Origin of the sequence: Variovorax sp. DAIF25 (assembly GCF_050711835.1) — a bacterium.
Lineage (GTDB): Bacteria > Pseudomonadota > Gammaproteobacteria > Burkholderiales > Burkholderiaceae_C > Variovorax.
Window position 1 is genome coordinate 1,634,108 of sequence record NZ_CP136637.1, and the last position, 112,307, is coordinate 1,746,414.

At 64.9% G+C, this 112,307-nt stretch carries 112 protein-coding genes and 1 pseudogene (2 of these 113 running past the window's edge); 55 read left to right on the top strand and 58 right to left on the bottom strand.

All coding sequences use genetic code 11. The features are described 5' to 3' along the window. The 4 genes from R0232_RS41825 to R0232_RS41840 all read left to right on the top strand — a co-directional run. Nucleotides 1-343, top strand: the 3' portion of a protein-coding gene (locus R0232_RS41825; protein ID WP_431513265.1) for an ornithine carbamoyltransferase. It extends 164 nt beyond the left edge of the window; only the last 343 of its 507 coding nucleotides appear in the window; its start codon lies off the left edge, out of view; it ends in the stop codon at nt 341-343. Between the two features lie 139 nt (nt 344-482). Continuing rightward, nucleotides 483-1,136, top strand: coding sequence for a BON domain-containing protein (locus tag R0232_RS41830; RefSeq protein ID WP_431513266.1), 654 nt, complete (start codon nt 483-485; stop codon nt 1,134-1,136). Nucleotides 1,137-1,138: 2 nt separating this feature from the next. Further along, nucleotides 1,139-1,858, top strand: coding sequence for an acetoacetyl-CoA reductase (gene phbB, locus R0232_RS41835; RefSeq protein ID WP_431513267.1), 720 nt, complete (start codon nt 1,139-1,141; stop codon nt 1,856-1,858). A gap of 106 nt (nt 1,859-1,964) precedes the next feature. Further along, on the top strand, nt 1,965-2,954 hold the full coding sequence (locus tag R0232_RS41840) for a zinc-dependent alcohol dehydrogenase family protein (RefSeq protein ID WP_431514658.1): 990 nt from the start codon (nt 1,965-1,967) through the stop codon (nt 2,952-2,954). A 22-nt stretch (nt 2,955-2,976) separates the two neighbouring features. Here R0232_RS41840 and R0232_RS41845 read toward each other — a convergent pair. After that, a pseudogene (locus R0232_RS41845) lies at nt 2,977-4,328 on the bottom strand (MBL fold metallo-hydrolase RNA specificity domain-containing protein). A gap of 8 nt (nt 4,329-4,336) precedes the next feature. Beyond that, nucleotides 4,337-5,161: a universal stress protein gene (locus R0232_RS41850; protein WP_431513268.1), complete on the bottom strand. Its 825-nt coding sequence runs from the start codon at nt 5,159-5,161 to the stop codon at nt 4,337-4,339. A gap of 249 nt (nt 5,162-5,410) precedes the next feature. Here R0232_RS41850 and R0232_RS41855 point away from each other — a divergent pair, with 249 nt between their 5' ends. The 4 genes from R0232_RS41855 (at nt 5,411) to R0232_RS41870 (ending at nt 7,718) form a co-directional block, all read left to right on the top strand. Further along, a complete protein-coding gene (locus R0232_RS41855; RefSeq protein WP_431513269.1) occupies nt 5,411-6,991 on the top strand; it encodes an oleate hydratase in 1,581 nt (526 codons plus the stop codon). A gap of 86 nt (nt 6,992-7,077) precedes the next feature. Further along, nucleotides 7,078-7,281, top strand: coding sequence for a YgaP family membrane protein (locus R0232_RS41860; RefSeq protein WP_431513270.1), 204 nt, complete (start codon nt 7,078-7,080; stop codon nt 7,279-7,281). Between the two features lie 7 nt (nt 7,282-7,288). After that, nucleotides 7,289-7,426: a hypothetical protein gene (locus tag R0232_RS41865; RefSeq protein WP_431513271.1), complete on the top strand. Its 138-nt coding sequence runs from the start codon at nt 7,289-7,291 to the stop codon at nt 7,424-7,426. Between the two features lie 25 nt (nt 7,427-7,451). Then, nucleotides 7,452-7,718, top strand: a complete 267-nt coding sequence (locus tag R0232_RS41870) for a hypothetical protein (protein ID WP_431513272.1) — start codon at nt 7,452-7,454, stop codon at nt 7,716-7,718. Here the strand turns inward: R0232_RS41870 and R0232_RS41875 are convergent. The 11 genes from R0232_RS41875 to R0232_RS41925 form a co-directional block, all read right to left on the bottom strand. After that, nucleotides 7,687-8,391 carry a sulfite exporter TauE/SafE family protein gene (locus R0232_RS41875; protein WP_431513273.1) on the bottom strand — a complete coding sequence of 235 codons (705 nt, stop codon included), beginning with the start codon at nt 8,389-8,391 and terminating at the stop codon, nt 7,687-7,689. The two genes, R0232_RS41870 and R0232_RS41875, sit on opposite strands and share 32 nt — an antisense overlap. Nucleotides 8,392-8,393: 2 nt before the next feature. Then, a complete protein-coding gene (hemN, locus tag R0232_RS41880; RefSeq protein WP_431513274.1) occupies nt 8,394-9,800 on the bottom strand; it encodes an oxygen-independent coproporphyrinogen III oxidase in 1,407 nt (468 codons plus the stop codon). Further along, entirely contained in the window at nt 9,797-10,063 is a 267-nt protein-coding gene (locus R0232_RS41885) for a hypothetical protein (RefSeq protein ID WP_431513275.1), read from the bottom strand. Before R0232_RS41885 ends, hemN begins: the two co-directional genes overlap by 4 nt. Further along, nucleotides 10,060-10,368 (bottom strand): FixH family protein, encoded by a 309-nt coding sequence (locus R0232_RS41890; RefSeq protein WP_431513276.1) that lies wholly within the window; start codon nt 10,366-10,368, stop codon nt 10,060-10,062. Before R0232_RS41890 ends, R0232_RS41885 begins: the two co-directional genes overlap by 4 nt. A 9-nt stretch (nt 10,369-10,377) precedes the next feature. Beyond that, the gene (gene ccoG / locus R0232_RS41895) at nt 10,378-11,790 is read right to left on the bottom strand and encodes a cytochrome c oxidase accessory protein CcoG (RefSeq protein ID WP_431513277.1); all 1,413 of its coding nucleotides are present in this window, start codon (nt 11,788-11,790) and stop codon (nt 10,378-10,380) included. Between the two features lie 17 nt (nt 11,791-11,807). Beyond that, nucleotides 11,808-12,731, bottom strand: coding sequence for a cytochrome-c oxidase, cbb3-type subunit III (gene ccoP, locus R0232_RS41900; protein ID WP_431513278.1), 924 nt, complete (start codon nt 12,729-12,731; stop codon nt 11,808-11,810). Between the two features lie 13 nt (nt 12,732-12,744). Beyond that, nucleotides 12,745-12,885, bottom strand: a complete 141-nt coding sequence (locus R0232_RS41905) for a cbb3-type cytochrome oxidase subunit 3 (protein WP_281081807.1) — start codon at nt 12,883-12,885, stop codon at nt 12,745-12,747. A 23-nt stretch (nt 12,886-12,908) separates the two neighbouring features. Continuing rightward, nucleotides 12,909-13,550 (bottom strand): cytochrome-c oxidase, cbb3-type subunit II, encoded by a 642-nt coding sequence (gene ccoO / locus R0232_RS41910; RefSeq protein WP_431513279.1) that lies wholly within the window; start codon nt 13,548-13,550, stop codon nt 12,909-12,911. Nucleotides 13,551-13,559: 9 nt separating this feature from the next. Then, nucleotides 13,560-14,999, bottom strand: a complete 1,440-nt coding sequence (gene ccoN, locus R0232_RS41915) for a cytochrome-c oxidase, cbb3-type subunit I (RefSeq protein WP_431514659.1) — start codon at nt 14,997-14,999, stop codon at nt 13,560-13,562. Between the two features lie 65 nt (nt 15,000-15,064). Next, entirely contained in the window at nt 15,065-15,202 is a 138-nt protein-coding gene (gene ccoS, locus R0232_RS41920; protein WP_203208236.1) for a cbb3-type cytochrome oxidase assembly protein CcoS, read from the bottom strand. Beyond that, on the bottom strand, nt 15,202-17,526 hold the full coding sequence (locus tag R0232_RS41925) for a heavy metal translocating P-type ATPase (protein WP_431513280.1): 2,325 nt from the start codon (nt 17,524-17,526) through the stop codon (nt 15,202-15,204). The genes ccoS and R0232_RS41925 overlap by 1 nt, the downstream gene beginning before the upstream one ends. A gap of 105 nt (nt 17,527-17,631) precedes the next feature. Between R0232_RS41925 and R0232_RS41930 the strand changes: the two genes are divergently transcribed. From R0232_RS41930 to R0232_RS41940, 3 genes are all read left to right on the top strand, one after another. Next, on the top strand, nt 17,632-18,075 hold the full coding sequence (locus R0232_RS41930) for a universal stress protein (protein WP_431513281.1): 444 nt from the start codon (nt 17,632-17,634) through the stop codon (nt 18,073-18,075). A 922-nt stretch (nt 18,076-18,997) separates the two neighbouring features. Further along, nucleotides 18,998-20,377 carry a type II toxin-antitoxin system HipA family toxin gene (locus R0232_RS41935; RefSeq protein ID WP_431513282.1) on the top strand — a complete coding sequence of 460 codons (1,380 nt, stop codon included), beginning with the start codon at nt 18,998-19,000 and terminating at the stop codon, nt 20,375-20,377. Beyond that, on the top strand, nt 20,370-20,738 hold the full coding sequence (locus R0232_RS41940) for a helix-turn-helix domain-containing protein (RefSeq protein ID WP_431513283.1): 369 nt from the start codon (nt 20,370-20,372) through the stop codon (nt 20,736-20,738). Before R0232_RS41935 ends, R0232_RS41940 begins: the two co-directional genes overlap by 8 nt. Before the next feature lie 177 nt (nt 20,739-20,915). Here the strand turns inward: R0232_RS41940 and R0232_RS41945 are convergent, their stop codons facing one another. Beyond that, nucleotides 20,916-21,194, bottom strand: a complete 279-nt coding sequence (locus R0232_RS41945) for a hypothetical protein (RefSeq protein WP_431513284.1) — start codon at nt 21,192-21,194, stop codon at nt 20,916-20,918. 310 nt (nt 21,195-21,504) lie between these two features. Here R0232_RS41945 and R0232_RS41950 point away from each other — a divergent pair, with 310 nt between their 5' ends. Beyond that, the gene (locus tag R0232_RS41950; protein ID WP_431513285.1) at nt 21,505-21,957 is read left to right on the top strand and encodes a YXWGXW repeat-containing protein; all 453 of its coding nucleotides are present in this window, start codon (nt 21,505-21,507) and stop codon (nt 21,955-21,957) included. Between the two features lie 369 nt (nt 21,958-22,326). Continuing rightward, nucleotides 22,327-22,575, top strand: a complete 249-nt coding sequence (locus R0232_RS41955; protein ID WP_431513286.1) for a GlsB/YeaQ/YmgE family stress response membrane protein — start codon at nt 22,327-22,329, stop codon at nt 22,573-22,575. A gap of 392 nt (nt 22,576-22,967) precedes the next feature. Here R0232_RS41955 and R0232_RS41960 read toward each other — a convergent pair whose 3' ends face one another. Together R0232_RS41960 and R0232_RS41965 are read right to left on the bottom strand one after the other, a co-directional pair. Beyond that, complete coding sequence (locus tag R0232_RS41960; RefSeq protein ID WP_431513287.1) at nt 22,968-23,876, bottom strand: ParB/RepB/Spo0J family partition protein; 909 nt, start codon at nt 23,874-23,876, stop codon at nt 22,968-22,970. After that, nucleotides 23,873-24,874, bottom strand: coding sequence for a ParA family protein (locus R0232_RS41965; RefSeq protein ID WP_431514660.1), 1,002 nt, complete (start codon nt 24,872-24,874; stop codon nt 23,873-23,875). The genes R0232_RS41960 and R0232_RS41965 overlap by 4 nt, the downstream gene beginning before the upstream one ends. Nucleotides 24,875-24,958: 84 nt before the next feature. Between R0232_RS41965 and R0232_RS41970 the strand changes: the two genes are divergently transcribed. From R0232_RS41970 to R0232_RS42020, 11 genes are all read left to right on the top strand, one after another. Further along, a complete protein-coding gene (locus tag R0232_RS41970; RefSeq protein WP_431513288.1) occupies nt 24,959-25,567 on the top strand; it encodes a hypothetical protein in 609 nt (202 codons plus the stop codon). After that, the gene (locus tag R0232_RS41975) at nt 25,564-25,899 is read left to right on the top strand and encodes a TrbC/VirB2 family protein (RefSeq protein ID WP_431513289.1); all 336 of its coding nucleotides are present in this window, start codon (nt 25,564-25,566) and stop codon (nt 25,897-25,899) included. The genes R0232_RS41970 and R0232_RS41975 overlap by 4 nt, the downstream gene beginning before the upstream one ends. Nucleotides 25,900-25,908: 9 nt before the next feature. Further along, the gene (locus tag R0232_RS41980) at nt 25,909-26,298 is read left to right on the top strand and encodes a type IV secretion system protein VirB3 (protein ID WP_431513290.1); all 390 of its coding nucleotides are present in this window, start codon (nt 25,909-25,911) and stop codon (nt 26,296-26,298) included. After that, a complete protein-coding gene (locus R0232_RS41985; protein WP_431513291.1) occupies nt 26,289-28,796 on the top strand; it encodes a VirB4 family type IV secretion/conjugal transfer ATPase in 2,508 nt (835 codons plus the stop codon). The genes R0232_RS41980 and R0232_RS41985 overlap by 10 nt, the downstream gene beginning before the upstream one ends. Further along, nucleotides 28,789-29,523, top strand: a complete 735-nt coding sequence (locus tag R0232_RS41990; protein ID WP_208507271.1) for a type IV secretion system protein — start codon at nt 28,789-28,791, stop codon at nt 29,521-29,523. Before R0232_RS41985 ends, R0232_RS41990 begins: the two co-directional genes overlap by 8 nt. Before the next feature lie 250 nt (nt 29,524-29,773). Continuing rightward, nucleotides 29,774-30,820, top strand: coding sequence for a type IV secretion system protein (locus R0232_RS41995; RefSeq protein WP_431513292.1), 1,047 nt, complete (start codon nt 29,774-29,776; stop codon nt 30,818-30,820). A 170-nt stretch (nt 30,821-30,990) separates the two neighbouring features. Beyond that, entirely contained in the window at nt 30,991-31,719 is a 729-nt protein-coding gene (locus R0232_RS42000; RefSeq protein WP_203208215.1) for a virB8 family protein, read from the top strand. Continuing rightward, entirely contained in the window at nt 31,719-32,558 is an 840-nt protein-coding gene (locus R0232_RS42005) for a TrbG/VirB9 family P-type conjugative transfer protein (protein WP_431513293.1), read from the top strand. The genes R0232_RS42000 and R0232_RS42005 overlap by 1 nt, the downstream gene beginning before the upstream one ends. Then, nucleotides 32,555-33,895, top strand: a complete 1,341-nt coding sequence (gene virB10 / locus R0232_RS42010) for a type IV secretion system protein VirB10 (RefSeq protein WP_431513294.1) — start codon at nt 32,555-32,557, stop codon at nt 33,893-33,895. The genes R0232_RS42005 and virB10 overlap by 4 nt, the downstream gene beginning before the upstream one ends. Next, nucleotides 33,858-34,970 carry a P-type DNA transfer ATPase VirB11 gene (gene virB11, locus R0232_RS42015; protein ID WP_431513295.1) on the top strand — a complete coding sequence of 371 codons (1,113 nt, stop codon included), beginning with the start codon at nt 33,858-33,860 and terminating at the stop codon, nt 34,968-34,970. Before virB10 ends, virB11 begins: the two co-directional genes overlap by 38 nt. Further along, entirely contained in the window at nt 34,936-36,840 is a 1,905-nt protein-coding gene (locus R0232_RS42020) for a type IV secretory system conjugative DNA transfer family protein (RefSeq protein ID WP_431513296.1), read from the top strand. The genes virB11 and R0232_RS42020 overlap by 35 nt, the downstream gene beginning before the upstream one ends. A gap of 51 nt (nt 36,841-36,891) precedes the next feature. Here R0232_RS42020 and R0232_RS42025 read toward each other — a convergent pair whose 3' ends face one another. Then, complete coding sequence (locus R0232_RS42025; RefSeq protein ID WP_431513297.1) at nt 36,892-37,518, bottom strand: hypothetical protein; 627 nt, start codon at nt 37,516-37,518, stop codon at nt 36,892-36,894. A gap of 159 nt (nt 37,519-37,677) precedes the next feature. Here R0232_RS42025 and R0232_RS42030 point away from each other — a divergent pair, with 159 nt between their 5' ends. The 9 genes from R0232_RS42030 to R0232_RS42070 all read left to right on the top strand — a co-directional run bounded on the left by R0232_RS42030 (nt 37,678) and on the right by R0232_RS42070 (nt 49,579). Continuing rightward, nucleotides 37,678-38,445: a TraX family protein gene (locus R0232_RS42030; RefSeq protein WP_431513298.1), complete on the top strand. Its 768-nt coding sequence runs from the start codon at nt 37,678-37,680 to the stop codon at nt 38,443-38,445. Between the two features lie 204 nt (nt 38,446-38,649). Continuing rightward, a complete protein-coding gene (locus R0232_RS42035; protein WP_431513299.1) occupies nt 38,650-39,399 on the top strand; it encodes an isochorismatase family protein in 750 nt (249 codons plus the stop codon). A gap of 206 nt (nt 39,400-39,605) precedes the next feature. After that, entirely contained in the window at nt 39,606-41,219 is a 1,614-nt protein-coding gene (locus R0232_RS42040) for an ABC transporter substrate-binding protein (RefSeq protein WP_431513300.1), read from the top strand. A 15-nt stretch (nt 41,220-41,234) separates the two neighbouring features. Further along, a complete protein-coding gene (locus tag R0232_RS42045; RefSeq protein ID WP_398494243.1) occupies nt 41,235-42,191 on the top strand; it encodes an ABC transporter permease in 957 nt (318 codons plus the stop codon). A 3-nt stretch (nt 42,192-42,194) separates the two neighbouring features. Further along, nucleotides 42,195-43,127, top strand: a complete 933-nt coding sequence (locus tag R0232_RS42050; protein ID WP_431513301.1) for an ABC transporter permease — start codon at nt 42,195-42,197, stop codon at nt 43,125-43,127. Beyond that, on the top strand, nt 43,124-44,209 hold the full coding sequence (locus tag R0232_RS42055) for an ABC transporter ATP-binding protein (protein ID WP_431513302.1): 1,086 nt from the start codon (nt 43,124-43,126) through the stop codon (nt 44,207-44,209). Before R0232_RS42050 ends, R0232_RS42055 begins: the two co-directional genes overlap by 4 nt. Before the next feature lie 8 nt (nt 44,210-44,217). Continuing rightward, nucleotides 44,218-45,228: an ABC transporter ATP-binding protein gene (locus R0232_RS42060; protein WP_431513303.1), complete on the top strand. Its 1,011-nt coding sequence runs from the start codon at nt 44,218-44,220 to the stop codon at nt 45,226-45,228. Nucleotides 45,229-46,181: 953 nt separating this feature from the next. Next, nucleotides 46,182-48,272 carry a carboxypeptidase regulatory-like domain-containing protein gene (locus R0232_RS42065; RefSeq protein WP_431513304.1) on the top strand — a complete coding sequence of 697 codons (2,091 nt, stop codon included), beginning with the start codon at nt 46,182-46,184 and terminating at the stop codon, nt 48,270-48,272. Nucleotides 48,273-48,484: 212 nt separating this feature from the next. Beyond that, complete coding sequence (locus R0232_RS42070) at nt 48,485-49,579, top strand: helix-turn-helix transcriptional regulator (protein ID WP_208507256.1); 1,095 nt, start codon at nt 48,485-48,487, stop codon at nt 49,577-49,579. Between the two features lie 100 nt (nt 49,580-49,679). Here R0232_RS42070 and R0232_RS42075 read toward each other — a convergent pair whose 3' ends face one another. The 11 genes from R0232_RS42075 to R0232_RS42125 are packed head-to-tail and all read right to left on the bottom strand — an operon-like array spanning nt 49,680 to nt 60,495. After that, entirely contained in the window at nt 49,680-51,107 is a 1,428-nt protein-coding gene (locus tag R0232_RS42075; protein ID WP_431513305.1) for an NAD(P)(+) transhydrogenase (Re/Si-specific) subunit beta, read from the bottom strand. Continuing rightward, the gene (locus R0232_RS42080; protein ID WP_296793494.1) at nt 51,104-51,436 is read right to left on the bottom strand and encodes an NAD(P) transhydrogenase subunit alpha; all 333 of its coding nucleotides are present in this window, start codon (nt 51,434-51,436) and stop codon (nt 51,104-51,106) included. Before R0232_RS42080 ends, R0232_RS42075 begins: the two co-directional genes overlap by 4 nt. 33 nt (nt 51,437-51,469) lie before the next feature. Beyond that, nucleotides 51,470-52,612 (bottom strand): Re/Si-specific NAD(P)(+) transhydrogenase subunit alpha, encoded by a 1,143-nt coding sequence (locus R0232_RS42085; RefSeq protein ID WP_431513306.1) that lies wholly within the window; start codon nt 52,610-52,612, stop codon nt 51,470-51,472. Further along, entirely contained in the window at nt 52,609-53,751 is a 1,143-nt protein-coding gene (locus R0232_RS42090) for a CaiB/BaiF CoA transferase family protein (protein ID WP_431513307.1), read from the bottom strand. Before R0232_RS42090 ends, R0232_RS42085 begins: the two co-directional genes overlap by 4 nt. Then, nucleotides 53,748-54,413 carry a 3-hydroxyacyl-CoA dehydrogenase family protein gene (locus tag R0232_RS42095; RefSeq protein ID WP_431513308.1) on the bottom strand — a complete coding sequence of 222 codons (666 nt, stop codon included), beginning with the start codon at nt 54,411-54,413 and terminating at the stop codon, nt 53,748-53,750. The genes R0232_RS42090 and R0232_RS42095 overlap by 4 nt, the downstream gene beginning before the upstream one ends. A gap of 3 nt (nt 54,414-54,416) precedes the next feature. Continuing rightward, entirely contained in the window at nt 54,417-55,292 is an 876-nt protein-coding gene (locus R0232_RS42100; protein WP_208510844.1) for a 3-hydroxyacyl-CoA dehydrogenase family protein, read from the bottom strand. 40 nt (nt 55,293-55,332) lie between these two features. Further along, nucleotides 55,333-56,499, bottom strand: coding sequence for an acyl-CoA dehydrogenase family protein (locus R0232_RS42105; RefSeq protein ID WP_431513309.1), 1,167 nt, complete (start codon nt 56,497-56,499; stop codon nt 55,333-55,335). A gap of 1 nt (nt 56,500) precedes the next feature. Next, a complete protein-coding gene (locus R0232_RS42110) occupies nt 56,501-57,241 on the bottom strand; it encodes an SDR family NAD(P)-dependent oxidoreductase (protein ID WP_431513310.1) in 741 nt (246 codons plus the stop codon). Next, entirely contained in the window at nt 57,241-58,008 is a 768-nt protein-coding gene (locus R0232_RS42115; RefSeq protein ID WP_431513311.1) for an enoyl-CoA hydratase/isomerase family protein, read from the bottom strand. The genes R0232_RS42110 and R0232_RS42115 overlap by 1 nt, the downstream gene beginning before the upstream one ends. After that, a complete protein-coding gene (locus R0232_RS42120; protein ID WP_431513312.1) occupies nt 58,005-59,696 on the bottom strand; it encodes a class I adenylate-forming enzyme family protein in 1,692 nt (563 codons plus the stop codon). Before R0232_RS42120 ends, R0232_RS42115 begins: the two co-directional genes overlap by 4 nt. A 19-nt stretch (nt 59,697-59,715) precedes the next feature. Then, entirely contained in the window at nt 59,716-60,495 is a 780-nt protein-coding gene (locus R0232_RS42125; protein WP_431513313.1) for an enoyl-CoA hydratase-related protein, read from the bottom strand. Nucleotides 60,496-60,862: 367 nt separating this feature from the next. Between R0232_RS42125 and R0232_RS42130 the strand changes: the two genes are divergently transcribed. Further along, nucleotides 60,863-62,122 (top strand): porin, encoded by a 1,260-nt coding sequence (locus R0232_RS42130; protein WP_431513314.1) that lies wholly within the window; start codon nt 60,863-60,865, stop codon nt 62,120-62,122. Nucleotides 62,123-62,141: 19 nt separating this feature from the next. Here the strand turns inward: R0232_RS42130 and R0232_RS42135 are convergent, their stop codons facing one another. Next, the gene (locus R0232_RS42135; protein ID WP_431513315.1) at nt 62,142-63,047 is read right to left on the bottom strand and encodes a TRAP transporter substrate-binding protein; all 906 of its coding nucleotides are present in this window, start codon (nt 63,045-63,047) and stop codon (nt 62,142-62,144) included. Between the two features lie 170 nt (nt 63,048-63,217). Here R0232_RS42135 and R0232_RS42140 point away from each other — a divergent pair, with 170 nt between their 5' ends. From R0232_RS42140 to R0232_RS42155, 4 genes are all read left to right on the top strand, one after another. Beyond that, on the top strand, nt 63,218-64,915 hold the full coding sequence (locus tag R0232_RS42140; RefSeq protein ID WP_431513316.1) for a sigma-54 interaction domain-containing protein: 1,698 nt from the start codon (nt 63,218-63,220) through the stop codon (nt 64,913-64,915). Nucleotides 64,916-65,074: 159 nt separating this feature from the next. Beyond that, complete coding sequence (locus R0232_RS42145; protein ID WP_431513317.1) at nt 65,075-65,980, top strand: NAD(P)-dependent oxidoreductase; 906 nt, start codon at nt 65,075-65,077, stop codon at nt 65,978-65,980. A gap of 73 nt (nt 65,981-66,053) precedes the next feature. Further along, entirely contained in the window at nt 66,054-66,671 is a 618-nt protein-coding gene (locus tag R0232_RS42150; RefSeq protein ID WP_208509571.1) for a TetR/AcrR family transcriptional regulator, read from the top strand. A gap of 107 nt (nt 66,672-66,778) precedes the next feature. Then, nucleotides 66,779-67,765: a Bug family tripartite tricarboxylate transporter substrate binding protein gene (locus tag R0232_RS42155; RefSeq protein ID WP_431513318.1), complete on the top strand. Its 987-nt coding sequence runs from the start codon at nt 66,779-66,781 to the stop codon at nt 67,763-67,765. Nucleotides 67,766-67,819: 54 nt separating this feature from the next. Here R0232_RS42155 and R0232_RS42160 read toward each other — a convergent pair whose 3' ends face one another. Further along, on the bottom strand, nt 67,820-68,578 hold the full coding sequence (locus tag R0232_RS42160) for a short-chain dehydrogenase/reductase (protein ID WP_431513319.1): 759 nt from the start codon (nt 68,576-68,578) through the stop codon (nt 67,820-67,822). Nucleotides 68,579-68,875: 297 nt separating this feature from the next. Here R0232_RS42160 and R0232_RS42165 point away from each other — a divergent pair, with 297 nt between their 5' ends. Continuing rightward, nucleotides 68,876-70,120, top strand: a complete 1,245-nt coding sequence (locus R0232_RS42165; RefSeq protein WP_431513320.1) for a CaiB/BaiF CoA transferase family protein — start codon at nt 68,876-68,878, stop codon at nt 70,118-70,120. Nucleotides 70,121-70,201: 81 nt separating this feature from the next. Here the strand turns inward: R0232_RS42165 and R0232_RS42170 are convergent, their stop codons facing one another. The 4 genes from R0232_RS42170 to R0232_RS42185 all read right to left on the bottom strand — a co-directional run bounded on the left by R0232_RS42170 (nt 70,202) and on the right by R0232_RS42185 (nt 71,840). Further along, nucleotides 70,202-70,411: a hypothetical protein gene (locus R0232_RS42170; protein WP_431513321.1), complete on the bottom strand. Its 210-nt coding sequence runs from the start codon at nt 70,409-70,411 to the stop codon at nt 70,202-70,204. A 193-nt stretch (nt 70,412-70,604) separates the two neighbouring features. Next, the gene (locus R0232_RS42175) at nt 70,605-70,934 is read right to left on the bottom strand and encodes a hypothetical protein (RefSeq protein ID WP_431513322.1); all 330 of its coding nucleotides are present in this window, start codon (nt 70,932-70,934) and stop codon (nt 70,605-70,607) included. Beyond that, nucleotides 70,931-71,242 carry a DUF3253 domain-containing protein gene (locus tag R0232_RS42180; protein WP_431513323.1) on the bottom strand — a complete coding sequence of 104 codons (312 nt, stop codon included), beginning with the start codon at nt 71,240-71,242 and terminating at the stop codon, nt 70,931-70,933. Before R0232_RS42180 ends, R0232_RS42175 begins: the two co-directional genes overlap by 4 nt. 22 nt (nt 71,243-71,264) lie before the next feature. Beyond that, nucleotides 71,265-71,840, bottom strand: coding sequence for a DNA-3-methyladenine glycosylase (locus R0232_RS42185; protein ID WP_431514661.1), 576 nt, complete (start codon nt 71,838-71,840; stop codon nt 71,265-71,267). A 353-nt stretch (nt 71,841-72,193) separates the two neighbouring features. Here R0232_RS42185 and R0232_RS42190 point away from each other — a divergent pair, with 353 nt between their 5' ends. Together R0232_RS42190 and R0232_RS42195 are read left to right on the top strand one after the other, a co-directional pair. After that, nucleotides 72,194-72,604 carry a hypothetical protein gene (locus tag R0232_RS42190; RefSeq protein WP_431513324.1) on the top strand — a complete coding sequence of 137 codons (411 nt, stop codon included), beginning with the start codon at nt 72,194-72,196 and terminating at the stop codon, nt 72,602-72,604. Between the two features lie 459 nt (nt 72,605-73,063). Further along, the gene (locus R0232_RS42195) at nt 73,064-73,618 is read left to right on the top strand and encodes an Rrf2 family transcriptional regulator (RefSeq protein ID WP_431513325.1); all 555 of its coding nucleotides are present in this window, start codon (nt 73,064-73,066) and stop codon (nt 73,616-73,618) included. Nucleotides 73,619-74,009: 391 nt separating this feature from the next. Here the strand turns inward: R0232_RS42195 and R0232_RS42200 are convergent, their stop codons facing one another. Next, the gene (locus R0232_RS42200; RefSeq protein WP_431513326.1) at nt 74,010-74,312 is read right to left on the bottom strand and encodes a hypothetical protein; all 303 of its coding nucleotides are present in this window, start codon (nt 74,310-74,312) and stop codon (nt 74,010-74,012) included. 286 nt (nt 74,313-74,598) lie between these two features. Continuing rightward, nucleotides 74,599-75,984, bottom strand: coding sequence for a replication initiation protein (locus R0232_RS42205; protein ID WP_431513327.1), 1,386 nt, complete (start codon nt 75,982-75,984; stop codon nt 74,599-74,601). A 616-nt stretch (nt 75,985-76,600) separates the two neighbouring features. Between R0232_RS42205 and R0232_RS42210 the strand changes: the two genes are divergently transcribed. The 4 genes from R0232_RS42210 to R0232_RS42225 all read left to right on the top strand — a co-directional run bounded on the left by R0232_RS42210 (nt 76,601) and on the right by R0232_RS42225 (nt 84,722). Then, entirely contained in the window at nt 76,601-77,797 is a 1,197-nt protein-coding gene (locus R0232_RS42210; protein WP_281081777.1) for a ParA family protein, read from the top strand. A gap of 1 nt (nt 77,798) precedes the next feature. Beyond that, nucleotides 77,799-78,839, top strand: a complete 1,041-nt coding sequence (locus R0232_RS42215; RefSeq protein ID WP_431513328.1) for a ParB/RepB/Spo0J family partition protein — start codon at nt 77,799-77,801, stop codon at nt 78,837-78,839. Between the two features lie 3,046 nt (nt 78,840-81,885). Further along, complete coding sequence (locus R0232_RS42220) at nt 81,886-82,536, top strand: hypothetical protein (protein WP_431513329.1); 651 nt, start codon at nt 81,886-81,888, stop codon at nt 82,534-82,536. Continuing rightward, entirely contained in the window at nt 82,491-84,722 is a 2,232-nt protein-coding gene (locus R0232_RS42225; protein WP_431513330.1) for a YadA family autotransporter adhesin, read from the top strand. The genes R0232_RS42220 and R0232_RS42225 overlap by 46 nt, the downstream gene beginning before the upstream one ends. A gap of 446 nt (nt 84,723-85,168) precedes the next feature. On the opposite strand, the gene R0232_RS42230 is transcribed toward R0232_RS42225, so the two are convergent. The 3 genes from R0232_RS42230 to R0232_RS42240 all read right to left on the bottom strand — a co-directional run bounded on the left by R0232_RS42230 (nt 85,169) and on the right by R0232_RS42240 (nt 87,883). After that, nucleotides 85,169-85,738 (bottom strand): sugar O-acetyltransferase, encoded by a 570-nt coding sequence (locus tag R0232_RS42230; protein WP_431513331.1) that lies wholly within the window; start codon nt 85,736-85,738, stop codon nt 85,169-85,171. A 415-nt stretch (nt 85,739-86,153) separates the two neighbouring features. Then, a complete protein-coding gene (locus tag R0232_RS42235) occupies nt 86,154-86,567 on the bottom strand; it encodes a hypothetical protein (RefSeq protein ID WP_208509554.1) in 414 nt (137 codons plus the stop codon). An 806-nt stretch (nt 86,568-87,373) separates the two neighbouring features. Further along, nucleotides 87,374-87,883, bottom strand: a complete 510-nt coding sequence (locus R0232_RS42240) for a hypothetical protein (protein ID WP_431513332.1) — start codon at nt 87,881-87,883, stop codon at nt 87,374-87,376. A 742-nt stretch (nt 87,884-88,625) separates the two neighbouring features. Between R0232_RS42240 and R0232_RS42245 the strand changes: the two genes are divergently transcribed. After that, nucleotides 88,626-88,922, top strand: a complete 297-nt coding sequence (locus tag R0232_RS42245; protein WP_431513333.1) for a hypothetical protein — start codon at nt 88,626-88,628, stop codon at nt 88,920-88,922. A 686-nt stretch (nt 88,923-89,608) separates the two neighbouring features. On the opposite strand, the gene R0232_RS42250 is transcribed toward R0232_RS42245, so the two are convergent. From R0232_RS42250 to R0232_RS42265, 4 genes are all read right to left on the bottom strand, one after another. Further along, the gene (locus tag R0232_RS42250; RefSeq protein ID WP_422098457.1) at nt 89,609-89,824 is read right to left on the bottom strand and encodes a hypothetical protein; all 216 of its coding nucleotides are present in this window, start codon (nt 89,822-89,824) and stop codon (nt 89,609-89,611) included. Beyond that, a complete protein-coding gene (locus tag R0232_RS42255; protein WP_431513334.1) occupies nt 89,811-90,047 on the bottom strand; it encodes a hypothetical protein in 237 nt (78 codons plus the stop codon). The genes R0232_RS42250 and R0232_RS42255 overlap by 14 nt, the downstream gene beginning before the upstream one ends. 1 nt (nt 90,048) lies before the next feature. Next, nucleotides 90,049-90,414, bottom strand: coding sequence for a hypothetical protein (locus tag R0232_RS42260; RefSeq protein ID WP_395344897.1), 366 nt, complete (start codon nt 90,412-90,414; stop codon nt 90,049-90,051). Nucleotides 90,415-90,689: 275 nt separating this feature from the next. Further along, the gene (locus R0232_RS42265) at nt 90,690-91,163 is read right to left on the bottom strand and encodes a hypothetical protein (RefSeq protein WP_431513335.1); all 474 of its coding nucleotides are present in this window, start codon (nt 91,161-91,163) and stop codon (nt 90,690-90,692) included. A 91-nt stretch (nt 91,164-91,254) separates the two neighbouring features. Here R0232_RS42265 and R0232_RS42270 point away from each other — a divergent pair, with 91 nt between their 5' ends. From R0232_RS42270 to R0232_RS42280, 3 genes are all read left to right on the top strand, one after another. After that, a complete protein-coding gene (locus R0232_RS42270) occupies nt 91,255-92,022 on the top strand; it encodes an SOS response-associated peptidase (protein ID WP_431513336.1) in 768 nt (255 codons plus the stop codon). A gap of 892 nt (nt 92,023-92,914) precedes the next feature. Next, a complete protein-coding gene (locus R0232_RS42275) occupies nt 92,915-93,718 on the top strand; it encodes an autoinducer binding domain-containing protein (RefSeq protein ID WP_431513337.1) in 804 nt (267 codons plus the stop codon). Between the two features lie 379 nt (nt 93,719-94,097). After that, complete coding sequence (locus R0232_RS42280; RefSeq protein ID WP_431513338.1) at nt 94,098-95,183, top strand: tyrosine-type recombinase/integrase; 1,086 nt, start codon at nt 94,098-94,100, stop codon at nt 95,181-95,183. 133 nt (nt 95,184-95,316) lie between these two features. Here the strand turns inward: R0232_RS42280 and R0232_RS42285 are convergent, their stop codons facing one another. The 6 genes from R0232_RS42285 to R0232_RS42310 all read right to left on the bottom strand — a co-directional run bounded on the left by R0232_RS42285 (nt 95,317) and on the right by R0232_RS42310 (nt 98,833). After that, entirely contained in the window at nt 95,317-95,562 is a 246-nt protein-coding gene (locus R0232_RS42285; protein WP_431513339.1) for a helix-turn-helix transcriptional regulator, read from the bottom strand. Between the two features lie 188 nt (nt 95,563-95,750). Beyond that, nucleotides 95,751-96,107, bottom strand: coding sequence for a DUF6527 family protein (locus R0232_RS42290; RefSeq protein ID WP_431513340.1), 357 nt, complete (start codon nt 96,105-96,107; stop codon nt 95,751-95,753). A 1-nt stretch (nt 96,108) separates the two neighbouring features. Next, nucleotides 96,109-96,831 (bottom strand): hypothetical protein, encoded by a 723-nt coding sequence (locus R0232_RS42295; protein WP_431513341.1) that lies wholly within the window; start codon nt 96,829-96,831, stop codon nt 96,109-96,111. A 3-nt stretch (nt 96,832-96,834) separates the two neighbouring features. Beyond that, the gene (locus R0232_RS42300; protein WP_431513342.1) at nt 96,835-98,184 is read right to left on the bottom strand and encodes a HesA/MoeB/ThiF family protein; all 1,350 of its coding nucleotides are present in this window, start codon (nt 98,182-98,184) and stop codon (nt 96,835-96,837) included. After that, nucleotides 98,169-98,573: an E2/UBC family protein gene (locus R0232_RS42305; RefSeq protein ID WP_431513343.1), complete on the bottom strand. Its 405-nt coding sequence runs from the start codon at nt 98,571-98,573 to the stop codon at nt 98,169-98,171. The genes R0232_RS42300 and R0232_RS42305 overlap by 16 nt, the downstream gene beginning before the upstream one ends. Next, on the bottom strand, nt 98,573-98,833 hold the full coding sequence (locus R0232_RS42310) for a multiubiquitin domain-containing protein (protein WP_431513344.1): 261 nt from the start codon (nt 98,831-98,833) through the stop codon (nt 98,573-98,575). Before R0232_RS42310 ends, R0232_RS42305 begins: the two co-directional genes overlap by 1 nt. Nucleotides 98,834-98,954: 121 nt before the next feature. Here R0232_RS42310 and R0232_RS42315 point away from each other — a divergent pair, with 121 nt between their 5' ends. The 5 genes from R0232_RS42315 to R0232_RS42335 are packed head-to-tail and all read left to right on the top strand — an operon-like array spanning nt 98,955 to nt 101,856. Further along, nucleotides 98,955-99,170 carry a transcriptional regulator gene (locus R0232_RS42315; RefSeq protein WP_431513345.1) on the top strand — a complete coding sequence of 72 codons (216 nt, stop codon included), beginning with the start codon at nt 98,955-98,957 and terminating at the stop codon, nt 99,168-99,170. Next, the gene (locus R0232_RS42320; protein WP_431513346.1) at nt 99,167-99,844 is read left to right on the top strand and encodes a hypothetical protein; all 678 of its coding nucleotides are present in this window, start codon (nt 99,167-99,169) and stop codon (nt 99,842-99,844) included. The genes R0232_RS42315 and R0232_RS42320 overlap by 4 nt, the downstream gene beginning before the upstream one ends. Then, complete coding sequence (locus R0232_RS42325) at nt 99,825-100,301, top strand: hypothetical protein (RefSeq protein WP_431513347.1); 477 nt, start codon at nt 99,825-99,827, stop codon at nt 100,299-100,301. Before R0232_RS42320 ends, R0232_RS42325 begins: the two co-directional genes overlap by 20 nt. Nucleotides 100,302-100,339: 38 nt before the next feature. After that, a complete protein-coding gene (locus tag R0232_RS42330; RefSeq protein ID WP_431513348.1) occupies nt 100,340-101,209 on the top strand; it encodes an ImmA/IrrE family metallo-endopeptidase in 870 nt (289 codons plus the stop codon). A 32-nt stretch (nt 101,210-101,241) separates the two neighbouring features. Continuing rightward, complete coding sequence (locus R0232_RS42335; RefSeq protein ID WP_431513349.1) at nt 101,242-101,856, top strand: hypothetical protein; 615 nt, start codon at nt 101,242-101,244, stop codon at nt 101,854-101,856. Between the two features lie 44 nt (nt 101,857-101,900). Here R0232_RS42335 and R0232_RS42340 read toward each other — a convergent pair whose 3' ends face one another. From R0232_RS42340 to R0232_RS42380, 9 genes are read right to left on the bottom strand one after another with little or no spacing between them, the layout of a single operon-like run. Continuing rightward, nucleotides 101,901-103,049 carry a DGQHR domain-containing protein gene (locus tag R0232_RS42340; protein ID WP_431513350.1) on the bottom strand — a complete coding sequence of 383 codons (1,149 nt, stop codon included), beginning with the start codon at nt 103,047-103,049 and terminating at the stop codon, nt 101,901-101,903. Between the two features lie 4 nt (nt 103,050-103,053). Next, on the bottom strand, nt 103,054-103,959 hold the full coding sequence (locus tag R0232_RS42345) for an HNH endonuclease (RefSeq protein WP_431513351.1): 906 nt from the start codon (nt 103,957-103,959) through the stop codon (nt 103,054-103,056). A gap of 24 nt (nt 103,960-103,983) precedes the next feature. After that, the gene (locus R0232_RS42350) at nt 103,984-104,346 is read right to left on the bottom strand and encodes a 6-carboxytetrahydropterin synthase (protein WP_431513352.1); all 363 of its coding nucleotides are present in this window, start codon (nt 104,344-104,346) and stop codon (nt 103,984-103,986) included. Beyond that, the gene (queE, locus tag R0232_RS42355) at nt 104,343-104,975 is read right to left on the bottom strand and encodes a 7-carboxy-7-deazaguanine synthase (protein WP_431513353.1); all 633 of its coding nucleotides are present in this window, start codon (nt 104,973-104,975) and stop codon (nt 104,343-104,345) included. The genes R0232_RS42350 and queE overlap by 4 nt, the downstream gene beginning before the upstream one ends. Next, entirely contained in the window at nt 104,972-105,682 is a 711-nt protein-coding gene (queC, locus tag R0232_RS42360) for a 7-cyano-7-deazaguanine synthase QueC (protein WP_431513354.1), read from the bottom strand. Before queC ends, queE begins: the two co-directional genes overlap by 4 nt. Then, nucleotides 105,679-106,764, bottom strand: a complete 1,086-nt coding sequence (dbpB, locus tag R0232_RS42365; RefSeq protein WP_431513355.1) for a DGQHR domain-containing protein DpdB — start codon at nt 106,762-106,764, stop codon at nt 105,679-105,681. The genes queC and dbpB (R0232_RS42365) overlap by 4 nt, the downstream gene beginning before the upstream one ends. Next, nucleotides 106,745-108,058: a tRNA-guanine transglycosylase DpdA gene (dpdA, locus tag R0232_RS42370; protein WP_431513356.1), complete on the bottom strand. Its 1,314-nt coding sequence runs from the start codon at nt 108,056-108,058 to the stop codon at nt 106,745-106,747. The genes dbpB (R0232_RS42365) and dpdA overlap by 20 nt, the downstream gene beginning before the upstream one ends. After that, complete coding sequence (dbpB, locus tag R0232_RS42375; protein WP_431513357.1) at nt 108,055-109,227, bottom strand: DGQHR domain-containing protein DpdB; 1,173 nt, start codon at nt 109,225-109,227, stop codon at nt 108,055-108,057. Before dbpB (R0232_RS42375) ends, dpdA begins: the two co-directional genes overlap by 4 nt. Continuing rightward, on the bottom strand, nt 109,227-110,138 hold the full coding sequence (locus tag R0232_RS42380; protein ID WP_431513358.1) for a hypothetical protein: 912 nt from the start codon (nt 110,136-110,138) through the stop codon (nt 109,227-109,229). Before R0232_RS42380 ends, dbpB (R0232_RS42375) begins: the two co-directional genes overlap by 1 nt. Before the next feature lie 210 nt (nt 110,139-110,348). On the opposite strand from R0232_RS42380, the gene R0232_RS42385 reads away from it, so the two are divergent. Then, nucleotides 110,349-112,307: the 5' portion of a UvrD-helicase domain-containing protein gene (locus R0232_RS42385; RefSeq protein ID WP_431513359.1), read on the top strand. 285 nt of this gene lie beyond the right edge of the window; 1,959 of the gene's 2,244 nt are visible here — the first part of the coding sequence; it begins with the start codon at nt 110,349-110,351; its stop codon lies beyond the right edge, outside the window.

The following is a 112,307-nucleotide window of genomic DNA, read 5'->3' on the forward strand; positions in this document are numbered from 1 at the left end:
CGCCGCACCGGACGAATCGCAGGCGCTGTTCCGCAGCGCGGCCGAGGAACTGGGGGCACACGTGGCCGTCATGCGTCCAGGTCTTTCGCTCGCGAGCGCGCCGCAAGAGGTACAGGACACCGCCCGCATGCTCGGCCGCCTCTACGACGCCGTGGAATGCCAGGGCCTCGACCCCGCGCTTGTGCAGCGCATCGGCCAGCACGCTGGCATACCCGTATTCAACGGAGCCGCCATGAAAGCCCATCCTGTCGACCGGCTCGCCGAACTGCTCGGCGACCAGACCCCTCTGGCCGACAACCGGCGCTTCGTGCTCCAGGCCCTGCTGCTCGACGCCATCGCCTGAGCGCGGCGACCGCACGTGCCGCGCGCTCCTTGATCCAGCGCAATACAGGCCTGGTGCCCGCTTCCTACAGTGGATCCCACGGTTGTCGCCGATCCCGCGCGCCGACCGCCCCTTCGTCCATCCACTGCAAGGAATTCCCATGAAGACCGATACCAAATTGCGCGACGACATCCAGGCCGAACTGGCATGGGCACCTGACGTCAAGTCCTCCGACATCGGCGTCATCGTCAAGGACGGCGTGGTCACTCTCACCGGCCATCTCGCACACTACGCCGAGAAGTACGCCATCGAGCGCGCGGTGCAACGCGTGCATGGCGTCAAGGCACTGGCGGTGGAGCTGACGGTCAAGCTGCCCTTCGACAACCAGCGCACCGACGCCGACATCGCCCTGGCGGCCGAGCGCGCGCTCGAGTGGAACGTGCTCGTGCCGGACGGCAAGATCCGCCCCATGGCGGAAAAAGGCTGGCTGACGCTCACCGGCGAGGTCGAGTTGGAATACCAGCGCAGCGCCGCCGAGATCGCCGTGCGCAACCTGATGGGCGTGACCGGCGTGTCGAACCTCGTGAAGGTCAAGCCCAAGGTGACGCCTGCTGACGTCGAGAAGAAGATCCACGAGGCGCTCTCGCGCCAGGCCGAGCGCGAAGCCAACAAACTCTCCATCACGGTCGACGGCTCGCAGGTCACGCTGCGTGGCACGGTTCACTCCTGGACCGAGCGCGACGCGGTGCAAGGTGCCGCATGGGCCACGCCGGGCGTCTCGGTGGTGGTGAACGACCTGCTCGTGGACGCCTGAGCATGCGTGTCGCGCTCGTCACGGGCGGCACCTGCGGCATCGGCGCAGCCACGGCCGAGGCGCTGCAGGCCGCGGGCTACCGCGTGGCGGCGAACTTCGTCAGCCACGCCGAGGCCGCGCAGGCCTTCGCCGCCCGCACCGGCATCCCCACCTTCGGCTGGAACGTCGCGGATTTCGACGCCTGCCGGGCCGGCGTCGCGCGCGTGGAGGCCGAACTCGGCCCCATCGACGTTCTGGTCAACAACGCCGGCATCACGCGCGATGCCATGCTCCACAAGATGAGCATCGCGCAATGGCGCGAGGTGCTAGAGGTGAACCTCGGCGGCTGCTTCAACATGTGCCATGCCGCGATCGGCGGCATGCGCGAGCGGCGCTTCGGCCGCATTGTGAACATGGGTTCGGTCAATGGCCAGTCCGGTCAGGCTGGCCAGGCCAACTACGCGGCGACAAAGGCCGGCCTCGTCGGCTTCACCAAGTCGCTCGCGCTCGAAGGCGCCTCGCACAATATCACTGCTAACGTGGTGGCCCCGGGATACACCGACACCGCCATGGTGGGAGCGGTCGCGCCGGAGGTGATGGCGCGCATCCTGGCGACCATCCCGGCCGGGCGTCTGGCCACGCCGGCGGAGATCGCGCGCGGGGTGGTGTTTCTCGTCGCCGACGAATCGGGCTTCGTCAACGGCATCACGCTGCCGATCAACGGCGGCAAGTACATGGCCTGAAGCGGCAACGCCCGAAGCCATCGTTCCAGCGAGACCGTCCATGCACACGACCTCCACCTCCCCGACTCCCGCCGACTTCGCGGCTTCCGCCGTGGTCGCGCCGAGCATGCGCGTCATGATGCTGAGCGCCCCGCTGCTGCCGCTGGAGATGGAGTGGCGCAACATTCCGGAGCCCGGCCCCGGCGAATTGCGTCTGCGCGTGCTGGCCTGTGCCGTCTGCCGCACCGATCTGCACATCGTCGACGGTGAATTGCGGCTGCCTGTGCTGCCGATCGTGCCCGGCCACGAGATCGTGGGCGTCGTGGAGGCGATCGGCTCGGGGGGGACGGGCTATCGCCTGGGCGACCGCGTGGGCGTGCCCTGGCTGGGCCACAGTTGCGGCTGCTGCGCCTACTGCACGAGCGGCCACGAGAACCTTTGCGATGCGCCACGCTTCACCGGCTACCACCGCGACGGCGGTTTTGCGAGCCACGTGATCGCCGAGGCCGCGTTCTGCCTTCCGCTGGACATGCCCGAGGCCGATGCGGTCCGCATCGCGCCCCTGCTCTGCGCGGGATTGATCGGCTGGCGCAGCCTGAAGGCAGCCGGTGAAGATGCGCAACGGCTGGGCATCTTCGGTTTCGGCGCCGCGGCGCATCTGGTGACACAGGCCGCCATCGCCCAGGGCCGCAAGGTTTTTGCATTCACCCGGCCCGCGGACCGTGCGACGCAGGCGTTCGCGCGCAGCCTCGGCGCAGCGTGGGCCGGCGGCTCGAACGAGCGACCGCCGCAGCCGCTGGATGCGGCCATCATCTTCGCGCCCGCCGGCGAACTGGTACCGGCCGCGCTGCGCGTCGTGGGCAAGGGTGGCCGCGTGGTGTGCGGCGGCATCCAGATGAGCAACATCCCCGCATTTCCCTACCGGCTGCTCTGGGAAGAGCGCGATCTAGTTTCGGTGGCGAACCTCACACGTGCCGATGCGAAGGAGTTTCTCGATTTCGTTCGGGAGCATCCGCTGCAGGTGCACGCGAAGACCTATCCGCTCGCGCAGGCCAACGAAGCACTGGCCGACCTGCGCGCTGGTCGTATCGAGGGCGCTGCGGTGCTTGTGCCCTGACGAAGCCAGCACACGGCGGGTTTCAGAGTTCGTGCGACTCCCGGTATTCGGGCACGATGCACAGCCAGCCATGCCGCTCCTCGATGGCCAGCCGCAGGGCATCGGCAGCCGCCGGCTCTCAATGGGTCACGAACACCCGGCGTGGTGCCCGCTGGGCATCGAGCCAGGCGATCAGGCCGTCGCGGTCGGCATGGGCAGACAGGCTCTCGAGGCTTGCGACCTCGGCGCGCACCGGTACGTAGGCGCCGTGGATCTTGACCGCGTCGGCGCCGGCCACCATGGCTGCCCCCGCGCATACCGGCAGCCTGGAAACCGGTGAACAGGATCCTGTTCCTGGAGTTCGGGCGCGTAGGCCTTCAGGTGATGCAGCACCCGCCCGCCCGTCGCCATGCCGCTGGCCGACACGATGATCGAAGGAAAGCCCAGCGTGTTCAGCCGCCGCGATTCCTCGATCGTGTTGACGATGATGGTCTGTCCCTGCATCGCCGCGCACTGTCCGGCGCTCAGCCGGTGCTCGTCCATGTGCTTGCGGAAGATGCGCGTGGCGTCTGCTGCCATGGGGCTGTTCAGGTAGACAGGGATGCCAGAAATGCGGCGCGCCTGCTTGAGCAGCTGGATGCAATGCAGCAGCGTCTGCGCACGGCCCACCGCGAAGGCCGGGATCACCATGATGCCGCCGCGCGCGGCCGTGCGGTTGATCACTCCTACCAGCTCGGCCAGCGTGTCCATGGCGGGGTGCGTGCGGTCACCGTAGGTCGATTCCATCACCACGTAGTCCGCCGGTTCCACGGCCTCGGGCGGACGCATCAGCAGGTCATCGCTGCGCCCCAGGTCGCCCGAGAACTGGATGCTCGATGTTTCCCAGCCCACTCGCAGGCTGCCGGCGCCGAGGATGTGCCCCGCCCTGCGGAGCTGCCAGGACCAACGCGGCCACGGGGAGAATTCCTGGCCGAACGGGACAACGTCGAAGCGCCTGAGGGCCGCGCGCGTCCTGCTCGGTGTAAAGCGGCAGCGCCGGCTTGTGCTTCGAATGTCCGTGGCGGTTGGCGAAGTCGGCGTCTTCTTCCTGCAGGCGGCCCGAGTCGGGCAGCAGCAGTTCGCAGAGTTCGCGGGTGGCCGCGCTGCAGTACACCTTGCCCTTGAAGCCGAGCTGCACCAAGCGCGGCACGAAGCCGCTGTGGTCCATGTGCGCATGCGTCAGAAGCACGGCATCGATACCGGCGGGGTCGACCTGCAGATCGTCCCAGTTGCGAAGGCGCAGTTGCTTCAGCCCCTGGAAGAGCCCCAATCGACCAGCAGTCGCCGGCCTTCGTGCGCCAGCAGGTATTTCGAGCCGGTGACAGTACCGGTGCCGCCGAGGAAATCGATGCGCAGGGTGCGCCTCAGTGCGACATCAGCACAGGCAGCGTCATCCACTGGAGCATGGACAGCGTGGCACCGCCCATCACCCACTCGCGGGCTCTGCTGTGGCCGTAGCAGCCCATCACCAGCAGGTCAGAACTCAGGTCGGAGGCAAGGGACAGCAGCTTGTTGCCGACATCGTCGTCGTTGTCCCCCGCGGGGTGCAGGGCCATGTTCTGGACGCCCTGTGCCCGCAGGTAGTTCTGCAGGCTCTGTAGCGACGTCTCCGCGCCCTCGCCGTAGGCCACGGCGTGCACACGCGCCGCCTGGCGCAGCCACGGCAGCGCGGCGGTCACGGCACGCGCGGATTCACGGGTTTCCTTCCAGGCCACCAGCACGTTGCGGCCGATGGGTCCGATGGGGCCCGCATATGGCAGCACCAGCGCCGGGCGGCCGCTCTGCACCAGCACGCTGGGCAGGAAATCGCCGGGCAGTTCGCCGTCCATCGGGTCGTTGCGGTCGCGCTGGCCGAGGATCAGCAGGTCGGCATAGAGGGCTCGCCGCCCGAATCTCCATGGGCCGTCGCTTTCCGGCTCGATCCAGCGCAGGCGCTGGGAGCCCGCGCTGTGCGTCATGAAAGTGGCGTACATCTTGTCGCGCGCGTCCTTGTCGATCTCCTGCATGATCGCGACCGCTTCCGCCGCGGCCTCGATCGCATAGGGGTAGCGCATGAGCGCGGACAGAGTGCACGGCTGGGCGGTCACTTCGGCATCGAAAGTCTCGGCGAGCTGGCGGGCCAGCTTGATGCGCTCCGCCGTACGGACCGAACCGTCGAGGTGAAGCAGGATGGATTTCGGGGTCTGCATGAGGGCTCCTTGGGTTGGCGGGACGTGGTGCCACGACCTTAGGCACCGTCGTCGCGCGCGGCCTTGCGCTGCATCAACCGCCCGCGAGCATTGCCCCCAAAGGCGCCGAGGCTTGATACGGCGCAAGGCCGTGCCGGTGATACGTACCTAGTCTCGGGCCTCCTACCACTGCTCATGCCGTCATGGCATCTCCGCACCCGACGCCGCGTGGCTCGGCCTCATTCACCCGCTTACCAAGGGCACTGCACCATGACATCTTTCCAACAAGCCTGCATCGTCGGCAGCGGCATCGGCGCCCTGTCCGCTGCCGTGCTGCTGATCCGTGACGCCGGAATGCCCGGATCGCGCATCCGCATTCTCGAAGAAGCGCAGACACCAGGCGGCGCGCTCGATGGCACCGGCAATGCCGCTCAAGGCTATGTGACACGCGGAGGACGCATGTTCACCGACGAGACATATACCTGTCTCTGGAACGTACTGCAGAGCATTCCTGCGCTCAGTTCAACGGGCCGCACAGTGCGCGACGAGATCCAGGCCTTCAATGCGATGTGGCGCTCCGACGCGCACGCCCGTCTGATCGACCGGGATCGCCGCATCCTCGACGCCAGCGACCTGGGCTTCAACTTCCAGGACCGCGTGGAACTGATGCGCCTGCTCGCCACGCCGGAACGCGCATTGGGCACCAGGCGCATCGAGGAATGCTTTTCCGCGCACTTCCTCGACACCCATTTCTGGGCCATGTGGCGCACGACATTCGCGTTCCAGAACTGGCACAGCGCGGTCGAGCTGAAGCGCTACATGCTGCGCTTCCTGCAGGAGTTGCCGCGCATCCACACACTGGGTGGCGTGCGGCGCACAGAGTTCAACCAGTACGACTCCATCGTGCGTCCGATGGTGACCTGGCTGCTGGACCGCGGGGTGCGGTTCGAGTACGGCATACGCGTGTTAGATGCGGACTTTGCCAGCAGCTCCGACGGCCTGCGGCTCGAGACCCTGCACTGCGTGAAGGAAGGCCAGCCACTGACGTATCGCATCGGCGCGGAAGAATGTGCCTTCATCACCATCGGCTCAATGACCGCCGATTCACGCAACGGCACCGACCAGCAGGCGCCTGAACTCGTGCGCAACCGGAGCGACGGGGCCTGGACTCTGTGGCGCAGTATGGCGCACAAGGCGCCGGGCCTCGGCCGGCCGGAGACCTTCTGCGGCAACGTGGACGAGAGCAAGTGGGAGTCGTTCACGCTCACGATGCGCAACCCGTTGCTGATCCGACGCATCCAGGCGTTCTCTGGCAATCCGCCCGGCACCGGCGGGCTCATGACCTTCAAGGATTCGAGCTGGCTGATGTCGATCGTGGTGCCGCACGCGCCGCACTTCGAGGACCAGCCCGGGGGCATCTACACGCTATGGGGCTATGGACTGCTCGTCGACATCCAGGGCAACCACGTCGACAGGACGATGGCCCAGGCCAGCGGCCAGGAAATTCTCACGGAGCTGATGCATCACCTTGGCTTCGAGGACATCCTCGAAGAGGTACGACGCACCACGACCGTGGTGCCCGTGATGATGCCCTACATCACCAGCGAGTTCGCATGCCGCAGCGCATCGGACCGACCGCCTGTCATCCCGGCCGGAGCGAAGAACTTCGCCCTGCTGGGCCAGTATGTGGAGATCCCCGAGGACGTCGTCTTCACGGTCGAATACTCGGTGCGCGGCGCAATGTATGGGGTCTACGGACTCATGGGCCTAGACCTCGAGGTGCCACCCATCTACCACGGCATCGCCGATCCGAAGGTGGCGCTCGCGAGCCTGGGCACGCTGATCGGTTGACTCGATCCGAGGTTTGATCCACCTCAACCTCTGCCTTCGTTCGGGCGACCAAGATTCTTCTCCATCCGCTCAAGGGAGAAAGTCACATGCTTTTCCTGTCGAAGAATGTCGGAATCCTTGACCGCCTGCTTCGCGTCTGCGCGGGCTTGCTGCTGATCGTGCTTGCAGCCAAGGGACTCATCGGGTTCTGGGGCTACATCGGCGTGGTGCCGCTGCTGACGGGTGTGGTGGGCAATTGCCCGGCCTACCCCCTCTTCGGCGTCAGCACCTGCTCCCACAACGAGCGCTGAGCGTTGGATGCGCCTGCATCGCCGCGTCATGAGGAATCGGATGTCTGTCTATCTGCTGCTGTTTATCGTGCTGTGCGCGGTGCTCGGCATCGCCGTTCTGTGGCTCGTGTTCCAGCTTTTCATCAAGTGGATCACTCTGGACTGAGCTTCTCGGAGATGGATCGATGTGCATGAACCTTCTCCGCGGACTCGCCACTGCGCAGCTGCCTTGCGCGGAGGCCGATCCCGCGATGATCGACCGGCTGCGAATCCTCGAAGCCGCCGGCCAGGTCGAGGCGCTGATTCCTCCCGCCCGCGCGGACTTCGATGACCGCCTGCGCCAGGATGCAGCCACCATGGTCAGCATCACGCCTACAGGAAGGAAGACCCCTGCCGCCGATGCTCCCCCGGAGGAGCCATCGCGGTTCATCGGCACCAGGCGTCGATCTGGCGAATGAGATCCAACCACAGGGCATGCACCGCCGCGGCGGCCAGCAGCACGCCGGCCGCCCTCGCCCCCCAGGCCTGGCATCCTCCGGAACTGGCCAGACGCAAACGCTGCCAGAGCCATGGCCCGGCAACCAGCGAAACGCCGCTGCCTATCGCGAACAGCGCCATCAGCGTCGCACCTTGCAACGGCCCGTTGCCCAGCCCCGCCAGCATCAGCGCCGAATAGAGCAGCCCGCAGGGCAGCGCAACCCACAGCAGCCCGGTCGCGAGCACGCCCAGCCACGTGCCGCCGGCATGGGGTCGAAGGCGCGATTCGAGCGAGCGGCCGATGCGCTGTGCCCACAACGGCTGCCGCCCCGTGACGGCCAGCATCGCGCCCCACGTGAACACGAACACGTGCAGCAGCACCCAAAGCGGCCGCAGCGCGGCAACGTGGGTGCTGGCCAGCGCCAGGCTGTCGACGCTGGCGGCAGCGATGGCACCCGCCGCCGCGTAGCTCGAGATACGTCCCAGATGGAAGGCGCCGGGTGCCGCGAGTGCTGGCATCGCACCCTGCTGCCCCACCGTCGCGAGTGGCAAGATCCGGATCACCGCCGATGAAGCGGCACCGCACATCGCAACGCAATGCGGCCCGCCGGCAAGGCCCATGAGAAGCGCGGCACCGGCGAGCGCGAGCTGCATGGTCACACCACGCGGGAAAAGCGCGTGCGGTTCGCGCGGCAGTACAGGTCGAACATCATGGCAACCGCGCGCACCAGGAACCAGCCCTGCTCGGTGACGACGAGGTCGTGATCACTCAACCGCACCAGGCCGTTGGCGACCAGCGGCCCGAGCGCCGCGAACTCGACAGCGAAGTAGCGCCGAAAGTCGATGGCGAACGCATCGCCCATGGCGTTGAAGTCGAGCCTGCCGCGGCACATCAGCGCCATGATGACCTCGCGCCGGAGCAAGTCGTCGCGCGACAGCGCAAGGCCCCGCACCACGGGAAGGCGCCCCTGGTCGAGCAGGTCGCAGTATTCGTCGAGGCTCTTGGCGTTCTGGCTGTAGGTCGAGCCGACACGGCCGATGCCCGAGACACCGAGTGCGATCAGGTCGCCCTCGGGCCGGGTTCCATAGCCCTGGAAGTCACGCTGCAGCCGCCCTTCCCTCTTGGCGATCGCGAGCGGGTCGTCAGGCAGTGCGAAATGGTCCATGCCGATGTAGACATAGCCGGCCTCGGCGAGCCGCGCGATCGCGCCCGCGAGCATGCGCACTCGCGCGGCGGCGTCCGGAAGTTCCTCGGCCGCGATGCGACGCTGCGGCTTGAAGCGCTCGGGCAGGTGCGCATAAGCGTAGAGCGCGACCCGGTCGGGCCGCAGCTCCCGCAGCTGCGCCAGCGTGCGCTCGAAGGAGGCGTCGTTCTGCCGTGGCAGGCCATAGATCAGGTCCACGTTGATCGATTCGAAGCCGAGCGCGCGCGCCGCATCCATCAGCGCAAAGACCTGCTGCGCCGGCTGGATGCGATGCACGGCCTGCTGCACGGCGGGGTCGAAGTCCTGCACGCCGAAACTCAGGCGGTTGAAGCCCAGTGCGGCCAGGTTCGCGAGGCGCTGCACGTCGACCGTGCGCGGATCGATCTCTATGGAGCGCTCGCCGCCCGGCACGAAGGCGAAGGAGCGGTGCAGCATCGCCATGAGCTCGCCGAGTTCAGAGTCATCCAGGAAGGTGGGAGAGCCGCCGCCGAGATGCAGATGGCCAACGGTGGCGCCGCGCCCCAACTGCGCCGCCTGGAGCTCCACCTCGCGCCTCAGATAGGCAAGATACTGCCGGCCGCGCTCGCGGTGACGGGTGACGATCTTGTTGCAGGCGCAGTAATAGCACAGCGACTCGCAGAACGGGATGTGGACATAGAGCGACAGCGGCGGCGCGCCCGCGCCCGCCTCGCGCCGGCGGCACAGCGCCCGCGCGTAGTCGTCGGCTCCGAATGCCTCGACGAAGCGGTCGGCGGTGGGATAGGAGGTGTAGCGCGGCCCGGGAACGTCGAATTGCCGCAGCAGATCGATGGGAAGCGGGGCCTGTCCGGGGGCAGGGGCGAGAGCGGCATAAGTCATTGCGAGGGTGTCCGCAGGGGGACGTCGGAAAGGTCCACAACGGACGGCCTGGCGAGCAGTGCCGTGCAGGCGCTCGAGGCCGCGGCCATCAGCCAGAAGACGAAGAAAGCCGCCGTGTAGATGCCCTGACGCGACATGCGCAGCGCGTCGGCGCCGCAGAACGTGTTGACCGGATCGACGAGCGCGAACACCAGCACCTCCATGCAGCAGGCCACCAGGAAGGATGGCCACAGGACGCCAGCGAGCTGGCGCAGCCCGTTCATGGCGCGACCTTCTGGGGCGAAGGGGCCGGCAGGTCGTCCACCGGCGTCATCGCATGGTTGCGGCCAGCCAGCGCGGGCAGGAGCTTCTTCGCAGCCAGGGTCTTGTTGATCTCGACGCCTTCGCGGTAGTAATCCTCGGACACCAGTGCGTCCGGGCTGCGCCAGGCCAGCCAGAAGGTTGCAAAGCTCGCGACCATCACGGCCACCGGACCGCCGATCACCATCCAGAGCAGTGGATAGCGCCACCAGGCCTCTGCTGCCTGTTCGTTCGCCGTGGCTGTCGTCGTTGTCGTTGCTGTGTTCATTTCAACCTTTCAGCGCGGCACCAGGAAGGCCGCCTTTTCCGAAACCTGCGTTCCGCTGTCCTCGTCGCGGATGCGGAAATGCACCGTGTGCGAACCGGCGGGCACAGTGCCGTAGGGGACCTGCAACCGCACCGCAACCCAGCGCGACTCGGCCGCATCGACCGTCACCGGCTCGTCGGGCGAGACGCCGAGGCCATCCAGCCCGTCGGCGGCGATGCGGTAGTGCCGCGGCTTCTCGGTGGCGTTCATGATCTGGAGCCGGTAGACGTTCTCGAGCCGCCCGCCCTCGGCAATGCGGGCCAGCGAAGCGCGGTCGCGCACCACGTCGACCTTGAATGGCGTACGCACGACAAGGCTGGCCAGCAGTCCGATCACAAGTACCGCCAGGATCGTCGTGTAGACCAGCACGCGTGGCCGGAGCACACGCCGCAACAATTGCCGGCGCGACCAGCCGGCCTCCATGCCGTTCTGCGTGTCGTAGCGGATCAGCCGTGGCGGGTAGGCCATCTTCTGCATGACGGTGTCGCAGGCATCCACGCAAAGTCCGCAGCCGATGCATTCGTACTGCAGGCCCTGGCGGATGTCGATGCCGGTCGGGCACACCTGCACGCACAGGCCGCAGTCGATGCAGTCGCCCAGCGCCAGCGTGCGCGGGTCGTGGCCCTTGCGGCGAGGCGCGCGCGGCTCGCCGCGTCCCGGGTCGTAGGTGACGATGAGCGTGTCGCGGTCGAACATGGCGCTCTGGAAGCGCGCATAGGGGCACATGTACTTGCAGACCTGCTCGCGCATGAAGCCGGCATTGCCATAGGTGGCAAAGCCGTAGAAGAAGACCCAGAACACCTCCCATGAGCCCATCTGCGTCTGCAGGAAGGCCATGCCCAGTTCGCGGATAGGCGTGAAGTAACCCACGAAGGTAAAGCCGGTCCACAGCGCGATGCCGATCCAGACGAGGTGCTTGAACCACTTCTTCACCAGCTTCTCGAGCGACATCGGTTCGACGTCCAGCCGCATGCGTGCGGTGCGGTTGCCCTCGATCTTGTGCTCGACCCACATGAAGATCTCGGTGTAGACCGTCTGCGGGCAGACGTAGCCGCACCACAGCCGCCCGGCCACCGCAGTAAACAGGAAGAGCGACAGCGCGCTGATGACCAGCAGGCCCGAGAGATAGATCAGATCCTGCGGGTACAGCACCAGCCCGAAGATGTAGAAGCGACGCGCGGCCAGGTCGAACAGCACCATCTGCCGCCCACCCCACTCCACCCACGGCAGGCCGTAGAACAGCAGCTGGGTGAGAAAGACCATGGCCCAGCGCCAGCGCGCGAACAGGCCGCGCACGCTGCGGGGGTAGATCTTCTTCGTGGCCTCGTAAAGGCCGACCTCCTCGCTACCTGCGCTGACTATGGGAACGATCTTCCGGGTCATTGCGCCGATCTCAGGTTTCAGGGCGTGGTTGCGGCCGTGCTAGTGTTGTTGGAGAGTCCCCAGACGTACGAGGCGAGCATCCGGATCTGCGCTTCCGTGAGGCGACCTTCCTGCGCTGGCATCTCGTTTTGCTTGCCCGTGTTGATCATCTGGATGATCGCGGACTCGCCGTAGCCGTGAAGCCACACCTTGTCGCTGAGATTGGGGGCGCCCAAGGCCTGATTGCCAACGCCACCGATGCCGTGGCAGGCCGCACAGGCCGTGAACTTCGACTTTCCGAGGCCGGCGCGCACCGAATCGTGCGGTTCGCCTGCCAGGCTCAGCACGTAGTTGGCGACGTTCTTCACGTCGTCGGTGGTGCCGACGGCTGCGGCCATCGGCGGCATCATGCCGACGCGGCCCTTGGTGATGCTCTCGACGATCTTCTCCGGCGTGCCGCCGTGCAGCCAGTCCTTGTCGGTCAGGTTGGGAAAGCCCTTGCTGCCACGCGCGTCGGAGCCGTGGCACTGGGCGCAGTTGTTCATGAAGAGCCGCTCGCCGATGGCCTTGGCCTGCGGGTCCTTCGCGACCTCTTCGACGGGCATGGTGGCATATCTTGCGTAGACAGGCGCGAGCTCCTGCATGGCCCTTGCCACCTCCGCCTCGTACTCGCCGCGCGAACTCCAGTCAGACTGGCCGCGAAAACTCCCCAGGCCCGGAAAGACTGCGAGGTAGCCCAGTCCGAAGACGATGGTCAGCACGAACAGGCCGACCCACCACATGGGCAGCGGATTGTTGGCCTCGCGCAGGTCTTCGTCCCACACGTGGCCGGTGGTGTTGTCGGCACTGGCCGCGACGCGCTTGCGGGCTGTGAGCCACAGCAGAATCACGCAGCCGAGGATGCTCAGCAGCGAGACCACCGCCACGTAGTCCGACCAGAAACGGTTGATGAAATCGCTCACCGTGCTTCTCCCTTCAGTCCTGCTCGAAAGGCAGCCGGGCCGCTTCCTGGAAGCGCGACGCGTTGCGACGCGAGTACGCCCAGATCACGATGCCGACGAAGAGCGCGAAGCAGACGACTGTGGCGGTGATGCGCAGTGTTGTGAGGTCGATCATGGTTGGTTCCTTTGCCGCCTTGCTTACTTGAGGGCCAGGCCCAGCGACTGCAGGTAGGCCACCGTGGCTTCCATCTCCGTCTTGCCTCGGACTTCTGCCGTAGCTCCGGCGATCTGCTCATCGGTGTATGGCACGCCGACGCGCCGCAGCGCGCGCATGTGGGCCGGCAGCGCCTCGGCGTCGACAAGGGTCTTCTCCAGCCAGCTGTAGGCCGGCATGTTCGACTCGGGCACGACGTCGCGCGGGTTGTTCAGGTGGATGCGGTGCCACTCGTCGCTGTACTTGCCGCCCACGCGGTGCAGGTCAGGCCCGGTGCGCTTGCTGCCCCACTGGAACGGGTGGTCGTAGACGAACTCACCCGCCACCGAGTAGTGGCCGTAGCGCAGCGTCTCCGAGCGGAAGGGGCGGATCATCTGCGAGTGGCAGTTGTAGCAACCCTCGCGCAGGTAGACGTCGCGCCCGGCGAGCTGCAGCGGCGTGAGTGGCTTGACGCCCTGCACCGCTTCGGTGGTCGACTTCTGGAAGAACAGCGGCACGATCTCTACGAGGCCGCCCACGGCCACCACGACGAGGATCAGCACGATCATCAGCAGGTTGTTGGTCTCGATCTTCTCGTGCGTGAAGCCGCTGGAGCTGGAACTCGAGCCGGAGGTTTTCTGGTTCATCGTGCGTCCTCAGGCATGGGCCACGGCGGGGGGCGGGATCTCGGCGCGCACCGCGAGGCCGGAGATGACGGTCATCCAGACGTTCCAGGCCATCAGCAGCATCCCGCTGAGGTAGAGAACGCCGCCGATCACGCGCACCAGGTAGAACGGGAAGGTGGCCTTCACGCTCTCCACGAAGGTGTAGGTGAGCGTGCCGTCGGGGTTGATGGAGCGCCACATCAGGCCCTGCATCACGCCGGCGATCCACATCGCCGCGATGTACAGCACGATGCCGACGGTGGCGATCCAGAAATGCGCCTCGATGGCCTTCGTGCTGTACATGGCGGTACGGCCGTACATGCGTGGGATCAGGTAGTAGAGCGAGCCCATGGTGATGAAGCCCACCCAGCCGAGCGCGCCGGAGTGCACATGGCCGACGGTCCAGTCGGTGTAGTGGCTCAGGGCGTTGACGGTCTTGATGGACATCATCGGCCCCTCGAAAGTCGACATGCCGTAGAACGACAGCGCCACGATCAGGAAGCGCAGGATCGGGTCGGTGCGCAACTTGTGCCAGGCGCCCGAGAGCGTCATCACTCCGTTGATCATGCCGCCCCAGCTCGGCGCCAGCAGGATCAAAGAGAACACCATGCCGAGCGACTGGGTCCAGTCGGGCAGTGCTGTGTAGTGCAGGTGGTGCGGGCCCGCCCACATGTAGGTGAAGATCAGTGCCCAGAAGTGCACGATGGACAGCCGGTACGAATACACCGGCCTGCCTGCCTGCTTTGGGATGTAGTAGTACATCATCCCGAGAAAGCCCGCCGTGAGGAAGAAGCCGACGGCGTTATGGCCGTACCACCACTGCACCATCGCGTCTTGCACGCCGGCGTAGGCTGAGTAGCTCTTCATCCAGCCCGCCGGAATCTCAGCGCTGTTGACAATGTGCAGCAACGCCACCGCAATGATGAAAGAGCCGAAGAACCAGTTGGCCACGTAGATGTGGCGCACCTTGCGCATGCCGATGGTGCCGAAGAACACGACGGCGTAGGCCATCCAGACCACCGCGATCAGCAGGTCGATGGGCCACTCCAGCTCGGCGTATTCCTTGCCGCTGGTGTAGCCCATGGGCAGGCTGATGGCGGCAGCCAAGATCACCGCCTGCCAGCCCCAGAAGACGAAGGACGCGAGCTTGGGTGCGAAGAGCCGCACCTGGCAGGTGCGCTGGACCACGTGGAAGCTTGTGGCCATCAGCGCGCAGCCACCGAACGCGAAGATAACTGCGTTGGTGTGCAGTGGCCGCAAGCGCCCGTAGCTGAGCCATGGAACGCCAAGATTGAGTTCGGGCCATGTCAGCTGTGAGGCAATGACCACGCCCACCAGCATGCCGACCACGCCCCACACCACGGACATCAGCGCAAATTGCCGCACGACTGTGTCGTCGTATTCCACGGCGGGTGTTATCGGTGCTTGCATCATCGTGCCCTTGATTGAGTTGCGGGCAGTTTCCGCGCGGGGCCGCTTTCGAGGCTTGATCCAAATCAATCGACGTGCAGGATGCGTTCACCCTCTGCGTCGACATCGTCAAACTGGCCGCGCTCGATAGCCCACCATAGCCCACCGAGAATCGCGAGCACCAGCACGACTGACAGCGGGATGAGGAGGAAAAGAATTTCCATCAGGCCTTCGCTTGACGCGCTAGTGCGAGTCTTGAGGCGTTCAGCAGCACTGCAAGGGAGCTCGCTGCCATGCCAAGTCCTGCAAGCCACGCCGGGAGCCAACCCCCGATCGCGACGGGAACGCAAATGGCGTTGTACCCTGCCGCCCAGGCCAGGTTTTGCCTGATCACTTGCAGCGTGCGTCGCGCTTGTGCGATCGCGTCGGGGATCTTGATCAGCTCATCGCCCAGGACGACGAAGTCGGCTTTTGCACGCGACATCGGAACCGACTCACCAAACGCGAACGACGCATCGGCGCGAGCGAGGCTTGGTCCGTCGTTCAAGCCGTCACCGATCATGGCCACGCGCCTGCCCTCGGCCTGTAGACGCCAGAGGACATTGAGCTTTTCTTCCGGCGTACATTCACCTTGCACCGCTGCGATACCCGCACGCGCTGCCGCCCTTCGCGCGGAAGCGTCCTGATCTCCCGACAGCATGCGTACCGAAATGCCCTGGCGCTTCAAGGCAGCGACGGCTTGCGCTGCATCAGCGCGCAGGTTCTCGGACAGAACGAAGCTTGCCATCCACCCTTGGTCATCAGTCAGATGGATCTGCATTCCATCGATCTGCAGCGGCTGCACGGTGCAAAACGTCGCCGATCCGAGCCGTGTCTTGATCTCGGGATTTGGAGAAAAATTTGAGTTCGCGCGCCGACGACTGGCTTGCACACCCTGCCCCGCCATCTCGAGCGTTCCGGACAGCTCCCACTGCGGTGGATTTCGGAACTGAGCTGACCATGCATTTACCAAGGCCCTGGCGGCGGGATGCAGAGAAAGGCTACCCAGGGCCGCGCCAATCTCCAGTGCGTCGCCAGGGAGAAGCCCTCGGCGACAGTACACACGCTCCAGCCGAGGCGTGTCGGTGGTCAGTGTGCCGGTCTTGTCGAAAACGACAGTGTCTACGCCCGCCAACGTCTCCAGGGATTGCAGGTTGGCCGTCAGTACTCCAGCACGCGCCAAGGCACCCGCGCTTGCCAACATGGCTGCGGGCGTGGCAAGGGACAATGCGCACGGACAGGTGACGACCAACACGGATACAGCCACCATCAATGCCTTGCCTGGACCATCGGACCACCACAACGCGGCAGCGACAGCGGCTGATACCAGTACCCCCCACAAAAACGGATATGCGAATCGATCGGCCAAGCGGGCGAGCCGCGGCTTCTCAAGCGCCGCACGTTCCATAAGCCGCACGATGTTTGCAAAGCGCGTTTCCGCTCCCACACGCTCCACACGCATTTTCACTGGCGCAGAAATGTTATGACTGCCCGCAAGCACGCGGTCTCCGCGCCCGCGTGGAACCGGACGCGACTCGCCGGAAAGCAACGCCTCATCTGCGCTGGTGACGCCGTCGACCAGCAGGCCATCGGCCGGAAAGGCTTCGCCAGGCCACACTCGCACGATATCGCCTACCACAAGCCGTCGAGGTGACACACGCTGCCATCGCTCATCGCCGCTCAAGCGTTCAACGCAGTCCGGCAATCGGTGCAGCAGCGCGTCGAGCGCGCCGGCAGTCCGCGTCTTGAGCTTCGCCTCGAGCCAGCGGCCCGTGAGAAGGAAGAAGACAAACATCGTCAGCGAATCGAAATAGACTTCCTGGCCCCAGGAGCCATTCGGGTCAAAAGTCGCGGCCGTGCTGACGACGAATGTGATTGCCACGCCAAAGGCGACTGGGAGCTCCATGCTGATCCGTCCCGCTCGCAGGTCGCGCCAGGCACTGCGAAAAAACGGACCGCAGCAGAAAAGCATCACGGGTAGCGTGAGAACCCAAGATGCCCAGCGCAGCAGTTCCAGCGCGTCCGATGACATCTCGCCGGGCCTCGCGATGTATGCCGGGTAGGCATACATCATGACTTGCATCATGCACAAGCCCGATACCAGCCACCGCCACAGGGCGGTGCGCAGTTCACGCGCATTCTCACCGTGTACCGATGTTGGGCTTGCTGGCAGCAATGGATAGCCGGCCGCGGCGCAAGCCTCGAACCAAACAGAAGGTTTGGTAACGGTAGACACCCATACGATGCGCGCTCTTCGGCTGGCCGGATTGACCTGGGCTTCGAGCACACCCGGTAGTGCACGAAGCACGGCTTCGACGCTGAATCCACACGCGGTGCAACGCATGCCGCCGACCATGACTTGTGAGGTCCAGCGATCGTCCTTCGGATCGATCGCAACCCTGTCGCTGAATTCGGTCCATTCCTGCTGATCGTCGAGCGCCTCCCATGCCTGAGAGGTCTTGATCAAGACCTCGGAGTTGATGGGCAGAGAGGCGATGCTGGCTTGCATCATTCAAGACTAGAGGCTCTGCAATGCGTGCGAGTTGATCTGGATCAAGCCGTGTGCGAGAAGTGCCCCCTAGGCTCGAGTACAACTCTCCCTTTCGCATCTATCGTGTTCCAACGCATACTTGTCGCGACCGACGGCTCTCCCTTATCGAAGAAAGCCGTGTCACGCGCCGTTGAGATGGCGGCACAAGGCAATGCCGATCTCGTCGTACTGCATGTCATCCCCCGCTATCCGCAAAGCTTTCTTGAGGGCGCAGCCACTTTCTCGGCGGAAGAGATTGGCAGGATCGAGAAGCAGTGGGCAGAAAAAGCGCAGGGAATGCTGGATTCCATCGCCAGTCAAGCAAGCGACAAAGGCGTGGTCGCCAAGACAGTCGCGATGAGTTCCGATCTGGTCGCGGAATCCATCATCGCTACCGCGCGCAAGCACCGCAGCGACTTGATCGTCATGGCGTCGCACGGGCGCAGGGGTTTGCAGCGCCTGCTGCTCGGCAGCGAGACTCAACAGGTCTTGACTCAGACGACCGTGCCGGTACTCGTACTGCGCTGATGGCGCATCCAGCGAGGTGGCCTGGAGATCGAGGCTGCTGGAGGCGAGCGCTTCAGCGCCATTCAACGCGGTAAAACGGGTCAAACGCTGGTGGTATGCACCTTCGCGTGCTTCTCCGCTTGGGCGCACGGCAACCACACCCGACGTTGAGCGTGAACGGAAAGTCCATTGCAGAAACAACGAGGCCTGGTCTCCCTCACGATATTCGGCGATTCCTGCTTCCCGGGTTCATCGCGGAGCACACCGCATACGGCTGCTCCCCTTGCTCCGTCGACGCGGATGAACTGAGCTCGGCTCAAGACCGTTGACGCGAAGGCTGCATGCCTCCAGCAGTCGAAGGCCGGTGCTCACAATCGGCGTTTCGCCGAACCCATCCATGAGTGCTGCCATCCAATCATTGTGCGGACTGGCGCATCGCGACGCCATACCAGTCACGGGCCAAGTGCCGACCGAGCATCTTGGCGGCGCCGGGCATAGCAGAGCAACTGGGCCCAGGGCCGCTGCCCATCGCGAAATCAGGCAAAGCAGCAACTGCACGGCCACAGGCCCCCGCCTCTGCCATGCGATCTCTCGGCAAAGGCGTGAAAGCAGCCCTCGTTCGATGTTTCGACCACCGCATGAGCACGGGTGTGAACTCGTAGCTATAGGTAGATGCTCTTCAGGTATGCGCCGACGGTCATGCCACCGATTGGCAAGACTTGAGCGATTTGGTGTGTCACGTTCACTGCTGCCACCAAGCCGAGCATCTCGCATCATGCGCAGACAGAGGTTCTTCGGCCGCTTGGCATGAGTTACCCCGAAGGGCATCGAAACGTTACCGCTCACGCCAGGATTCTTTGAGCCTGCCGTTCGACGATGTGGAAAGCTATTTTGATCACTTTGATAGATAAAATAATTTGACGAAATCAGGAATTTAGCTAATATGATGGTTAATATGCGGGAATCTTCCCTTTCGACGGCAGCCCGCGGCACGACCATCGAAGTGCATGCGAACGGCCGATGGCAAGCCGCCGCTACGATCCAGGCGCTGGGAGAGGACCGCTGCCGTTTCGAGTACCTGCCTGAGTACGTTTTCAGCGAGCAGAATCCGCAGCCGGTCGCGTTGGGTCTGCCTGTGGGCATCGAAGCCGACCGATTCGTCGAGGGCCCTACAGGCCGTGAGCTGGATCGCCGCCCGCCGGCCTTTGTCTATGACTTGGTGCCACAAGGCAGAGGCCGCAGGTATCTGCTGGACAGGCTGGGTCTGGCAGACGCCGAAAACATGTTGCTGCCGCTCGTCATGAACGGTGCTTTCAATCCGATCGGTTGTCTGCGATTCGAAAGCGCAATGGAATTCTTCCGCGAGGAGGCCACACGCGGCGCTGATCCTGGCGCACAACGTGGCTTTTCCATGGAAGAGGTTCTGAACCACAGCGAGGAATTTCTCGAGCATCTGTCCCTGCATGCCATGCTTGCCGCAGGCACCACCGGCGTGCAGGGTGTCGCCCCGAAGTTCCTGCTGACGACCGACGAAGCCGGGCGCTGGTTCGCAGACATGGCACTGCCCGACGAACGCGCCACCACACACTGGTTGCTCAAGTTGCCCCGCGGAAGAAGCGAGGCAGACCGCACCGTCCTTCGCAATGAGGCCGGTTACCTTCGTCTCGCTGCTGCGTGTGGGTTGCGAATGTCGAGCACGCCGCAACTTCAAGGCGAGGTCCTGTTCGTACGCCGTTTCGATCGGGTCGTCGTCGACGGTCAAGTGCAACGACTGCACCAGGAAAGCCTCGCAAGCATCTGTGACTTGAGGGGTTTCGGTTTGCCCAAGAGCCAGCACTTCCTGCTCTCAGGCTTGCGCTCGGTCGTGTCAGACCCGTTCACGGAAACTGTGGAATTCATTCGACGCGACGTGCTGAATCTGGCCATGCGCAACACCGACAACCATGCACGCAACACAGCCGTGCAGCGCCTGGTCGACGGCACCGTTCGGCTAACACCCCTCTTCGACTTCGCCCCCATGTTCCTGGATCCGGAGGTCGTGGCGCGAGGCTGTCACTGGCGCGACGATGCTGGAAAACTTCAGCGCAACTGGAGCGAAGTCATAGAAACGCTTCAAGTGAGCGACCAGGAGAGAGAGCGCATCGCACATGCGCTCCATGCCTTCGCGCCCACTGTCGCGGCGCTGGCTGATACGGCCAGGGAATGCGGCGTGGAGCAGCCGGTCATCGAGGCATGCCGCGGCAGTATCGATGCGCAGGCATTGCAGCTGGATGCGTTGCGGGATCTTCTGCCCAAGACCCCACGGAGCAAGCTTCGTGGATAAGCGACGCAAAGCGCCGGATCTCTCACACGAGCGCAAGCTACGTCAGGAAATCTACGACGCCATGGCGGCGGGGCGAATGTCTGTGGGACAGGCCGTGGCTGCCATGCGGCGGATCAGCCGCCTGACCCAACCAGAATTCGCCAAACATCGAGGGCTCAGCGTACAGAGTCTTCGGCTCATCGAGAGCGACAAGACCAATCCGACCATAGACACGCTGGGGAAGATCGCGAGCATTTTCGGATTGCAGGTCGGCTTCGTGCCAAAGACTGGCTCCTGCGTTTCATGGCAAGAACTCGAACACGGTCTATCGAAATCGGCGCAAGCGGCACCACTGCCCTCCTCCATCGAACGTAGCGAATGAGCTCAAAGCTGCAGGTTCCCGTGAAGACTCGTCTGCGCGCTTTCTGCACACGTGCCGCTTGACCTTGGGGGGTAGCCGGCAAGTGTCCTCAGAAACCTTCAGCATGTAGAACGCACCGCTTTACCCGTCTAGCCTTTTTGTGGCCTCGGATCAGGCGCTTGCCGCACAGCTTGAGATTCACTGCTGCTGCACGGCCCAGCACACCAGCCGCAACTCGCCAAGCGGCAGCACCTCGTGCGACCCGTCTGCAAACTGCACCTGCGCTTTGTCGCCATCATGAGCCTTGATGCGCAAGGATCCCCGGCGCCCCTCGCGCTCCACCACCAGCATCGTTCGACCGCCGCTGGGAACAGCGAATGACTGGACCGGTGCCGAGCTCTTCTGCTGCACCGAAGTGCTTAGCGGGCTGACCTGCTCGGCCAACATCTGCTCGACCTCCGAGCGAATGGCGGGCATGCTGCGCTCGAATGCGGCCCAACGCCTCGGGCTTGCTCCGCCAGGCCCAGCTCTTGGGCCACGGCTTGTGCACTCTCCTGCCGGGTGCACAACGCGATTGCAGCTGACCGCTTCATCCCTTACGGCCGCGCTATCCGGTTGGATCGACCGACCCGGGATTTGGCGAGGGCGCGAGCGCCCGCTGATGTCCGTGTTCTACGAGAATCAACGGGCAACCTTGCCAGCTTGCGCATCGCCCTGCCCGCGGGGCGAAAATCGGGCATGCGGCTCGCGTTGAAACGAAGCCCCACCAATAAGGAACGCTGAGCCCATGAAACTCCATCTCGATGCACTTGCCCTGGCAGGCGCCCTGTCCCTCCTCAGCATCTGCCCGGATGCAACCGCACAGGTCGCCGTCAACATCAACGTACCCGGACTAGTCATCATGGCGCCGCCGGCGCCGCGCTATGAAGCGCCTCCAGCGCCGCGAGGCGGCTTTGTCTGGGTACCGGGACGGTGGACATGGAACGGTCAGGACTATGCCTGGCGCCCAGGTCGGTGGGTGAAGGCCCGCGCAGGTTACGACTACGCACCGGGTCGCTGGGTCGAGGATCGGGGAGGCTGGCGCTGGAGCGAAGGGAACTGGCGGCGGCGTGAAGGCTGGCGCGAAAGGCACGAACATCATGAGACGCACGAGCGCCGTCGCGACCGGGACGCTGATCGCCATCATGAACAAGGTCCGTATCACTGCCCACCAGGACAAGCTAAGAAGGGCCGTTGTTGAGCAAGGCCTGTGAGCGCAATGCCGACAGCATGCCTGCCGATGCCGAGTGGAGCACCGCGCCGCGGCATCGACGAGCCGGCAGATATCGCGGGCGGAGAACGCATGCAGAGAGCACGAACGCTCAGCAACCTCTTCAGAGCCTGCAGACTGAAGAGCGGACTGGAGATTTGACATCCGACTCGCTTTCTCGGATTGCGCCTGCGAGCACGCCGTCCGCCTGGCCTCAACGTTGTGTTGGTCGCGGCGACGTTCCCCGGGCCCCTCGGGTCTCGCGCCCGAGGCTTCCGGATATCAGCCCTGGCTATTGCAGCGACCGCACGGGGGGCGCCTGACCTGCGCGCTTGTTTTTCCTTCACAGTCAAACTGCATATGTCACTCCTCTGGACCATCTTGATCGGCTTCGTCGCAGGCCTGGTTGCGCGTGCCCTCATACCTGGGCGTCAAGCCCTCGGCTTCGTTTGGACCACCGTCTTGGGCATCGCCGGCGCCTTGCTGGCTACCTATTTGGGCCGCGCCCTGGGGTGGTACGAGGTGGGCGCTGGGGCAGGCTTCCTGGCATCCGTCGTCGGTGCGGTGATCGTATTGGCCATCTACGGCGCCGTTCGCAAGCGCTCCTGAACGAGAACGCTGAGCGCAGCGGGCGCACAGGCAGGGCAGGGCAGGGCAGGCAGGCTTGAAACACCCGGCGCCCTGGCTTGTCGATCGAAACAAAACATGTCGAGACATCGCCGAAACATTCGATGCCAACGTAAAGGTGCTCGGCGATTAAGAGGACGGCGGCTCGGCGCCTGCAAGCGACAGGCCATCTGCTGGCAACGCGTGGATTGCCTGTGCACTCAAGCTGGTGGCGCCCCTTCGCTGACGACGCTTCATTGCTCGTTGCGTGCCCAAGGCTCGCAAACCTTCTGAGGGACGCGACCGCTCGGGGATCGAGCGCTGCCGGCCCCAGGAAAATTGCTTACTTCGGGCGGCGCCGGCGGGAATGCCAATCAGCCGCTGCGATGCGATCACTACTCCTGCGCGGCCCAGCACACCAAACGCAGCTCACTCAGTGGCAGCGCCGCATGACTCCCGTCGGCAAAACGCACCTCACCCTTGTCGGCGTCGTGGGCCTTGATGCGCAATGTCCCCCGGCGCCCGCCGTGTTCGACCACCAGCACCGTCCGGCCCGCACTGCGCGTCGCTGTCGCCCGGGCAACAGAGCGCTCGGCCTTCTCCGTCGGGGCAGGTCCAGGCGCTTCCTGCGTGGCCAGCATCGCTTCAACCTCCGCGCGGGTGGTCGGTGAGTCCCGCTCAAACGCGGCCGCCACCGTCTCTGGCGCGCGGCGCCATGCTGTCACAAGTCGGTAGAGGCCACGAAGGTCAAGGCCGATGCGCCCTTCGTCGATCGCTAGCCTGAGCGGTGGCGGCATATCGTTCAGCGCGGCCGCCTCCGTGACGAAAGACCGGGATTTGGCCAGCCTGCGAGCGATGTCCGCGCGCGACATTCCCTCGGCCTCGCGCAGTTGGACAAACAGCGCGAGGTCCAGTGGGGACATGTCCTCGCGATGCAGGTTCTCCACCGCCTGAGCGAAGGGGTCCGCTCGATCGTCCAGAAAGGCGGGCACCGTGATCAGGCCTGCCTGTCGAGCGGCACGCACGCGCCGCTCCCCCCGGTTGATCAGATAGCGTCCAGCTGCAGCCCGGTTCGCTCGCACGGACACCGGCTCGAGCACTCCGTGCACGCGAATAGATTCGCTCAGCTCGACCAGAGCCTGCTCGCCGACGCGACGACGCGGCTGGTCGGGATCGGGATCGATCAACGCGAGCGCGATCTCCAGGGGCGCTTGCAGCGCATTTGCAGTGCCAGCTGAATCGAGAAGCTCGGAAGCACGAAACTTGTGGAGCCCGCTGAGGTCGAGTGGCTTGATGTCCTTCATGATGGCATGCCCGAAGATGCCACGTCTTGCGCATCCATGCGACGCTGTAGCAGCTCGAAGACCTCCCTTACCTCCAAGCACGCGTCACGTGCTGAGCCCTTGGCCAGCGCCCAGACCGACACACCCTGCGACAACGCTTCCGGAATGGCCGAGCGCGTCGAGATGTGTGCGGGAACGATGTATTCGGCAAAGCTTTGGACGAGTTGCCGCATCGCTGCTTTTTGCCGCACGGAGTGAGGGTTGAAGCGATTGAGCACGATGCCGGCGAGGCGCAGCTGAGGGTTGTAGCGCTGCCGCACACCGAAGACCGTCTTGAGCATGTCGGTCACGCCATCGATGCTGTACTCCTCCAACTCGATCGGACACACCACATCGGTGGCGGCGATCAGTGAGGCGCTCATTCGCAAGCCGAGCGCGGGTGGCGTGTCGATGATCACCACATCAAAAAGCGAGCTCAGAGCCTCGACGTTCCGGCGAAACACCGGGATGGCAACTTCCGCCTTGGCGAGTTCAACGTCTGCAAGGTTCCTCGAGGCCGGCGCCAATGCAAGCCGGCCTTCTCCTGCGAGCTGGTCCTTCACCTCGGTCTCTCGCGCGAAAAGCCCGGCTGCGCCCACACCCTGGGCATATGCACGCAGCGTCTTGGAGGCGTTGCCTTGCGTGTCAAGGTCGATGAGGCACACGGATCTGTCGTGCTTCTCGCGTTGCCAAAACGCGTAAAGCACCGCGAGCGTGGTCTTTCCCACCCCGCCTTTCTGATTGCTGAATACCACCACCTTGCCCATGCCATCCCCTTGGTCGAAGGTTTGCTCGACGCGAGCGCGCAGGCACCGCAGCATGCAGCGCAGTTCGCCGGCCGAAAGGACCCGCGCGTCGACGCCGGTCGACGGCGTCGAGAACGCCTGCCGGCAAAGGTGCGCATTGGAGACCAGAGGAGCCCGGCCGATGACTACCCGAACTGATAGTGGCGCGGCGGTCCTCGCGCACTGACATTGCATCTGATGCAAATCTCCACCAACTTCTCGAACCCTCCTCCTGGGGTGCGGCACCCCATCAGGCGTTGCATGCGATGCAACGCGCGCATGGCGAAGGCATCTTCGGCACCACGCTTGACGGCATGGCCAGAAAGGCCCCAGGGAACGCGCCAAGGAACGCGCCAACGAAAGCGCCTGCAGACGTTCCCGGGAGCCCTGCTGAAGACGCTTCTGGGAGCGTTCCTCGCCGCACTGGCTTGCGTTCCCGCCAGCGCCGAGCCCCGCGTGCCGCCCGTCGTGCAAGCAACGCGCGACGGCGAGCGCGTCGCCATCCTCAGACAGGAGCTCCAGAACACCAAAGCGTCCATCGACGCCTTGACTCGCCGTCATGCGGCGCGTCTGAAGGCCGCGGATGCCGAAGGCGCGGCCGAAGTCGACACGGAGCGTGCACGCGCGTTCGGGGATCTGGTCGCGCTCGAGCGAGAGCTCGCAACGGCCTTACAAGAAAGCCCGGCGGCGCCGCGGCAGCGCAGCGCCGACAGTCCACGGTCGACGGACACGAAGCCCACCGCGCGCCGCTCGGATGCGGCAGCACCCACGCGCTGGTGGGATGTGTATCAGCAACGCATCGGCAGCGAGGACGCGTCGGCGCCACCGCCCGCGGGATCTCTTTCCCCTGTCCCGCCCAGCCTGAGAAACGAAGGAAGTGGCACATGAACTTCAACGCTCGTGATATCCATCGTCCGGCGATGCGCCATTCAAGAGCGCCAGCGCTTGCCCTGCGCGTCCTGCTCGCCGCCGCTCTGTGTGTACTGTGGCCTCTCATGGCGCATGCGGGCAGCCCGTTTGCAACCGGCGCCAACGCCGCGCAACAGCAGCTCGTTGCGATCCTGACACCCATTGCGGCCGTCGCGGTGATGGTCTCGGGTGCGATGGCCTGGTTCGGGCGGCTGAGCTGGTGGTGGCTGGTGGCGGTGGTGATCGGCACGGTGCTGGTATTCGGCGGCCCGCAGATCGTCTCGTGGATCCGAGGCCTCTTCGGCGTCTGAGGGGCGGCCATGCATCGCAACCACGGCATCACGGCGGACCCTCTTTTTGTCGGCATGACCCGGCCCTCCATGGTCTGGGGCGTGACCTACTCCGCCATGATGTTCAACATCGTCGTGACCATCGAGTCCTTCATCGTCACGAAGAACCTCGCCTGGCTGCTCGCCTTCGCCCCGATCCATGGCGTGCTCTACCTCGTATGCCTCTACGAGCCACGTTTCTTCGACCTGCTGCAGTTGTGGGGCCGCACGCGCTTGCCAGCGGCGCTCAACGGAAACCTACGCTTCTGGCGCGCCAACTCTTACAGCCCGCTCGCTCTGACCCTGCCCGGTGCCCGCGGCCGCCGCCGGGACCGACACGTGCAAGTGCTGATCGCCGTGGAGGGTGCGCTGTGCGATTGACCACCCGTTCTGAATCGACATTGCGCCGCGAAGCGAGCGCGGCCGCGATGATCCCCTTCTCCTCGCACGTCGATGCCCATGTGGTTCGCCTGCGCTCAGGAGACTATGTCCAGACCCTGCGCCTGGGGGGCGCAAGCTTCGAGAGCGCTGACGACGAGGACCTCAACAACTGGCATGAACGCCTGAACGTGCTGCTGCGCAACATCGCATCACCACATCTGGCGCTGTGGACCCACGTCGTACGCAGGCGAGAGACAGGCTACCCCGCCGGCCGCACCGTCCCCGGCTTTGCCGATGAGCTCGAGCAGCGTTACCGCCGCAAGATGGCCGAGGAGCGGCTCATGGTCAACGAGCTCTATCTGTCCATCGTCTACCGCCCCCAGTCCACCCGTGTCGGCAATGCGGCGCTGGCCTTCCTCAAGCGGTCGGACGCGCAGGGCGCCCTGGCAGAGCTCAAGGACTCCCTGGACACCTGCACCAAGCTGCGCCAGGAGCTGCTGGCCTCGCTGGAGCGCTACGACCCCGAGCCACTGGGCATCTACCGGCCGATGGGCACACAAAAACCGTTCTCCTCCTTGCTCGAGTTCTTCGCAATGCTGATCAATGGGGAGTGGCAGCGCATGCCGCTGCCACGATCGCCGCTCAACGAGGTGCTGGCCACATCGCGACCCTTCTTCGGCAACGAAGCCATGGAGTACCGCTCGGGGACGCAAAGCCGCATCGGTGCTTTCCTCGGCATCAAGGAGTACCCGACGCCCACGGCACCCGGCATGTTCAGCGGCCTCCTCACGGCCGACTTTCCGTTCATCCTCGCGCAGAGCTTCACATTCCTGGCCAAAGGCACCGCCGTGGACATGATGCGCCGGCAGCACAACCGCATGGCGGCGGCAGGCGATCTGGCCGTCTCGCAGGCTGACGAGCTCGCAGACGCGCTGGATGACCTGGTCAGCAACCGTTTCGTCGTCGGCGATCATCACTTCAGCCTGCATGTGCTCGCCGATGCCGAGGAAGGCGCGGGCACTGTCGAGGGCGTACCGCGGCTCAAGCAACTCAACGACCACATTGCGCGGGCCCGCTACCTGCTCGGCGACACCGGGATGGTTGTCGCGCGCGAGGACCTGGCACTCGAGGCGGCGTTCTGGGCGCAGTTGCCGGGCAACTTCGGCTACCGTACGCGCAAGGCGCCGATCACCAGCCGCAACTTCGCGGCCATGTCGCCCTTCCATAACTTCCCGACGGGTCGTGCGCGCGGAAACTTTTGGGGCGATGCGCTGGCGATGCTCACGACACGCGCAGGCTCGCCCTACTACTTCTCATTGCATGCGAGCGACCCGCGCAGCCCCGACGGCGGCAGCCGCCGCGACGTGGGCCATGTCACGGGCGTCGGGCCCGTTGGTACGGGCAAGACGACCTTTCTCGGGTTTTGCATCGTCGCGATCTGCAACCGTCTGGACGCCACCCAGATCATCTTCGACAAAGACGAGGGCCTCCACATCCTCGTGCGGGCATTGGGAGGCCAGTACCTTCCGTTGAAGAACGGCATTCCCACCGGCTGCAACCCGCTGCAGCTCGACGCAGGGGTACCCACGAACCTCGAGTTCCTGCGGCAATGGCTGCGCCGCCTCGTGATGCGCTCGCCTCACGAGCTCCTGAGCGTGCGACAGGAAGACGACCTGGATCAGGCCCTGCACGGGACGCTCGCACTCGCTCCGCCCTACCGACGCTTGTCGCGTCTGCTGGCTTTCCTGGACGTCACCGACCCAGAGGGAGTGCACGCGCGGCTGCGCAAGTGGTGTGTGTCGGAGCGCGGCGACTACGCGTGGGTGTTCGACAACGACCACGACGTCGTCGCGCCCCTGCTCGAGGCCCATGCGTTGGTCGGCTTCGACGTCACCGACTTTCTCGACAACGACGTGGTGCGCGCCCCGTTGACCATGTACCTCTTCCACCTCGTCAACCGCATGGTCGATGGCCGGCCACTGGTGTGCTGGATGGACGAATTCGCCAAGCTGCTGGACGACCCCGCATTTGCGAGCTTCGCGAAGAACGGCCTGGAGACATGGCGCAAGAAGAACGCGAACATCGTGACCTTCACGCAAAGCACGCACCATGTGCTGGGCTCGAGCATCGCGCGAGCCATCGTGGAGCAGACGCCCACCAAGATCCTCTTTCCCAACCCGGAGGCGAGCCACGCGGACTGCACCGAGGGTTTCAACCTCACCGAGCGTGAGTTCGCGCTGGTCAAGCAGGAACTCGTGCCCGGATCGCGCCAGTTCCTCATCAAGCAGAACCGCGACAGCGTCGTGGCCCAGTTGGACCTCAGGCATCTGGACGATGCGCTGGGCGTCATCTCGGGCCGTACCAGCAACGTCCGGCTCATGCAGGCGCTGATGAAGCGCCATGGCAACGCCCCCACTCAGTGGCTCACCCCTTTTCGCGAGGCGCTGCTGCAGCACGGCTCGCAACGACCGTCGTCCCAGGAGTTTCCACATGCCTAGAAAGCTGCTTCTCTTGCTCGTCACCTGCGCTGCGCTGCTCGCTCCACTGCAAGCGCGTGCGGGGATTCCCGTCATCGATTTCGCGGCCATCGCCAACCTGATCCAGCAGATCATGTACTGGCAACAGCAGATCTCCGCCATGCAAAAACAGTTCGACGAGCTCAAGGCCTCCAAGGAGCAGCTCAAGCAGACCTACGAGTCGATGAGCGGCTCGCGCGGCATGGAGCAGCTTCTTGCGACCTCCGATGCGGCGCGCAACTACTTGCCGAGCAGCTACGCCGATCTGAGGAAGTCGCTCGACACGCCTGTGCCAGGCTATGCAGGCCTGTCGGAGCAGGTGCGATCGATCGTGAGCGCCAACAGCGTGCTGTCGACGACGCAGATGGACGCGCTGAGCCCTGAGCTCAGGCAACTCGTCGAACAAGGTCGTCAATCTGCCGCCTTGCTGGACGGCATGACCCAAACGGCTTTTCAGAACACCAGCCAACGGTTCTCTGCACTGCAGCAACTGATCACCGCCATCGCGCGTGCCCGAGACCCCAAGGCCATTCAGGAGCTGCAAGCGCGAATCCAGGCGGAGCAGAACATGCTGACGAACGAGCAGACCAAGCTCCAGGCGCTCTACCAAGTGTCGCAGGCCGACGAGGCGAGGCTTCGCCAGCGAACCCGAGAGCGTGTGGTGTCCGGCCACGGTGAGTTTTCCAGGCGATTCACACCCACACCCTAGCCGCCCCAGCCGCCCCTGTCATCCCCTCGACGCATCGCCTCGGCGCGCCATCGCCGTGGGCATCGCCATGACGACTTCAGCATGACGCCGCTGGTTTTTCAAGCGGCGAGCGGGCTGGCTATCACCCGATGCGCTTGCAGCATGCGCACCGAGCTTGGCCACAAAACCCCACGGACGACGCCGGTCGGCGCATCCAGTGGTTGATATCGAAGTGGCGTCCCACGATTTTTGAACCTTCAGGAGCCAAGTCATGTTCTTTCGGCAGCTTTGGACGCAGCTCGTCTCTCAGCTCACTGAATTCGTGGGCGCGAAGTCCGCCGCGCTGGCGTCGGCGGTCGAGCCCGCGGTGATCACGTTGGCAACGCTCTACGTGATGATCTGGGGATACCTTTCGCTCACCGGCAAGATTCAGGAACCCATTCTGGAGGGGATCAAACGGATCTTCTTCATCGCGGTCATCCTCGGTGTGGCTTTGAGACTGTGGGCTTTCAATGAGCTCATCGTCGACACCTTCTTCAACGCCCCGACCCAACTTGCGGCAGCGATCGTCGGCGCCACCGATCCTGTCTCGACCATCGACACGATCTGGGAAAAGGGGGGAGAAGTCGCATTCAGCCTGTGGAGCAGGGGCGGTGTGCTCAATGGGGATGTGGGCTTCTACATCGCCGGCGCCGTCATCTACCTCATCATCGGCGCCGTCGCGGTCTACGCGCTCTTCCTCTTCGCCCTGTCGAAGATCGCGCTGTCCGTCGTGCTGGCGCTGGGCCCGATTTTCATCTCCCTGCTCTTCTTCGAAGCGACACGGCGCTTCTTCGAGGCATGGGTCGCCCAGCTTTCGAACTACGCGCTCGTCGCGGTGCTCGCGAGCATGGTCGCCTCGCTCATGCTGCAGGTCGTTGCGAACTACGCCGCTCAAACCGCGGAACGTGGCGCGGCGCTCACGACGGTGGATGCCATCAACATGGCCTTGATCGCCGCGGTGGTGCTGCTCGTGATGTGCCAGGTGATGCCGATCGCCGCCGGACTTGCCAGCGGCGTTGCGCTCAGCTCCTTCAGCGCTGTCGGTGGGCTCACCAAGTGGGCGCTCGGTGGCACCAGGCGCAGCGCGTACGAAGTCGGCCGCGGCGTGCTCGACGGCCTGCACGGCGAACGGGGCAGCCGATGGGACTCCTTCCGTCGCCTGGGAGGCAACCGGGTCGGATCGTCGATCGCTTCGCTGGCCGGCAGGGGCGCAAGCGCGCAGCGCCCCACCCTGCCCAGGGACCGAGTGATGAACCCCTCTTCCTCCCGGACTTGACCCTCTCTGATACCGACTTCATAGGAGTTCTCACGTGAGATTCATGGTCGCACTCTTGCTCACCCTCGCACTTGGCGGCTGCGGCACGCGAGCGCCCCGACCTCCGACCTGCGAAGGCGCCCTCACACCCATCAACGATGCCTCCGCGCCCCGTCCTGCAGGAGGCTCAGATGCATCGTGACGAGGCGCTCGAGCGCTACACGCTCGAAGCTCAGAGCTGGGAGCTCGACCGCGCACGTCGCGCCCAAGGCTCAGCCAAGACCGCCTGGGTCGTGGCCGCGGCCGCCACGGCCGTCGCGGTATTCGCCGTGGCCGCCGTCGCCGGACTCACGCCCCTCAAGCAGCCGGTGCCGGTGGTCATTCGCGTGGACAGCAGCAGCGGCATCGTCGACATCGTGCCGGCCTATGAAGGCACCACCGACATTCAAGAGGTCGTGACGCGTAACCTGCTGCAGAACTACGTCATTGCGCGCGAGCGCTACTTCTATGCGACCGCCGAAGCCGACTACGAACTGGTCGCCTCCCAGAACTCGCCTCTCCTGAACCAGGCCTGGGCGGCGTCGTGGGCCGCCAACAATCCACTCTCGCCGCTCAACACCTTCAAGGACGGCACGGCCATTCGCGCGCAGGTGCGTGCTGTGACCTTCCTCAAGCTGGAAAGCGGCAAGGAGAAGCTCGCACAAGTTCGCTTCAGCCGCTACGCCCGAGCCGGTGGCACAGGCGATGAGCAGACGACCCATTGGGTGGCGACGATCGAGTTCGCTTACGTGCCGCCATCGAAGGATGACAAATGGCGCTCGCTCAATCCCCTGGGGTTCAGGGTGGTCGAGTATCGGCGCGAGCCCGAAGTCGCACCGACCGTCGCCGTCCCCCTCTCCCCCGCAAAGCAGGCGCGCTGATGAACCATCGTCTTGCATCTTTCCGCCAGCCCGCGATCGTGCTGGTGCTGGTCCTTGGCTGGCTGTGCACCACCCACACGGCGGTGCGCGCCGCAACGATCCCGGCCGAGGGGCACGTCGATGCGCGCGTGCGCACAATCGACTACGACCCGGAAGACGTCATCAGCCTGCATGGCTATGTGGGCTACCAGATTCACCTGCAGTTCGCCGAAGGCGAGACCTTCGTGAACCTGGGCTCCGGCGACAACGGCTCCTTCGACGTAGGTGCGCAGCGCAACCACCTCTTCCTCAAGCCGAAGGAAGCGCAGGCCAATACGAACCTCACGATCCTCACCGACCGTCGCACCTATCACTTCGACTACATCGTCTCAGCCCGGGCGCCCGCCGGGGCCGCGGCTCGACGGATGATCTACTCGATCCGGTTCAACTATCCGGCCGACACGCTGCGCGCTGCCGAAGAGGCGAGAAAGCGCGCTGAGATGGAGGCGAAGCTCACCCGCACGGCAGCCACGCGCAACTGGGACTACTGGTTCTGCGGAAGTGAGTCGCTCAAGCCGACCCGCGCCTTCGACGACGGCCACCACATCCGCCTTCGGTTCGCCGACCAGGCTGAACTGCCGGCCATGTTCGTTCAGAACGACGACGGCACGGAGTCATTGCTGAACTTCAACATCGACGCCGACGAGATCGTGATCCATCGCCTCGCGCGTCTCCTCGTGCTGCGCCGGGGTCAGCTCGTGGGGTGCGTGGTCAACAAGGCATTCGCAAGCGGCGCGCGCACGCCCGACGCGACGGTGGCGCCCGATGTGCAACGCGCAACCGTGGGAGAGCAACCATGAGCGATGCACCGAATCCGGAACTCAACCCACCGGCGAATCCATCCGCCGACAACGAAGCGCCCGACGGGCGCCGCCGCGCGGGCGCGGTCGATCCAGGCACTGGCGAGCTTTATTCCGTTCCCCGCGGTCCGGAGCGCCCTGATGCCTCCCACACCGGGCGCGGCCATGCGATCGACGGGGAGCGGACCATTCCCTCGGTGAATCGGGAGCGCACGATCCAGTCGAGGATCAGCAGCTTTGTGGCCATCGGCACCATGCTGCTGCTGGGTGCCGGTTTCCTGTTTTGGTACTACAGCACCCAGTACGCCAAAGGTCGCGAGGCGCGGTTGGCCGCACAGAAGGCCTCGGCGGCCCGCGCCGGCGGCGAAACCAAGGTGCCGCCGCTGGGCCGGATCGATCCGCCGCCGACGCCACCACAGGCCCCCGCACCGCCACCCAGCGCCTCACCGGCCGCAGCAGCCGCGACGCCGCAGGGCGGACCACCGCCAAAGACGCCAGCCCAGCTTGCGCTCGAGCGCAAGCTCGGAACGCCCGTGATGCGGCACGCGCCGTCGCCTGACGCAGCCGCAGCAACGGCCGCTTTCGCCGGCGGCCCCGCCGGGCCGGCGGCAAGCAGCGTACCCAACATGGCGCAGATCCTGGGTGCCTTGCAGCCGCCACCCTCCAGCCCCTCCAGCCCTCCCGGCCTCGAAGGCAGTCTCCGACCGACGCGCACCCCCGCCGTTACAGCACAGGTCCTGCCGACGCGCCGCTTTCTTCTGCCCAAGGGCGCATTCATCGATTGCACCTTGGAGACCGCGATCGATTCGACCTACGAAGGTCTCACCACCTGCATCGGTGCCAGCGACATCTACAGTGCCGACGGCAAGGTAGTGCTGCTCGAGCGCGGCACGAAGTACGTGGGTGAGCAGCGCGGCTCGCCCCGCCAGGGACAGGGCCGTGTTTTCGTGCTTTGGAGCGAGGCGAGAACGCCCACCGGGGTGGTCGTCCAGCTGGCATCGCCGGGCACCGACGAGATGGGGCGCAACGGCTTGCCGGGTTTCGTGGACACCCACTTCTGGGAGCGTTTCGGCGCGGCGATGCTGCTGTCGGTCATCGACGGCACGATGCAGGCACTGACGGCACGGCAGCAAGGCGGCGCGGGCCTGACCAACCGCGGTGCGCTGGTGATCGGTCCCCAAGGCAGCCGGGACATCCTGACCGAGGTACTGCGTAGCACCATTGCGATCCCTCCAACCGTGATCAAGAACCAAGGCGAACGCATCCAGATCCTGGTGGCCCGGGACGTGGACTTCCGCGATGTCTATGCCCTACGCGTCGCGCCAGCCCAACCCTGAGGGAGCGGAAGCTTCAAGCGTGGCGACGGGAGCCACGCCAACGCCGCCCTCCTCGCTGGCGCTGTTCCTCGACCCGCTGATGCCGCTGCTCGAGGACACCGAGGTCACGGAGATCTGCATCAACGAACCGGGAAGCGCCTTTGTGGAACGGCAGACGGGATGGACGCGCGAGATCCTTGCGTTCGCGAGCTTCGACTGGTGCATGTCGATCGCCAAGCTCGTTGCCAACTTCACGAAGCAGCGCGTCTCGGCCCAAGAACCGTTGTTGTCGGCCACCTTGCCTGGTGGCGAACGCATACAGATCGTGCTGCCGCCGGCGACCTCCGAGCAGACCGTCTCGATCACGATTCGTCGTCCCTCCAGTGCACTGTGGTCGCTCGATCAACTTGAATCGATGGGCGTTTTTGAACCGACACGCTACAACGAAGCGGCATTGAAGGCAGCATTGGAGGCGGGCTCGGCGGGCCTCGAAGACTGCGAGCTTGCGGGCCTGCTTCGCGAACGCAGGTTCGGAGACTTCCTGCGCCGCGCGGTTCAACTGCGCCGCAACATCTTGCTGTCGGGCGCCACCGGCTCAGGCAAGACCACGCTGAGCAAGGCGTTGATTCTCGAAGTGCCCCCCGAGGACCGGCTGATCACCATCGAAGACGTCAGGGAGCTGTCCCTTCGCAACCAGCCCAATCACGTGCGTCTCTTCTACTCCCAGGGTGCTCAGGGACAGGCGATCGTGACGCCTGGGCAGCTCTTGGCTGGCGCCAAGCGCCAGCGTCCCGACCGCATCTTCCTGTCCGAACTGCGAACCGGCGATGAAGTCTATGACTATCTCGTCTCCGTGAACACAGGCCATCCGGGCTCGATCACCAGCGTCCATGCCGACAGTGCCCGGATGGCCTTCGTGGCACTCGCTCAGTTGATGAAGCGCAGCGCCGCAGGCCACGGCATGACCACGCGTGAAGGCGTGGAGCTTTCTCAGCTGAGCGTGGACATCGTCATCCAATGCGCACGTGTGCGGCAGCGACGCATCGTGCAGGAGATCTGGCATGACCCCAGCACCAAGCGTCGAACCTTGGCCTAGTGCTTTCAGGATCGCGGGCGCGTTGCTCATTGCCGCCGTGGTCGGTCTGTGGGCGGCCGGCTACGCCTTCTTGATGCTCATGAAGCTGCCGCCCCAGAGCGCCACGCTGTCGACGATCGTTGACTATTGGCTTGTCTACGGTGATCGACCCGATGTTCGTCGATCGCTGCTGGCCGCTTTGGTGGGAGCACAAGGGATCACGCTCGGTGGCGTGGCCATCGCGATGGTCCCACGCCGACGCGCGCTGCATGGCGAGGCCCGATTCGCCACGCATCGCGAGATCCGAAAGGCCGGGCTGCTTGCAGACAACGGCATCGTTCTCGGCCGCCTGGGCACGCGCTACCTCGTGCTCGCGGGTCAACAAGGCGCCGAGGTCGAAGCACCACCTCGCAGCGGCAAGGGCGTGGGCGTGGTGGTGCCCAACCTGCTGAACTGGCCCGGCTCCACCATCGTGAGCGACGTGAAAGGAGAGAACTTCATGCGCACAGCGGGTTTCCGGTTTTCCAAGGGCCAGGAAGTGCACCTGTTCGATCCCCTGTCCGAGCAGGAGCGCTCCTCGCGCTGGAATCCGCTGGGCTATGTATCGCAAACGCCTTACCGCTGCATCGACGACCTGCAGCGCATCGGAACGATGCTGTTCCCGGATCCCCTGGCGGGCGATCCCTTCTGGACCTCGTCCGCGCGATCACTGTTCCTTGGGATCGCGCTGTACCTGTTCGAGACACCCGGGGCGACACGCACCTTGGGTGAAGTCCTGCGCCAGGGCATGGCGAGCGACGCGGAGGGCTTCCAGAAACACTGGAAGCGCGTCATCGAATCGTGCGAGCGCGCCGGCTACCCGCTGTCGCAGGAGGCTGTGCGCAGTCTCTACGACGTCATCGACCTCGCGCCAACGACCGCCTCGAGCATCCGCAAGACCTTCACGAGTCGGCTTGATCTGTGGCTCAACCCCATGATCGACGCGGCCACTTCGGCCAACGACTTCGATCTTCGCGACCTGCGCAAGCGTCCGATCTCGATCTATGTGCAGATCAACCCAGACAACATCGCGCGTCTGCAGCCCTTGCTCAACCTCTTCTTCCAGCAGGCCATCGGTTTGCAGACGCGTGAACTGCCCGAGAGCAACCCGGCCCTGAAGCACCAGCTGCTGCTCATGCTCGACGAGTTCCCCGCGCTCGGGCGCATTCCGGTGATCGCGGAATCCACGGCGTTCCTGCCCGGCTACAACGTGCGCACCGTGGTGATCGTCCAGTCCAACTCGCAGCTGATCGAGAAGTACGGCGTGGAGGGTGCCAAATCGATTCGCAAGATGCTCGCCGCGCGCATCGTTTTTCCGCCGAAAGAGTATGAAGATGCCGAGGCCATCTCGCGCGAACTCGGCACCTACACGGTCCGCCAAAAGAGCGTCAGTCGGCCGATATGGGGCGGCTCAGGCACATCGGGCAGCGTCAGCATCAGCGAACAGCCGCGCCGGCTGCTGCTGCCCCAGGAAGTCAAGGAGCTCGACCCGGCGCGCATGATCCTTTTCTACGAAGGACTCAGGCCCGTCCTCGCTCACCGCATCATCTACTTCAAGGACAAATCCTTTGCTCGGCGGGAAATCGCCCCGCCCGAAGTCCCGAAGCTTGTGATGGCCGCGCCTGCGCCACCGGCAGGAGCGAGCGCTGCGACTTCGACGACACCCGCCACGAGCACGGGCCATGCGTTGGCGAAGGATGAGCTGCAGATAGCCCATGCCGTGCTCGACGGCAGTTTGGATCTGAAGGACTTCTCTTTCGACTTCGACGACGTCGACATCCCCACCGAATCACTCAGTGAGGCGGAGATGAAATGCCGCACCGACGAGTTCATGGCCCGCCTGCTGGTCTGAGCGGTCCGGTCCAACCAAAGCCATCGCATGCACTCCACATCCAACGTCGACCTACTCGACGGGCAGCCGCCAGGGGCCGCGCCTTCGCCGCCATCGGGGTCCGATCCACAGGGGACCGTCAGCACGAGGCGTCCACTCGGGCGTCACGCGCCGGTGCGCGGCGTGTTGCTGGAGGCCGCCGCGGCGCCCTATCAATTCGATCCGGCAGCGCGAAGCTCGTTTTACGTGACCCTGCGCACGGAGGTTGGAGAACGCAGGCTTTGGGGCGCCGACCTGGAAGCGGCTCTCCAGCGAGCGGCATCCCAGCCGCGCATCGGAGACGAGGTCGTCGTCTTGCCCCTGGGCACGAAACCCGCCCGGCTTCGAGTTCCCGCCCAGGATGGCCATGCAGACGCTGTCGGCGAAGAGCGGGTGCTTGCGCAGCGGCGCCACTGGCGTATAGAGACGCAAGACCATATGCACATGCTCGCGCAAGAGGCCCAGCAGCTGCGGGCCGATCGAACGCCGTCGCCAGGGACGATGCAGCGCGACCCCCGTCTGACATACGCCATGGCCGGACTGCGACTGGCCGCGCAGTATGCCCAGCGCCTCACTGCCGATCCGCGCTCTCAGCAGCAGTTGCTCGCGTCCATTCGCCATCGCATCGCCAACGCGCTCGCCGATGGATTGGACATCCATCTCCCGGACAGGCGGGTGGCGATGGCGCGAGCGCCCATCCTGCCAGGACCGGGACGCGCCGCCGAGTGGGACAGACATGCCCATGAGCGGCCGTGAATTCGCAAGGCAGAGGCGCGCCTCCTCGGGCTGGCCCTGCAGGCTCACCCCGTACATTGCCTGATGACCATGCGTCGTGATGCTCGCATCAAGACCTCGACGCCCACGACACGTGGGGACGGCACCTGCGAAGCGGCGGCCAGCGGCCGCTGGCACATGGCGGACGGATCGCTCGAGGCGCTCAAGTGGCTCGCGCTGGCGTTGATGGTGGGGGACCACTTCAACAAGTACCTTCTGGGCGAGCAGGTCGCCACGCTCTACCTGCTCGGTCGCATGGCGATGCCGCTCTTTGGCTTTGCGCTCATGTACAACCTCGCGCGCCCTCGCGTGGAGGCCGCGAGTGTTCATCGACGTGTAGTGAAGCGGCTTGCGGCCTCAGGTGTGCTCGCGACGCCTGCGTTCGTGCTGCTTGTCGGATGGTGGCCACTGAACATCATGGCGACGTTGCTCGTCGCGACCCTGATCGCCTGGCTGCTGGAGCTCCGGACCGTTGGCCATCGATGTCTGGCACTGGTCACCTTTGTGGTTGGTGGCACGGTGGTTGAATTCTGGTGGCCGGGACTGCTGTGCTGCCTGGGCGCGCGCTCCTTCATTCGCCGCCCGAGCTTCAGGACCGCAACTGCATGGCTGCTTGCGACCGCGTCCCTATGGCTCGTCAACGGCAACTTCGCTGCCCTCGCCGCGCTGCCCTTGATCTGGGGGTTCAGCCGCATCCATGTCCCCCTTGAACGGTGTCGATGGGTCTTCTATGCCTTCTACCCCACACACCTGCTCGTCCTTGCCCTTGTGCTGCACCTCGCCGGCATCCCGCACGGTGCTTTGAATCCATAGCGGTGTCGATCGCGCGCACAGCGCGGCGCACAAGTGTCGTCGCTGCACACATGACAAAGGCAGGCACCACGCACCCCGTACGCTCGCACGCAGACGTGCTTTCAGAGGGGAATCGGGACGTGACTCGCACTGCGCACGAGCGCGGCGACCGGGGCACGACGTTTGCAGAACGAGTGACTCTCAACACCACCTGGAGCCTCGAACATGCAAGAACGTCCATGGGACAAGTTTCTCACCACGCGCGACAAGGAGGTCTTCGCCACCTCCGGTTTCGGCGCCAGGGGCGGCTTCGGCAAGCGGCCGGCGCTGCTGGTCATCGACGTGAGCTATGCCTTCTGCGATGAGAAGCCGGTGCCGATCCTCGAATCGATTCGCAACTGGCACACCTCCTGCGGCGAGGATGCCTGGCTCGCGATCCCGCACATCCGCGCCCTGATCGACAAGAGCCGCGAACGCGGCGTGCCGGTGATCTACACCACCGGCGTGCGCCGCGCCGACAGCTGGGATGGCGGCAGCTGGCGCTGGAAGGATGCGCGCCTGAGCGACGACGGCGAGCAGATCGCGAAGTCCTCGCGCGGCGCGAACGAGATCGTCGCCGAGATCGCGCCGGGGCCGCGCGACCTCGTGGTCCTCAAGCAGAAGCCCTCGGGCTTCTTCGGCACCAACCTCGCGAGCTATCTCACCTTGCTGGGCTGCGACAGCGTGATCGTGACGGGCACCACCACCTCGGGCTGCGTGCGCGCGACGGTGATCGATGCCTTCAGCCTCAACTACCGCGTGGCGGTGGCGGAGGACGGCTGCTTCGACCGCGCGCAGGCCAGCCACGCGATCAACCTGTGCGACATGCACGCGAAATACGCGGACGTGGTGAAGACGGCGGAGCTGCTCGACTACCTCGGCACCTTGCCCGCTGGCCAGTTCGAACTGCCCGACGGGCAGCCCGCGATGGCCTGATGGTTCCGGGTGTCCGTCTGTACGCGCTCGCGACAGCCGAGGCGCCCGATCTGTCTGCGCGGCAGACAGACCCGGCGGCCACCGGGCGCCGCGCGGCGTCGGTTCCGCTGGCACGGAACCTGCCCCTTGGCATCACCACCCGCCCCGCGAGACACGGCCGCCGAGCCGATGCCAGCGGGGTCGCATCGAATCGTAGAGGAGCACATATGAGATCGAGAACTCGCGCTTTCGCGTCGCGGCTGCTGGCCGCATCCCTGTTCGCGGCGGGCCTGCTGCCGCTGTCGGCGCTGGCCGAGAAGGTCCTGCGCGTCGGCATGACCGTGGCCGACATCCCGTTGACCACCGGGCAGCCAAGTCAGGGCACCGAGGGGCTGCGCTTCATGGGCGGCACGGTCTACGACTCGCTCGTGAGCTGGGACCTGTCGAGCGCGGACAAGACCGCGGTGCTGCGGCCCGGGCTGGCCGAGAGCTGGTCGGTCTCGGCCACCGACAAGACGCTGTGGACCTTCAAGCTGCGCCGCGGCGTGAAGTTCCACGACGGTTCCGAGTTCAACGCCGACGCGGTGGTCTGGAACCTCGAGAAGCTGATGAAGCGCGACGCGCCGCAGTTCGACCAGGCCCAGTCGACCCAGGGCTCGCAGTACTACAGCGCGATCAGCGGCTGGGCCAAGGTCGACGACCACACCGTGCAGATCCGTACCGCCAAGCCCGATGCGGTGCTGCCCTACAACCTGGTCAACATTTTCTTCTCGAGCCCGAAGCGCTGGGCCGAGGTGGGCAAGGACTGGAACAAGTTCGCAGCCCAGCCCTCGGGCACCGGCCCGTGGATCCTGCAGAAGCTGGTGCCGCGCGAGCGCGCCGAGCTGGTCCGCAACGCGCAGTACTGGGACGCGGCGCGGGTGCCGAAGTCCGACCGCCTGGTGCTGCTGCCGATGCCCGATCCGAACACGCGCGTGGCCGCGCTGCTGTCGCGCCAGGTCGACTGGGTGGAAGCGCCGCCGCCCGACGCGGTGCCGCGACTGCGGCAGGCCGGCATGCAGATCGTGACCAACAAGTACCCGCACGTCTGGGCCTACCAGATCAGCCTGCTCGACGACTCGCCGCTGAAGGACGTGCGCGTGCGCAAGGCCGCCAACCTCGCGATCGACCGCGAGGGCATGGCGAAGCTGCTGGGCGGGCTTGCGCTGCCGGCCAAGGGCATGGTCACGCCGGGCCATCCATGGTTCGGCAATCCGGCCTTCGACATCAAGTACGACCCGGCCGCCGCCACCAGGCTGCTGGCCGAGGCGGGCTACAGCAAGAGCAACCCGGCGCGCATCAAGATCGTGATCGCGCCCTCGGGCTCGGGCCAGATGCAGCCGCTGTCGATGAACGAGCTGATCAAGGAGAACTACAAGCAGGTCGGCATCGACCTCGAGTTCGAGGTGATGGACTGGGAGGCGCTGCGCGCGCGCCGCCGCGCCGGCGCCTGGGCGCCCGAGAACAAGGGCCGCCATGGTGTCAACAACAGCTGGGGCTTCTGGGACCCGGACATCGCGCTGATCAAGACCGCGGCCTCGTTCGAGCCGGTGCCCACGGGCTACAACTGGGGCCGCTTCAACGACCCGAAGGCCGACGAGTTGGTGACGCGCGCGCGCACCACCTTCGATCCCAGGGAGCAGGACCGCATCCTGGCCGAACTGCATGCACGCATCGTCGACCAGGCCATGTGGATCTGGGTCGTGCACGACGTGAACCCGCGCGCGCTGTCGCCGCGCGTCAAGGGCTTCGTGCAGGCACAGAGCTGGATCCAGGACCTGACGCCGGTCGTGGTGGACTGAGCGCCAAGCACCGCCATGTTCGTCTACTTCCTGCGCCGCCTGCTTTACACCGTGCCGATCGCGATCGGCGTGTCGCTGTTCTGTTTCGCGCTGATCCACCTGGCACCGGGCGATCCGCTGAGCGCGGTGCTGCCCGAGAGCGCCAGTCCGCAACTGGTGGCCGAGGTGCGCGCCGCCTACGGCTTCGATCGCTCGCTGCCCGAGCAATACCTGAAGTGGCTGGGCCACGTGCTCACCGGCGACTTCGGCCAGTCGACGGTGACGCGCCGCCCGGTGCTCGACGAGGTGGCGCCCGCGGTGGTCAACACCTTCGCGCTCGCCGCGGCCGCCACGCTGCTGGGCATGTCGGCGGGCCTGCTGCTCGGGCTGGTGGCGGGTTTTCGCAGCGGCAGCACGCTCGACCGCGCGGTGACCACCGTGGCGGTCACCGGCGTGAGCATTCCGCACTACTGGCTCGGCATGGTGCTGGTGGTGGTGTTCTCGGTCAACCTGGGCCTGCTGCCCGCGATGGGCATGGGCTCGCAGGGCGCCGACACCACTTTCTCGCTGAGCGCCGACAGCCTGCGCGCGCTGGTGCTGCCCGCGATCGCGATGGCGGTGATCCCGGCCGGCATCGTGGCGCGCACGGTGCGCAGCACGGTCGCCGAGGTGCGCAAGCGCGAGTTCGTGCAGACGCTCCATGCCAAGGGGCTGCCACCCTTCGGCGTGTTCGTGCACATCGTGAAGAACGCGGCGCCCACGGTGCTGGCCATCGCCGGCCTGCAGCTCGCGCAGCTGCTCGGCGGCTCGATCCTGGTGGAGACGGTGTTCTCGTGGCCGGGCACCGGCTTCCTGCTGAACACCGCCATCTTCACGCGCGACCTGCCGGTGCTGCAGGGAACCATCCTCGTGCTGTCGATGTTCTTCGTTTTCATCAACCTCGCCGTGGACCTGGTCCAGACGATGTTCGATCCGCGCATCAAGCGCAGCTGAGCCATGAACCGGATTCTTCCTCTTCGTCCCGCGGCCGTGCCACCGGCACCTGCCGTGCCCGCACCCGCACCCGCAACCGCATCGCGGCGCCCGGTCTCGCGCAGCTTCTGGCAGCAGGTGGCGCGCCGGCTCGCGCGCGATCCGCTCACGCTGACCTGCCTGGCCGTGCTGCTGCTGGTGGTCGCGCTGGCCCTCTTCGCGCCGTGGATCGCACCGCACGACCCCTTCGCCACCAGCATGACGCGGCGGCTACTGCCGCCCGGCGACGCCAGCCACTGGCTCGGCACCGACGAGCTCGGCCGCGACCTGCTCTCGCGCCTGCTGCACGGCGGGCGCAACTCGCTGTTCATGGGCTTCATGCCCGTGCTGTTCGCCACGGCGATCGGTGCCACGCTCGGCATCGTCGCGGGCTACGCGGGCGGTGCGCTCAACATGGCGATCATGCGCGTGGTCGACGTGTTCTACGCCTTCCCCTCGGTGCTGCTGGCGGTCGCGATCTCGGGCGTGCTCGGCGCGGGCATGCTCAACAGCCTGGTGTCGCTCACGCTGATCTTCGTGCCGCCGATCGCGCGCGTGGCCGAGAGCGTGACGACCCAGGTGCGCTCGCAGGACTACGTGGACGCGGCGCGCGCCACCGGCGCCTCGGCGCTGCGCATCGTGCTCGGCCATGTGCTGAGCAACGTGCTCGGGCCGATCCTGATCTATGCCTCGAGCCTGGTCAGCGTGTCGATCGTGATCGCCTCCGGCCTGAGCTTCCTGGGCCTGGGCGTGGTGCCGCCCGAGGCCGAGTGGGGGCTGATGCTCAACACGCTGCGCCAGTCGATCTACGTCGCGCCGCTCAACGCGATCCTGCCGGGCGTGATGATCTTCCTGACCTCGATCTGTTCCAACCTCATCAGCGACGGCCTTCGCGCGGCCATGGACGTGCACGCATGAACTCTTTCCCGCACCCTACCCCCGTGCCGACCGATGCGCCACCCGAAGTGCTACCCGAGGCCGCGCCGCGCCCGGTCATCCTGCGCGTCGCGGGGCTGCGCAAGCATTTCCCGCTCAAGTCCGGCCTGCTCGGCCGCGTCACGGCCCACGTCAAGGCGGTGGACGGCATCGGCTTCGAGGTCCTCGACGGCGAGACGCTCGGCATCGTCGGCGAGTCGGGCTGCGGCAAGTCCACTTCGGCACGACTGCTGATGCGCCTGATCGAGCCCGACGAGGGCGTGGTAGAGGTCGACGGCCACGTGGCCGGCCACGCCACCAGCGCGGCCACGCGCGCGATGCGCAAGAAGATGCAGATGGTGTTCCAGGACAGCCACGCCTCGCTGAACCCGCGGCTGACCATCGAGGATTCGGTGATGTTCGGCCTCAAGGCCGCCGGTACGCCCACCGCCATGGCGCGCGAACGCGCGCGCGAGACGCTCGGGCTGGTCGGCCTCGCGCCCGACCTGTTCGCGCAGCGCTATCCGCACGAACTCTCGGGCGGCCAGCGCCAGCGCGTGAACATCGCGCGCGCGCTCGCCCTGGGCCCGCGCGTGCTGATCCTCGACGAGGCCGTCTCGGCGCTCGACAAGTCGGTGGAGGCGCAGGTGCTCAACCTGCTGCAGGACCTCCAGCGCCGGCTGCGCCTGACCTATCTCTTCATCTCGCACGACCTCAACGTGGTGCGCCACGTCAGCGACCGCGTGATGGTGATGTACCTCGGCAAGGTGATCGAGGTGGCGCCGGCCGAGCGGCTCTACGAGGCGCCACTGCATCCGTACACCCAGGGCCTGCTGGCCTCGCGCCTCTCGATGGACCCGCGCAGGCGCATCGAGAAGGCGCCGCTCGCGGGCGATCCGCCGAACCCGGTCGACCCGCCCTCCGGCTGCCGCTTCCGCACCCGCTGCGCGATCGCCGAGCCCGTGTGCGCGGCGGCCGAACCGCCGCTTGCCAGCGCCGAGGCGGGCCACGTCGTCGCCTGCCACGCCTGCACCGCAGGCTCGGGCCACAGCCTCGCCAACCCTTCGAATCCGAATCGACCGTGAGCAGGACCATGCCCTCCCACTCCTCTCCCCTCCCCTCCGCGCCCGCACCCTCGGCCGATGCGCCGCTGGTCCAGGTGCGCGACCTCACGGTTCGCTTCGTCTCGCGCGATCTCGACATCCCGGTGGTCGGCGGCGTCAGCTTCGACGTGCACCGCGGCCAGGTGCTCTGCCTGCTCGGCGAATCGGGTTCGGGCAAGAGCGTGACCCTGCGCGCGCTGATGCGGCTGTTCCCGTCGACCGCGCGCATCGGCGGCGAGATCCTCATCGACGGCATCCGCATCCTCGACCTGCCGGCCTCGCGACTGCGCAGCGTGCGCGGCGGGATGGTGTCGATGGTGTTCCAGGAACCGATGACGGCCTTCGACCCGGTGTTCCGGATCGGGCGCCAGATCGCCGAGACCGTGGCCTGCCACGACGGCGTCTCGGTGAAGGACGGCCATCGGCGCGCGCTGGAGCTGTTCGAGCTGGTGCAGATCCCGTCCGCGCAGCGGCGCCTCGAGGCCTACCCGCACGAGCTGTCGGGCGGGCTGCGCCAGCGCGCCATGATCGCGCTGGCGCTGGCCTGCCGTCCTCGCCTCCTGCTGGCGGACGAACCGACCACCGCGCTCGACGCCACGGTGCAGATCCAGATCCTGCTGCTGCTGCGCCAGCTGCAGCAGGAGCTCGGCATGGCCACCATCTTCGTCACCCACGACCTCGGCGTGGCCTGCGAAGTCGCCGACCGCATCGCCGTGATGTATGCAGGGCGCTTCGTCGAATCGGGCCCGGTGGCCGAGGTGATGGATGCGCCGCGCCATCCCTACACCCAGGGCCTGCTGCGCGCGACGGTGCATGGCGGCACCGGTGGCCGCCCGCTCGATTCGATTCCCGGCTCGGTGCCCGACCTCAACGACCTGCCGCCGGGCTGCGCCTTCGCGCCGCGCTGCGCCCGGGTGCAGCCGCGCTGCGCGATGGGCGTGCCGCCGAACCTCGAGGTGGGACGCGCGCACCTCGCGCGCTGCGTGCGGCTCGCGGCCTGAGGCGGCGCGAGGCGCCCCCATTCGCCTTGGCCTGGCGTTCGGTCTCGGTTCGGTCGGCGACGCTCTCGCCGTGCGCATGCGTGCAAAGCACGACGGGCCGCGGTGGTGAATGCCTTACAGACGTGCTACAACTTCGGTCATGAAATCATGCATCTTGCATGTCGCTCGCGTGGAGCCGGAACTGCATGCTGGGCTCGAAGCGGTCCCGGGTGCGGACGAAACCATCAGCACCGTCGTGGCTGATACGGTGCGTCCAGCCGTCGACTTCCGCCGCGCCCCGACGGGGTTCTACGCGCGTGGGGAGGCCGCCTGGCAGGAATATCTACGAACTGGTGTTTCGCATCCTGTGGACGAAGTGCTTGATCGCATGCAGGCACGCATTGACGCGAGACGCCGCCAGTTGTAATCCCGCGATACCTGCCCGGGCCTGCTCCGTCAGGGACCTCCGCAGAGGCAGAAGTGACAGGTGCGCTACTTTTCATCGCAGTAGATTGGCTTGCCGATCAAGCTGTTGTGATGAGAAGACTCATCGAAATGGAAGAGCTGGGTGATTTGGGACCTTGATGACGATCCTTTGCTTTTTCAGCTTGCACCAAGCGGCGCTGTCTGTGTGACCCAAGCCGACGCGATGGTGATCCGAAGTCTCGCGCTCTTGATCGAGCCGGAACTTGTCCCAGGGGACATCCGCAACTTCGTCGGGTAGCTCAGGCGCGCGAGACCGTAGAGCTTGTTGCTTCGTGCGCCCCCGGGAGCCGAAGGCTGTCAGGCTCAAGACAAGCCAGTGCGCCGGTTCTGGCTGGCGATCCGCCATCGCACGCTCGGTGCGCAAACACCTCAGATGCCGTTTCGCCTTACTTAAAGTTGGTGATGCCGTCGCGCACGGTCTACGCAACACTGCCTTCGCAGGCGCCAGGGTCATCCTGGGCCGAGCCACATTTGCGAAGGAAGAGAACATGACAATATCGATGAGGAAGGCGGGGCCGCTGTCGTATCTGGCGATGGCCGTGTTGTTGGTCATGGCCGGCTGCGGCGGTGGAGGGGGCGGGGCTGGAGGCTTTCCTTGGCCGACGGGCGGATCGACAGGGGAACCGCCGGCGCCGGCGCCGAACCCTTCCACCGGAACGACGCTGAGCGGCGTGGCAGCGACCGGAGCAGCCTTCGCCGGCGCGCAGATCACCGTCACCGATGCCAGCGGCACCATGGTCTGCTCGGCGCAGACCGATACCGGCGGCGCCTACACCTGCCCGCTGCCAGCGACGGCCAAGGCACCGCTGGTGATTCGCGCGCTGCGCGACGACCAGGTGCTCTACAGCGCAGCGTTCCAGAGTTCGGGCATCGCCAATGTCACGCCGCTCACGAACATCGTGGTCACCCGGTTGTCTCCCGCGGGCAACCCTGCCCAGCTCGCGGGCGTGCTGTCGAGCCGCCCCGAGATCATCACGGCCGACAGCATCTCGCAGCAGGTTGCGCAACTCAAGGCGGCCTTGCAGCCTGTGCTGGACAGTCTGGGCTTGGCCATCGGTCACCCGTTGTTTGACGCACTGGTGGCCGACGGCACAGGGCAGGACAGGCTGCTCGATGTGTTGAGCGTGAGCGTCCGACCCGAGGGCGGGGCAGCCAACATCGAGATCACGGTGAAGACGGCCGACGGCACGCCTGTCTCCGTCCAATTCCGAAGCAGCGACGGCAGCATTCCGCCGATCGGTGCGGGCGTGCAGGTCGCGGCTGTACCGCCTCCCGCACTGGTGGCGGACCTGCTCCGGCGATTCACCGATTGCTACGCCCTGCCGCTGACGCAGCGCGTCAGCACGGCGTCCAACGATGACACGGACGCGGTCGGCGGTCCGTCCGCAGTCGCGGCACCGGCATGTCGGCAACTCTTCCTCGACGACGATCCATCCACCTTCTACAGCAATGGCACGAACGTGGGTCGTTCGTCCTCGAACGCGGGTGCGTACGCCAGCCTGTTTCGCGCGAGCGCGAAAGGACTTCGCTGGGAGCAGGGTAGCGTGGAATTCTTCCGCGCCAACGGAGACATGGTGCTGAGCTACCGCACGAGGGACCCTCAAGGGAACACTGCCTTCGATCTACTGGGCGCACGCCGTGTCGGCAACACGCTCAAGCTGGTCGGCAACGGCAACGCGTACCGGGCCACGGTACAGCCCTACGCGCAGCTTCGCGAGTTCCTGAACACGCCGGCATTTAACAACTACGGTACGGGATACGACATCTCGATCCCGAATCTGACCGATGGCGAAGGCCAGCCCATCTTCGCCAAGGCAGTGGTCACGACGCCGTGGGGCACGCCGTTGACCTTCTTGCCGAGCGCAGGCTACTCGACACTGCGGTTCGCTCGGGCCGACGGCATCATCACCGGAAGCTCCGTCTACAGGCTGCGTGGCGAGTATCAGAACGCGGCAACGCCCGGCAATCCCGCAGCGAAAGAGACATCGCTCACCTATGCGCAACCGCAACTCGATGACGCACAAATCCGCGCGATCACCGACCAGGGCATCTGGACGGTGGAGTTCCATCACGCCGATACGACGAAGCCGAACGTCATCCAGACCGCACGGACACTCTCGCGCACGCTGACAATGGCCGAGTTGCGGCAACAGCCATTGGCACAGCTGTCAGACGGATTGAGGGACTTCCTGACAACGAGCTCGGCAAGCGGCGGCTACCTGCTTGTTGCCAACCCGATCTGGGTCAACTTCAGTTCGCCGCCTGGCGACAAGGACGGCTGGTCGGTACCCGCCGGTGCGCCCGCGCCGACCCAACTGAATGTCTTCGGCACGGCGCCTTTTGGCAGCACCACGCCGGGTACCAGCGGCGCGGGCTTCAACGACTCCGCCACTTTTCCGAGCAGCGCCCGCAGAGCCGTTGTGTACTGCTCACGACAGACCTCTACCGACAGGCACTGCGACACCACCGATCCCACCATGTATGCGAGGAACACAACCTTCAACTCCTTCCTGCTGCAGGCGACGAACCAGAAGCAGGCGGAATTCAGCGCGGCCATCGCGCTGTACAAGCTGCAGTAGTCGCGTGCCGAATTTGAGTTCCCCGTAGCTGCTGCATACTCAATTTGAGTGATGTGGCCGCACGGTGAATGCTCAACACTCCCGGCAAGAAAGAGTCCTCCCCCTCCTTGCCAGCATTCCCTAAGGCTGGGGCCGCACGGAGGGGGCAGGCCGGCCCTGGATGGACGAATCGATCTCCCAGGCGCATCATCGCTTGCCGGAGGAGAAGTCCCATGCGACAAGATGTCGACTTGATGCGTGCACTGGAGGCCGTTCGAGCCATCACCGATGTCCAGGTATCTTGGCGTGATGTCCTATCGACCGCGAACAGACTGGTGGAGAGCGATGCCGCGGTGATGATCGTTTATGACGGAGACGGCCTCGTCGACATGCAGAATTTCGGCGCGGACCTTGGTGCCATGCGCGACTACGCGGACCACTTTCACGCGCAGGACGTCATGACCCTGCCAGGGGTTGTGCGCGATCCCGGGACCTGGCTGGACACGCAAAAACTAATTCCGGAGCCGCTTCGGCAGCGCAACGCCTATTACGTGGACTTCATGTCCAGGCATCGGATGCGGCAGCTCTATTCCTACATGGTCGAGAACGGGCCGGGACGGCGCGTGAGTCTGGGTTTCCAGCGGGAGATCGCATCCGACACGCTGAGCGAGAGACTTCGAGGAGCGAGGATCTGCAGATTTTCCAAAGCCTTGCAGGACGCCATGGCGTTGCGCAGGGCGCGCGCCTTCTCCTGGCTGAGCGTCAGTGACGTGGCCTTCGATGCGCTGGATGAGGCAAGCTGTCTCGTGCACCGTAATGGTCTGCTCGTACATGCTTCGCCCAGGGCGCGAGCCTTGCTCGATGAGCGCAGGGGTCTGCTGCAGCGCAAAGGGCGTCTTGCCGCCACGGATGCGCGCCTGCAGGCCACGCTGGACGGTTGCTTGGCCGCGGCGTGTGCCGATGGCGTCGTTCGAACCATGGCCTTTCCCATGGCGGCGGGCGCGGGCGTGCTGAGCATCGACGTGACGAAGGCAAATCCCATCCTGCGGCTGGCGGCGGAGCCGCTGCTCTTCGTTCGAATGCGCCAAGAAGAGGAGCCGCTGCTCGCGAGCCCGGAGGCACTCGCCGGTGCACTGAGCGTCACAGGCGCCGAGGCTGCAGTGCTTCACGCGCTGGCAAGCGGTATGAAGGCCGCTGACTACGCGGCGCGCCGGGGAATTTCGATCCACACGGTACGCAAGCAGATCGCGATGCTGATGGGAAAGCTCGACTGCAAGCGGCAGGTGGAACTTGTCAGGATGGCGATGAATGTGCGCGGCAGTTCATAGGGGACCGCGCAACGATGGCCGCCTCGGGTCACATCACTCCGTCGGTCGCGTAGCCTCGCCAGTTTGTTGAACACGCCCTGAACCGCCGCGGTCGATGCACTCAATCGGTGACCGCCTTGCCCATCTCCTCGACCACCTTCTTCGCGTCGCCGAACACCATCATGGTCTTGTCCATGTAGAACAGCTCGTTGTCCAGGCCCGCGTAGCCCGCGGCCATGGAGCGCTTGTTCACGATCACCGTCTTGGCCTTGTAGGCCTCCAGGATCGGCATGCCGTAGATCGGGCTGCCCTTGGTGTGCGCGGCCGGGTTCACCACGTCGTTGGCGCCCAGGATGATCGCCACGTCGGCCTGGCCGAACTCGCCGTTGATGTCCTCCATCTCGAACACCTGGTCGTACGGCACCTCGGCCTCGGCCAGCAGCACGTTCATGTGCCCCGGCATGCGCCCGGCCACCGGATGGATCGCGTACTTCACCGTGATGCCCTTCTCGGTGAGCTTGGCCGCGAGCTCCTTGACCGCATGCTGCGCACGCGCCACCGCCAGGCCGTAGCCCGGCACGATCACCACCGTCTCGGCATTGCCCAGCACGAAGGCCGCGTCGTCGGCGCTGCCGCTCTTGACCGGGCGCTGCTCCTTCGCGCCACCCGTGGCCGCCGCAGCGTCGCCGCCGAAGCCGCCCAGGATCACGTTGAAGAACGAGCGGTTCATCGCCTTGCACATGATGTAGCTCAGGATCGCGCCCGAGCTGCCCACCAGGCTGCCCGCCACGATCAGCATCGCGTTGTTCAGGCTGAAGCCGATGCCCGCGGCCGCCCAGCCCGAGTAGCTGTTGAGCATCGACACCACCACCGGCATGTCCGCACCGCCGATCGGGATGATGATCAGCACGCCCATCACGAAGGCCAGCGCGAGCATCGCGAAGAAGGCGGTCCAGTTCTCGGTCGCCATGAACACCAGGCCCAGGCCCACGGTCGCCAGGCCCAGCACGAGGTTGAGCATGTGCTGGCCCGCGAACTGCACCGGCGCGCCCTGGAACAGGCGGAACTTGTACTTGCCCGAGAGCTTGCCGAAGGCGATCACCGAGCCGCTGAAGGTGATGGCGCCGATGGCCGCGCCCAGGAACAGCTCCAGGCGGTTGCCCGCGGGGATCGGATCGCCCTTGAGCGCGATGTTGAAGGCATGCGGCTCGGCCACGGCGGCCACCGCGATGAACACGGCCGCGAGACCGATCATGCTGTGCATGAAGGCCACGAGCTCGGGCATCTTGGTCATCTCGACCTTGTTGGCCATGTAGGCCCCGAGGCCGCCGCCCACGACCAGCGCGACCAGCACGTAGGCCAGGCCCTCGAGGTTGCCGCTGGCGAGCTTGTAGATCAGCGCGCCGGTGGTCAGCACGGCGATCGCCATGCCGGTCATGCCGAAGACGTTGCCGCGGATCGAGGTGGTGGGATGGCTCAGGCCCTTGAGCGCCTGGATGAAGCAGATGCTGGCCAGCAGGTACAGCAGGGTGACGAGGTTCATGCTCACTTGGAAGCTCCCTCGGCGGCTGCGGCAGCGGGTGCCTTCTTTTCCTTCTTCTTGAACATCTCCAGCATGCGCCGCGTGACCAGGAAGCCGCCGAAGACGTTGACCGCCGCCAGCGCGACGGCCAGCACGCCCATGGTCTTGCCCAGGCCGGTCTCGGTGAGCGCGGCGGCCAGCATGGCGCCCACGATGACGATCGCCGAGATGGCGTTGGTCACGGCCATCAGCGGCGTGTGCAGCGCGGGCGTGACGGTCCACACCACGTGGTAGCCCACGTAGATGGCCAGCACGAAGATGATGAGGTTGATGACGGTGTGAGAGACGATGTCCATGGTTTCTTCTCCTCGCGTGTTCGGCGTGTTCGCTTACTTCTTCGTGACCTGGCCGTCCTGCGAGACGCGGCAGGCGGCGACGATGTCGTCCTCGAGGTCGATCTTCAGCGTGCCCTCCTTGGTCAGCACGAGCTTGAGGAAGTCGAGCACGTTGCGCGCGTACAGCGCCGACGCGTCGGCAGCCACCAGCGCGGCGAGGTTCGTCTCGCCGACGATGGTCACGCCGTGCTTGACGACGGTCTTGTCGGCTTCGGACAGCGGGCAGTTGCCGCCTACGCCACCATCTGGATTGACCGGACCCTTGCCCGCGGCGATGTCGACGATGACCGAACCCGGCTTCATCGACTTGACCATGTCCTCGGTGATGAGGGTCGGTGCGGCACGCCCCGGGATCAGCGCGGTGCTGATGACGACGTCGGCCAGCGCCACGCGCTTGGCGACCTCGGCCTGCTGGCGCGTGAGCCAGCTCGCGGGCATGGGACGCGCATAGCCGCCCACGCCCTCGGCCGCGTCCTTCTCTTCCTGGGTCTCGTAGGGCACGTCGATGAACTTGCCGCCCAGCGATTCGATCTGTTCCTTGACGCTGGGGCGAACGTCCGAGGCCTCGATGACCGCACCCAGGCGCTTGGCCGTGGCGATGGCCTGCAGGCCCGCGACGCCCACGCCGAGGATCACGACGCGCGCGGCCTTCACGGTGCCGGCGGCGGTCATCAGCATCGGGAAGAAGCGCTGGTACTTGTCGGCGGCGATCATCACGGCCTTGTAGCCGGCGATGTTGGCCTGGGAGCTGAGCACGTCCATGCTCTGGGCACGGGTGGTGCGAGGGGCGGCCTCGAGCGCGAAGCCGGTGAGGCCGGCCGCGGCCACGCGTTGCAGGCCGGCGGCATCGAAGGGGTTGAGCATGCCCACGAGCACGCTGCCGGACTTGGCGAGCGCGCATTCGGCGTCGCTCGGCGCGCGCACCTTGAGCACGATCTCGGCGCCGAAGGCACCGGCCTGGTCGGTGATCTCGGCACCGGCCGCTTGATAGGCCGCGTCGGTCACGCTGGCCGCCACGCCCGCGCCGCTCTGCACACGCACCGTGTGCCCCAACGCCACCAGTTTCTTCGCCGTCTCCGGGGTCACGGCCACTCGGGTTTCGCCTGTCGTTGTCTCGGCAGGCACGCCTATCTTCATCGGAACCTCTCTGCGCCGGGTGTGTCGGCAAACTCCTGGGGACGGGCCTCGCCCAGCGACGGATAGGACGCACTCGTGCCCCCCGCACGAAAACGCGCGTCGACCGGCAGCGGCAGCGCCGCGATCTCGGCGCCATCGGCGTTGCGCACGTGGCGCTCGAACAGGCCGCGCGCGCGAAAGTGCGGATGAGCCACCGCCTCCTCGAGCGTCGCGACCAGCGCCACGCAGACGTCGCGGCCTTCGAAACGCTGCAGCCATTCGTCGGCCGTGCGCTGCGCGATCGCGTGCGCCACCGCATCGCGCGTGGCCTGCGGATCGAGCGCGGGATCCTCGAGCTGCGGCGCCTCGATGATCTCGAGGAAGGCGTGCCAGAACTTGTCCTCGAGCGGTGCCACCGCGAGATGGCGGCCGTCGCGCGTCGCATAGACCTGGTAGCGCGGCGTGCCACCCGTGACCAGGCCGCGCCCGGCCCGCGGCCATCGGCCGGTGGCCTGTCCCTCGGCCAGGCCCCAGTACATCAGCGTGAACAGGTTGTCGGCCATCGCCACGTCGAGGTGGCAGCCGGTGCCGGTGGCGTCGCGCTGCCGCAGCGCCAGCAGGATGTTCATCACCGCCGGATAGCAGCCGCCCGCGATGTCGGCCACCAGCGCCTGCGGCAGGGGCGGCGTGCCGTCCGCGCCCGCCGAGAGGCCCAGCATGCCGCTTTGCGCGAGGTAGTTGAGGTCGTGCGCCGCCACCTCGGCAAGCGGCCCGTGCTGGCCATAGCCGGTGATCGAGCAATAGACCAGCCGCGGATTGACGCGCGCGAGCGCCGCGGGATCGAGACCCAGGCGCCGCATCACGCCCGGGCGGAACTGCTCGACCAGCACGTCGGCCGTCGCCACGAGTTCGAGGAAGGCGGTGCGATCGTCGGGCTGCTTGAGGTCGAGCGCGAGTGAGCGCTTGCCGCGGTTGAGCAGCGCGAAGTTCGCGCTGTCGCCGCCGAAGCGCGGTTCGTACGAGCGCATCTCGTCGCCGCGCCCGGGCCGCTCGATCTTGATGACCTCGGCACCGGCATCGGCCAGCAGCAGCGTGCACAGCGGCCCCGGCAGCAGGGTGCTGAGGTCGAGCACGCGGATGCCCTCGAGCGGCGGCATCATGCGGCGGCGCGCTGCGCGGCGACCTGTGCGCGGCGCGCGGGCACATACGCGGCTTGGCCGAGCGCCGCATGCAGCGCCTGCGTCACCTCGAAGTGCGCCGCGAGGCCGGTGCGCTCGAGCAGCGCGATCGGTCCCTCGGGATACCCGAGGCCGAGCCGCAAGGTCTTGTCGAGATCGTCCGCGCTCGCCAGGCCCTCGTCGAGCCGGCGCAGCGCCGCGTTGAGGTAGGGGCGCAGCAGCCGGTCGACGATGCGGCCCGGGAAGTCGGCGCACACGGCCACCGCCAACCCCGCGGCGCGGAAGGTCTCGAAAGCGGCCACGAGCGCCTCGGCCCGCGTGCCCGGCTGACGCACCACCTCGACCAGGTTCGAGGGCGCCGCGTCGCCGAGCCGGAAGCGCGCGAACCCCACGAGGTTGGAGCCTTCGAGCCCGCGCGATTCGCCGCCGTGCACGCCCAGGCATTCGCTGCCGAGCTCGACCGCGACGAAGGGACAGGCGTCGAGCGAGTGTGCTTGCCGGGCCCCGTGCAGCGCAGCGCCGGCCTGCGCGCCGAGGAACACGCGCGCTTCGCCCTGCGGGGTGGCGGCCTCGAGGAAGGCATGGGGCGCGGGAAAGGAGCGGCTGTCACCGCCATGGACGATGCGATAGGAAGTGGTTGTCATGGCTCAGGCTCCGTGAAGCGCGTTGTCGGCATAGGCATGGAATCCGCGGCCCGACTTCTTGCCCAGGCGGCCGGCGGCGATCATGCGGCGCACGAGCGGCGGACAGGCCGCGCGCTCCTCGTGCGTAAGGCCGTGCATGGCCTCGCACAGCAGGCGCTGGGTGTCCAGGCCGATCAGGTCGAGCAGCTCGAGCGGGCCCATCGGATAGCCGAGCGCGGCCTTGACCGCGGTGTCGATGTCCTCGGCGCTCGCCACGCCCTGCTCCACCAGGCGGATGGCATCGTTGTTGAACGGGATCAGGAAGTAGTTGAGGATGAAACCCGGCGAGTCCTGCGTGCGCACCGGCTTCTGTCCGAGCGCCTCGCAGAAGGCCCAGGCACGCTCGAAGGTGGCCTCGCTGGTGTTCAGGCCCGGCGACATCTCCACCAGCTTCATCAATTGCGCGGGCAGGCAGAAATGCATGCCGACGAAACGGTCGGAGCGGCCGCTGCCGCCGGCGATTTCGGTGATCGAGATGGTGGAGGTGTTCGAGGCGAAGATCGCATGCGGCGCGCAGACCGCGTGCAGCTGCTCGAAGATCCGGTGCTTGGCGCCGAGGTCCTCGAATACCGCCTCGATCACGAGGTCGCAGTCGGCAAGGTCTGTGAGCTCCGTGGTGCCCTGCCAGCCCTCGAGGATGCGCCCGGGCGCGTCGGGCGGCAACTTGCCCTTCTTCACCGAACGCTCCAGGAAGACCCGCGTCTGTTCGCGGGCGCGGTCCAGCGCGTCCTGCCGCAGGTCGAACACGCGGGTCCTGAAGCCCGCCCGGGCGCACACGATGGCGATGCCGGCACCCATCGTGCCGCATCCCACCACGCCCACTGTCTTGATCTCGCTCATCGTTGGTCCTTGGGTTGATCGCGTTGCGCCGTGCATTCGCCTAGCGCTCGAGGAAGCTGCGGCCGATGAGCTGGCGGTGGACCTGGTTGGTCCCCTCCCAGATCTGCGTGATCTTGGCGTCGCGCATCAGCCGCTCGACGCGGTAGTCTTTGCAGTAGCCGTAGCCGCCGAGCAGTTGCACCGCATCGGTCGAGGCTTTCATCGCGAGGTCGGTCGCGCGCAGCTTGAGCACCGAGGCCTCGATGCCGAAGTCGCGTTCGCCCGCGTCCACGCGCTGCGCCAGCGACCACAGCCACGACTCCACCAGCGCGATCTCGGCCGCGAGGTCGGCGACCATGAACTGCACGCCCTGGAATTCGAGGATGCGCCGGCCCGACTGGCGCCTCTGGCTGATGTAGGCCACCGCGTCCTCGAAGGCCGCGCGCGCGATGCCCAGCGCATGCGCGGCGACGCTCGGGCGCGACTTGTTGAGCGAGGCGAACAGGATCTTCAGCCCGTCGCCGGGCTCGCCCAGCAGGTTGGCGCGCGGCACGCGGCAGCCGTCGAAAGCCAGCGTGGCGGTGCTCGACGCGCGCGTGCCCATCTTGTCCTCGAGCCGGACCACCGACAGCCCCGGCGTGTCCTTCTCGAGCACCAGCACCGAGATCGCGGCCTTGGCATCGGCGATGCCGGCCCACTTGCCGAACACCAGGTAGAGGTCGGCGACATCGCCGTTGGTGATGAAACTCTTGCCGCCGTCGATGACGATCTGGCCGTTCTCCTCGCGGAAGGTGGTGCGCATGCCGGTGGCGTCGGAGCCGGCGCCGGGCTCGGTGATCGCGAGTGCGCCCAGCCCGCCTTCGGCGATGCGCGGCAGCAGGCGCTGCTTCTGTTCCTCGGTGCCCCAGTCGATCAGCGGCTTCATGGCGTGGTAGTTGGTGGCCCACACGATGCCGGTGGAAGCGCAGGCCTTGCTGATCTCGCGCACGCAAGCCAGGTAGCAGAGGTAGGACAGCGGCGCGCCGCCGTATTCGGCCGGCACGAACATCGCGTTGAGCCCGAGCCGGTTGATGTCGCGCATGTTCTCTGCCGGGAACTCGCCCGTGCGGTCGAGGTGTTCGGCGCGCGGCGCGATCGCCTCGCGCGCGAGTTGCTGCACGCTGTCGAGCAGCATGCGCTCGTCGTCGGCCAGCGCGATGCCGGCATCCAGTCGTTGGAGAAGGTTCATGTCAGTGCGCGATGCCCTGGGCACCGTCGAGGTAGATGGTTTCGCCGCTGAGGAAGCCGCCCGGCTGCGCGTAGAGCGCGGCGACGAAGCGGCCGACGTCCTCGGCCGTGCCGGGCTCGCCGGACGGGATGCGCTTCTGCAGGTAGGCGCGCAGCGGGCCCGAAGCGAGCATCCCGGCGTTGAGATCGGTCTGGATGTAGCCGGGCGCGACGTCGATCACGCGGATGCCCGCCGCTGCCCACTCGACCGCGAGGCAGCGGGTGATCGCGCCCACCGCGGCCTTCGAGGCGCAGTAGGCGACGTTGCGCTTCACGCCGAGCTTGTCGAAGAAGGAGCCGATGTTGACGATCAGCCCGCCGCCCGCCTCGACCAGGTGGGGATGGACCGCCTGCGCGGCCAGCAGCGTGGCGGTGGCGTTGGTGTCCATCACGGCATGCCATTGATCGAGCGGTGTTTGCGCCGCCGGCGACTCGAGGTGCACGCCGGCGTTGTTGACCAGCCCGGCGATGCGATGGCCGCGCCCCGCGATCTCGCGGCAGGCCTCGGCCATCGCGCCAGCCTGCGCCACGTCGGCGCGCACGCCGAACATGCGCGCAGCGCTGGCGGTACTGGCCTCGGGCAGCGCACCCGAGCGCGAGACGCAGGCCACGGCGTGCCCCGCCTCGGCCATCGCGCGCGCGATGGCGGCGCCGATGCCGCGGCTCGCGCCCGTGACCACGATGCATTGCTTGGTGTCGTTCATCATCGATCCTGGAAAACGGGCGAACGCTTCTCGACGAAGGCACGCATGCCCTCTTCGGCGTCCGCGGTGCGGTAGGCCAGCGTCGACAGGTCGGCCTCGATGCGCAAACCCTCGGCCAGCGGCGTCTCGGCCCCACGCAGCACGGCGTCGCGCGCGAACTGCAGCGCGCGCAGGCCGAAGCCGCTGAAGCTGCGCGCGAACGCGATGGCGGCGTCGATGCCCTCCTCGCGCGCGACGACGCGCTGCACCAGGCCGATGGACAAGGCTTCGTCCGCGCCCACGCTGCGCCCGCTCATCACGAGCTCCAGCGCACGCCCCACGCCCACGAGCCGCGGCAGCCGTTGCGTACCGCCATAGCCGGGAATCAATCCCAGCTTGATCTCGGGCAGCGCGAACTTCGCATGCGGCTGCGCGAGCCGGAAAGTGCAGGCCAGCGCGAGCTCCATGCCGCCGCCGAAGGCATAGCCGTTGACCAGCGCGATCGAGGGAATGGCCAGACGGTCGAGGCGCGCGAACACGGCCTGGCCGAGTTCGGCGCCCTCGCGTTGCGCCGCGAGATCGCGCCCGCGCAGTTCCTGCACGTCGGCGCCGGCGCAAAAAGCCTTGTCGCCCGCGCCGGTCACGATCAGCGCGCGTGCGCCCGAAGTCTCGGCGCGCGTGATCGCATCGCCCAGGTCGCGGATCAGCTCGAAGGACAGCGCATTGAGCGCGGCCGGCCGGTCGATGCGCAGCACCGCGAACTCGGCCTCGCGATCGAGCGCGATCATCGCGTGCCCCCGGCCACGAAGCGCACGGGCTGCGGCACGACGCTGCCGGCCCTGGCCCAGGCGGCCAGCTCGCGCTTGAGGATCTTGCCGCTCGCCGTGAGCGGAAACGCGGGCAGCACGAGGTAGTACTCGGGCATGTCGAACTTCGACAGGCCTTGCGCATCGAGGTGCGCGAGCATCTCCTGCGCGCTCGGCGGCTCGCCCGCGCAGACCAGCGCGAGGCAGACCTTCTCGCCCAGTCGCTCGTCGGCGACGCCGAAGGCCGCGGCCTTGTTCACCGCCGCATGGCGGTAGGCCAGGTCCTCGATGCGTGCCGGGTGGATGTTGTGGCCGCCACGGATGATCAGGTCCTTCTTGCGGCCCACGATGCGCAGGTTGCCCGCCGCGTCGAGCTGGCCGAGGTCGCCGCTCATGAACCAGCCGTGAGCGTTGAACGAGCGCTCGGTCGCGTCCTGGTCGCCGAAGTAGCCGAGCATCAGCACGCCGCCGCGCCCGGCGATCTCGCCGACCTCTCCGGGCTGCGCCTCGAGGTCGGGGTCCTGCTGCGACCACAGCCGTACCTCGTAGCCCAGGCAGGCCGGCCCGCAGGTCTCGGTGACCACCTTCACGCCATCGGCCGGGCGCGTGTACTGGTGCGAGCCGCTCTCGGTCATGCCGTAGACGTTCTGCGGCTGGATGCCGAGCTTGAGGAAGCGCCGCGCGGCCTCCTCGGGAATGGGCGCGCCCGCCATGTAGAAGATGCGCACGCGGCCCAGGTGCTTCATGCCGCGCCGGTCCATGTCGTCGAGCAGGTCGATCGCATGCGTCGGCACGCCCATCACGTAGGTGGCGCCCGACTCCACGATCCAGTCGAGCCGAGACAGCCCCGCGGCCGGGTCATGCAACACCAGCTCGCAGCCGCTGACCAGGCATTGCTCGATCGCCACGGTGCCGATGTGATGTGACAGCGGGCTCAGGCTCAGCAGCACCGTCGACTCGTCGTGGCCCCAGTCGGCCACCATGGCGCGGCCGTTCGCGAGCAGCGTGTTGTCGCTGTGCATGACGGCCTTGGGCAGGCCGGTGGTGCCGCTAGTGAAGGCGAGATAGACGACCTTGTCGGGGTTGGTGTGCGGCGCGCGGCCCCAGCGGCTGCGTTCTCGCTCGCGCGGGCGCGCGGGGAAGGCATGGGCCGGCGGTATCTGCGGCACTGGCGGCGCGCCGGCCTCCGGCGGTGCCACGCACCAGGCGCGACGCAGGCTGGGCAGCGCCGTGACGCGCGCGAGCACGTCGTGCCGCGCCGCGTCGGCGCCGTATCCCGCCTGCGTGAAGAAGGCCGCGCAGCCGATGCGTTCCAGCAAGCCGACGACCTCGTCGAGCGTGTAGTTCTGGTGCAGCGAGGGATTGCACACATAGCCGTTGCGCGAGCAGGCCAGAAAAACCACCACGGCCTCGACGCGGCTGGGCATCCACACCGAGACGCGGTCGCCGGCGCGCAGGCCCGCGCGGTCGAGTTCGTCGGCGAGCACGTCGACCCACTCTTGCAGCGCCTTCCAGCTCAGGCGGTGGAGCAGGTCGCGCACGGCGAGCGCGGCGCCGCGCAGCTCGGCATGCCGCCGCAGCAGGCCGTAGAGGGTGTCGGACTGCCACACGCCCGACAGGTAGTGGCCGCGTGCCGTCTCGGGGTCGTGCAGCGTGAGGATCTGGGTCACGTTGGGCTCCACGCGCGGGTCAGTGGCCGAACTTGGAGCCATCGGGCTTGCGCCGCGCGGCGAAGGCGTCGGCCAGCTCGGCATGCTCGTCGGTGTTGAGGTAGCCGCGCAGCAGCAGGTCGTGCGCCATGCGCGAGAGGCCGCCGACGCCGCCGTGGCGCGCATTGAAGGCGGCCTTGATCGAGGCCAGCGCGAAGGCGCCGCGCTCGGCGATCTCGAGCGCGAACTCGCGCGTGGCCTGCTGCAGCATGTCGTCGGGCACCACGCGGTTGATCAGGCCCATGGCCTGCGCCTCGGCAGCCGGGATCTTCGGGTTGCTGTACCAGATCTCCTTGGCGCGCTTCTTCCCGACCAGGTCCTCGAGGTACCAGGTGCCATAGCCCGCATCGAAGCTGCCGACCATCGGGCCGACCTGGCGAAACACCGCGCCGGCCTTGGCGATGGTGACATCGCACACCATCTGCAGCACGTTGCCGCCGCCCACGGCCAGGCCGTTGACCGAGGCGATCACGGGCTTCTGCAGGCGGTCGATGCTCTCGTACATCTCGAGCGTGGGCAGCACGCCCGCATAGAGCAGCGTGTCCTCCATGCCGTCCTTGCGGCCGCCGAGGCAGAAGAAACGGTCGCCCGCGCCGGTGATCACCAGCACGCGGGTGCGCGTCTCGCGCCGGACCTGGTTGATGCAGTCGCGGATCTCGTGGCACATGCGCTCGGTGAACATGTTCCCGTCGTGCGGGCGATTGAGCGTGAGCGTGCCGACGGGGCCGTCCTCCGCGTAGGTGATTTCTTCAAAGGCCATTGATCTGTCTCCGATGGGTTGCGTGCGCTGTCTCCGCAATCGCCGTGCCACAAGCGAGGCATGCGCGCCGCGAGAGGCCGGAGGGCGGCGTTCTCCCCGGAGAAGACGGCGGCTTCACCGAGACACAGGGTCTCGAATCACCTGCGACGCGTGCGCTTCGTTGCGCGCCACTGCATTCAGGCCGGACAGATCGCCGCTCGCCTGTCTTCGCCACCGACAGTGCGCGCGCCGCGGCGCGTGGTGCCGTCACTGGCGTCGATGCGGCGAAGCCCGCGTGGCATGGAGCTTGCCCCCGACAGGCCTCGACGGCCTCGCGCCTCGTCGCAACGGCCTTCAGCTCCGCACCATCAACCAGGAAATCCGAGACATGAAAAGAACCCTTCGCGCCCACCTTCCCTTCCTCGCCGTGCTGGCCGCGCCTTGCGGCGGCGCGTTCGCGCAGTCCAGCGTCACCGTCTTCGGCGTGATCGACGCCACGCTCAGCGGCTACAGCAGCCGCTCCGATGCGCGCTCGCCGACGCTCGCTGCGTTGGCGCTGCGGCCCGATCGTGTCGGCGTGAGCCGCACAGAGCTGCGCAACTCGGGCTACAACGGCAGCCGCATCGGCTTTCGCGGCACCGAGGACCTGGGCGGCGGTCTGGCCGCGGGCTTCTGGCTCGAGGCGCCGGTGACCAACGATGACGGGCAGCAGGGCATCGCCTCCTTCGCGCGGCGCGCGACCGTGAGCCTGTCGGGTGCCTTCGGCGAAGTGCGCATCGGCCGCGACTACACCACCACCTTCTGGAACGACTCGGCCTTCGACCCCTTCGGCGTCAACGGCGTGGGCACGACCCTGATCTACACCGCGAACATCTTCGAGCCCTCGGGCGCCGCGGGTGGCTTCGGCGCCAACGCGAACTACACGCGCATCGGCAACTCGATCTCGTACTTCCTGCCACCGACGCTGGGCGGCGTCTACGGCCAGTTCCAGTACGCCTTCCACGAGCGCGACAAGTTCTCGCCGGGCGGCACCACGCCGCCGGGCCTGGGCGCCAACGGCACGGTCAATCCGGGCGCGGTGACGTCGGTGCGCGCGGGCAGCTACGTGGCCGGACGGCTCGGCTATGCCTCGGGGCCGCTCGATGTGGCGATCTCGGCCGCTTCCTTCGTCACGGGCGACAGCTACTACGCGGGCACCACGGACCAGGTGCGCAACCTCAATGCGGGTGCGTCGTACGACTTCGGGCCGGTGAAGCTCTTCGCCGAGTACTCGCGTTCCACATCGGTACGCTCGCATGAAGACTTCACGCCACTCGCGGCGCGGCGCGCCGATGTCGAGGTCCAGGGCTACTCGCTCGGCCTGACCGCGCCGATCGGGCCCGGGCTGATCCGCGCGGGCTACTCGGCGGTGAAATACGACCTCGGCACGGCCCCCGGTCTCGCACAGCCGCAGCCGCGTGCCCACAAGATCGCGCTGGGCTATGTGCACAACCTGTCGAAGCGCACGGCGCTCTATGCGACCGTCGCGCAGGTCAACAACCGCAACGGCGCGGCCCTGGTCGTGAACGGACCGGCCTTCATCAACAACGCGAACTACCAGCCGCGGTCCTCGCGCGGCTACGACTTCGGCATCCGGCACGCGTTCTGACGAAGCGCGACATTCGCCCTCACTCGAGCAGGCTGGCGATCACGCCCGGGTGCGCACGCTCGAAGCGCCGCGCCATCGGCGCCAGCCGCTCTCGCCAGGCCGCCGTGTCGGTGATCGTGCGCAGCACGAGGCCGCGCGCGGCCAGGTCGGCGAGCACGCGTTCGTCGTCCTGTCGCAACGCATTCCATTGCGCGTTCACCGCCTCGTCGGCGGCGCCTTGCAGCCACGCGCGGACTTCGGACCGACCCGGCGTTTGGGCCCGGCCGACCAACCAGTAGGTCAGCAGGCTCATCTCCTCGACGCGCCAGGCGACCGGCGCCTGCTGCGCCGCGACGGTGAGCCAGACGCCGGGCGAGGACATCAGGCCATCGATCTCGCCGGAACGCAGCGCCGCGCCGACGCGGTGGATTGGCATCGGCACCGGCTCGCCATTCAGCGCCTGCACCAGCTCGCCGAGATGGCCGGGCCCAGTCACGCGCAGTCGCAGCGACTGCAGGTCGGCCTCGCGCGCGCCGCGCGCATCGGGCGGCGTGCGGAACACCATCAGCTGCTCGGCACCACGCATCACCGCATGCAGCGCGAGGCCCTGCGGCGCCAGCACGCGGTTGAACACCGCCATCGCGCGCGCGAGCGCACCGGACCGCGCCATCGCGCTGTCGGTGAGAACGAAGGGCAAGGTGGCCGCGCCGAGCGCGGGCGCGAGCTGCTCCATGTAGGCCACGCTGACCCAGGCCAGGTCGGCCTCGCCCTCGCGCACGCGCTGCAGGCCCGCGGCCTCGGCATGGCGCGGGTCGGACTCGAGGCGGATGCGCGCGTTGCCTTCACCGAGCTGCGCGAAGCGGCGCGCGAAGGCCTCGAAGTACGGCGCGCGCGGATGCGCGAGCGGGAAGTCGGTCACCGCCTTGAGTTCTATTTCGCTGTGCATGTCCCGTTGCCTCGGTTGCGTCGCCGGCACCCTCGTGTTTACCCGCATCGGATGCATTCGCCAGCGACAGTGGCAAATATTATCGATACGATACGGCTCGAAACGCAATAGACCGTGGCGTATCGAGCGGGAGCCAACGGCGCGCCGACGCCACATGACAGGACGAAACGATGACCGAACAGCACGGGATGATGGGCGTCCTCGTCGTCGACGAGGGCGGAACGATCGTCTTCTCCTCGGGCGTGATGTCGCGCGCTGCCGTGGCCACCGCGGTGATCCAGCGCTGGCGCCGCGCCGAGGACGCGCTGGGCGCGCTGTGGAGCGTGCGCAGCGGCGACATGTCGCTGTGCGTGCTGGCGACACAGGCCGACCAGGCCTGCGCCTTCTTCGCCCTGAGCGACGGCTGCAACGACGAGCTGCTCAATTTCGTGAACGCCGTGCCCTTCGCGGGCGACATCCTGCGCCACCTGCTGACCAGTCCCTACGAGGCCATGACGGTGGTCGACAGCGCGGGCGTGGTGCGCTACCTGAGCCCGGTGCACGAGAAGTTCTTCGGCATGGAACGCGCCGACTGGATCGGCAAGCACGTGACGAAGGTGATCGAGAACACGCGGCTCGACACCGTGGTGCGCACCGGCAAGGCCGAGATCGGCCAGACGCAGGAGATGCGCGGCGCCACGCGCATCGTCTCGCGCGTGCCGATCCGCGCGCGCGGCGGCGAGCTGGTGGGGGCGGTGGGCCAGGTGATGTTCCGCGGCCCCGAGCACCTGCAGTCGATGAACGCGGAGCTGAGCCAGTTGCGCACCGAGGTCGCTTTCTACCGGCGCGATCTCACCAACCGGCGCACCAATTCGCTCGGCCTCGAGCAGATCGTGGGCAACAGCGCGGTGATCCGCAAGCTCAAGGACGACATCGTGAAGGTGGCGCCGCTCGACGTGCCCGTGCTGCTGGTCGGCGAAAGCGGCACGGGCAAGGAGCTGGTCGCGCATGCGTTACACCTGCTGAGCATGCGGCGCGACAACCCGTTGGTGCTGGTCAATGCCGCGGCCCTGCCCGCGACGCTGGTCGAGAGCGAGCTGTTCGGCTACGAGGCCGGCGCCTTCACCGGCGCCGAACGCAAGGGCCGCAAGGGCAAGTTCGAGCAGGCCAACGAGGGCACGCTGTTCTTCGACGAGATCGGCGACATGCCGCTGGAGATCCAGGTCAAGCTGCTGCGCGTGCTGCAGGACGGTGCCTTCGAGCGCGTGGGCAGCGAGCGCAGCCGCAGCTCGAACTTCCGCCTGATATCGGCGAGCAACGTGGACTTCCAGCGGATGATTGCCGAGAAGTCGTTCCGCCTCGACCTGTTCTACCGCATCAGTGGCGTGACGCTGCACGTGCCGTCGCTGCGCGAGCGCCGCGACGATATTCCGCTGCTGGTCGAGCACGCACTCGAGAACTTCGCGCAGCGCCACGGCACCGCGAAGAAGCGCGTGAGCGCCGCCGCGATGGAACTGCTGGTGCGCCAGCCTTGGCCCGGCAACGTGCGCCAGCTGATCCACACGCTCGAGCGCGGCGTGATCTTCGCCGAGGGCGAGGAGATCGGCCCCGGCGACCTCGGCCTGCTCGGAGAGGGCGAGCACGGAGGCTCGGCGATGGCCTCTCTGCTCGCGCCGCGCGGGCCGGGCGAGCCGGGCGATCGGCCGCTGCCTTCGGTCACGTCGACCATCTCGACGGGCCCGGTGCGCGAAGCGGTCAGCAGCCTCGAGATGTCGCTGATCCGCGATGGCATGGCGCGCTTCAAGGGCAACAAGCTGCGCGTGGCGTCGGAGCTCGGCATTTCGCGCTCGTACCTCTACAAGCGGCTCGCGGAGATGGGACCGCTGTGAGGCGCGCGCTGTCCGCCTCTGTCCGCGCGCGTGCCGCGACGAACGACAGTCTGCCCGCGCCGTGCACACCACGGGCACGAACCGTGGCGTTCCCGTCCCTGCTTCGCGATGGCACAACGCTTGCACCCTTCGAGCGCCACAGGCATCTGGAGAAAGCAATTGGCGATACAGGCAAGCGGCGCGGCGCCGGTGGGTTTCATCGGCATCGGTGCGATGGGTTTTCCGATGGCGCAGCGGCTCATGGCGCGCGGCCATGCGCTGGTGGTGCACGACACCAGCCCCGAGGCAGTGACGGCCCTCGGCGCACAGTCGGCGGCATCGCCGCGCGAGATAGCGCAGCGCTGCGAGGTGGTGTTCTGCTGCCTGCCGAGCCTCGAGGCTTATCGGACCGTGGTGCTCGGCGCGGAGGGACTGCGCGAGGGCCGGCGCATGACGCACTACGTGCACCTCGGCACCACCGGCTCGGCACTGGTCGAGGAGTTCGAAAATACGCTAACGCGGTGTATGACCATCGACGCCCCGGTCACCGGCGGTCCCGCGAACGCAGTCGAAGGCCGATTGACCTCCATCGTGTCGGCAAGCACCGAGGCCCTCGACACCTGCCGGCCCATGATCGAAAGCTACTCGGCCCACCTGATCGTGGTGTCGCAACGACCCGGCGCGGCGCAGCAGATGAAGCTGATCAACAACATCGTCTCGGCCGCCAATCTCGCGGTGGCCTGCGAAGCGCTGGTGGTCGGCGCCCGGGCCGGGCTCGACCCCGCGATGATCGTGCAGGTGTTCAACCGCGGCAGCGGCCAGAACAGCGCGACGCTCACGAAGATTCCCGCGGCCGTGCTCACACGCAGCTTCGACTGGGGCGCCGCGCTGCGCATCGTGCTGAAGGACGGCGCGCAGTTCCTGCGCGATGCCGATGCGGCGGGCGTCCCGGTCGAGGTGGCGCGTGCGGTGATCGAGAGCTACCGGCGCGCGGCCAGCATCGAGGGGCCCGATGCCGACATGACCACCGTGATCCGCCAGCTCGAACGCGCGGCCGACCTGCACGCCACCGCCCTGCCCTCCTGACGCGCGGCGCGGGGTGCCGGGCGGCGGCGCGCGGGGATGACGCTACGATGCCTTCGCTTCCCTCTTCCACGCCATGACCACCTCCGCCACTCCCCGCTCGCCGGGCCGCCAGCGCGACACCGCCGCGCACGAAGCGATCCTCGCCGCCACGCACGAACTGCTCGACGAGCTCGGCTACAGCAAGCTGTCGATCGAGGGTGTGGCGAGCCGTGCGGGCGTGGGCAAGGCGACCATCTACCGCTGGTGGCCCCACAAGGGCGCGCTCGCGGTCGAGGCTTACCTGACGGCCGTGGCGCCGAGCATCGCCTTTCCGGTGACCGACGATCCGCGCCGCGACATCGAGGTGCAGGTGCATCGGCTCGCGCGCGTGTACCGCGGACAGAAGGGCCAGACGCTGCGCACCATCATCGGATCGGGCCTGGCCGACGAAGGCACGATGCAGCTGCTGTCGGACGGCTACCTCAACCCGCGCCGCGGCGTGGCGAAGGCGGCGCTGATGCGCGGCGTCGAGCACGGCGTGTTCCGTGACGACCTGGATCTCGAGCGCGTGATCGATGCGATCTACGGTCCGCTGTTCCACCGCCTGATCATCGGCCACGCCGCGCTCGACGTTGCCTTCATCGACACGCTGCTGCAGATCGTGCTCGACGGGATCTCGGTGCGGCCGCCGTCGCGCGCACCCAAAAGTTGAGCTTTTTTTCGATACGGCTCGTATCGAATCGGTCTCGGCATGTTGCTTGCGGTTCGCAGGCGTGGCGATCGGTCCACGCCTTTCCGATTTTTGCGGAGCACAACACCATGAGAGACAAGCGACGAATTCTTCTGGCCGCGGGAGGCGCGGCATTGCTGCTCGCGACCGGCGGCGCGCATGCACAGACACAGCAACAGGCCTTCCCCTCGAAGCCCATCCGCATCATCGTGCCACTGGCGCCGGGCGGCTCGGCCGACGTGCTGGCGCGCGCGGTCGGCCAGCAGCTGGCCGAAGCGCTCGGGCAGCCCGTCATCATCGACAACAAGCCCGGCGGCAACAACATCATCGGCACCGACGCGCTGGCGCGGGCCACGCCGGACGGCCACACGCTGGGCCTGCTGATCAGCACCCACGCGATCAATCCGCACGTCAACAAGGCGCTGCCCTACGACTCGCTCAAGGACTTCGCGCCGGTCGCGATGGTGGCGCTGATGCCGGGCCTGCTCACCGTGCATCCGGGCGTGCCGGCGCGCAACGTGCAGGAGCTGGTCGCGCTTGCGAAGGCGAAGCCCGGCGCGCTGGCCTACGGCCAGGCGGGCCAGCTCTCGTCGGGCCACCTGTCGATGGAGCTGCTCAAGCAGGTCGCGGGCGTGGACATCGTCAGCGTGCCCTACAAGGGCGGGTCGGCCGCGCTGTCGGATGCGGCCGCGGGCAACATCCAGGTGCTGATCAACAGCCCGGTGAGCGCGCTGCCCTTCGTGAACGCGGGACGGCTGCGGGCGCTGGCGACCACGGGTGCGCGCAGGCCGGCGGCGTTCTCGCAATTGCCCACGCTGGCCGAGTCGGGCTACCCGGGCTTCGACCTCAACGAGTGGTACGGCCTCTTCGCGCCGGCGCGTACGCCGCGGGCCGTGGTCGAGCGGATCAACACCGAGGTGCGACGGATCATGGCGAGCCCGGCGATGGTGAAGCGGCTCGCGGAGATCGGGGCCGAGTCGCCCGCGATGGACACGGCCCGGTTCGCGGACTTCGTGACGGGCGAGACCGCGCGCTGGGGCGAGGTGGTGCGCAAGGTGGGCGTGAAGCTCGAATGAGCCGGCCCCGTCGGCACGCCAAACGCAGCGCGTGCCGACGGGGCGATGCCCGGCCTAGAAGCGGAAGCGCGAGCCGCCGTCGATCGAGATCACCTCGCCGCTGAGGTAGGACGCACGCTCCGACACCAGGAAGCTCACGAGGTCGGCCACTTCGGCGGGCTCGGCCATGCGGCCAAAGGGCAGCGAGGCCAGCAATGCGTCGTAGGCCTTGTCGGCGGCCTGCGTGGGATTCAGCAGCGAGGCGGTGCGGCCGGTGCGCACGAGGCCCGGGTTCACGCCGAGCACGCGCACGCCGTGATCGACGCTCTCCGTGCCCAGCGCCTGGGTCAGCGCGATCAGCGCCGCGTTCGCGGACGAGGTGCCGATCGATTTCGGATTCGGGCGCAGCCCGCTGATGCCGATGATGTTGAGGATCACGCCGCGCCGGCGCTCGCGCATGCGGCGGTAGAAGGCGCGGCACAGCTCGATCGTTCCCATGAGCTTGCCTTCGAAGCCTTCGCGCAGCGCGCCGGGGTCGACGTCGAGCAGGCCGCCGCGCGGGATCGCGCCCGCGGAGTTGACGACGATGTCGACCTCGGGGAAGGCGTCGACCAGGAGGCTGTCGGACAGGCGCGAGAGATCGGCCTCGAAGATCTCGACCGACACGTCGTGCGCCGCGCGCAGCGTGTCCCTCGCTTCGACGAGCGCGGCCTTGTCGCGCGCGACCAGCCGCACATGGCAGCCCTCGGCGGCCAATGCCTTCGCGCAGGCGAAGCCGATGCCTTTCGATCCGCCGGTGACGAGCGCCGTTCGGCCGGACAGTTGCAAATCCATGTCTATGAACTCCAGTGATTCGATTCCAGAAATTGCCAACGCCTCATGCGATCACGAGACCTCGGCCGCCATCGCGTGCTGCGCAATGCACGTGCCATGCGCAAGACAATGCGGTCCTTGTGAAATCGGCCTCTCCGTTCCCGCACTGTGTCGCCATGGCGGTCATCGATCGACCGGAAGGCGCGCAGTGTGCGTACGAAAGGCAGTGCGCTCGCCTCGACGTCAAGGCGTTCTCGAAGGGCTGTCGCAGCGCCACGATGGATCCGACAGTTGGCATGCCCATTGCGGAGGGCGGGCATGTCACTTGAACCACCTCCGGCACTGATCGACACGGTGCCGCGCAAGAACACCCCCTCTCTGGACCTGCTCAAGGACATCCGTGTTCTCGATCTCACCTCGTCCATCGCGGGCCCCTACGCCGCGCAACTGCTGGCCGACATGGGCGCCACCGTCGTCAAGGTCGAACCACCCGGCAAGGGTGACGACGTGCGTGCATGGGGCCCACCGTTCCTGAACGGCGAGTCACTCTGGTACCTGAGCGTCAATCGGAACAAGCACAGCATCACGCTCGACCATGCGCAGCCCGAGGGCTATGCCATCCTTCAGAAGCTGGTGGCCCAGGCGGATGTCGTGATCGTGAACCTTGTGCCGCGCATCCAGCGAAAACTGCGCTTGGACGTCCAGACACTCTCGGCCCTCAAACCCGACCTGATCCATGTATCCCTCACGGGCTTCGGCTGCGACGGCGAGCGTGCCGACCTGCCTTGCTATGACCTGGTGGCCGAGGGCTATTCGGGCGTGATGGAACTGACCGGAGAGCCCGATTCACCCCCTCAGAAGATCGGCACTCCCGCGGCGGACCTGCTGGCCGGCCAGGATGCCGCGCTCGCGACGCTTGCGGCGCTGCACCGACGCGGGCGCGACGGGGCTGGCTGCGCGATCGACATTTCGATGGTGGAGAGCATGACGCGCTTCATGTCCCCGCGCATTCTTTCGTACCTCGGCGGTGGGGACCTGCCGCAGCGCTCGGGCGGCCGCGACAGCGTGATCGCGATCTACCAGGTCTTCGACACGGCGGATAAGCCCATCACGCTGGCGCTGGGCAACGATGCGGTGTGGGGCAGGTTTTGGAAAGCCGTGGGGCAACCGGAGGTGGCGCAGAACGCCGCGTTCGCCACCAACGCACTGCGGCGCGCGCATCGCGCAGCGCTGGTCCAACAAATCGCCGATCTTCTTGCCACCCGGCCGCGCGCGCACTGGCTTGCCATCTTTGCGCGCGAGCGCGTGCCCGCGGGACCGATCCAGGACGTTCACGAGGTGGCCAACGACCCCTCATTGAGCGCGCGAGGATTTGTCTACGCGGTCGAGAGCGAGCGGGGCGCGCTGCCGCAGATGGGCCTGGGCATCCGCTTTGACGGGATGTCGGAGGGATCGACGCGGCCACCGCCGGCCTTGGGCGCCGACACGGTGAAGATCCTCACGCAGTGGGCGGACGTCGATCCCGCGCACATCGAAGGGCTGCACGCCCGTCAGGTGGTTTGACACGCCCGATCGCGTTTGCGCAAAGGCCGCGACGAAGCTTGCCCATCGGTAGAGAAGTGTTTGCGCAACGACGAATGGCGCTCAGGGTGGCGGGCCGGTTGGATGACCCGCTGTGGGATGCACCGGCGATTCCCACAGCGCCATGAATTGCCGGTCCGCCTGGGCTTTGAGCTGCTCGAGCTCCCGCAGTCCGCTCAAAGAGGTGGCAGGACCCAGGCGCCTGAGCAGTGCGTAGACCTGCGCTTCGGTCGCAGCCCAGTCCTCAAACAGCTTTTCGTCAAAGTTCGACATCGCCAATCGCCTCTGAACAAGGAGCCCGCGTCCCGCGGCTGTGGATTGACGTTCAAGCATGTTGTTCCTAAGTGAAGGATTTTTTCGCGCGCGCCCGTAGGAATCTTCATCAGCCAGAACGCCATGCACGTGTCGCGGACCAGCGATGCAACCACCAACGTCTCGAAGATCGAGCGCGGTCGAGCGGCAGGCTTCAGGGCGTTGCCCTCAGCGCGTTTTGGTCGTCGTACCAACCAGCGTAAGGCGTGTTCTTGATCAGCTTGCGATTGAGGTCGGGCGCGCCGTCGGTCCACCAGGGCGGACCACGCTCGCCCAGTCGACGCTTCATGTCATCGACCAGCGCTCGCGCCGCAATGCGCGCCTCGATCGGTCCCCCGCCGCGCAGCGCCCGGCGTGCTTGCATGAGCCGCTGGACAAGGAGGTGTTTCTCCTCCAGCGGCAGATTGGGATTGGCGGCGCGCCAGAGCCGCCCGCGCACCACGAGATAGCGGCCATCCGGCGTCACGATCGGGGAAGCGCTCACGCGTGAGACCCGCGGCGCGAAGGCGCGGCCCCGCGTGGGTTCGGCAGCGCCAGGCGGATCGGCCCGCCCGAACTGTGTGCGTCCACCTCCAGGCCCTTGCGCGTCACGCGCAGCCGCTGGACAGCGGCGAGTTGGCTTGCGACGTCCCGGATCCGCGGCATCAGCGCCCGCCAGCGAGTCGGCGTTGTCAGCGCGCGGGCAACTTCAGACGGACAAATGCTCGCGCCAGGCTCTCGGTCCGCCAACAGGGCAAAGATGTGCGCTTCGATCCGCGCATCGGTGACCCTGCCGGTGTCCAGCTCGTCCATCGCACGGTCTCCGCCAACCGGGTCAGGGGAAGGGACGGCTGACAAAGCGCGATCCTTTCAAACCGAAGCGCCAGGGAACATCCCGCGCTTTCGAGATGCCAACGCGAACACCCACCACCACCGTCTGCGGCGTGGACGGCATCTCCAGCACAAAGGGCGCCTGATCGAGACGCAGCCCGTCATGCGCCACTGTGATCGCGAGCGCCTGCGCGACCCGTCCAGGCCCGGCGCAAAGGAGTCGTGCATCGGCCACGCCGCGCCGGTCCCGCATCACCTCGATGCCCTCGAGCGGCTCCAGCGCGCGAACGAGAACACCCGCGCCATGGCCGACCTCACGGCACACGAAGTTCAGACACCAGTGCAAACCGTAGGACCGGTACACGTAGGCGCATCCCGATGGACCGAACATCGTCGCATTGCGCACCGAGGGACCGCGATAGCTGTGGGACGCAGGGTCGAGGACGTCGTAAGCCTCCGTCTCGACGATGCGCCCACCGACACCGTCCACTCGGAAGTGCGCCCCGATCAGCGCACGTGCCACTTCGGGCGAGGACGCATCGAAGTCAACGAGGACGGGAGCGGAAGCAGCACGCAGCATGCGCTCATCTTGGTATTCGCACGTTCGGCGCATGTCGGCGATCGAGATGCAATGCATGTAGGCGCGCGTCCAGCAGCCGCAGAACACTGCGGCCACGTTCTAGCGCGGCGCCCGCAGCACCGCGCAGCGGTCGACGACGCTGAGGACACGGCCGTTGCGCACGCCACCGCGGCGCCTCGCCGCCGCGCGGCCGGTTGCCGGCATGCCGTGGACTGATTGCACGGCGCTGCGCTTTGGACCGAATGTTTCGCCCGCCGTCGTCCTACCCGCCGCGCGTGAGCGGGTTCGTAGATTCACGCTCACTGGAGACGCACAGGGCAACTCCACCAACTTCAAGTTCAGGGGACTTACTCATGAAAAAGCATCTTCTCGTTCTCGCCATCGCATCGACCTGCTTCGCCATGAGCGCCGCAAGTGCTGCCGAAGGCATGACCAAGGACCAGTACAACGTGGCCAAGGAAAAGATCGAGGCCGACTACAAGGTCGCCAAGGCCAAGTGCGACACGCTCAAGGACAACGCCAAGGACGTCTGCGAAAAGGAAGCCAAGGGCACCGAAAATGTGGCGAAGGCGCAGCTGGAACAGGACTACAAGCCCAGCGCCGCACACGCCAAGAAGGTCGCCGAGCAAAAGGCCGACATGACCTACGACGTTGCCAAGGAAAAGTGCGACGACCAATCGGGCGATGCCAAGAACGCCTGCGTGAGCCAAGCCAAGGCTGATCACGACAAGGCCAAGGCCGACATCAAGGCGATGAAGGGCTAAACCCTCTCCAGACGGCAATACAAGGAGGTACGCGATCATGCGTACCCCCTGCCCTCATCCGTGCCCCGCCTTGTGCGGGGCATTCTTTTGTGGCTTCAACTTGTTCGCAGCCGCTCGATCCCGCCCAACGGAGCGCTTGAAAAATATGCTAACGGCGCGTATGGAATAGCGCTCCCTCGGTCCGCATCCAACGTCGAGGTTGACAGAGCGCCATGCCCGGCGCACACCGACAGGTGTGCATGTCGGCTGTTCCCGAGCTTTGCACGGGAAAGCCCGTAGCGCCTCATCTGACGGCTGATTCCGCCCATGTCTTGGGTCCCGCACTTAAGGCGCAAGTACCGTCGTCGGCAGAAGTCGAGCTGGTGCACCTGGACCGGCGTCGGCCTCCAGGAAGGCGCGACGGACCATCTGACGATGCGACGTGTTCCAACGAACGGGATCGATGAGAAGGAGTTTGCGATGCGATTGACCACCAAGGGTCGTTTTGCGGTGACCGCGATGATCGACATCGGGCTGCGCCAACGACTCGGACCTGTGAACCTGGCCGCCATCAGCCAACGGCAGCAGATCTCGCTGTCATACCTCGAGCAGCTGTTTGGCAAACTCCGCAAGCACAATCTTGTCGTGTCGGTCCGTGGGCCTGGCGGCGGCTACCATCTTGCGCGCCACAGCGCTGACATCTCGGTGGCCGACATCATTGCGGCCGTGGATGAGCGAGCCGCCCTCGGCAACGATGCGGACGAGGGCGACAACTTGGGTGCGCCAGGTGCCTCGCCGTCCTCACTGGCGCGCAGCACTGAAGAACTATGGGCCTCGCTGAATCAGCGCATGCTTGATTTTCTGCGAACGGTCACTTTGCAAAAGCTCGTCGAAGACCAAGTTGCCAAGGGCGTAGAGCTTGAAGCACCCACTCCGGCCAAGAGTGCGATCACCTCGCCTGCCCCCGTCAAGCCTGTGCGCACCCGTGCCCCCAATTCGGTCTTCGCGCTGGCCAATGCGATGTCCAAGCACTGATGCCGTCACTCGGGCAGCTCTAGCCCGGTGCAAGCCACCATCACAAGCTTCACTTCATGCGCCGCACAGCCGCCCTTGAACGCGTTGCGATCTGAGGGCAGGTGTCGCCGACGAGCATCCCCCTATGTGGCCGCGCAGCTTCTCGTGGGTGCAGGCTCTGTGCGCTCACTGCTGCGTCAGTGGGCGCGATGGCCTTGTTGATTGCGTCCTTTGAATGAAAGGCCGCGGCCCGGCTGGCCGCGAGCCGAAGGGTCATCGCCCTTCACGAGCAAGCGCGGGACGAACTAAACAAGCTGCGCGAAGCGCAATTCGATGTGCGCGTGGGCGCCAGCCCTTTCAGGCATCTGCCCCGACGCAATCAACGCTCGAACGGGCGCACCACACACGCCGTTCAGGCCGCTGGCAGTTGCGACGTTGGCCGGCGCAGCCATGGCGAGTTCTTGCGTTCGCGCCAAGCAACCCAACCCAGCGGCAGGTTCGCGAGTTCAGCGAGCGTCTGGTCCAACTGCACCAACTGGCCCAGCCCCACGATCATCGCCTCCGATGCGTTGGCACCGCTGCTGGGCAGCATCTGCCAAGCGCCGTCGTCCTCGTCGTGGAACACCTGCAGGATTGGCACAGTCCCATTCATGATGGACTTCACAGTGAAGCAGGCAGCGTTCGGGGCATCTTCGAAAGCCCAGGCATCAGACATATTTCCGCAGGCAGTTGATGGATCAATGGTACCGGTGAAGGTAGGAGTTCGCTGTCGGGCCTTGGCCGAGGTCGGGGTGCTGAAAGTGACTGCGCCTGGCCGATGGCGGCTGCTTGGCATCGTAGCGGAGCCGATGCTTTCCACGCCGCTTACCCGGCGTTTCCCGTCCCCAGCATGACCTCATCCTCGCGCGCTGTGGCGAATCAAATGATCTGACGGCCAGGTGTCTGCTCGGCTTTGCAGCACCGGCCGCGTGACGCAGCCACGGCGAGCAGCTCAGGGGCGTCTACGCCGTGTTCCAGTCGGCGCCGTACGTGGCGGCCGCATAGGTCTGGACCACCATCGAGCCGAGCAGGCCGTGCATCACGTCACCTTGCGCCGCGCGCCGACTCACGATCGCGGTCAACATCCCCTTGGCGGCCAGCGCCTGCAGCGCGCGATCCACCCACACCTGACGTTGTGCCTGCGGCAACGCCTCGATCTCCCGGCGCATCATGCGGATCCGCTCGCCGGCGGAGTCGGCGGGAGTGGTGAGAGTGGCGGACTGTGTGGCGACCGTGGCGGCCGTCGTGCTGGCAGCTGCGGCCGAGGGTGCGACAGCCTCCACGGCGGTCTGTGCGGGCGGCGACTCAAGATCCGGCTCTTCGTCTGCGTCCGCCGGTGCAGGCGCCTCGCGCTCGTTGCGCAGCAACGAGCGAAGATAGGAATAGGCGTTGTCCACGGCGCGCAGCGAGTTGTTGGCCGCACGCCTTTCCAATGCGTCGAGTTGCTCGCGCACACGGTCGTCGCCGAACTCCTTGATCAGGCCATCGAGCTTGATCTCTCGAATGCCCAATGTTTCTGCGCGAAGCACAAGGTTGGCGTCCACCGGCTTGTCCGCGCTCGTCGCAAAGGGCGAACGGGCACGGCGGCGAACCGCAAACTGCACTTCGTCGACCACCCTGCCCTGGCGATGCTCGATGAGCTCGATCTCCAGATCCGTCTCCTGGTTGATCTCGGCCACCGCCTCCTTCACGCGCTCGTTCTTGAACTTGCGCCATTCGCGGCGGTCGCCACCAGGCAGATTGCTCAGCGCGTCGGTCCACCACCCCACCGGCTTGCGGCTCGTCACGCCGCCGGGATTGTCCCGGTAGCGCACGCAGATCTCGTACAGCGCGATCGCGGCATAGGTGCTCAAGCGGGCAAGCACGTCGAGCTCGATGCGGGCCCAGCGCGAGGGCTCGCGCAGCGCCGTCATGATGGACGGGGGGAAGGACCAGCTGACCCAGGTCTCGCCGCGGCGAACCTCCAGCGCGACTTCTGACAGCATGGAGAAACCGCGCCATTTGACCCCGTCACCCGGCGCCGTGGATTCCCAGTCGACCTCCAGGCTTCTCATTTCGCCGAGGTAGCGCTTGGCGGCCGTACGGTCGGCGCCATCGGACCCGGTGGTGCGCAGCACGGCCGCCAGGGGTGCCTCGAACATGAAGTCTGCCAACGGCATCGAGGCCATGGCGGTGAGGCGAGCCTGTGACACCTGCAGCAGCACCGTGTAGATGCGGCGAGCGGTCAACGTCACCCGCGCGGAACGCGGGACCATCACGATCATCTCGTGTGGCTTGCGCAATTCGAGCCCGTCCGTGCCCACGACGCGGGTGGGCGCCGAGGACGAAAGCGGGCTGGAAGCTGTCATCTCGCGATCATATGTCCAAGTCGACGTGGACACCAAGCTGGGCCGCCTACCGATTTTGGCGGTGGCAAGTGTCCGGGGCTTGGTTAAAGCGCGGACACTTCGCCCGGCGATGCACTTTCAGCCCGAGTAAAACACGGACGCGGGGCGAATTCGACGACAGCCCAGCACCTCACGCCGGCGAGTAAAACGCGGACACGAGACCGATTCACCCCCTGTTTTGGGTCAATTCGCTCCTGGTTAGATCACGGACGCGTGCCAAAAACGGGCTCTGGGGCGGCCATGTCGTCCTGTGGACAACCCTGGAGGGTGCCGTTAGACCACGGACGACTTCCGAGCAGGGCGCGGACGGATCCGAGTAGATCGCGGACGCATCCGCGTAAAGCACAGACAATTCGCCTCTAAAAATCATCGTAACTTGTTGATTTTAAATGAAAAAATCCGAATAAGAGTAGCTGCTAACTTCTTTAAAGGTATTAATACCTTCTTAAACTCGGGAGAAGTTATCCACAATCAGAGAGAACTTCAGCGAAACCTTCTCTGATGGATTGCAGATTCTTCGAATTTCGACGGGTGCTGGGCATAATCGCATGACATCAGCACTTTGAGAGTTTCGCTCGTGGATATCAAACAAACCATCAAACGTCAGTCCCTCGAAGATATCGAGGCACAGGCGCAACGCATTGCCGGCATGATGGATCACATCCGCACCGCGATGCTGGCTCCGACCGCCACCAAGCTTGCACCGGCGCTGGGTTCTGCGCAACTGGCCGACCTGTGCGGGGTCGACAAATCGAAGATCGCCTATCGCCTCACCCGCGGCGATCTGCCTGCAGGGTCGATTCAAGGCAATCGCCGTGAATGGTCGATGGGGGAGGCCCAACTGTGGTCGCGCGATTTCCGCAGTGAGCACATGCGACCCAAGGGTGCCGCCGGCATCACCATCACGGTGGCCAACTTCAAGGGTGGCGTGGCCAAGACCACCTCCGCCGTGACCCTGGCCCAGGGCTTGTCGATGCGGGGTCACAAAGTCCTGCTACTCGATCTGGATCCTCAGGGGTCGGCCACCACGCTCTTCGGCGTGCTGCCCGATGCCGAGGTCGACACCGAGCACACCGCGATGCCACTCTTTGCCGGCGACGAGGATGACCTGGCGTACGCGATCCGTACGACCTACTGGCCAAGCATCGACCTGGTCTGTGCGGCCCCGCTGCTTTACGGTGCCGAGTTCGTGTTGCCCGCGCGGCAAGCCAAGGACCCGGGTTTCGAGTTCTGGCGCGTGCTCGACCGTGGTCTTGACACCCTGCGCGAGGCCTACGACGTGATCGTCATCGACACCCCACCCTCACTGAGCTACGTCACCATCAACGCGCTCATGGCGGCCGATGGTGTGATCATGCCCTTGCCCCCGTCTGCACTCGACTTCGCGAGCTCGGCCCAGTTCTGGGATCTGTTCTCCGACCTGTGCAACCAACTGATCCGAAGCCGCGGCAAGAACAAGAGCTTCGAGTTCATCGACGTGCTGCTCTCGCGGGTGGAAGCCTCGGATGCCGCAAGTTCGGTGGTCCGGCAATGGGTGCTCGAGGGCTACGGCGACAAGGTGCTGCCCATCGAGATTCCGAAGACGGCCGTCGCGGCCACGGCGAGCGCCGAGTTCGGTACCGTGTACGACCTCCCGCGTGGGTCAGTGAGCTCGAAGACCTTCGCGCGGGCGCGCGATGCGTACGACAGGATGTGCGAGTTGGTGGAGCAACAGATACGGGCAGTCTGGGCACGTCAGCTGTCCGAAAACGCCATGCTGGTGGCAGGAGATTGATATGGGCTTGAGAGACAAAGCTTCCAAGATCGACTTTGCTTCGCTGACTGCCCCCGTTTCGGTGACGCCCGAAACCAAGCAGCCCAAGACGGCGCCCGGCGCCATGATGGCTTTCGCGAACGACGCGCGATCGGACCTTCTGCGCGAGAACGAGATGCTCAAGGAAGCCGCGGACAAGGCCGCGGGCCTCGAGGCACAGCTACAGGAAGTCCGCACGGAGCTCGAAGGCTGGGAGGGCGCTCGCGCGACGCGTCACCTGGACCCCAAGCGCATTGGACGCAGTCGGTACGCGAACCGACATGAGAGCAGTTTTGTGGGTGAAGATTTCGAACGGCTCAAGCGCGAGATCCAGGAGTCGGGCGGCAATGTGCAGCCGATCAAGGTGCGTCCTGCCAGCAAGCCGGGCGGCGAGTTCGACTACGAGGTGGTTTTCGGCCACCGCCGTCTCGAGGCGTGCACGCAGCTCGGCCTTCCCGTGCTGGCCGTCATCGACAACCTCGATGATCGATCGCTCTTCGTCGAGATGGAACGCGAGAACCGGGAGCGCCAGGATTTGTCGCCGTGGGAGCAGGGGATGATGTACCGGCGCGCGCTGGACCTGGGCCTCTTCACCTCGAACCGCGCCTTGGCCACGGCGCTGGGCATCGACCACAGCAACGTGGGCAAGTCGCTCGCGCTGGCGCGGCTTCCGGACGAAGTAGTCGCTGCCTTCCGCTCGCCACTCGAGATCCAACTGCGCTGGGCGCCCTTGCTCAATCGCGCGCTCGAGTCGGACGCGGAAGGCGTGCGGGCCCGGGCCGAAAAGTTGTTGACCCAAGCGGCGCGACCGGCCGCCAAGGAAGTGCTGGCCAAGCTTCTGGTCGCCGATACCGAACTTCAGGTGGATGCGAAACCCCACACGCTGACGGTCAAGAACAAGAAGGCAGCCACGCTGAGCTTCGACGCGGACGGACGGGCGAACGTGCGCATCCACGTGCCGCTGTCTGCCGAGCGCCGCGCGTCCCTGGAGAAGCTGTTGGCGGAGTTTCTGCATAACGCCTAAACAGACTGCCCAGCGGCAGTAACGCCGGAAAGAAAACGGGGTGTGGTTCGGAACCACACCCCTTTTTTCTTGTCTCTTGCGCTTTGCGCCTCCGCGGTTCGCCTCGGCAACCAGCGATGTCTCAGTGCAACGCCTTCTGATCGTGAAGGGTAGAGCGGAATTGGGCGCGGGGCGCAAGCTGTGGACGAGGGCCGCGACGTTTGGGGCTGGAAGTACGCACAGATGAGTGCTGGGAATGCTCGCTTGTCCGCTAATTGTTCTGAACCACGCAACGTAAGCGCTGGTCTTCAGGGGCACCGCCACTAGGTTTCGGGAGCGATCGACTTGTCGAACTGAGCACCCGCTTCGACTTCTCCAATTCAATCGATCAGAGTTCAGGGGGTGGTTCGGAACCACACCCCCTCGACTTTGCGACCAAGAGGATTTCGTGGGACCACGGTTTAGGTGTACCCGGCAGCCCTTCTTGCTCCCGGGGTCAGGGAGATCCGGAAATGCCCTGTGTCGCCGATCTGTGGGAGTTCGCCCCGGGGGTGCGAAGCCGCGTCCGTTCTATTTTTTGCGGGATTTCCGGCCCTGTCATAGCCCGAACTGTCATGGGACACAGGCGTTCTTCAGGCCGCTTTCCGGCCGAGGTTCACGCACCCCGGGATGCCGCCAAATATTCCGATCAATCCCTCGGGCGTGGTTCCGAACCACACTCCTTGCTTGCACCAGGTTGGACGGCGATTTCGAGATCATTGCAACGGGTGCGCGACGCTAACCAAGTGCCCGGTACCAGCTCATACGCCTCGGCACTAAGTCTGACCGCATCGCTCGCACGGCTGCCGAGCCATACGAAGACCGCCAGACATGGCGAAGCTTGGCTCCGATCGCCTAGTTGCAGGCATGCAACTTTCCCTCGCGGAAAACAAGATCCACGGTGACTTGCCTGCCCGTCCGCACCCGCTGCGGAGCACGCTGCGCAAGGATCCGACTGCGCAATTGCTAGGACGAGCCGCCTCCAACCCCTCAATTTTGTAGATCGAGCGCCGCTCCAAGCAGCCATGGTGGGGTGTGGTTCCGAACCACACCCCCTAAACCCAATGACGGATTAGCTCGGGGTGTGAAGCGTCCAACTTTCTTTGCGCGCTGAACGATCTCGCAGATCGGTGCTTTGCGGAACATTTGCCCCTACTTGGAGGCTCGCCAGCAATACCTCGAAGCCGCATCGCAGCCCGCGACGCGTTCCGACCCATGAGGGGCGAGAGCGAACAAACCGTCCGTGCTCTACTCGGCTCTGAACTGCCGTCGTGGTAGCTGCTCCCGCTCTCTTCGGGGGTGGGCCCCAAACATGGTCGGCGGGCACAAGTTCACGGGTCGCCGCATACTTTTCCCCTCAACTCGGAGCTGTCGAAGTCACAATCGAGTCACTGCATCGCGTCTTGACTCAATCCCCCGACGCCTCGGACATCCAGTTGCGCGGCGCGAAACCTTCATCCTGACTGTCGCCGTGAGACCGGGATATAGACGGTTAGAGACGCTGATTCCTGTCAAGCGCATCGAGTAGCTAGCACCGGCATTCCCTGCTCGAGCTCCGATGGCGTCGTGTCCAAGCAGCTACTATTTTCTGGACGGAAAGCGCTCCCTGGCGCACATCCGTCATGTCTAAAGGCCATTGCTCGCATTGAAGTGTGCACTTACTCTATAGAAAAATCAGCCGCGGATTCCTGGTGGCGCGAGAGAGCCGTGACGTTTCCGGCCGTGAGTGCAATTGTTCGATCACAGCGAGCGAGCGCAGCAGACTTGGCGCAGTGATCCGTGGACCTCGAGGATGGGACGTCCGCTCCGCTAGGCCACATTCCCATCGGTAAAGCCAAAATGACTCGCCATGCAGCGCCGCGCTGATTCGTCCTAAAGTATTCAACGGAACGCGAAGCGCGGCCTTGATGGTGAATCGGGACAAAGTGAGCCGCCACTCGTCGGCATCAAAAGTGGGCGCTAAGTCATTGATTTATCAGGAGATTCGGTGAACCTGCTTTTGCATGAGGGGTTTGTGCATCAAGAAATAGCACGGATGATTATTGGACGTAGCGCGCAGCTCCCAAGGACAGCTGACAGGGCATAGACGCTCTCAGCGTGGCTGAAGCTCAGCGACTGCACGCTTGTACGCATGCGAGTGAGGCGCCCGCATCGCTGAATCCACTGTGTAGGCCACGACGGCGCCGGCGGTTAGGGCGAGCCCGCCGAGATCGCGCCTTGGCGTTTCCAGTCAGTAACCACTGCCGGGTCCGAGCCCCGGTGGCCAGTGATCAGGACAGGCAGTAGTCACCTAACGCCCGTCAACCCATGCACTCAGCATCGGACCAACGTTCATTTCGCTATAAGCGCTACCTGACCGGCGCACAGCGCGCCACAGTCAGGACCGCCTGCGGGTTCTCGACCGGTGTTTTTTGTGCCCAAGCCGGTCCGCGCGCGCAAAAGGCCCCCCACGCTCACCAGCTCTTCTTCGTCGAGCCAACCGTGGATCAAGACCCCAGCCAATTCTGAGCGTTGCCTGTGCTGTCGACCTTATAGCTGGTCGCTCCACGCGCAAGCGCCCTCGTGACGCGAGGCTTCCCCCAACACATCCCGCGGACTGGCAATGCACCCGCGCGCCCGTCAGCAGCACGCCACAGCCCTTTAAGCCAAGGCTCGCTAGCTGTCATTGACCAGCTGTGGTTCCGAACCACAGGCACACGGGCGCTGCGGCAGGGCAGAGAAGGTTCTCTGTGTTTTTCCTCACAGCTGTCCTCCGATTAGCGCCAAAGTTCTATGTATGTGTTTTATGATGTATCTTTTTGAAACATTTACAACCGAAGAGACATGACTAATTCGAAGTTCCGCCGCACCGCTGCCGCATCCGCCGTTCTCACCGTTCTGCTGGCTTCCAGCACTGCCTTTGGCGCCAATCTGAATTTGGGGGCAGCCGGTACTGCTGGCGGCTCAAATAGCGGCGGCACCGCTGGCGCGGGCGGTTCCGCGGCTGTTGTGGCTGGGGATGCTGCGACTTCCATAGGCGCCGGGGGCAATGGAGGATCTGCAACTTCAGGCGGGCACGGTGGCGCAGGTGGCAGCGGCTCAAGCGCTGGATCCAACGCTTCAGCGATCGGTGCTGGTGGCACAGGCGGCTCTGCTAGCAATGGGGCAACCGCCGGACTTGGGGGTGCAGGCGCGACCGCAAGCGGGCTGGGCACGACGGCGATCGGCACCGGAGGCAAAGGTGGCGATGCAACTACCGGCGGAACCGGCGGCAACGGAGGAGCCGGTGCCGTGGCAAGTGGCGCTGGAGCGACGGCCATTGGCGCGGGGGGCTCGGGTGCCGGAGGTTCGTCTGGTCGAACAGCGGCCGCTGGCGGTGCAGGTGCTGCTGCTGCTGGTACAGGATCTATTGCTGTGGGTAGCGGCAGCTTTGCATCTGGCGCGCAGGCTGACGGCGCGTCGGCAATCGCGATCGGAAGTGCGTCCGGCGGAAGACAAGGTGCAGTCGCTTCGGGCGAATCGAGCATGGCGATTGGCGGTGCGTCTGGAACGCAAACCGGTGCAAGCGCTGCGGCGGCCAGCGGCGTTGCGTTGGGCGCCGGCAGCCAAGTCACTGCGGCTGCGACCAACAGCGTTGCCTTGGGGGCCGGCTCCGTGGCCAGCGCAGCCAACACCGTGTCGGTTGGTGGCAATGGTGTGACCCGTAGCATCACCAATGTCGCATCAGGAAACATTGCCAGTGGCAGCACGGACGCCGTCACTGGCGGTCAGTTGTTCAGCGTGCAGCAGACCGCGAACGAGGCGAAGGCCACAGCTGAATTTGCGTCGGCAATTGCGGTTCAGGCGGGCAAAGATGCCAATGCAGCCCAGCAGTCTGCAAACGCAGCAAACTCCATTGCGGGCACTGCACTGGACGTCGGCAACAAGGCTCAGACCACGGCCACCAATGCGCTGAGCACGGCGCAGGCAGCAACGACGGCAGCAGGCACGGCGCAAGCTGCCGCGGACAACGCCCAGGCCACCGCCAGCAAAGCGCTGGGCGCGGCCGGCAATGCACAAAGTACCGCTGACGGCGCTGTTTCAGCGGCGCAAGCGGCTGACAAGGCCGCGTTCATCGCGCAGCAGACAGCCAACTCCGCCAGCAACCTCGCCGGTGTGGCCCTCGGCGTTGGCAATACGGCGAACAATACGGCAAACAATGCGCTGAGCACCGCGCAAGGCGCGTCGGCGGCGGCAGGGGTGGCGCAGTCCAGCGCGAATACCGCACAGGCGACGGCAAGCAAAGCTCAGGGCGCCGCCACCAACGCGCAGTCCACTGCCGACAGCGCGTTTGCTGCCGCCATGACGGCAGACAAGGCAGCCTTCGGTGCCCAGCAGACAGCCAACACGGCCAACAACCTGGCTGGCGTGGCTCTCGGCGTGGGAAACACGGCCAACAACACCGCGAACAACGCCCTCGCTGCAGCCGGCAACGCGCAAACGACCGCGAATTCGGGCGTTGCCGCTGCCGCCGCTGCACAGACGACGGCGAACAGCGGGGTTGCCGCGGCCGCCAACGCACAGACCACAGCCAACACGGCGGTGAGCGCGGCTGCCAACGCACAAACGACGGCCAACGCAGGCGTGGCCGCTGCTGCCAATGCCCAAACAACCGCGAACACGGCTCTAGGCGCGGCTGCCAACGCACAGACCACGGCTGACGCCGGTGTTGCCGCTGCTGCGGCCGCGCAGACGACGGCGAATACGGGCGTGGCCGCGGCTGCCGCTGCGCAGACGACTGCCAACGCGGGCGTCGCTGCTGCTGCGGCTGCGCAGGCGACGGCAAACACAGGCGTGGCTGCGGCTGCCAACGCACAGACGACTGCGAACACCGCAGTAAGCGCGGCCGCCGCGGCACAAACGACGGCCAACACAGGCGTTGCAGCTGCAGGCGCAGCTCAGACGACTGCGAACACCGCCCTGGGCGTGGCCAACAACTCGGCGCAATACAGCGCCGGCGGAACCAACCTGCAACTCAACGCCAACGGCGGCGCAGGCTCGACCATCAGCAACGTGCGTGCCGGCGCGGCGCTCACCGATGCGGCCAATGTGGGCCAAGTGCAGCAGGCCCAGCAAGGCGCGATCACCAGCGCGAACAACTTCACCAGCCAGCAGGTCATGGCACTGCAGACGCTCATGAATCAGGCGTTCTCGAACGGGCTGTGCAGCTTCTCGGGCGGCAACGTCACTTGCGGCACGGGCGCGAGCGCCACTGGCCAGGGCGCCACCGCCTTCGGCCCGAATGCGCAGGCCAACGGCAACGACACCGTGGCGGTCGGCAACGGCGCGCAGGCCAGCCATGCGGGCTCGGTCGCCATCGGCGCGGGCGCGCGCGCGCTGGCCGATCCGACCACCGCGGTCGGCAACAACGCCCAGGCCCTCGGCAACGATTCGGTCGCGCTCGGCGCCAACACGCTCGCCACCGGCCGCAATGCCGTGGCACTGGGCCAGGGGTCGGTCGCCACGCGCGACAACAGCGTGTCGGTGGGCAACCAGGCCACCGGGCTCGCACGCACCATCACCAACGTCGCGCCGGGCGTGCTGCCCAGCGATGCCGTCAACGTCGGCCAGATGCAGCAAGCCGTCGCCACCGCGACCAACGAGCTCCGCAGCTTCGCCGCTCAGGGCATCGCTTCGGCGCTGGCCATGCCCAGCATCCCCATGCTCGCGCCCGGACAGCGCTGGGTGGGCGCCGCGGTCGGCAACTACGCGGGCGCCTCCGCGCTGGGCATGGCGTTCGGTTACCAGGTCAGCGAGCGCCTGAACCTCGGGCTGGGCGTGTCGACCGGAACCAGCGGCAGCGCCAACCACGTGGCCACGCGGGTGCAGGTCGGCTACGCCTGGTAAGCAATGCTTGACGGTGTCGCAGTGCGTCTTGCATGCGACACCGTCTCGCCGTGACTCACTGCTCCATCATGGTTGGTAGAGCGCCTGCAAAGATGGCCACATACCAATCGCATGCCCCCAAACGGGAGAAGAGGGGCGCGAAGGTGCAGTCCCAGCGACAACGAGACGTTGATGCTGCTTTGCGAAGACTGATGCAATGACGGCTTGAGGCCGGTTCTGGATTCAGGTCGCATCGTGCCGCGCCCAGCCGGCACGATAGAGTGCCCTCGGCGGACTCTCGCGCGGGCTGAGAAAAGTTTGATGGCAAGTTGGCGGAGGGCGGTGTCGCTCCGCAGTAGCGGCCTGCGTTTCGAGACGACGTGCACCCGTGACCGTTCTGGCTTTGCGCAAAGCCGCAGTCATGGCATCGGTTGCGAATGCACTCGACCACCGGATGCCCGCCAGGGCTATGAGCGAGAGGGCGAGGCTTGGGCTTTGATGCGCGCGGGGTTCCCGACCACCGTCGCGCCTTGAGGCACGTCGCGCGTGACCACGCTCCCGGCTCCGATGACCGCGTCATCGCCCACCGTGATGCCGGGCAACAGAATGGCGCCGCCCCCGATCCACACGTTGCGCCCGATCCGAATAGGGCGGCCGAACTCGAGGCCGGTCTCGCGTTCCGCAGCGGTGCGCGGGTGGTCCGCGGTCAGGATCTGCACGTTGGGCCCGATTTGCGTCTTGTCCCCGATGTGGACTTCCACCACATCCAGGATGACACAGCCGAAGTTGAGGAACGCGCCCGATCCAAGATGGATGTTGAAGCCATAGTCGCAGTGAAAGGGCGGCCGGATCGTCGAGCCATCTCCCACCGAGCCCAGCCGCTCGGCCAGCAGCACGCGTCGATCGGCGGTGGCCATGCCCAGCGCGGCGTTGTAGCGCACCAGCCACTCCCGGGTCGCCGCCAGGTCACCCTGAAGCTCGGCGTCGCCCGCGTCATAAAGCTCGCCGGCCAGCATCTTCTGTTTCTCGGATTTCATCGAAGGCACTCCATGTCGTCGGTCGCGCCAGCCATGCAGGCCATGGCCGGCTGAAGGCAAGCCTAAGCGCCCGGAGCAGCTGTTGGTGTAGGAGCCCGGGCGCAGTCAACCGGCCGATCGAAGGAGAGGACAGCCTTCATCTCGGCGTTAAGGGCGCGAACATCTCCCTGTGCGCCTGGCCCCTTCCCGAAGTACTCAAAGGCCTGCCTAAAAGCGCGCAAAAAGTCGGCGCCCCCAAAAGGAACAAGCGTCTGGGCGAAGCCCTAGCGATGCGTACCACGCGTGGCCATCGCGGTTGCCTGCCGGGTGCAGGCGCTTTCATGCCCGCCGGCCACCTCTCAAATCAGGTTGTCTGACCCGCGGCCCGGCAGGATCGCGGTGGAATGAGCCTCCCCTGATGGGAGTCGGCACGACCTCAGTCAAGCACGTTCACTCCCTGGTCGCGCAAGAGCTGCACGAGCGACTCCCAGCGTCCGGCTTCCCACTCGGCGAGGCATTGCGCGAGCAGAGACTGAGAATGCACCTCTGCGGTGACGGTGATCTTTCGTGAGCGGAGCCAGCCGGTCTTCTCAATCTGCACGAAGTGCAGCTGATCGTACGGCGCTGCATCCATCGGCACATGACTCACGCGCAACTCGGCCTTGGCAGCCGGAGCCTGAAAAACGATGGCTGGCAACGGCCCTTCCTGGGTTTCGTGCCACGCGCCCATGACATTGCGCCAATCAACGGATCTGATCAGCGTGATGGCTGCTTCAGCGTTGTCGACGTGGCCGATGTCAGCAGTGTCGGTCGACGGAACACCGAACTGGATGGTTGTGTAACGGAGCATGGATTCGGCGTCCTCAGCGTGCGGCATAGCACTTCGCGACCGGGTGATATCAGATCTGGACCAGATCCTAAGCCAGCCGAACCGCAAGACGTTTTGAGGGCCGCTTGGCGTGCGTAGTGGGTCGCGACAACCGAACTGCTCGCACAACCGCCGCCGCGCATTCATCCCCCACAACTGGCCGACGATGCCGAATTGGTTCGGCGCGATGTCACTCGCCGCATTCGCCCGTCGGACGTCATCTCCCTCCAGGCTACAAGCGGAGGAACACTTCGTGCCGGACGCGCGGATGTAAGCGGACGAGGCGATCGCTGCTTGAGGCTGGAACAAGCGCGCCGGATCGGGCATCGGGGAGTAGAACCAGGTGAGCACTAACTCAAAAGAATGCGGCGCATCACGGGCTCGTTGACGTTCAAACAGCCGGCAGGGTGCTCGACAAGGCGAGCAATCGAACGATTGCCTGCGGAGGTCGGCTGTCGCATCGAGCCGCCAAGAACACAAACCAGGGGTTCATGGCGCGCAAACATGCCGAACTTCGCGGCGGGATCAAATTGGCGGCGAAACACCTTCGTAAATCGCCTCCCAAGACAACATTGGCAGCTCTTTCGGCGAGACCTGTCCATGAGGAAAGAGGCCGTCGACGCCTGCGTCCTCAGCAGGAGGCGGCCGAAATGCGAGCCACTGCCTATGGCGAATTGACTGGATTCCCCGGACCATGGGCGCTGAACGGGCTGCGACCAGCGTGTCGTGTCGACGCCCTACCGGACGCGGCGGGCTCGCGGCACAAACCGGTGGAGTTCGTCGCTGGCTCAGATATTGAGGGCGTTCGTGCCCGGCGAGGCGGTCTTGGCTCGCTCGGAAAACCCCTCGTAGAAGAAAACGATGTTGTCTGCCGGGTCACCCGAAAGTCGCCCCCGAACCTTGTCGAACGTCATCATCGCCACGCTGAACTTCGGTGGCCCGACGACCAAGACGGGTTGCGACCGAGCTTCATGCCACTGGTAGGTGCCACCGTGCTGTCGACGCCCGACTTCGAGGATGTAAGACCCCAGCAGTTCGACCAAGGCCTTCACATCCGCAGCCGGCATCTCCTTGGCATATTGAGATGCCTCCGCCAGCATCTCCTCCACGGTGGCCAGACTCTGCTCGGAGTAATCGAGCCGTCCTCCGGCGCGCGCCTGGAACTGGGACACGGCCAGTGCCGCCTTCTCGCGGACCTGCGCCGCGAGGTCGAAGCCTTGGGCCGACGCTGGCGAAGGCTCGACCATAGTCAGAGCGAACAACGCTGCGAGGGCCGGGACAAATCCAAAAATGGTCATGCTGCGCGTCGGATGGGCGGGCAGGGGGAAGGCCTGCGATCGCGCGGAACACCAACCCTGCCCGGAGTGCCTCTTTGGGCTGCTGGGCGCAGCCGCTCAGAATCGTAGCGGCCTCGTGTCGATCCAGCGTGACTTGGCCCAAGGCACATCTCCGGGCCAGTACCAGCACGCAATGCGAGGGTTACGGCCGGTAAGCACTCACTCCCAGCGTTACGCTGGCAAAACCTGCCAGCCTGGACGATCAAGCCGCCGCGGATCGCGGACGTCGATTCGGCATGGCTTCGCGCGAAGCGTATTCCGCCTTGGCCCGGGTTGACTGCCTCTTCCGGGAGCAGCTGCAGCTTTCGGCAGCTCGAGCACTGATACAAGCGACGCTGAGAGAACAAGCGCATCCACCCTCGTCGCTCCACGCGTCCCAGGTGATTGGCAGTGCAGTCGCAGGCGGAAAAGAACGACATGTTTGCAGAGAAAAGAGTTGCGTCCATCGCTGCCGGCAAGCGTGACGAGTCCCTCGCTTGTCGTGGCCATGGTGAGGCGCATCACACATGGCGCGCTTTTCTTCCCTTGATGCCGGTCGCGAGGCGCAGCACCTGTGATTTGATTGCATTTTGTTTCACTGGGCTTAGCATTGCAACCAAATGATTACATTGTCTCGATGCGCGGGCTGGGCCCGGCGGAAGAAGTGCGCCTCGCGTGCATGACCGTTTGGACCAGCCGGAAACGCCCTCCGGTGAGGTTGCCCATGACAGACACCATCTCGCAAGTTTTCGATTTGCCAAGGCAGTTGGACGACCGCGTGCGCGTGTCGCGTCCAGTCCGTGCCGTGTTCCACGTGGCTTCTCGGGAGGAGGTGAACCGGTGGCTTCTTGGGAAAAGCGGAGAGGCCATGACCGACCAAGACCTGGTGCTGAAGTACGTCGTTGAAGTTCGCGATCTCTCGCACGACGATGAACCCTGCCTGTCCGTTGAGGACCTCGCGAGCGACGAGCGGGCTGCGGCGATGCTCGCTGCTATTTTCCTTCGGAACATCGAAGGGTGAAGGCTAACTTCCACGAGCCTGAGGGCGTCGGCAGGTCAGCGTGGATGCGGCGCAATGCCGCCAAGAGATTCAACTCTCAGAATGCACGCCGTTCGCGCGTCGACGTTGCGCCGAGGAGGCCCGAACGGCAGTACTGAATCGCCACCAACACTGAGTAGTCGTCTCGTCAGGCTGCGAACTCCGCAAGGAAGCGTTCCCCCCACTTCCCACCAGTAGAGATCGCAAAGGGCCGCGCTCGCGCAGCGCAACATCGACCGCGGTCTGAGTGAGCGCAGTCCGATCGTCGGAAGGGTAGCGGGCGCCTCGATCACGCTTGGCCGCTCGAGCACCCTCGCCAATCTATCGACGCCGGATCGCGTGTGCGTCCGGCCTGGCGCAAGCCGCAGCCCCGTCCTCCGACAAGCCCAAGCTCGAGCGCGAAGCCGCTGTCGCCTGATGACAAGCCGGTAGAAATCCTCCATGGGCTGAATGCCGCCTGGCCAGCGCAGTGCTGGTGCCTACCCTGGCTGGCGGCCACGTCCCGGAACGTAGCTTGCGGCTCAAGACGAGGTCGTCCACGCTGCAAGCGGTGCCGCTTCCCCGTCGCGACGATGAGAGGATGGATGTATCGAAGCAGGCGCTGCCCTCACCTGGTCCTCTTGCGCAACAAGCTTTTCAATCCCGAAGAGACACGTCGACTCGAAGGATCACGCGCCGTTGGCGCGTCGAATCACCACAGGACCGATACCCTCGTAAACCGTCGCACCGTCCTTGAGCGACGTGACTGACCAGCGCGCACCAGGCGTCACCTTGTAGTCGCCCGGCGCCATCGGCAGCTCGCGCATGTCTTGCACCTCGTCGCTGTACCAGACGGGTGTGACCAGCACGGAGGTCTCGGACAGGAAAAAATCAGCTTGGCTCATCCGGCGATTGTCGAGGTGGGGGGAGAAGACCGGGCACGTCGTACATGACCGCCCGGATGTGATCGCCAGCGTTGCGGTCCCAGTCACCATAGTGTTGGCCGATTTCGGCACACATGCTGACCACAAGTTCGGCAAATTCAAGCAGGGTAGGGCGCAGCGGCTCGTCCGGCGCCAGTTCGCCGGCCCGTCTGGCCATGGCCGCGTACTCGGCCTGGATGTCCACTTCAAACCGGCCGGACTTCGAAGAACGCCTCGTCGGTGTCCCCGAGATCTCGGAAGCCCGCGGTTCGTGCGGCGTCATAGGCCTTGGCCCAGCGCTGCGCCAGCGCCAACTCGTCCTTCGTGAGGTCCGCGCCGCTGGACTCGTAGGCGTTTTGGTAGGCACGCAGCGCCGGCACCACATCCTCGCCGAGTTGGCGCTCGAGTTCACGCGTGAAGCGCTGCTCGGACACACGCACGACATCGGCCGTGGCGTGCGGGTAGTCCAGGAGCTTGGCAATGAAGGCAACGCGGTGCGGCTGCAGCAGGATGTCGAAATTCAGCGGCGCGTCGACTGCCGCCTCGACCTCAAAAAGTTCAGTGTTGTTCATGGCGCATCCAGTCAAGGCTTTGTGCCTTCTGTGTGGTCCGGTTGTCGATGCAGGAGGTTGAGGTCATCACGGAGGGCCGCGGGGCAATGAGGCCCTCACTGCGATCGCGAAGCAGCGACGCCCGCCCGCTCGCGCCGCGCCAGCGGCAAACGACGGATCGCTCGCGTCGAAAGGAACACCCGCCAAGCGGTGGCGAGTGTGGACTGCTTGGAACGACGCAGCCCTTCAGGCCGGCCGTCGGGTTCGCAGACACGGAGAAGGCGCCAACTTGTCCATCAAAAGGGCAGCGCACAGAAGGTCGCCCGGATGTGATCGCCAGCGCTGCCGTCTCGCGGATGGCGGTACTGCTCCGCGGAGGCTGCGCACAACTCCGCGACGCCGTGCGCAAATTCCTTGAGATCCTCCGGAAGCGGCTGCCCGTGGTCGATCAGGCCGATGTTGCCGGCCAGGGTGCGGAATTTCTGCTCCGCTTGGACTTCGAAGCGGTCCGCGCCCGTGTCGAAGCCGAAGCGCTGACGCGCACACTCCTCGGGAGGCCGATGGCTCAGGAAGGGGTACACCGCATGGGCTTCGAACGTCAGGTATTCGATGTCGACGCGGCCCTGATGCAGGCGCTGGTACTCGTCGCTGAAGCGCCGGGTCCAATCGCGCTTGGCGTCCCGTCGCGTCGCAAGGCGGATGAACTCCCCATTAGAAACGGGGTTGTCGGGCGCCGACTCGGCGCCGGGCAGGGGCGGGGTGATGTCCATGGATAATCTCCAATAACTGTATGAAAATACAGTATCGACCCGTCCCAACCCGACCGTCAATGGGTTCCCGAGCGCAGAATTCAGCCAAGCCATGTGCACCCGCTACATCACCCCCGGAGACCGCGAAATCGAGGCTGCCTGGTACATCGGCGCGCGCAGCGCGGAGCGCTGGATGCGCAGCATGCGGCCGCTCTCCACCGGCGTCTTCATCCGCCGTGATCGCGAGCGGACCGAGTACGCGCGTGAGTTGGTAGCAGGGCAATGGGGGCTGATCCCAGCGCACTCGCCGAGCCATATCCCCCAAAACAAGCCGCGAAGAGGCGAGACGAAGTCCAAGCGGCTGTCGACCTACAACGCCCGGTTCGATGGGATCGAGAAGAAGCCGACCTTCAAGGATGCATGGGCCCACAGCCGGCGGTGCGTAATCCTCGCCGACAGCTTCGATGAGCCCTGCTGGGAAACTGGCGCCAACGTGTGGTGGCGCTTCAAACGCACGGACGGCCGTCCTTGGGCGCTCGCGGGCCTGTGGAGCCCCTGGCTGGACCGCGAGACCGGTGAGATGTGGGAGAGCTTCACCATGATCACGATCAACGCCAACCTCCACCCGATCATGGCCAGGATGCACAAGCCAGAGGTCGACAAGGCGACAAAGAGGCCACTCGAGGTGCAAGACAAGCGCTCGGTCGTCGCCATCGAGGAGCACGACATTGACCGCTGGCTCACCTGCTCACCGCAGGAGGCCCGAGAGATGGTCGAACTCATCCCCGTTCACCTGATCGACGCCGCACCGGCGCCGACCGTGCCCGAGGCGGCCGAGGCAGGTCAACAGCGAGAAGTCGAATCCTCGGAAGAAGGCTGAGCTTCCACCGCGGCCCATGGCGGAAACCGACGAGCCGAGGGCCGGGCTACTGCCCAGTTGATGGCATTCGAGATACGGAGTCCAGCGGGTACTCGGTGCGACCGCAGCGTGCCAGGCAAAGCAACACATCGGTGCTGAGCTTCGGAGCTATGCGGCCGCGGTAGCAGCGACAGCCTCAACGACTGTGATCGCTCTGCCTGACTGGTTCGCCACCCCCATGCTCGGTATCACCCATCGCGTCGGGCTGGTAGGAGCAGACTTCCTCACATCGAGGATGTGAGCAGGGAGCGGTGGCGTGCGTACTTGTGCGGACCGTGCGAGTCGCGTAAGTATTTCCGAGCCTTTGGATGTCATGCACCAACGTCCGTGCCCAGCATGGTGAAAGGCGCTGGGCAAGTTGGCGAAGATTCGCCAACTCCAGGCGTGGCGCGGAGCACGAAGCGATGGTTCATGAGCACGCACGGCGTTAGCGCATTTCCGTGTCGCGTGTTCCTCCGATGCGAACTGGTTCAGCGATTGTTTGAGCGTCCCGGCTGATCCAGCGCATTTGTTGCTGGGACTCGTGCAGTGCCGATGGGCCAGAGCCCTAAAAAAAGCATGGCGTGATGCGCTTGCTTCGCCCGGTTCGCTGCGACGAGGGCCTTTCTGTCACGTGGATATCAGCTTTCCCGCCTACCTCCTCCTCGTCCGTCGTACAAAGGAATTCATCTTGCGCAGGGCAACTGTTCGACGAGTGGCACGCGCTTAAGCATTGGCGGAAAGGGTGGAAGTTTTGTCGCTTTGTTGCGAGAACGTCCTTTCTAGACTGCGCTCGAGTGAACCGAGAAAGCAACGGGCCCACTGCAGCACGTCATAAAAAAGCCCGGCATCACATTCGATAAGGAAACCATTCATGCGCAAGAAAAGAAATCCGCCATTCCTTGAGCGACGCCCAGGCGGCAGCCTTCGGCTCTGCAAGCCCCGAGTGAATGAGGACTTTGCCTCACCTTTCGAATTCTTCCTGAACATGGAGAGGGCGCTGGTCCGTGCCAACAACCTACAGGCCAAGTTCGACGTGATCGCGCGATATGCGCGACGGCTTGGCTTCGAACGTTGCGCCTACGGCGCCAGAATTTTTGACTCGTTCACGCGCCCTAAGACGCGCATGATCAACAACTACAGCGCGGCTTGGCAGCAGCGCTACCAGGAGGCGGGTTATCTGGGCATCGACCCAAGCGTAGCGCACGGCTTGCGATCCCATGCACCGCTAATCTGGAGCACCGAACTCTTCAGGAGCGCCCCACAGTTCTGGGACGAGGCGCGAGAGAGCGGTTTGCGCTATGGATGGGCTCAATCGTTCTTCGATGCTGATGGTTGCGTAGGCATGCTGACAGTCGCTCGCTCCCACGAAAAGCTCACATCCTCCGAACTTTCAATCCTCGGCTACCGGCTCCACTTGCTCGCCGATGCCGCCCACCGGCACTTGTCGGCTCAGGTTCGAAGGGACGAGCCTGACAACTTTCCGCTCCTGTCAGACCGAGAGCTCGAGGTGCTGCGTTGGACTGCGGATGGCAAAACTTCCGAAGAAGCCGGCATCCTCCTGGAGGTCTCCCCCAACACGATCAAGTTCCACATGAAGAAGGTGATCGAGAAGCTGTCCGTGGCAAACAAGGTAGCCGCTATCGCCCGCGTCGTGAGCAAAGGTCTTCTCGTTTGATGGCAGGGCAAGCTAGAACAGATCCGCTGCGCGATTTCCCGATTGCATGAAGCTCTCAGCGTGCTTTGGAAACTCCTGTCGCAAAGCCTCGTTCAGGGCATTCCCTCGTCGGTAACGAGAGCCGTTTCCGATGAACTCCGCCAGAGGTTTGGGTCTCAGTGTGTGAGTAAGGCTGCACAGAGGTCGAGTTCGCCGGCCCGGCGCTGCGGATTGAAAATCCGCGTGTCGGTGGTTCGAATCAGCCCCAGCCACCATCTTCCTTTCTCAGACGATCCCAAGTCAGCTCGAAAGTCCTTGTAAATCAAGGCCTTAGCCTGAAAAGGCGGCTCAAGCGGTATCGCTGAATCCCACAAAGTCCTGTTCTTGCGCGTACCCAACTGTGTACCCCAGACTGCATTTCAATCGCAGTCGAACTTGGGTACATCGTGGGGCGACTCAACGAGCTTCAGATGCCAAGCTCAGCATCGGGCACTACCCGGTGGTGACGCTTGCGGCGGCGCGTAGGAAGGCGCGCGCCGAGGCCGAGAAACGCGCCGATGGCGTCGATCCCCGTGAGGCGCGGCGCGTGGAGGAGGAGCGCGATCGCGTTGCCCGCCTCAACACCTTTGAACGGACCGCCCGCGCCTGGCATGCCCAGGCAAAGAAGGACCGCGAGTGGTCCGCCAGCTACGCCGAGAAGGTGATGCGCCACCTGGAACTGCATATCTTCCCGTGGATCGGTGCGCTGGCCATGGAAACGATCGTGCCGACCGAGGTGGTCCGGTGCCTGCACCGCATCAAGGAGCGCGGCAATCTGGAGACGGCGCAGCGCGTGCGCGAAGCGGTGCAGCATGTGTTCCAGTACGCTGTCGACGTGGGCACGCTGGATCCAGCCAGGAACTTCGTGAACAAGCGCACCGGCGGTCTGCCGCCACCCCGAGCCCGCCACTACGCTGCCATCACGTATTCGCAGAAGCTCGGCCAGTTGCTTCGCGACATACTTGCCTATAACGGCAACGTAATCACGCGCGCGGCCCTGCAGCTTTCGCCCCTGCTGTTCCAGCGGCCTGGCCAGTTGCGGCTGGCGCATTGGGAAGATGTGGATCTGGATCAAGCGCTGTGGCGCTGTCCGCCCGAGAAGCTGAGGGAGTGGAAGAAGCGCGACGTGCGCACCCCGGCTCACCTGGTGCCTCTGACCGGCCCCAGTGGACCGATCTTCCGCAGCATGGCGAAGCGTTCCGAAAAGACGCGCTACATGAGCGACAACACCGTCAACAGTGCTCTGCGAAAGTTGGGCTATGACACGAAGGAGCAGATCACCGGCCACGGGTTCCGTGCCACGGCCCGAACCCTGATTCGCGAACTGTTGGGGTGGGATCGCGAGGTGATCGAGCGGCATTTGGCGCATGGCTCCGATGAGGAACTGGGCGGCAGCTACGACCGCACGACGCATTTCACGCAGCGACGCAAGATGATCCAGGTTTAGGCCGACCTGCTGGACGATCTCGCTGACGGGAAGCGTGTCGAACCGGTGCGCGATATGCGCGGCTTTGATGCTGCGCGGACGACATCACGGACGGGGGCGGGCTCTTCCCTCGATGTCGGCAACGAGCGAGGCGTCAAGACAGCGGTGTAGCAATTCTCCGGTAGCCTTCCGGATCGTCGATCCATGCCTGAAGCTCGGCACTGGGCCATGCTGAGGCTCGGCCGGCCAGATGGACGGGGCTTGGGAAGCGGCCTTCGGCAATGCGCCGGTAAACGGTCGAGCGACTGAGAGTTGTGATGCGCATCACGTCGTGCAGGCGATAGAAAGCCGGCGAAGCCTTGGAAAAATTTGGCTTCGGCAGGGCTTGATGGAAACGCATGATGATTCCTTGTCGAGCAATGTCGAAAGGATGCTTCCTACGAGGGGCCGAATGAACTCAGAAGAGCGTGGTCTAGCGCATTCGGGGATACGGCCTCGACCCAAGTTTCTTTGCCATGCCGGTTCTGAGTTCGAACGTCGACAGGCTCGCATGGCTGCGTAGCGTGCTCGCGCAACGATGCCAACCTCCTAGCACCAGATAACGCGACCATCTCGGACCAAGAAGTGGGCGCCGCACGTTGTCGAGTCCACCGATGGAAAGATCGACGGCCCTTGCTCTTCAGAAACCACTCGCCATGACGGCTGGTGGCCCTTCATCAAGTTGAGAGCAACCTGCTGCCCGCAGCCGCAAGGGCATACAAAAAAGCACCACTTGTTCGCTCCACCACTCCGAAAGAGCGCGACTACTTTGTTGCTTCGACCTGAAGCAACGGCACGGGCGCGTTCTTCAAAGACTTGCAGGCGGAAGCGCTGCTCCCTTGGTGCTCGGCCTAGCGAACGAAGCCAACGACTGATGGCCGTAAACGCATGAGTGATCCACTTCATGTCAGTCGCCTCGCTCGACGTCTGTGCGAGCGCGTAAGACGCTCAGACGGCGGTTGTAGGCAGCGATCCAGGAGAGGTGTTCGATGCGCAGCGCGGTCACGAGCCGTTCGACCAGCGAGTCGTCGATGGCGACAGGGTCCCCATGGGCGAAGGCATTTCTTCTGGTTTGAATTTCCTGCAGGAGAGACGCGATGGGAGCGTAGCCCGCATCAGCCAAATCGGCGTTGTAAGTTGTGGCGAACAAGATCTTGTACAGCCGGTCCATCCTTGCGCCCACGGAGCGGTAGCGAATGCGGAGGTTCTCGGCTTCCTCCGCCGGACGATAAGAAAGGCCCAAGTCAATGAGACGATCGATGCGAGATTCGAAGTAGGTCCAGAAGAGCAGAACGATGCCAACTTTGTCGGCCATATGCCTGCCGGCGACGCGCGGTCGAGGAAGGGTCTCCACGTCCAGCGTCGGGCGCTTCCACTCCCGCTCGATCAACTCCAGATAGACGTAGTCCTCATAGCGACCCTCTGCGCCGGGGGTGACGTATGTTGGAGGCTCTCCGAGCCGGCTTGGGTCGATAGGTTCGCACGGGCTCGTGCGGCCGCACACCGGACACGCTGGCTCATTGGAGCGAAGGGCAGCGCACTCACACCTGTAGAAGCCATACCATAGACTGCTCCAGGGATAGCGGGTGGGGAGGTGGTCGAACCACACGTATTCTTGATCGGGTTCCATTTCTCATCCCCAGGAGAGGCCGAGATGCGGCGATATGTCGCCCGCGGCGAACGACTCGTCGTTGGCGCAGATGCAGTTCGCCCGCATCGTGCCTGAGTTAGACCGCACGGTGCCAAGGTCGAGGCGCATGAGCGACTCGTCCCCCAAAGACTTTCGCGCCCCGGGCAGGAACAGACGTGCGAGAAATTCGGCTGCCGCCATCGACGCAACTGCCGATGTGTAGGCGACAACAGCTGGCGCAGGTTCGTCAAGTTCAGGTGCATAGCCTTGTCGAATCTGAGCCGAACGTTCGTCGAGTCGCATCGCTTCCAGGCGTAGGCCTTCAGCACTGATTCGCCCTCGGCAGAACAAGCATGGGCTTCCGGGAGTCATAGTGGTAATCCGGCCCCACACCTCCTTGATGGACTGCTGCGACGCTTCGATCTTGACACCCAGGTCAATCACCGGTGTCAGATAGTGCCGATGGTGTGCCATTAGGATGCTGCGCGGCATCTCTTTGTCGACGCAGCTGAAGATCACATCGCAATCGCGCAGCATGGCGGCCACGTCTTGTCGACAGATGCTGCCCTCAACCGCTTCGACGATGGTCCCCAGGCCGATTGATCGCAGATGCTCTTCAAGCACACGTACTTTTGCTTGCCCGACTTGGCTCATCGCTGCGCCCAATACCCGGGGAACGTTCGAGTCCTCCAACTTGTCCTCATCGAAGAGGCGAAGTGTTCCGACACCGAGCCTGGCCAACATCTGCGCGATAGCTGAACCGGTGCCGCCGGCGCCGACGACGCCGATCACAAGCTGTCGAAGTAACGCCTGACCGTCGCGCCCGATGGCACGGATCGACCTGTCGAAGACGTCTTGCTTGCCGACGCTCGCGCCTGCATGGACCTTCCAGTGTGCTCCCCACTCGGCGATGACGTCCAAATCCGCTGCCTCAGGTGTGTAGATCCGGCCCACTACGCACCCATCGCACACCACAAGTGCGCCGTGGGTCCGCCCAGGTACTCGGGCCTTGAAGAATTCAATCAGCTTCGGCTCCTCGCGGTCGTCCTGGTCTGAGAAGTAGAGAGCCCCGGACGGATGTGAGTGCACAAAGATGATCGAACTGCCTGTGTCTCGGGCAATCTTGGCCACCGACGTGTACGCCGCACTGGCCAGGGACATGCCCGCTGCGTGCTGGCGCAGGTAGTCCCCCGGGCGCACCGGCACGACCTGCTTGACTATGAGCTTGCAGGATCTGTCGGTGCGCACCTCCGTGCATAGCAAGAATGCCGCCCGCTCGACGAACGGGGACGCTTGCAAAACCTCGTGCAGGCTTCGCGAGGTGGCATCGCTGAACACTAGGCTGGATCGCATGCGGTCACCTTTCCGGCCCCTTGGAGCTCTCGTTGGATGTGGACGAAGAACGAACGCAGGCTGTCGACACCTGGCTGCCAGGGCGTTTGGTTCAGGTGCCGAGAGAAGCGCTGCCAGTTGCGCCCGCAGTGGCTTTCAATGTAGTCCGACGCAGGGGCGTACTGCCCCGTGGCTTGCAGGCGGATAGGAGGGTCGCAGTACCACATGTCCAACGGCGTCATGGGGTAGCCGTTCGGGATCCGGACCATCAGGTCTGTGCGGTCCGGCGTGAAGCCGCCTCCTGTTACGCAGAAGCCCTTCACGACGAGGCAAGACTGACCCTGAGCCGGGACCAATTCCCAGTCCAGCCCTCGCTCGCGCAGGAACGCTTGATCTTGCGCGCGCAGCATCACTCGGCTCCCGGGTTGATGGTGGAGGGCGCCGTGTAGAAGCGACTACCTCGGTGCACGCGGTAGGTCTTGCCGGGCTCGATCAGGACGTCATCGCGAGGGCCGGGCGTCTCGAGGAACAAGTCGCGGTTGGCCGGCACATCCGGCGTAGGGACGGTCCGCAGTTCTGCGCCGGTCAGTTCGCGGTCTTCAACGACGTAGGTCACCTCGTCGATGACGATTTCGATGCGGTGGACGGGTTTGTGGTCGATCGCTGTCATGGCTACTCCGTGGCTGTAAAGTAGCTATAACATAGCTAATAAATGAAGTTAACGCAAGTGGCTTGCCAACAATTTTTAGCTAAAAAGCGTATACTTCGCGTGTCGAGCCAAAGGAACTGAGATGACGCCAGCCAAGAAGACCATGACGCTGAACCTGACGGACGCCGAGATGACCGTGCTTGAACAGTTGGCAGCGGAGAAGGACATCACCAAGACTGCGCTCCTCCGCCAGGCGTTGCGCCTTTACCAGTTGCTGGATTCGCGTACCAAGGCGGGAGAGAGGCTCTTCTTCGAAGACGAGAAGAGCAAAGAAAAGAAGGAAGTGGTGGTGCTGTGACCGCAAGCGAAGACATCGAACTCTGGGACAACGCCCGCAAAGTCTGGGAGCCGGGGACGTTGTGGCGGCAACCAGACCCGCATCTCGTGCTGCGCGCGGAAGAGCAGTGGCGTGGATGGATGGAGGGCGTGGCCGCCATCAATGTCGACCGCGGACTCGGGGTGACACTGCCATTCACGTATGCGCACTGGCCGTGGGGCCGCATCGCAGTGCAGGCCAATCGGTCCCTCCGTGAAGAGGTCTACGCGGTAACGCGGACGACCAACCCTGGCACCCAATCGCAACGTGTCTGGGTTGAGGGCCTGATGCACCTGAGTACCTACGAGCATTCCTGCCGCGCGGAGAGTCACAAGGGGAAACCGGGGATCTACCTCGATCTCATAGCCACTGCGCCGTGGAACCTGCCTGGGGTTCTGACCCCGCCGCGGTATCAGTTGGTTGGAAAGATCTTGATGCGACAGGCGATCGATATCAGCCGAGACTTCGGTTTTAAGGGACGGCTCGGGCTGCACGCGCTGGACGAGGCGGCACGTTGGTATGAGAAGAAGATCGGGATGGTCAGCCTCGGCCGCGACCCGAAGAAGGAAAACCTCGAGTACTTCGAACTCGAGGAGGCTGCGGCCGAGGCGTTCTACCCGTTTGAAGGAGATGATGATGAAGAAAATCCCACGTAGCTGGCTAGAGCGAAATCTAGAGCCCGTTGGGAGCGAAGTACCTCTTGCCGGGACTGGGGACCTGACTGCGTTCGAAACCCGGGTGGCTCGAGCTGAAAACACTGCCGCTCAGCCCACGCCGGCCCACGCGATGGCTGTCGTGGTGAAGGCTGCCTGTGCGCAAGAGAAGCTGGACAAGAAGATGTTGGTAGACCGATCGGGACTGTCTGACGACGACGTAACAAAGCTGTTTGAAGCAGCCGTTCCGCCTTCACTGCGCGTTGTCGCTGGTGTATCCAGGGCCTTGCACCTATCACGAGGGAAGCTCGCAACCATTGCTGGCTTTGGCAGCGTCAGAGACGCGCAGAACGATGCCGTCATGGTGAGGTACGCGACTCTTTCCAAGGGGATGACTACGTTGGACGAAAACAGCCAAGAACTTGTCGAGGATTTCATAAAGTTCATGTCCGAAGACTGACCTGGGACGGACACGCAATAACGAAATGAGGGCTGAGGATGAAGGGACCACTTGTACCAGTCGAAGAGTCGAAGGCAATTGCAATCCGGGTCGACCGATTGCTAGCGGACCTGGGTCGCCCCAAGCCGCCAATCAGCCTTGCGCAAGTCCGGGCAGTCCAGAAGCTAGACGTTCACTACTACTCCGTCAGCAACCCCGACTTCATGGACCGCCTAGCGCACAAGATGCGCATTGCTGGGAAGGTCATCACGGAACCCTGGCGTCTGGTCGAGGCCGTTAAGCAGATGGATCTCAAGGCGCTCCTGCTCCCCGATGCTAAGAGAATCCTCATTGATGAGGACTTGCACGACATCAAGAAGCGGTGGGCCGAGGCACACGAGATCACTCACGACCTGCTCGACTGGCACAAAGACTTCATGTACGGCGATGCCGAAGTAACGCTGTTGCCCTCCTGCGAAGCGATGATCGAGGCGGAGGCCAATCTGGGCGCAGGCTTGATTCTGTTCCCTGGGTACTACATCAACGACTACCTCAGTGGCAAGGACCCGCACATGTCCTTGGCGATGAAACTGGCGGACGACTCAGGTAACAGCATTACATCTGCGGGATGGCGGATCGCCGAACAATCGAGCCGGCCGACCTTCTTCATGGTTTGCGAGCCGGGTTCCTTGCGGGAAGCGTCAGTAAAACACTTGGCGGTCTCGGCGCCGTTCGAGCAAAAGTTCGGTCACATCCAGGCTCCCCAACTGTTCACGATCGTGAAGGCGAATGCTCGCCACGCGCGCGGCGGACCATTGGGCGCATTTACATACGCACTGAGGGATGTGGAAGGCCGTCAATATGAGTTTGTGTTCGATGTCTTCAGCAACGGGCACTCTATCCTGACAATGGGGTACACAAAGGTCTAGAGATCGCCAAGCCGTTTTACCGCGCAATAAGCATGACAAATCAGACGCCAAACACCCCTTCAGCGACGGGTCGCTGCGATGGCAAACGTGAGGACTTCCTGCTGGAGACATACCGGCAGACGTCGACCCATCTGGGGCGGCACATTACTGGCCTGTGGCAGTGCGTGGGAGTCGTAGGAGCCGCGCTGATAGTGTTTGCCCAGGATAAGGACAAGCCGTTGAACGACTACTCGTGCACTTTGGTCGTGATGCTGTGCGGGTGGCTCGCGGCGACGACGTTAGACGCGAGCAATTGGTTCAACAGGAATCTTGCGATCATTACTAACGTCGAGCGCCTGTTCCTGAACTCAGATGACCTAAAGCTTGTCCACCCCTTCTTTGGGTCTCATCGACCGCCAGGCAAATATGCGCAGCATTTCGAGATCCAGTTCTGGCTCTCCGGCGCGGTGGGTGCCCTTGTCTTGTGCTATCACTTTATCGAACGCGTCGTCCCGGGCTTTTCCCTGCCGTTGGCCAACTTTCAGCTCGCACGAGCACTTCCGTACTTACTTGCGCCGGTCGTTCTATTTGCGCTGGTGAGGCTGCATCGACACTACGTGAAGAAGGACGAGGAGTTCCAGCAGAAGTCCCCGGGCATCGTGCTCTGAGGGGGCCACGCGAGACCGCGACGCATCGTAGCGTTGCCTCCCGACTAGACGGCGGAATCGACCAAGGGGACTTTCAAATTCCAAGGCAGCCCCTTTAGCTTGTTGCGCTGGATTGACTTCAGGGTCTCAACGATCTTGCCACGACCGGACGACGTATCCAAGCTCGCTGCGTTCCATTCGGAGGTCCAGAGTCCAGGCTCAAGTTGATCCAGGGCAGCCGAGGTGAGATCGCGTACCTGGTTGAGATCAGTCAAGTCGATGGCTTGCCCCGGGGTCGTCGACCAACTCACCATCGCCTCTACGAGAAACTCGGTCATGCAGATGACCCCCACCTTGGTGGTTAGCTTCCCTGCTGGGTCTGCCCAGGCATCCGCCCACTTTTCGGCGACTACCTTCCAGACTTCGATGAAGAAGCGGACAACAAAGTCCGGGTTAGGGTCCGAGGATGCAGTTTGGTCGATGCGCTGGCGCGAGATGTATGCCATCGCCATTTCGAACGCGTTTACAGGGATGGCGCGTGCCGGGTCTTCCTCGTTTCTCGGCCACTTCAGCCGCCCCCTGAACGGACTGTCTTCTTGAGTATCAATTTGATCCAGGTAGGCGGGCTCGCCGCTCGACTTCATGCGCGCAGACTTGCGCAAGCGTGCATCAAGATTCGCCGAGGAGTAGCCGATCTTCAGCGCCTTGATATGCTCAGCAGCGACCTTGCTTACCTTGTTGTTGATGACGACAAACTGGAACGCAATCTCGTCGTCGGATGGACCGATGATGGTGACGAGATTGACAGGCATGTTCGCATCAAACTGCGCGATGCCGTCAGTGCGATGCTGGCCGTCGATGATGAGCCCGGGTTGGGGCTGCGCTTCATTCGTCGTAATCGTGAGGGTCACCGCTTGAGGTGCCGTTCCGACAGTTTGCAAGTCCAAGGCACCGAAGGTGGCTGCAGCCACCGGAAGTGCGACGATGATCGACGTGGGAATGGTGTTGCGCTCGTCGACTTTCAGAAAGTCTTCAATGGCATCGACTCTGGCATCTTTGCGTGCCCGCTGTACCCCCTGCTGATTCTCCGGCGTCAGGCGGTCCACGCGGGCCCATAGTCGGAGTTCTCCGACGAGGACCGTGCAAATGCAGAACAAAGCTTCCGCGGTGGCTCGCTGCTTGTAGATGATGGCAGGGTAGTTGTATTGCGGCATGTCGTCACTCGGTGAAAGAGAATTTCTCGGCGTCATGAGCACGGAAGTTGAAGAAGTGCCGATCAACGGCCTCGTCAATCAACTCGACGTCGGTGCGTGGTCCGAGCTTGACAAACGCCTCCTTCAGCGTCAGATACTCGGATGTTGCGAGGGCGCCTGCGGCGCGTCTGTGGAGCGCCAGTCCGAGCAATCGCTCTTCATCATGACCGCCTCGCTCAGAAAGCGCGTGGTCAAAGACTACGCCGAATACGCTCCAAGATGCGCGGTCTTCCTTGGCGCCATTGCAGGGGGCGCAGATTGGCAAAAGGTTGTCGGGCGTGCTGACACCGCCCAACGTCCGAGGCCAAATGTGATCGAGCGAAATTTCACGTAGAGGCGTTTCGAAGTCTGGCGACCAGAGCGTGTCGCCGCAGCAGTAGCAGCGAACTTGGCTGTCGATCGGTTCCTGCGCTTCATGGAGAGTGACCGCGCGTGCCTGAGTTCCAATGTCCGCGTTACCAGCGAGAAGCGACCGGTAGACAAGGTAGGGCAAGACTCTGCGTGGTCTGGGATCCAAGGCGGCAAACTCCATGTGTTCAACCATGTGTCTCCAGACGTGATCCTCGACCAGACTCTGCCCTGCAGGACTCCGTGTCGCCTCACCGTCTAGTGCCGCTTCCTTCTGGACCCGTTTGGCGGTCTTCAGTAGACGGTAGGCTGTCGTGGTCACAGCCACATCGATATGGCGTTCCGCGAACGGTCCGGGCGGTTCTAGCCACCTGGGAAGGTCAACGAGTTCAAGCGTCGGATAGGCGGACTCACTGTCGGACACGTACATATCCCGCAGAGCCAGCCAGAGATCCTCGCCGGGCGATGTCGGGCGAAATCGCGGCAGGTCACCCCGGATCGAATATGGCTGCTTTCCTGGCATTTCTTGTCTTCGGCTTTGGGCGAGCTACGCGATGAGGGCGCAGGAGTCCCCGCTTGTCGGGCGACTGACTTCAACGCGTTCGACGGTCCAAGATCCATGCGCCATGGCGTGGAATATGAACGAGCAGAGGTTTTCAATCGTCGCAGATCCCAGTTCAGCGACGTCATCCAGCAGACGATGGTCCAGCTTCTGTCGCGCGTCTTCAATCGCGCGGCGGAGCAGCGCTAGGTCAACGATCATGCCGGTTTCTTGATTGCGCGGGCCCGACACTGTGACCGCCGCGTGGTACGTATGGCCGTGGATGCGCCTGCTCGGCTCGGCATCGTATTGCCGCTCCAATGTGTGAGCAGCATCGAAGTAGAAGCGCTGGGTGAGTTCAAACTTCATCGGATCCCCAGGGTTTTGTGAGTCTGCGTGCTGAGCCGCCAGCGCGGGTCGCGAAGACAGACCTCGATGGCCCGCTGCGTGTTCTCCCGTTGCAATGGGCCATCCATAGGCTGAAGAAGGTGCAATTCAAAGGCAAGCTCAACGAGTGCATCTAGATTCTGACCATCCTGAGGGACGACTACCTTTAGTTCGTTACCCGACAGTTGGCGAAGCGGAGCACCGGCCTTCGGGCTCACGCAAATCCAGTCAACTGCATCGGGAACGTCCAGCGTTCCATTCGTCTCGACAGCGATTTCGAAGTCGCGCGCGTGAAGCTCTGCCAACAACTCCGCATCGACCTGGAGCAGCGGCTCACCACCCGTCAAAACCACAAAGCGCTTCCCCGTTTGCGCGGACCAAAGAGACGCCACACGATCCGCGAGTTGGCCAGCTGATTTGTATTTACCGCCGAACGTGCCGTCGGTTCCCACGAAGTCCGTGTCGCAGAACTTGCAGACAGCGGTAGCGCGGTCCTCTTCGCGTCCCGACCAGAGATTGCACCCCGCAAAGCGGCAGAAGACTGCTGGTCGCCCAGCATTCGCTCCCTCGCCTTGCAGGGTGTAGAAGACTTCCTTGATGCTGTAGGTCACTTCGCTGCCTCCAACTCCGCGTAACGCTCCCAGCCATTGCGTCGCAACTGGCAAGCGGGGCAACTGCCACAGCCATAGCCCCATGCGTGACGGGTGCCTCTCTCTCCGAGGTAGCAAGTGTGGGTGTGCTCGACGACGAGATGCACTAAGTCCTTGCCGCCCAACTCGGCGGCAAGACCCCACGTTGCTGCCTTGTCCAGCCACATGAGCGGGGTCTCGATGGTGATCGGCATGTCCAGTCCGAGCGTCAACGTGGCCTGCTGCGACTTGATAGTGCTGTCTCTGCAGTCCGGATAGCCGGAGAAGTCTGTTTCGCACATGCCGCCCACGAGGACGCCGAGACCTCGCCGGTAGGCGAGGGCAGCAGCCAAGGTTAGGAAGAGCAAGTTCCGGCCAGGAACGAACGTGTTGGGCAGGCCGTTGGCCTGCATTTCAATGGCACGGTCGTCCGTCAACGCAGTACTGCTGATCTCGCCAAGAACTGCCAAGTCGAGAAGATGGTCATCGCCAAGCTTAGGAGCCCAGTCGACGCGCAGCGTCTTGAGTGCGGTCCGCACGGCAAGCCGTTGCTGGAGTTCAATGGAGTGCCTCTGCCGATAGTCGAAGGCAACCGTCTCAACGTGTGCGTACCGCTCTAGAGCCCACGCCAAACATGTTGTCGAATCTTGCCCGCCTGAAAGGAGAACCAGGGCTTTGCGTTCACTCATCGTGTTGACCTCGTGGCTCGCTTGGGTTGCTTCGTATGCCGCACCAGCGAAACGAGATGCTCAGCCAGTTGCTGGACCTGCCGTGGCGTGAATTCGATGTGGTTCCAAGGAACTTCCTCTCCATCACCGAAATGCCAGTGCCCTTCAGTCCATGCCGTCTTGCCGACAAGCGGCTGCAGGCCGGCCACGAAGGAGTCGACCGAGGCGGAGTGGGACCGTGCGTAGATCTCGTCCATCACAAAACCCATGGCGACAACGCCCGCTCCGTGAACGAGGCGAGAGGTGGTCGGCTTATGCTGAGCCCATGCCTGCGGGAAGACCTTCTGTACGGCTGCGAAGTAGTTGTTGAGCAGCCCTTGAGACTCGCTCAGCCCATCTTCGCCAGACATCAGAACCTGGATGGCTCCAGCAGCTTCGGAGTTCAGGATCGCCTTCTGAAGCGCCGTGTCCTTGACGACCCCGGCGGGGTTCGTTTGCATCTTCACCTGGTGGCGAAGGGAGCTCCCCTCGGCAAAGTTCAGCCTCTCAGTCAACGCCGCGGCCAACGCTCGCGACGTCAGGCGCTCAGGCAACTCATCAACCCCCGGGAGCAGTTCGTAGATGAGCGACTTCGGAAGAGGGCGAGTGTTGTTTATGAGGATGAACTGGCGCCGAAGTTCTTCCATGTCCTTGCACAGAAGGCACGAGGCAAACACCTGGAAGTCGTCGCGGCCGGTTTGACTGAGGGCCGTCAGGCGCTGCTGCCCGTCGACGACAAAGCCAGGTGGGCCGTCTGACACCGTCACTTCGAGGACACACTGGGCGCCCTTGCCGGGGATGACGCGCGCGTTCTCTACGAAGGCCAAGACGAGGGCGTTCGGAAGTACAGCGTCGTCTTGCTCAAGATAGGTCCTGATTTCGCTGATATGCCCTGCGACCTGGGGTCGCTGGAATCCCACCGCCCGTCCGTCACTGTCGCGTGCCAATCGTTCGATGGCAGCGATGTCCGCGATCTCAGACGCGGTGGCCCGGATCATCACCACGTTCCGCTCGCCGCCCTGTGTGGCCAAAAACCCCTCAAACCTAAGCTTCTTCTTTGACATATTCTGTTTTCCGTTCTTTGACCTCTCCCGAGATGCGCGCAACGTGCTCCGAGTAGACGTACAGATTGTGAAAGCCTCGCCGCTTGTTGCGATTGGACGAGCGGAAGATGATCACCTCGACACCAGACTCTCTGCACACCTTGCAAGGACAGGCTTTCCAAGGGGATGCACTCAAAGTTCTGCGAACTCGTTCCTCGGTGTCAGCGAGGGCCTTCAGCAGCGTCTTCTCGGTCTTGGCTTTTGCGGTCTGGTACATGCGCTGATAGACCATGACCGCTTCAACAGTCGCCTCTAGCTTGAGCTTCCCCGAGTCGAAGGCTCGCAAGGCAGCGAGGGCGCCTTGCTCTGCTTTGGTGGCCTCCTCTTGCCGAAGTTCACCCCTCAGGCTTGCTCTAGTCAGGGCTGGGTCCTCCACCGCTAGTGGAACGCGAATGGCTGTGTAGTAGTCCAGTCCGCTGCCGGCAGTCGGAACGTAATAGTTGGCCTTGGCGTCCATGAACGCCCTGTACAACGGTGACGTTGTGTCGAAGCTCTCGATACCGTAGTCGTAGAACTCGCTGATTTGCTCCGCCTTCGCAAAGCCAAGTATGTGCAGGCGAGTTGAAGGCTTCAGTTTGCTGCGGATCGCGCGCAGTGCGATGTGGACCTCGCCTGCAGACAGCGGGACCATGCCTCCGACCGCAAGGTAGTCGTAGCCCATCTTTTCAAGCTGGCGCGCAGCCTCGGCCATGCTGTCGGGCGACCAACCCTGTATGGCGCCCAGGGGTGTGAACCCGGGAATGCTTCGAGTCGCCTTCCGAAATACGCGAGCGTTCTCTAGAGTGATGTCGAAGCGATCGCGATCATCACCTTCTGCGCCCTCCATGCCTTGGCTCTGCGGCCTGAACGCAAAGATGATGTGGTCAACGGAGCAGCCATGGGTGAACTGGCCGTCGGCGTAGAACCGTGCCATCTCGTCAGCGGAGTAGGGCGGCGCCTTCTCCTTCACATACGTGAATGCCCCGCAGTCTCCGAAGATCGGGAGGTTCTTCAGGTGGGGCGTGTCCATGCGCAGGAACGCACGGGCGCCCTCGCGACGGAAGCGCATCGCATGCGCGTCGCTGTACTTTCCCTTGACGCGGCTGTCGCCGACGATGCCTCGGGACACGAGTACCCCATCGTAGGGGGGCTGCGCAAAGTACTCGTGAGGGTAGGCGTCGGACCAATACGGGCGGCGACCAGCCGAGTGGTTGTCCCGGAGGAAGTCGTACTCGGGATCAATCTGATCGATGGAATCTGCGTAGATGAACTTCATAGCGCGCTCGTTCGGACGTAGGCTGCGCTAAGCAGTTGAATGACCCGCGTTGAACTCTTGCTGGTCATCTCCAGCGTGTTCCAGGGCATGCCAAGACCCTGCCATGAGCCAGAGTGCCAAGCGCATTCGCTCGCGATCTTCTTGAGTTCGGCCGTGTAGATTGCCTGCGGGTTCTTGTGCGAAAAGCCGACCCGCGCGCAGATGCGGTCCATCATGACGCCCATGACGGTGACGCCAACGGCCGAGGTCAGCCGACTCTTCTCTGGCGGCAGGTTCCAGGCTTGGGGGAACGTCTCTGCGACTGCGCCCCAATAGGCGCTGAGCAGGCGATACATCTCGGCCAGGTCGGGCCCGCGCTCGCCACTCGCCTTCAGATGAAGCAGCGCGCCGCTGGTGCCGTTCACGCGGTCGCGGATCATGCGAACAATGGCCGAGTCGACGAAGACGTCGGGCCGGTCTGGCTTGAGGGACGTGCGGGCGATGCGCTTGTAAAACGGCGACTGCGGCTTTGAGTTGAGCAGGTTGCAAAGTTCACTAGGAACTCGGTTGGCTGCCAAGTCGCGAGGCAGGAGCGTGTCGTCGGTCGCAGGCAGGAGTTCGTCGATGAGACGTTGCTTGAGAGGGCGCGCGCGGTTCACAAGGATGAACTGTTCACGATGCGTCTCGATGGATTGGGATTCAAACGCTACGACGGGCACAAGAAGACCGCCGTTCTTCGACTTTGAGAGCGCAAGAGAGCGCTGCTGACCATCGACGATCCACGCGACCTTCTCGCCGTCAGGGCGGCCGGGGATCGTGAGCCTTCCAGCTTCGACACCTTCGACGCTTACACGATCGACTTTGGGGCCGCGCTTGGCCTGAAAGGTCACACTCGGAGTGATAGCCAAAATGACGGCGTTCGGAAACAGACCGGGGCCCTTATCGAGGTACTCCCCAATCTGTCGCACATGGGTTTGGATCTCCGATCGCTGGAATCCGACAAGCGTGTTGCTGCGACCTTCCCGCTTTACGCGGCTCATGTCTGCAATCTGCGAGATCTTGTCGCCAGGCAGAACAAAGCTGTAGACGGTGGCCTCGCCCTGTCGGAAACGCAATGCGTTCAACGTCATCGATGCGGTGCGCGCCCTGGCAACCGCAGCCTTCGGTTCGCGCTTGGTTTTCGGCTCCATCAGACGAATCTCCTGCTATGTTCGACTAGCCGACGGAACCTGTTTTGCTCGCATGCCTGGCCGGCCTCTCGGAATGCGCGCAGCAACGCTGTGACGGACCGCGCCGACCCGGGGTCGGTGTTCTTGATCCAGCGGAGGACCTCGATGTCAGTCTGGACACTTCGCTTTGGCACTTCGATAGGCGTCGCCTTGGCAAGATCGGCCTGAACCCAGCGCCTGTGGGTCGAGGCATCCACATCGTCATGTGGATGTCTGGACAAAAGTTCGGCGAAGTGACCTAGAGCCCGCTGTGGGAAGTACGAATTCGCGCCACTGGGTGCCGTGGCCAGCCCCGCTAAGCGCTCGTCATAGCGCAGAACGCATGGCTCCAGTTCGCTCGGAACCCGGGTGTTGGCTGCGACGATGAGCCTCAATTTGGTTTGCTGATGGGCGCTTAGCGAGATCAAGTCGCGCGACACCATGCGCACGTAGGGTTCGGGCAAGGCGATCAGGACAGGGCCTTTTGAGCGTCTTACCAGGGATGCGATCGGCTGGCTGCGACCAAACTCATCGTTGAGGGTATCCCACCAGTCAGCCGCGGACGCTTCGCCTCGGGCCACGGCAGGCGGGCATGAGGCCTCCTGCGACACGCTCAGGTCGTAAGACGGTACCCAACGTTGCGCCGAGACGAGCGACAGCCCTGCGGATACGAAGTAGGACGGGCACGCTAGCCGGCGTGCAGCCGCCAGCGCGAAAGAGACGCCTGGTCCTCCATAAAGATCGGCCGCGCGCGCGACTGATGTGGCGACGGCAACGCGGCTCGCCCACTCCCGGGCAAAGGAGGCGAGACGCTGTGCTCGAATCGTTGAAACCGTCAACTGCGGGTCGACGGGAGCACGCTTCGTAAAACTGCAAGACGAGAGAATGACCATAGTTGAGAAACTGTACAGGCGACAGTATCCCAGATGTGCAGTTTCCTATCTAGTAGCGGGGGCACGCGACGTTGCGGCGCAGTTACGCAGCGACGCGGGAAGGGCCATGGCGGAACGATCCGGGAAGTGCGCAAGGGCTTATTTACTGGCTGGCATGCCCAGGCGTCAGGTGCGACAATCCTTGTAACTAAAAGCACGAGAGGATGGTCGGTGATATCGCTGAGTCAACTCATTGCCGCACTGTTCCCCCGGACCTCGTCAAAGACGCCGACGCCGGAGCAGATTGCGATCCTTCAGCATCCCAGCGGCCCAGCGTGGGTGCTGGCAGGTCCGGGGTCGGGAAAGACCGAGGTCCTGGCTCTCTTTGCCCTACGGCTGATGTACGTCGGCGGCGAGCCCTTTCAAAAGGAGCCTGTCGCCCCGCACTCCGTCCTGATCACCACCTTTACCGAAAAGGCAGCCAAGAACTTGGAAGACCGGATCGGACGGTATCGAGCCATGCTCGTGGCCGCGTATCCGACGTTAGGGGGCATCGATACGTCCGAGTTGAAGGTTGGCACGTTGCATGCGCTGTGCAACGACCTCCTTCAAGAGCATCGTGCGGCCTCGTACCAGAACGTTAGGCTCATGGACGCGTTTGAGCAGGCAATGTTCGTCTACGAGCACATGAGCGCCATCAAGAACGACGATTTGGCGGACTACACACTCTGGGAAGCGTTTGCCTACCTATTCATTCCCAGAGACTGGCAGCCTAGTTATCAGAACCTACCAAACAAGTGGCTGCGCACGGGCGCGTTGGTCAAGCTGTTCAATCGGATTGCCGAGGATCGAGTCAGCGTTGCAACCATGTACGCGTCCGGCGGACACTGGAGGCGCATCGCGGACTTGTATGACGAGTACTGCCAACATCTCAAGAGCAACCACCGCTGCGATTTCTCCCAGCTCCAGTCGCACTTCCTTGAATTTCTAAGGACCCCTGTTGGGGAGTCATTTTTGGAGGGAACGCCCGGGGCTCGCGGGGGCGTCGAATGGGTTTTGGTCGACGAGTATCAGGACACGAACCTTGTTCAAGAGGCCATCTACTTCGAGATGGCGCGCCACCACAAGCACAACTTGGTCGTTGTTGGCGACGACGATCAGGCCATGTACCGGTTCCGTGGCGGCTCGGTCGAGTGCATGGTGACCTTCGATCAAGCGTGCCACGTCTACCTCAACATTCCAACTGCTAACGTCGGAAAGTACCCTCTCGCTGGCAACTTTCGCTCGCATCCTCTCGTCGTTGATTTCTTCAACGAATACATCACGGCCTTCCCGTCGATGAACCAACTCGGTGCCCGTGTGCCGGGAAAGAAGGCGATGACAGCGAAGTCAGGTATTACCGGGGACTATCCCGCTGTTGGGATCCTGGAGGGCAAGACCATCGCTGATGTAGCGGGCAGGTTCGCGGGTGCGGTTGCGGAACTGGTGCAGAACGGAATCGTCAAGGACCCATCGCAGTGCTGCCTTCTGCTCAACAGTACCAAGGAAAGCCCTCGAAACGCAGGACCCTACGTTGACGCACTCCGCCAGGTGGGGCTTCGGGCCTACAACCCGAGAAACAAGGCGTTCTTGCAGCAGGAGGAGGTTCAGGGGCTGCTTGGCGCACTCTTGGCAATGTTGGACCCCACTGGGCTGCATGTTCCGACATCCAAGGATCTGAACCAGTTCATTGTTGACTGCCGCGATACCTACGCGTCGCTCGCCAACGCGAACCCCAAGCTGGGGGACTACATCCAGAAATGCGTGAAAAACATTGCGGCGCACAAGGGTCAATTTGTGGACACGAGCCTGCAAGAGATCGCGTACCTGCTGTTGAGTTGCCCCCCGTTTGATCAGTGGCACAGCGATCCGGTACGTCGCGTTCGCTTGGCTCGCCTGACGGCGCTGTTGGAGTCGTATGCGTCCATGCCTGTGCTGGGGAACGTGAACGTGCAGCGAGGACGCATGAAGGTCGATGATCAGGCGCCGTTCGCAATCGTGCCTGGCTGGGCCAGGACCTTCTATCACCTCTTCTTCGGATATCTAGCCAGGTCAGGCATGGATGAGGTCGGCGACGATGATGTGATCTGCCCGCCTGGCTATGTGCCGGTGATGACGATCCACCAAGCAAAAGGGCTGGAGTTCCCGTTC

Excerpts from the sequence above, each read along its gene's own strand:
- hemN (WP_431513274.1), bottom strand. The coding sequence starts at position 9,800 with ATGACTTATGCCGCTCTCGCCCCTGCCCCCGGACAGGCCCCGCTTCCC.
- R0232_RS41890 (WP_431513276.1), bottom strand. The coding sequence starts at position 10,368 with ATGAACACAGCAACGACAACGACGACAGCCACGGCGAACGAACAGGCA.
- R0232_RS42070 (WP_208507256.1), top strand. The coding sequence starts at position 48,485 with ATGCGACAAGATGTCGACTTGATGCGTGCACTGGAGGCCGTTCGAGCC.
- virB10 (WP_431513294.1), top strand. The coding sequence starts at position 32,555 with ATGAGCGATGCACCGAATCCGGAACTCAACCCACCGGCGAATCCATCC.
- R0232_RS41950 (WP_431513285.1), top strand. The coding sequence starts at position 21,505 with ATGAAACTCCATCTCGATGCACTTGCCCTGGCAGGCGCCCTGTCCCTC.
- R0232_RS42170 (WP_431513321.1), bottom strand. The coding sequence starts at position 70,411 with ATGTCGAACTTTGACGAAAAGCTGTTTGAGGACTGGGCTGCGACCGAA.
- R0232_RS42115 (WP_431513311.1), bottom strand. The coding sequence starts at position 58,008 with ATGATCGCGCTCGATCGCGAGGCCGAGTTCGCGGTGCTGCGCATCGAC.
- R0232_RS42270 (WP_431513336.1), top strand. The coding sequence starts at position 91,255 with ATGTGCACCCGCTACATCACCCCCGGAGACCGCGAAATCGAGGCTGCC.
- R0232_RS42330 (WP_431513348.1), top strand. The coding sequence starts at position 100,340 with ATGAAGGGACCACTTGTACCAGTCGAAGAGTCGAAGGCAATTGCAATC.
- R0232_RS42295 (WP_431513341.1), bottom strand. The coding sequence starts at position 96,831 with ATGGAACCCGATCAAGAATACGTGTGGTTCGACCACCTCCCCACCCGC.
- R0232_RS42125 (WP_431513313.1), bottom strand. The coding sequence starts at position 60,495 with ATGGCCTTTGAAGAAATCACCTACGCGGAGGACGGCCCCGTCGGCACG.
- dbpB (WP_431513355.1), bottom strand. The coding sequence starts at position 106,764 with ATGTCAAAGAAGAAGCTTAGGTTTGAGGGGTTTTTGGCCACACAGGGC.
- R0232_RS41990 (WP_208507271.1), top strand. The coding sequence starts at position 28,789 with ATGCCTAGAAAGCTGCTTCTCTTGCTCGTCACCTGCGCTGCGCTGCTC.
- R0232_RS42315 (WP_431513345.1), top strand. The coding sequence starts at position 98,955 with ATGACGCCAGCCAAGAAGACCATGACGCTGAACCTGACGGACGCCGAG.
- dbpB (WP_431513357.1), bottom strand. The coding sequence starts at position 109,227 with ATGGAGCCGAAAACCAAGCGCGAACCGAAGGCTGCGGTTGCCAGGGCG.
- R0232_RS42050 (WP_431513301.1), top strand. The coding sequence starts at position 42,195 with ATGAACCGGATTCTTCCTCTTCGTCCCGCGGCCGTGCCACCGGCACCT.
- R0232_RS41830 (WP_431513266.1), top strand. The coding sequence starts at position 483 with ATGAAGACCGATACCAAATTGCGCGACGACATCCAGGCCGAACTGGCA.
- R0232_RS42230 (WP_431513331.1), bottom strand. The coding sequence starts at position 85,738 with ATGAAATCCGAGAAACAGAAGATGCTGGCCGGCGAGCTTTATGACGCG.
- R0232_RS42035 (WP_431513299.1), top strand. The coding sequence starts at position 38,650 with ATGCAAGAACGTCCATGGGACAAGTTTCTCACCACGCGCGACAAGGAG.
- R0232_RS42245 (WP_431513333.1), top strand. The coding sequence starts at position 88,626 with ATGACAGACACCATCTCGCAAGTTTTCGATTTGCCAAGGCAGTTGGAC.
- R0232_RS41980 (WP_431513290.1), top strand. The coding sequence starts at position 25,909 with ATGCATCGCAACCACGGCATCACGGCGGACCCTCTTTTTGTCGGCATG.
- R0232_RS42085 (WP_431513306.1), bottom strand. The coding sequence starts at position 52,612 with ATGAAGATAGGCGTGCCTGCCGAGACAACGACAGGCGAAACCCGAGTG.
- R0232_RS42095 (WP_431513308.1), bottom strand. The coding sequence starts at position 54,413 with ATGACAACCACTTCCTATCGCATCGTCCATGGCGGTGACAGCCGCTCC.
- R0232_RS41995 (WP_431513292.1), top strand. The coding sequence starts at position 29,774 with ATGTTCTTTCGGCAGCTTTGGACGCAGCTCGTCTCTCAGCTCACTGAA.
- R0232_RS42305 (WP_431513343.1), bottom strand. The coding sequence starts at position 98,573 with ATGCTGCGCGCGCAAGATCAAGCGTTCCTGCGCGAGCGAGGGCTGGAC.
- R0232_RS42250 (WP_422098457.1), bottom strand. The coding sequence starts at position 89,824 with ATGAGCCAAGCTGATTTTTTCCTGTCCGAGACCTCCGTGCTGGTCACA.
- R0232_RS42100 (WP_208510844.1), bottom strand. The coding sequence starts at position 55,292 with ATGAGCGAGATCAAGACAGTGGGCGTGGTGGGATGCGGCACGATGGGT.
- R0232_RS41840 (WP_431514658.1), top strand. The coding sequence starts at position 1,965 with ATGCGCGTCATGATGCTGAGCGCCCCGCTGCTGCCGCTGGAGATGGAG.
- R0232_RS42205 (WP_431513327.1), bottom strand. The coding sequence starts at position 75,984 with ATGACAGCTTCCAGCCCGCTTTCGTCCTCGGCGCCCACCCGCGTCGTG.
- R0232_RS42325 (WP_431513347.1), top strand. The coding sequence starts at position 99,825 with ATGAAGAAAATCCCACGTAGCTGGCTAGAGCGAAATCTAGAGCCCGTT.
- R0232_RS42200 (WP_431513326.1), bottom strand. The coding sequence starts at position 74,312 with ATGTCTGATGCCTGGGCTTTCGAAGATGCCCCGAACGCTGCCTGCTTC.
- R0232_RS42180 (WP_431513323.1), bottom strand. The coding sequence starts at position 71,242 with ATGGACGAGCTGGACACCGGCAGGGTCACCGATGCGCGGATCGAAGCG.
- R0232_RS42150 (WP_208509571.1), top strand. The coding sequence starts at position 66,054 with ATGACCACCTCCGCCACTCCCCGCTCGCCGGGCCGCCAGCGCGACACC.
- R0232_RS42195 (WP_431513325.1), top strand. The coding sequence starts at position 73,064 with ATGCGATTGACCACCAAGGGTCGTTTTGCGGTGACCGCGATGATCGAC.
- ccoO (WP_431513279.1), bottom strand. The coding sequence starts at position 13,550 with ATGAACCAGAAAACCTCCGGCTCGAGTTCCAGCTCCAGCGGCTTCACG.
- R0232_RS42080 (WP_296793494.1), bottom strand. The coding sequence starts at position 51,436 with ATGGACATCGTCTCTCACACCGTCATCAACCTCATCATCTTCGTGCTG.
- virB11 (WP_431513295.1), top strand. The coding sequence starts at position 33,858 with ATGTCTATGCCCTACGCGTCGCGCCAGCCCAACCCTGAGGGAGCGGAA.
- dpdA (WP_431513356.1), bottom strand. The coding sequence starts at position 108,058 with ATGAAGTTCATCTACGCAGATTCCATCGATCAGATTGATCCCGAGTAC.
- R0232_RS42030 (WP_431513298.1), top strand. The coding sequence starts at position 37,678 with ATGACCATGCGTCGTGATGCTCGCATCAAGACCTCGACGCCCACGACA.
- R0232_RS42045 (WP_398494243.1), top strand. The coding sequence starts at position 41,235 with ATGTTCGTCTACTTCCTGCGCCGCCTGCTTTACACCGTGCCGATCGCG.
- R0232_RS42235 (WP_208509554.1), bottom strand. The coding sequence starts at position 86,567 with ATGCTCCGTTACACAACCATCCAGTTCGGTGTTCCGTCGACCGACACT.
- R0232_RS42135 (WP_431513315.1), bottom strand. The coding sequence starts at position 63,047 with ATGCACAGCGAAATAGAACTCAAGGCGGTGACCGACTTCCCGCTCGCG.
- R0232_RS42185 (WP_431514661.1), bottom strand. The coding sequence starts at position 71,840 with ATGCTGCGTGCTGCTTCCGCTCCCGTCCTCGTTGACTTCGATGCGTCC.
- R0232_RS42190 (WP_431513324.1), top strand. The coding sequence starts at position 72,194 with ATGAAAAAGCATCTTCTCGTTCTCGCCATCGCATCGACCTGCTTCGCC.
- R0232_RS42300 (WP_431513342.1), bottom strand. The coding sequence starts at position 98,184 with ATGCGATCCAGCCTAGTGTTCAGCGATGCCACCTCGCGAAGCCTGCAC.
- R0232_RS41885 (WP_431513275.1), bottom strand. The coding sequence starts at position 10,063 with ATGAACGGGCTGCGCCAGCTCGCTGGCGTCCTGTGGCCATCCTTCCTG.
- R0232_RS42285 (WP_431513339.1), bottom strand. The coding sequence starts at position 95,562 with ATGCGTTTCCATCAAGCCCTGCCGAAGCCAAATTTTTCCAAGGCTTCG.
- R0232_RS42160 (WP_431513319.1), bottom strand. The coding sequence starts at position 68,578 with ATGGATTTGCAACTGTCCGGCCGAACGGCGCTCGTCACCGGCGGATCG.
- R0232_RS42110 (WP_431513310.1), bottom strand. The coding sequence starts at position 57,241 with ATGAACGACACCAAGCAATGCATCGTGGTCACGGGCGCGAGCCGCGGC.
- queC (WP_431513354.1), bottom strand. The coding sequence starts at position 105,682 with ATGAGTGAACGCAAAGCCCTGGTTCTCCTTTCAGGCGGGCAAGATTCG.
- R0232_RS42130 (WP_431513314.1), top strand. The coding sequence starts at position 60,863 with ATGAAAAGAACCCTTCGCGCCCACCTTCCCTTCCTCGCCGTGCTGGCC.
- R0232_RS42240 (WP_431513332.1), bottom strand. The coding sequence starts at position 87,883 with ATGACCATTTTTGGATTTGTCCCGGCCCTCGCAGCGTTGTTCGCTCTG.
- R0232_RS41905 (WP_281081807.1), bottom strand. The coding sequence starts at position 12,885 with ATGATCGACCTCACAACACTGCGCATCACCGCCACAGTCGTCTGCTTC.
- R0232_RS42350 (WP_431513352.1), bottom strand. The coding sequence starts at position 104,346 with ATGAAGTTTGAACTCACCCAGCGCTTCTACTTCGATGCTGCTCACACA.
- R0232_RS42290 (WP_431513340.1), bottom strand. The coding sequence starts at position 96,107 with ATGAAGTGGATCACTCATGCGTTTACGGCCATCAGTCGTTGGCTTCGT.
- R0232_RS41850 (WP_431513268.1), bottom strand. The coding sequence starts at position 5,161 with ATGCAGACCCCGAAATCCATCCTGCTTCACCTCGACGGTTCGGTCCGT.
- R0232_RS42165 (WP_431513320.1), top strand. The coding sequence starts at position 68,876 with ATGTCACTTGAACCACCTCCGGCACTGATCGACACGGTGCCGCGCAAG.
- R0232_RS41855 (WP_431513269.1), top strand. The coding sequence starts at position 5,411 with ATGACATCTTTCCAACAAGCCTGCATCGTCGGCAGCGGCATCGGCGCC.
- R0232_RS42220 (WP_431513329.1), top strand. The coding sequence starts at position 81,886 with ATGGAGGATCTGCAACTTCAGGCGGGCACGGTGGCGCAGGTGGCAGCG.
- R0232_RS42060 (WP_431513303.1), top strand. The coding sequence starts at position 44,218 with ATGCCCTCCCACTCCTCTCCCCTCCCCTCCGCGCCCGCACCCTCGGCC.
- R0232_RS42020 (WP_431513296.1), top strand. The coding sequence starts at position 34,936 with ATGACCCCAGCACCAAGCGTCGAACCTTGGCCTAGTGCTTTCAGGATC.
- R0232_RS42335 (WP_431513349.1), top strand. The coding sequence starts at position 101,242 with ATGACAAATCAGACGCCAAACACCCCTTCAGCGACGGGTCGCTGCGAT.
- R0232_RS41945 (WP_431513284.1), bottom strand. The coding sequence starts at position 21,194 with ATGCCCGCCATTCGCTCGGAGGTCGAGCAGATGTTGGCCGAGCAGGTC.
- R0232_RS41955 (WP_431513286.1), top strand. The coding sequence starts at position 22,327 with ATGTCACTCCTCTGGACCATCTTGATCGGCTTCGTCGCAGGCCTGGTT.
- R0232_RS41875 (WP_431513273.1), bottom strand. The coding sequence starts at position 8,391 with ATGCAGCTCGCGCTCGCCGGTGCCGCGCTTCTCATGGGCCTTGCCGGC.
- R0232_RS42055 (WP_431513302.1), top strand. The coding sequence starts at position 43,124 with ATGAACTCTTTCCCGCACCCTACCCCCGTGCCGACCGATGCGCCACCC.
- R0232_RS42090 (WP_431513307.1), bottom strand. The coding sequence starts at position 53,751 with ATGATGCCGCCGCTCGAGGGCATCCGCGTGCTCGACCTCAGCACCCTG.
- R0232_RS41970 (WP_431513288.1), top strand. The coding sequence starts at position 24,959 with ATGGCGAAGGCATCTTCGGCACCACGCTTGACGGCATGGCCAGAAAGG.
- R0232_RS41865 (WP_431513271.1), top strand. The coding sequence starts at position 7,289 with ATGCGCCTGCATCGCCGCGTCATGAGGAATCGGATGTCTGTCTATCTG.
- R0232_RS41965 (WP_431514660.1), bottom strand. The coding sequence starts at position 24,874 with ATGCAATGTCAGTGCGCGAGGACCGCCGCGCCACTATCAGTTCGGGTA.
- R0232_RS42265 (WP_431513335.1), bottom strand. The coding sequence starts at position 91,163 with ATGGACATCACCCCGCCCCTGCCCGGCGCCGAGTCGGCGCCCGACAAC.
- R0232_RS41960 (WP_431513287.1), bottom strand. The coding sequence starts at position 23,876 with ATGAAGGACATCAAGCCACTCGACCTCAGCGGGCTCCACAAGTTTCGT.
- R0232_RS42155 (WP_431513318.1), top strand. The coding sequence starts at position 66,779 with ATGAGAGACAAGCGACGAATTCTTCTGGCCGCGGGAGGCGCGGCATTG.
- R0232_RS42005 (WP_431513293.1), top strand. The coding sequence starts at position 31,719 with ATGAACCATCGTCTTGCATCTTTCCGCCAGCCCGCGATCGTGCTGGTG.
- R0232_RS42140 (WP_431513316.1), top strand. The coding sequence starts at position 63,218 with ATGACCGAACAGCACGGGATGATGGGCGTCCTCGTCGTCGACGAGGGC.
- R0232_RS42340 (WP_431513350.1), bottom strand. The coding sequence starts at position 103,049 with ATGCCGCAATACAACTACCCTGCCATCATCTACAAGCAGCGAGCCACC.
- R0232_RS42380 (WP_431513358.1), bottom strand. The coding sequence starts at position 110,138 with ATGGTCATTCTCTCGTCTTGCAGTTTTACGAAGCGTGCTCCCGTCGAC.
- R0232_RS42275 (WP_431513337.1), top strand. The coding sequence starts at position 92,915 with ATGCGCAAGAAAAGAAATCCGCCATTCCTTGAGCGACGCCCAGGCGGC.
- R0232_RS41975 (WP_431513289.1), top strand. The coding sequence starts at position 25,564 with ATGAACTTCAACGCTCGTGATATCCATCGTCCGGCGATGCGCCATTCA.
- R0232_RS41870 (WP_431513272.1), top strand. The coding sequence starts at position 7,452 with ATGAACCTTCTCCGCGGACTCGCCACTGCGCAGCTGCCTTGCGCGGAG.
- phbB (WP_431513267.1), top strand. The coding sequence starts at position 1,139 with ATGCGTGTCGCGCTCGTCACGGGCGGCACCTGCGGCATCGGCGCAGCC.
- ccoN (WP_431514659.1), bottom strand. The coding sequence starts at position 14,999 with ATGCAAGCACCGATAACACCCGCCGTGGAATACGACGACACAGTCGTG.
- R0232_RS42105 (WP_431513309.1), bottom strand. The coding sequence starts at position 56,499 with ATGAACCTTCTCCAACGACTGGATGCCGGCATCGCGCTGGCCGACGAC.
- R0232_RS42260 (WP_395344897.1), bottom strand. The coding sequence starts at position 90,414 with ATGAACAACACTGAACTTTTTGAGGTCGAGGCGGCAGTCGACGCGCCG.
- R0232_RS42345 (WP_431513351.1), bottom strand. The coding sequence starts at position 103,959 with ATGCCAGGAAAGCAGCCATATTCGATCCGGGGTGACCTGCCGCGATTT.
- R0232_RS42025 (WP_431513297.1), bottom strand. The coding sequence starts at position 37,518 with ATGGATGTCCAATCCATCGGCGAGCGCGTTGGCGATGCGATGGCGAAT.
- R0232_RS41935 (WP_431513282.1), top strand. The coding sequence starts at position 18,998 with ATGATGGTTAATATGCGGGAATCTTCCCTTTCGACGGCAGCCCGCGGC.
- R0232_RS41925 (WP_431513280.1), bottom strand. The coding sequence starts at position 17,526 with ATGCAAGCCAGCATCGCCTCTCTGCCCATCAACTCCGAGGTCTTGATC.
- R0232_RS42040 (WP_431513300.1), top strand. The coding sequence starts at position 39,606 with ATGAGATCGAGAACTCGCGCTTTCGCGTCGCGGCTGCTGGCCGCATCC.
- ccoG (WP_431513277.1), bottom strand. The coding sequence starts at position 11,790 with ATGACCCGGAAGATCGTTCCCATAGTCAGCGCAGGTAGCGAGGAGGTC.
- R0232_RS41860 (WP_431513270.1), top strand. The coding sequence starts at position 7,078 with ATGCTTTTCCTGTCGAAGAATGTCGGAATCCTTGACCGCCTGCTTCGC.
- R0232_RS42000 (WP_203208215.1), top strand. The coding sequence starts at position 30,991 with ATGCATCGTGACGAGGCGCTCGAGCGCTACACGCTCGAAGCTCAGAGC.
- R0232_RS42065 (WP_431513304.1), top strand. The coding sequence starts at position 46,182 with ATGACAATATCGATGAGGAAGGCGGGGCCGCTGTCGTATCTGGCGATG.
- R0232_RS42310 (WP_431513344.1), bottom strand. The coding sequence starts at position 98,833 with ATGACAGCGATCGACCACAAACCCGTCCACCGCATCGAAATCGTCATC.
- R0232_RS42215 (WP_431513328.1), top strand. The coding sequence starts at position 77,799 with ATGGGCTTGAGAGACAAAGCTTCCAAGATCGACTTTGCTTCGCTGACT.
- ccoS (WP_203208236.1), bottom strand. The coding sequence starts at position 15,202 with ATGGAAATTCTTTTCCTCCTCATCCCGCTGTCAGTCGTGCTGGTGCTC.